We start from the raw sequence: 115343 nt of genomic DNA on the forward strand, positions 1-115343 counted from the left end.
CCCGAAAGCTGGCCAGAATTGCATTCGCCTTGATGAAGACTCAAGGCGAATACATGAGCAAAGGGGGCAAAAAGCATTGCCCACAACCATAGAATCTCCCACAGGTACTGCATCAGGCTCGAAACCGGTGCGGTCCCTGTGGGAGCGGCTTTAGCCGCGAAGAAGCCAGCACGGTCATTTGCCGGAGCGCTGGAACCGCGCCACTTCAACGAACAGGTCGGAGTTGGCCGGGTCGTCCAGGTACGCCAGCACCCGCGCCGACGGGCTGTCGATCAGCACGCCGTCGCCGTTGTCTTCCGGCACCTCGGTGCTGCGCCCGGTCAGCTCCTTCTTGTCCACCGCCTGCTGCACCTGCTCGACATCCAGGTTGTAGACCACCAGTTCCTTGCCATCGACGATATCGAAACCGCCGATCAGGAAGTTGCCACCCAAGCGCTTCGGCACGCCAGCCGACAGGTACCAGCGGTTGCCGTGGCGCGACACGGTGAACACGTATTCCTCGGGGGCCTTGCCCTTGGCCGTGGCCACTGCCTTGTAGGCATCGCCGCCGCTACGGCTGATCACCAGCTTCAGCGGCTCGCCCCATGCGTCCTTGCTGCTCCACTTGCCGAGCAGGGCCTTGGGCGCCGCCTGGTTGCTCGGCAAGGGCTCGTGGAAGGTCACCAGACAACCGCCCAGCAGCAGGAATGACAAAGTCAACAACACCACACGCCAGGCTTTCATCAGGTTCTCCTTGAAAAGTCGGTCTCGGCTCAGGCCGATGCCAGCACCAGCTGCAGGTATCGGCTAAGCATAGCGAGCATCTGCCCATCGGCTTGCGCGTTCGCATCCTTGAGCAGGCCCTGATATTCCATCTGCTCGATAATCGCCGTCAACATTTGGGCGTCCTGTTCCGGTTGCTGCGAGCCCACCACCTGCAGCAATTGGCGGGTGCCATGCAGCAGGATCTGTTCATGGGCGCACACCAGTTGAGCCAGGCGCGGGCACAGCAGCGCCTCCTGGCGGAAGGCCTGCTCGGCCATCAGGAAGTCGCGGCGGTTCAACAGTTGCCGCTGTACGTAGTCGGCTGTCATGCGCGCTACCTCGTCAGCCAGGCGTGCCCGCGCCTGCGGGCTGCCGTCACCCTCGGCCAGCAACTGGCGCAACACCACCTCGGTATTGGCCCACAGCTTGGCCATGTAGGCGGCGCTGCGTTCGACGTACTGGGCAAAGGTATCGGTGAGCAGGTCCTCGATATCCTTGAAGTAGTAGGTAGTGGCCGACAGTGGCACACCGGCCTCGGCGGCGACGGCGCGATGGCGCACACCGCGTACGCCATCGCGCACGACAATGCGCATGGCGGCGTCGAGGATCAGTTGGCGACGCTGCTCGCTGCCCTGGCGGGCAGTCTTGCGGCCTTGGTATTGCACGCTTTCGGCGACGGCGGTGGCGATGCCGGCGGCGCCCTGGTGAGGCATTGCGGGTGTCACGGGGTGTACCTCATGGTTCAAGTCATCTGCAGCCTGTACCGGCCCAATCGCCGGCAAGCCAGCTCCCACAGGGGGCCCACAATCTTCAGGACTTGCGCAGTACCTGTGGGAGCTGGCACCCATAGGGGTCCCACAACCTTCAGGACTTGTGCAGTACCTGTGGGAGCTGGCTTGCCGGCGATAGGGCCGGTACTGACAACATAAAGCTTCAGGCAAGAAAAAGCCGCCTCGAAAGGCGGCTCGTTCAATTCACTCAGGCCTGCGGACGCATGTGCGGGAACAGGATCACGTCGCGGATCGACGGCGAGTTGGTCAGCAGCATCACCAGGCGGTCGATGCCGATGCCTTCACCAGCAGTCGGCGGCATGCCGTACTCCAGGGCGCGAACGAAGTCGGCGTCGTAGTGCATGGCTTCGTCGTCACCGGCGTCCTTCTCGGCCACCTGGGCCAGGAAGCGCTCGGCCTGGTCTTCGGCATCGTTGAGCTCGGAGTAGGCGTTGGCGATCTCGCGGCCACCGATGAACAGCTCGAAACGGTCGGTAACAGCCGGGTTGTCATCGTTGCGACGGGCCAGCGGCGACACTTCGAACGGGTACTCGGTGATGAAGTGCGGCTGCTCCAGCTTGTGCTCGACCAGCTCTTCGAAAATCATCACCTGCAGCTTGCCCAGGCCTTCGTGGCCCAGCACCTTGGCACCGGCCTTTTTGGCGATGTCGCGGGCACGGTCGACGTCCTGCAGGTCGGCAGCGGTCAGCTCCGGGTTGTACTTGAGGATCGAGTCGAATACCGACAGGCGGGCGAACGGCTCGCCGAAGTGGAACACCTTGTCGCCGTACGGCACGTCGGTAGTGCCAAGTACCAGCTGCGCCAGCTCGCGGAACAGTTCCTCGGTGAGGTCCATGTTGTCGCGGTAGTCGGCGTAGGCCTGGTAGAACTCGAGCATGGTGAATTCAGGGTTGTGACGAGTCGAAACGCCTTCGTTACGGAAGTTGCGGTTGATCTCGAACACCTTCTCGAAGCCACCAACCACCAGGCGCTTGAGGTACAGCTCCGGCGCGATACGCAGGAACATGGCCATGTCCAGGGCGTTGTGGTGGGTTTCGAACGGCTTGGCCGCAGCGCCGCCCGGGATGGTTTGCAGCATCGGTGTCTCGACTTCGAGGAAGTCGCGCTCGATGAGGAACTTGCGGATGTGCGAGATCACCTGCGAACGCACACGGAAGGTGTGGCGGGTTTCTTCATTGACCATCAGGTCGACGTAACGCTGGCGGTAGCGCTGCTCGGTGTCGGTCAGGCCGTGGTGCTTGTCGGGCAGCGGGCGCAGCGACTTGGTCAGCAGGCGCACGTTGGTCATTTCGACGTACAGGTCGCCCTTGCCGGAACGGGCCAGGGTGCCTTCGGCGCTGATGATGTCGCCCAGGTCCCAGGTCTTGACCGCGGCCAGGGTTTCTTCCGGCAGGGTCTTGCGGTTGACGTAGACCTGGATACGGCCGGTCATGTCCTGAATGACCATGAACGAGCCGCGGTTGAGCATGATGCGGCCGGCAACCTTGACCGGAATCGCTGCAGCTTCCAGTTCTTCCTTGGTCTTGTCCGCATACTGCTTCTGCAGGTCGTTGCAGTAGCTGTCGCGACGGAAGTCATTGGGGAAGGCATTGCCCTTGGCGCGCTCGGCGGCAAGCTTTTCCTTGCGCAGGGCGATCAGGGCGTTTTCTTCCTGTTGCAGGTCTTGCGCTTCGGTCTTGAGGTCGCTCATTTCGTCATTCTTTCCATCAGGTGTTCGGTGCCCCTTTCGGGCAGGGCACGCGATACCGGCCCCAGGCCAGGTACCGCGGCGGTTGTGTGCGGTTTACAGCCCCTGCTTGAGGCTCGCTTCCAGGTACTGGTCGAGGTCGCCGTCCAGCACCTTCTGGCAGTCGCTGCGCTCGACACCGGTACGCAGGTCCTTGATACGCGAGTCATCCAGCACGTAGGAGCGGATCTGGTGGCCCCAGCCGATATCCGACTTGCTGTCTTCCAGCGCCTGCGAGGCGGCATTGCGCTTCTGCATTTCCAGCTCGTACAACTTGGCCCGCAGCATTTTCATGGCGGTGTCCTTGTTGGCGTGCTGGGAGCGTTCGTTCTGGCAGGCCACCACGGTGTTGGTCGGTACGTGGGTAATACGCACCGCCGAGTCGGTGGTGTTCACGTGCTGACCACCGGCACCGGAGGAACGGTAGGTGTCGATACGCAGGTCGGCCGGGTTGATCTCGATCTCGACCTTGTCGTCGATCTCGGGCGACACGAACACCGCCGAGAACGAGGTGTGGCGACGGGCACCGGAGTCGAACGGGCTCTTGCGTACCAGGCGGTGCACGCCGATCTCGGTGCGCAGCCAGCCGAAGGCGTACTCGCCCTTGATATGCACGGTGGCGCCCTTGATGCCTGCGACTTCACCTTCGGAAAGCTCGATGATGGTGGCATCGAAACCACGCTTGTCGGCCCAGCGCAGGTACATGCGCAGCAGGATGTTGGCCCAGTCCTGCGCCTCGGTACCACCGGAGCCGGCCTGGATGTCCAGGTAGGCGTTGTTCATGTCCATCTCGCCGCTGAACATGCGACGGAACTCGAGCTGGGCCAGTTTTTCTTCCAGGCCTTCCAGTTCGGTCACGACGTCGCCGACGGCGCCTTCGTCATTTTCCTCGACGGCCATGTCGAGCAGGTCCTGGCAGTCGGCCAGGCCACCGGACAGCTTGTCCAGGGTCTCGACGACCTGTGCCAGCATGGCACGCTCGCGGCCCAGGGCCTGGGCGTACTCGGGCTTGTTCCAGACGTTGGGGTCTTCCAGCTCGCGGTTGACTTCGATCAGGCGGTCATGCTTGTGATCGTAGTCAAAGATACCCCCGAATGGACTGGGAACGCTCGGTGAGGTCCTTGATGGTGTTCAGGATCGGTTGGATTTCCATGGGCTGGCTACTCGCACGAATTCGGTGAAAAGCCTGCGAGTATAACCGAGTCCGCCGCAGGGCGGCAGACCCGCCGGGCGGTAGAAGTGGTGTCGGCAGAATGAGGTGAACGCCTGCCCCGGCCTATCGCCGGCAAGCCAGCTCCCACAGGTACAGCGCAGGTCTCAGGCATACGCTGTACCTGTGGGAGCTGGCTTGCCGGCGATGAGGCCCTGTCAGGCGATACCAACCTGGTTGCGCCCGCCATTCTTGGCCTGGTACAGGCCTTTGTCCGCAGCCGAGATCAGTTGCCGGCTATGGCTGCCGATGGGCGGAGTCTGGGTGGCCAGGCCAATGCTCACGGTCAGATACGAGTCGGGCACCGGCGCGGTGTGCGGGATGCCCAGGCCGAGCACGGTCTGGCGCAGCTTCTCGGCCACTAGGCGTGCCCCGCCCGGCGTGGTGTTGGGCAATACCAGGACGAATTCCTCGCCACCATAGCGCGCCGGCAGGTCGGTCGGCCGCGAGCACGAGCCGCGGATCGCCTCGGCCACCTGGCGCAAGGCCTCGTCACCGGCCAGGTGGCCAAAGCTGTCGTTGTAGGCCTTGAAGTAGTCCACGTCGATCATCAGCAGCGACAACTGCTGCTGCTCACGCATGGCCCGGCGCCACTCCAGTTCCAGGTACTCGTCGAAGTGGCGGCGGTTGGACAACCCGGTCAGGCCATCGGAGTTCATCAGCCGCTGCAGCATCAGGTTGGTATCGAGCAGTTGCTGCTGGCTGACGCGCAGGGCGCGGTAGGCCTCGTCGCGCTGCAACAGGGTCAGGTAGGAACGCGAGTGATAGCGGATGCGCGCCACCAGCTCGATGGTATCCGGCAGCTTGACCAGGTAATCATTGGCCCCGGCAGCAAAGGCTGCGCTCTTGACCAGCGGGTCTTCCTTGGTCGACAGGACGATGATCGGGATGTCCTGGGTCGCCGGGTTGTTGCGGTATTCACGCACCAGGGTCAGCCCGTCCAGGCCAGGCATGATCAGGTCCTGCAGGATCACCGTGGGCTTGATGCGCACGGCCTGGGCCACCGCCTGGTGCGGGTCGGCGCAGAAGTGGAAGTCGATGTTCTCTTCATGGGCCAGGCCACGCCGCACCGCCTCGCCGATCATGGCCTGGTCGTCGACCAGCAGCACCATCGCCGAGTTCTCGTTGGGGGTCGTGAAACCTTCGATCGGTAAATCATTCATACCTGTTCACCCGATCACTGCCGGCCTGGCGGCGTGATTCAATACACTTCGTCATTTTGCGAAAAATTCCATCAAGCGCCCGGCTATGCGTTCCAGCGGGCGGATTTCCACTGCGGCATCGATGGCCGCAGCGGCCTTGGGCATCCCGTACACCGCACTGCTGGCCTGGTCCTGGGCAATGGTCAGGAAGCCCTGCTGGCGCATCAGCTTCAGGCCCTGGGCACCATCGCGGCCCATGCCGGTAAGCAACACGCCCACCGCATCGCCGGTCCAATAGCGCGCCACACTCTCGAAGAACACATCGATCGAGGGCCGGTAAATTTCATTGACAGGTTCGGCAGTGTAGGCCAGTTGGCCGTTCTGTAGCAGGCGGATGTGGTGATTGGTGCCTGCCAGCAAAACCTGCCCCGGCTGCGGCGGCTCGCCTTCACGGGCCAGGCGCACCGGCAGCCCGGCAGCGCTGCTGAGCCATTCGGCCATGCCCGCGGCAAACACCTGGTCCACATGCTGGACCAGCACGATGGCCGCCGGAAACGCCGCCGGCAGGCCCTGCAGCAACACTTCCAGCGCCGCCGGGCCACCTGCCGACGAGCCGATCGCCACCAGGCCGCGGCGCTGGGAAGCCTCGCGCAGCGGCGTGGCCACCGGGCGGGCGGCAGGCGAACGTTGCTGGCCGATCAGCCAGCCGATATTGAGGATTTTGCGCAGCAGTGGCGCCGCCGCTTCACGGGGATCGCCCGCGCCCAGCGCCGGCGTGTCTACCACGTCGAGGGCGCCGTAGCCCATGGCCTCGAACACCCGGTGCACGTTCTGCTTGCGGTCGACTGTGACGATGACGATGGCGCATGGGGTTTCGGCCATGATCCGCCGGGTGGCCTCGACGCCATCCATGACCGGCATGATCAGGTCCATGAGGATCAGGTCTGGCTGCTGCTCGGTGCAGCGCTGCACCGCCTCGGCGCCATTGCTGGCCACCCATACCACCTCGTGCGCCGGCTCCAGGGCGACCGCCCGGCGCAGCGCCTCCACGGCCATGGGCATGTCGTTGACGATGGCGATCTTCATCCCTGAGCACCTCCGATCAGCTCAACCACAGCATCCAGCAACGCATCGTCATGGAAACTGGCCTTTGCCAAATAGTAGTCGGCGCCGGCATCCAGGCCACGCCGTCGGTCTTCCTCACGGTCCTTGTAGGACACCACCATCACCGGCAGCGATTGCAGGCGCTGGTCGCGGCGCACCAGGGTGACCAGCTCGATGCCGTCCATGCGCGGCATGTCGATGTCGGTGATCAGCAGGTCGAAGTCCTCGCCACGCAAGGCGTTCCAGCCGTCCATGCCGTCCACCGCCACGGCCACGTCATAGCCACGGTTGCCGAGCAGCTTGCGCTGCAGTTCTCGCACGGTCAGCGAATCGTCGACCACCAGGATGCGCTGGCGCGCCACGCCACGGGCGCCGCTGCTGCCGCGTTCGATGCGTTCCAGGCTGCCGGTGCTGAGCAGTTTCTCCACCGAGCGCAGCAGGTCCTCGACATCGACGATCAGCACCACCGAGCCATCGTCGAGCAAGGCGCCGGAAGAAATGTCCTGCACCTTGCCCAGCCGTGGGTCGAGCGGCATCACCACCAGCACCCGCTCGCCCACCAGCCGCTCCACGGCCACGCCGTACAGTTGCTCGCGCTCGCGGATCACCACTACCCGCAGGCTGCTCTCCTGCGTTTGCCCGGCCGGGCGGTTGAGCAGTTGGCTGGCCGCGACCAGGCCGATGTGCCGGCCTTCGTGCCAGAAGTGCTGACGCCCCTCGATCTGCACGATCTCTTCGGCGCTCACTTCCAGTGTGCGTTCGATATGAGCGAGCGGGAAGGCATAGGCCTCGCCGCCCACCTCGACCACCAGGCTGCGCACCACCGACAGGGTCAGTGGCACCTGCAGGTGAAAACGGCAGCCCTGCCCGGCCAGCTGGGTCAGCTCGATAGAACCGCGCAGTTCACGGATCATGTGCTGCACCGCATCCAGGCCCACGCCGCGCCCGGACACCTCGGTGACCTTGTCGCGCAGGCTGAAACCGGGCAAGAACAGGAACGTCAGCAACTCTTGCTCGCTCATCCGCGCCACCGTGTCGGCGGGCGACAGGGCACGCCCGACAATGCTGCTGCGCAGGCGCTCGAGGTCGATGCCGGCACCGTCGTCGATCAGTTCCAGGCTGAGCATTCCGGCCTGGTGCGAGGCCCGCAGGCGGATCACCCCCTCCTCCGCCTTGCCCGCCAGCAGGCGCCGCTCGGGCAGCTCGATGCCGTGGTCGACCGCATTGCGCAACAGGTGGGTCAGCGGTGCTTCGAGCTTTTCCAGCACATCGCGGTCGACCTGGGTCTTGTCCCCTTCCACCAACAGCCGCACCGGCTTGCCCAGCGACCGCCCAAGGTCGCGCACCATGCGGCTCTGGCCGGTCAGCACATCGGCAAACGGCCGCATCCGGCAGGCCAGCGCGGTGTCGTACAGCAGTTGTGCGCGCTGGCTGGCCTGCCAGCCGAACTCGTCCAGATCGGCAGCCTGCTGCTGCAGGATCTGCTGGGTTTCCGCCAGCAGGCGCTGGGTCTGTGCCAGGGCTTCGAGCACCTCGCTGCTCTGGCCACTGTCCTCCAGTTGCATGCGCAGGCCATCAAGCGCCTGCATGCCCTGGCCGTGCATGCGCTTGAGGCGCTGCAGGGTGGCCAGGTAAGGCTTGAGCCGCTGGGTTTCCACCAGCGACTTGCTGGACAGGTCGAGCAGGCTGTTGAGGCGGTCGGCGGTGACCCGCAGCACCCGCTCTGTACCTTCGCCGGTGCGCTTGCCGGCCTTGCGACGTGGGGCCAGCTCGGGCTCGGTCTCAGGCTCCAAGGGTTCGACAGGCAGCGGCAAAGGTTCGGCTTGCACGGTTTGCACCGGCGCTTCCGGCAGCGCTGGCACGGCTGGTGGCGCGGGGGGCACGGCTGCCGCCCCCGGGTCGAGCAGGTTGGCCATTTGCGCAAGGAACACCGGCAGGGTCGCCTGCGCCCCGGCATCGCCAGGCGTGGCGATGCGCATCAACAGGTCGGTGCCTTGCAACAGGGCATCGATATGCTCGGCGCTCAGCCGCAGGCGGCCCTCCTGGGCGGCCACCAGGCAGTCCTCCATGACGTGGGCGACGCTGACGCCAGCGTCCACCCCGACAATCCGCGCCGCGCCCTTCAGCGAATGGGCCGCGCGCATGCAAGCCTCGAGCTGGTCGGCCTGCGTGGGATTACGCTCCAGCGCCATCAGGCCGACGCTGAGCACCTGGGTCTGCGCCTCGGCCTCCAGGCTGAACAGTTCGAGCAACGATGCGTCGCGCATTTGCTCTGGGGTCATGACAGGCTCCGCTGCACGGCAGACAGTAAGTGTTGATCGTCCAGCACCCGCACGCTGCGGCCACGCCATTGCAGGACCGCTGCGGTGAAGTGGGAGGCGTCCTGGCCGCTGCCCAGCAGCAGCGGGTCGAGCCGGTGAATGCCGTCGATTTCCTCGACCGCCATCACCACCGGCCCGCCATCCGCAGCCAGGATCAGCATGCGTGGCATCGCCCGGCCGCCACGTTGCTCGGCAGCGCTGGCCTGCACACCCAGCAGGTCGGCCAGTGACAGGCACGGCACCAGCGCACCGCGCACGTTGGCCACCCCCTGCAACACCCGCGAGCGCTGGTGCGGCAGCGAATGCACCGCCTGCAGCGGGGCAATTTCGGCCAGGCAGGCGGTGGCCAGCGCCAGCCACTCTTCGCCCAGGCGGAACAGCAGCATGGAGCGGCCGGTGTTTTCCTCGACCGGTGGCGCCACGGCAGCCTGGTGGTCCTGCATCAGCGCGTAGCGGTCGAGCAGGCGTGTGGCCGCTGCGGCATATACCTCGCAGTTGCGGCAGTGAACGTGACGTTCCAGCAGCGGGCACTGCTTGTCGCCGTGCACGCCAATGCGGTTCCAGCAGTCGTCGATGTGCGCGTCATCCTCGGCGAGCAACTGCATCGCGGATTCCTTCATCGTTCAGACTCCCTGCCAACCCGTGCGGCGCGCTCCTGCAGGCGCCGGGCACCGGCCAGGTCACCCTGGGCCGCCAGCAAGGCCGCCAGGTGCACCAGCGCCTCGGGGTGCTGCGGTTCCAGGTACAGGGCTTTGCGATAGTGGGTCAGTGCCTGCTGCGCATCGCCTTCGGTATCGCTGAGCAGCCCCAGCCAGTAGTAAACCTGCGCCGAAGGCGCGAACTGGCCCAGGTAGCGCTGGCATTCGGCACGGGCCTGCTCGCTGGCGCCGGCATTGGCAAGCCGGGCGATGCTGGCCAGCAGCTCGCTTGCCTCCTCGCGCTTGTGCTCGCGCGCCGGCGCTGGCTTGGCGGCCACGGGCAGCACCCGCAGTGGGCGCGGCGACGCTGCGCTCGGTAACGGATAGCCTGGCTTGGCCGGTACTGGCGATGTGCGCCGCAAGGGCTGGACCGGGGGCGTAGCCAGCGCAGCGCCGCCACCCTCCTGGCGCACGTAGGCGAACGACTGGGCAATCCCCAGCGGGCGCATGCCCAATCGCGCCAGCAAGCTGCCTTCGGCCGGGCCGATGAACAGCACACCCTGTGGGTGCAACAAGCGCTTGAGCACTTCGAACACCCGTTGTTGGGTCGACACGTCGAAATAGATCAGCAGGTTGCGGCAGAACACGAAGTCGTACAGGCCATCGCGGCTGGCCAGCGCCGGGTCGAGCACATTGCCCACCTGCAGGCTGACTTGCTCGCGCACCCGCTCATGCAGGAGGTGGCCTTCGTCGAGGGCATCGAAGTAACGCTCGCGAAAGGCCAGGTCGCTGCCACGGAAGGCATTGCGCCCGTACACGGCCTGCCCGGCCTTGGCCACGGAACTGGGGCTGATGTCCATGCCGTCGATCATGAACGCTCCCGGCGCGATACCGGCATCGAGCAAGGCCATGGCCAGCGAATAGGGTTCCTCGCCGGTCGAGCAAGGCAGGCTGAGCAAACGCAGCGGGCGCGCCCCGGCCAGCTCGGCCAGGCGCTTGTGCGCCAGGCTGGCCAAGGCCGTGAAGGACTCGGGGTAACGGAAGAACCAGGTTTCCGGGACGATGACCGCTTCGATCAGCGCCTGTTGCTCATCCATCGACTGCTGCAGGTGAAGCCAGTAATCATCCAGGTCCGCAGCGTTCACGGCCACGCAGCGCTGGCGCAGCGCACGCTCGACCATGGGCGCGCCCACCGACTCCACGTCCAGGCCGATGCGTTCACGCAGGAAGCGGAAAAAATGCTGTTCGTTCATGTCGGCATCCCTGTCGGATCATCCGCGTACAGCAACTCGTGCACGGCATCGGGCAGCAGATCGTTGACTTCGATGCGCTGCAACAAGCCCTGCTCGTCCTGACGCACCGGCCCCAGGTACGGGGCTTCACCGCTCTCCACGCCATACGGCTGGAACTCGTCAGGGTGGCAACGCAGGGTTTCGGTGGCCTGCTCCAGGATCAGGCCAAGCTGCAGGCCACCTCGGTAGTGCACCAGCACCAGGCGGGTACTGGTGCGCTGCGCCGCCGGCTGGCCGAAGCTCAATGCCGCCAGGTCGACCACCGGTACCAGCAGGCCCCGGTGTGCAAGGATGCCTGCGACCCAGGCAGGCGCCTTGGCGATCGGCTTGAGAGGCTGGCGCGGCAGCACCTCGATCACCTCGTGCACGCTCAGGGCAAAGCGTTGCTCCCGGATGCGAAACTGCAGGTACAACGCCCCCTTGGCGTTGACCGCCCGCGCGGCGCGCGGTTGCAAGTCGTTCATCGCAGTCAGACTTTGAAGCGCGACACGCCGCCACGCAGGCCAGCGGCCACCTGGCTCAGCTCATCGATGGCGAAACTGGCCTGGCGCAGCGATTCGACCGTCTGGGTGCTGGCATCGCTGAGCTGGGCCAGCGCCTGGTTGATCTGCTCGGCACCGGTGGCCTGGGCCTGCATGCCTTCGTTGACCATCAGCACGCGTGGGGCCAGGGCCTGCACCTGGTGAATGATCTGGCTGAGCTGTTCGCCCACCTGCTGCACCTCGAACATGCCGCGGCGCACTTCTTCGGAAAACTTGTCCATGCCCATGACCCCGGCCGACACCGCCGACTGGATCTCGCGCACCATCTGCTCGATATCGTAGGTGGCCACGGCGGTCTGGTCGGCCAGGCGGCGCACTTCGGTGGCTACCACGGCAAAGCCGCGGCCGTACTCGCCGGCCTTTTCCGCTTCGATGGCAGCGTTGAGCGACAGCAGGTTGGTCTGGTCGGCGACCTTGACGATGGTCACCACCATCTGGGTGATGTTGCTGGCCTTTTCGTTGAGGATGCCCAGCTTGGCGTTGACCAGGTCGGCGGCGCCCATCACCTGGTGCATGGTTTCTTCCATGCGTGCCAGGCCCTGCTGGCCGGAACCGGCCAGGCTGGAGGCCTGGTCGGCGGCCGAGGTGACTTCGGTCATGGTGCGCACCAGGTCACGCGAAGTGGCGGCGATTTCCCGCGAGGTGGCGCCGATTTCGGTGGTGGTGGCGGCCGTTTCGGTGGCGGTGGCCTGCTGTTGCTTGGAGGTTGCGGCAATTTCGGTCACCGAGGTGGTCACCTGCACCGACGAACGCTGGGCCTGGGCCACCAGGTTGGCCAGGGCCTCGGCCATTTCGTTGAAGCCGCTTTCGATGGCGCCGAATTCGTCCTTGCGGTCCAGGCTCAGGCGCATGCTCAGGTCGCCCGAGCGCAGTTTGTCGAGGGCATGGACAATGCGCTGCATGGGCGCGGTGATGGCGCGCATCAGCAACAGGCCGCAGATACCGGCGGCGATGATCGCCAGCAGCAGCGAAACTATCATGCTGCCCTTGGCCGTGCTCACGGCGCCGACGATCTCGTTGGTGTCGGTGTCGGCGGAGGCCCGGTTGTGCTCGATCACTTCGTTCAGGAGCTTGCGACCGTCCACCCAGGCCGGGGTCAGCACATCGGTGATCAGCCGCTGGGCTTCCGCGTAGTTGCGCTGTCGATAGGCTTCCAGCACCTGGTCGACGATCTTGAGGTAGGCATCTTTCATCTGGATGAAGGTGTCGAAGCGCGCCTGGTCGTCATCGTCCTGAATGGTGCCCTGGTAGCTGTCCATGTGCTCTTTCAGGCGGTCCTGGAAGCTCTTGAACAGCTCTGCGTCGGCCGAGGTGAATTCGCGGTGATTGGACAGCCCCACCAGCTGCTGGCTGGTGACGTAACTGTCGACCCAGGCACTGCGGATCATCGAGCTGTAGTAGAGGCCGGGAATGCTGTCGGTCCCCACTGCCTGCTCGGCGGATGCGATGGTCACCAACCGCGAGTAGGCGGCCACGATCATCAGCAGCATGATGGCGATGATCACGGCGAAACTTGCCAGGATCCGTTGGCGCAAGGTCCAGTTCTTCACATTCAGCCCTCAGGAATTCACAACGAGCGGGAAAAATCGCCGAAGTATAGCCCAGGCGCCCAGTGCTCATGCGGCTGAAATGTGGGGTAACCGGGTAACCTTGCCGACAGACCGGTCATTTGTGCCCAACGCCATTGGGGCCGCTGTGCGGCCCATCGCCGGCAAGCCATGTGCGATCCCTGTGGGAGCCGGCTTGCCGGCGATCGGCTGCAACGCAGCCCCCATCACTGGCCGGCGGCAAGCCTTGCCTGGCTTTCCAGTTCCTGACGCAGGGCCGGGTCCAGGCGCAGCTGGCGGGCCAGTTCGTCCAGGTAGGCGCGCTCCATGAAGTTTTCCTGGTCGACCATCATCACGCTGGCCAGGTACATCTCGGCGGCCATTTCCGGCGTTTGCGCGGCACGGGCCACTTCGGCCGGGTCCAGCGGCTTGTTCAGCTCGGCATGCAGCCAGTGCTGCAACTCGCGGTCGTTGTCCAGGCGGGTGAATTCGCCCTCGATCAGCGCACGCTCGCGTTCGTCGATATGGCCATCGGACTTGGCCGCCGCCACCAGCGCCCGCAGTACCGCCTGGCTGTGCAGCTCGGCCTGGGCCGGCGGCAGGCGGTCGACGGTCTGTGGCTCGGTGGCGGCCACCTGCTGGCGCGCCTGCCAGTTGCCGTAGGCCTTGTAGGCCAGCACACCGAGCGCGGCCAGGCCGCCATAGGTAAGGGCCTTGCCGCCATATTTTCGGGCCTTCTTGTTGCCCAGCAGCAAGCCCATGGCACCCGCCGCCAGGGCGCCGCCACCGGCACCGGAAAGCAGGCTGCCAAGGCCGCCGGCACTGGCGCCTGGCTTGCCAGAGCTGCCCTTGCCGGCCTGGCTGGCGAGCAAGTCCTGGCCGGACTTGAGCAACTGATCGAGCAATCCCCGGGTATTCATCAAACGGTCTCCACGTTGGCCAAGGGAGCCGTCAGGTTAAGCCCTGCCCGCCGGATCGCCATGGGGGGATTTGCTTCCGGATGTTGCATTGGCTGGCAAAAAGCCAACTAGACTCGATATCGCCAATACCGCGCTAACCGCACCACGTTCATGACGATCGCTTCACGGCTTGCTTGATGACTGCCCCGACCAAAATCTCCAAGAAGAGGGAACACCATGTCAGTGCACAAGACCGCATTGCTCGGCGCAACCGCCTGCGCCGTGCTGGCCAGCGCCAGCCTGCAGGCTGCCGAACCGCCCAAGGCCCTGGGGCCCGGCGAGGGCCGCCTGGACATCGTCGCCTGGCCCGGCTACATCGAGCGCGGTGAAAGCGACAAGGCCTACGACTGGGTGACCGGCTTCGAGAAGGAAACCGGCTGCAAGGTCAGCGTCAAGACCGCCGCCACCTCGGACGAGATGGTCAGCCTGATGACCAAGGGCGGCTACGACCTGGTCACCGCCTCGGGCGATGCCTCGCTGCGGCTGATCGCGGGCAAGCGGGTACAGCCGATCAACACCGCCTTGATCCCCAACTGGAAGAACATCGACCCACGGCTGCAGAACGGTGGCTGGTACGTGGTCGACAAGCAGGTCTACGGCACCCCGTACCAATGGGGGCCGAACGTGCTGCTGTACAACACCGACGTGTTCAAGCAGGCGCCCACCAGCTGGGGCGTGCTGTTCGAGCCGCAGAACCTGCCCGACGGCAAGCCGAACAAGGGCCGCGTGCAGGCCTACGATGGGCCGATCTACATCGCCGATGCGGCGTTGTACCTGAAGGCGGCCAAGCCGGAGCTGGGCATCCAGGACCCGTACGAGCTGAGCGAAGCGCAGTACAAGGCCGTGCTGGAGCTGCTGCGCCAGCAGCAACCGCTGATCCACCGCTACTGGCATGACGCCACGGTGCAGATGAGCGACGTGAAGAACGAAGGCGTGGTTGCCTCCAGCTCCTGGGGCTACATGGTCAATGGCCTCAAGGCCGAGAAGCAGCCCGTGGCCTCGACCATTCCCAAGGAAGGCGCGACCGGCTGGGCCGACACCACCATGCTGCACAGCGAGGCCAAGCACCCCAACTGTGCCTACAAATGGATGGACTGGTCGCTGCAGCCGAAAGTACAGGGTGACGTGGCGGCCTGGTTCGGTTCGTTGCCGGCGGTGCCGGCGGCCTGCACCGGCAGCGAGCTGCTGGGGGCCGAGGGCTGCAAGACCAACGGTTTCGACAACTTCGACAAGATCGCCTTCTGGAAAACCCCGCAGGCCCAGGGCGGCAAGTTCGTGCCGTATAGCCGCTGGACCCAGGATTACATTGCGATCATGGGCGGGCGCTGAGGGTTTCTTCACCTGTACCGGCCCTATCGCCGGCAAGCCGGCTCCCACAGGGCCCGCATAGGCCTTGAGGCCTGCACAGTACCTGTGGGAGCTGGCTTGCCGGCGTTAGGGCCGGTACAGGCAATACAAGAACAACCGAGTACCGCCTATGCCCCTAGCCGTCCAGTTCACCCAGGTTTCCCGCACCTTCGGCGAGGTCAAGGCCGTCGACCAGGTCAGCATCGACATCATCGATGGCGAATTCTTCTCCATGCTCGGCCCCTCTGGTTCGGGCAAGACCACCTGCCTGCGCCTGATCGCAGGCTTCGAGCAACCCAGCAGCGGTTCGATCCGCATCCACGGTGTCGAGGCTGCGGGCGTACCGCCCTACCAGCGCGACGTCAACACCGTATTCCAGGACTACGCCCTGTTCCCGCACATGAACGTACTGGACAACATCGCCTACGGCCTGAAGGTAAAAGGCGTGGCCAAGGCCGAACGCCACAGCCGTGCCGAAGAAGCCCTGGCGATGGTGGCCCTGGCCGGCTACGGCGCGCGCAAACCGGCGCAGTTGTCCGGGGGCCAGCGCCAGCGCGTGGCCCTGGCCCGCGCGCTGGTCAACCGGCCAAGGGTACTGCTGCTGGACGAGCCGCTTGGCGCGCTGGACCTTAAGTTGCGCGAACAGATGCAGGGCGAGCTGAAAAAGCTGCAGCGCCAGCTGGGCATCACCTTCATCTTCGTCACCCACGACCAGACCGAGGCGCTGTCGATGTCCGATCGCGTCGCAGTGTTCAACCGCGGCCGTATCGAGCAGGTCGACACCCCGCGCAACCTGTACATGCAGCCGGCCACCACCTTCGTCGCCGAATTCGTCGGCACCTCCAACGTTGTGCGCGGCGAACTGGCCACGTTGCTCAATGGCAGCCCGGCGCCCTTCTCCATCCGCCCCGAACACATCCGCCTCGGCGACCCGGCCACAGCCGGCCAGCACGTCCAGGTCAGCGGCCAGCTGCGCGATATCCAGTACCAGGGCAGTGCCACCCGCTACGAGCTGCAACTGGACAGCGGCCAGCTGCTGGCGGTGAGCCAGGCCAACGACCGCTGGCAGGCGCAGGCACAGGCCTGGCAACCCGGGCAACGGGTACAGGCGCACTGGCCCCGCGAAGCCATGACGGTGCTGCAGGAAACCGAGGGCCGCTGACATGAGCACACTGCGCGGCCTGTCCAATCTGCTGTACCGGCGCCCCAACCTGTACCTGGCCCTGCTGCTGGTCCCACCGCTGACCTGGTTCGGCGCGATCTACCTGGGTTCGCTGCTGAACCTGCTGTGGCAGGGCTTCTATACCTTCGACGATTTCACCATGGCGGTGACGCCGGACCTGACCCTGGGCAATTTCGCCGCGCTGTTCAACCCGTCGAACTTCGACATCATCCTGCGCACCCTGGGCATGGCGCTGGCGGTGTCGCTGGCCAGCGCGGTGCTGGCCTTCCCCATCGCCTACTACATGGCGCGCTACACCAGCGGCAAGACCAAGGCGTTTTTCTATATCGCGGTGATGATGCCGATGTGGGCCAGCTACATCGTCAAGACCTACGCCTGGACCCTGCTGCTGGCCAAGGGCGGCGTGGCCCAATGGTTCGTCCAGCAACTGCACCTTGATGCCCTGCTGCAAACAGTGCTGACGGTACCGGGCGTGGGCGGCAGCACGCTGTCGACTTCGCACCTGGGGCGCTTCATGGTGTTCGTGTACATCTGGCTGCCGTTCATGATCCTGCCGATCCAGGCCTCGCTGGAACGCTTGCCGCCGTCGCTGCTGCAAGCCTCGGCAGACCTCGGCGCCCGGCCCGGGCAAACCTTCGTGCAGGTGATACTGCCGCTGTCGATCCCGGGCATTGCCGCCGGCTCGATCTTCACCTTCTCGCTGACCCTGGGCGACTTCATCGTGCCGCAGCTGATCGGCCCGCCCGGCTACTTCATCGGCAGCATGGTCTATGCCCAGCAAGGGGCGATCGGCAACATGCCGATGGCCGCCGCGTTCACCCTGGTGCCGATCGTGCTGATCGCGGTGTACCTGTCCATTGTCAAGCGACTGGGGGCCTTCGATGCACTCTGAAAAAGCCTCGACCGGGCTGCGCCTGGCTGCCTGGGGCGGGTTGCTGTTCCTGCACTTCCCGATCCTGATCATCTTCCTGTATGCCTTCAACACCGAAGACGCGGCGTTCAGCTTCCCGCCCAAGGGCTTTACCCTGAAGTGGTTCGCCGTGGCCTTCGCCCGGCCCGATGTGCTGGAAGCGATCAAGCTGTCACTGCAAGTGGCCTGCCTGGCAACGCTGATCGCCCTGGTGCTCGGCACGCTGGCCTCGGCGGCGCTGTACCGGCGCAGCTTTTTCGGCAAGGAGAGCATTTCGCTGATGCTGATCCTGCCCATCGCCCTGCCCGGCATCATCACCGGTATCGCCCTGCTTTCGGCGTTCAAGACCTTGGGGATCGAGCCCGGGGTTTTCACCATCGTGGTCGGCCATGCCACGTTCTGCGTGGTGATCGTCTACAACAACGTGATCGCTCGCCTGCGGCGTACTTCGCAGAGCCTGATCGAAGCCTCGATGGACCTGGGCGCCGATGGCTGGCAGACCTTCCGCTACATCATCCTGCCCAACCTCGGCTCGGCGCTGCTGGCCGGTGGCATGCTGGCCTTTGCCCTGTCGTTCGACGAAATCATCGTCACCACCTTCACTGCCGGCCACGAACGCACCCTGCCGATCTGGCTGCTCAACCAGCTCAGCCGCCCGCGCGACGTGCCGGTGACCAACGTGGTCGCCATGCTGGTGATGCTGGTGACCATGCTGCCGATCCTTGGCGCCTATTACCTGACCCGTGGCGGTGAAAGCGTCGCGGGCAGTGGCAAATGACCCTGGAGGAGTCCCCGATGCAAACGCAGATGCTGATCAATGGCCAGCTGGTCGCTGGCGAAGGCCCGGCCTGGACCGTGCTCAACCCGGCGCTGGGCAGTGCCCTGGCGCAGATCAACGAAGCCAGCGAGGCCCAGGTGGACAGCGCCGTACGCGCCGCCGACCAGGCCTTCGACAGCTGGTCGCAAAACACCCCCAAGGAACGCTCGCAAGCCTTGCTGGCGCTGGCCGACGCTATCGAAGCCCATGGCGATGAACTGGCCCGACTGGAATCGCAGAACTGCGGCAAGCCGCTGAGCGCCGCGCTGAATGACGAGATCCCGGCAATTGCCGACGTGTTCCGCTACTTCGCCGGTGCGGCGCGCTGCCTGGGCGGCTCGGCAGCCGGCGAGTACCTGCCGGGGCATACTTCGATGATCCGCCGCGACCCGCTGGGCGTGGTGGCCTCGATCGCACCGTGGAACTACCCGTTGATGATGCTGGCTTGGAAGATCGCCCCAGCCCTGGCTGCCGGCAACACGGTGGTGATCAAGCCCTCCGAGCTGACCCCGCTGACCGCCCTGCGCCTCGGCGAACTGGCCCAGGACCTGCTGCCACCGGGTGTGCTGAACATCCTCTTCGGCCGTGGCCAGACGGTCGGCAACCCGCTGGTCAACCACCCCAAGGTGCGCATGGTGTCGCTGACTGGCTCGATCCCCACCGGCGCTCACATCATCAGCGCCACTGCCGACAGCGTGAAACGCATGCACATGGAACTGGGCGGCAAGGCCCCGGTGCTGGTGTTCGACGATGCCGACATCGATGCTGCCATCGACGGCATCCGTACCTTCGGCTTCTACAACGCCGGCCAGGACTGCACCGCCGCCTGTCGGCTGTACGTGCAAGATGGCATCTATGATCGTTTCGTCGAACGCCTGGGGGCCGCAGTGGCCAGCCTAAAGCCAGGCCTGCAGGAAGCCGAGGACACCGAACTGGGGCCACTGATCAGTGCCCAGCACCGCGACAAGGTCGCAGGGCTGGTGCAACGGGCCATCGACCAGCCGCACATTCGCCTGATTACCGGTGGCAAGGCGATTGATGGCGACGGTTTCTTCTTCGAACCGACCGTGCTGGCCGACACCCTGCAGGACGACGAAATCGTGCGTAACGAAGTGTTCGGCCCGGTAGTGTCGGTGACCCGCTTCAACGACGAAGCGCAGGCACTGGAATGGGCCAACGACTCCAACTACGGCCTGGCCTCATCGGTCTGGACCCGCGACACCGGCCGCGCCCACCGCCTGGCGGCGCGCCTGCAGTATGGCTGCACGTGGGTGAACACCCACTTCATGCTGGTCAGCGAAATGCCCCATGGCGGGCAGAAGCATTCGGGGTATGGCAAGGACATGTCGATGTATGGGCTGGAGGACTACACCTGTGTGCGGCATGTGATGATCAAGCATTGAGGGTAAAGCCTGGGTTGAGACTGGCACCTCAGCCCAGGAGCTTTCCTGCAAAGTAGCCAATAGAACAGGAGCAAGTATCAACGCCTGATTTTGCGCGACCTCTGTGGGAGCGGGTTCACCCGCGAACACCGGCAAAGCCGGTGCCATACACCGAGTCGCCTTCTTCGCGGGCATGCCCGCTCCCACAGATACCGCATCGCATTCAAAGGCGGTGCAATACTGTGTAGGAGCGGCCTTGTGTCGCGAAAGGGCCGCAAAGCGGCCCCGGTAATATCAGCGGCGGAGCTGGAAACCTGGGGCCGCTTCGCAGCCCTTTCGCGACACAAGGCCGCTCCTACAACGACCGCGTAATGCTTGGGTCAGGTCAATCCCGCAGGTCCGACTCGTGAATCGGGTTGGCCCGGCTGGTGGCACGCTGGTATTGCGCAGGCCAGGTAGCTTTGTTGCCGCCCAGGTCGTCGTCGGCATGCAGCGGCCAGTACGGGTCGCGCAGCAGTTCGCGGGCGAGGAAGATGATGTCGGCCTGGCCGGTGCGCAGAATGTGCTCGGCCTGGGCCGGTTCGGTGATCATGCCCACGGTGCCGGTGGCGATTTCCGATTCCTTGCGCACACGCTCGGCGAAGCGTGTCTGGTAGCCCGGGCCGGTGGGGATTTCGGCGTTGACCGAGGTGCCGCCGGAGGACACGTCGATCAGGTCGACGCCCAAACCACGCAGGCGGCGGGCCAGTTCGACGGTTTCATCCGGGTTCCAGCCGTCCTCGACCCAGTCGGTCGCCGATACCCGCACGAACAGCGGTAACTCGGCAGGCCAGACCTTGCGCACGGCCTCGACCACCTCCAGGGTCAGGCGGATGCGGTTTTCGAAGCAACTGCCGTACTCGTCGCGACGCTGGTTGCTCAGCGGCGACAGGAACTGGTGCAACAGGTAGCCGTGGGCGGCGTGGATCTCGACCACTTTGAAACCGGCCTTCAGGGCGCGCTCGGTGGAGGCGACGAAGGCGGCGATCACCTGCTCGATTTCATCCTTGTTCAATTCCCGCGGCGCGGTGTGCTGCGGGTCGAAGGCGATTTTCGACGGCCCTACCGGCTGCCAGCCGCCCTCTTCGAGCTTGACGCTGCCTTGCTTGCCCAGCCACGGGCGATAGGTGCTGGCCTTGCGCCCGGCGTGAGCCAGCTGGATGCCGGGCACGCTCCCCTGGGCGGTGATGAAACGGGTGATGCGTTGCAGCGGGGCGATCTGAGCGTCGTCCCATAGGCCGAGGTCTTCAGCGGTGATGCGGCCATCGGCGGTCACCGCCACGGCTTCAGTGATTACCAGGCCAGCGCCACCCACGGCGCGGCTGCCTAAATGGACGAGGTGCCAATCGTTGGCCAGGCCATCGACGGCGGAATACTGGCACATCGGCGAAACGGCGATGCGGTTGGGCAGGGTCAGCTGACGCAGGGTGTAAGGCTCGAGCAGCAGGCTCATGAGGGCACCTCCCAAGGACTCCAATGGTGATCCGGCCCGGACACTCAATTGCACGTCCCTGGCCCAGGTCCGGTCATAACTTCAGACTAGACCAGAATGGTTGGGGGGGAGGTTCCATGGGATTTGGTAGAGGTTGAACGGCTCTGCGTTACCAGCCCCATGTCTGATCAGAGTTTCAGATATCCCTTACGGCCCAGATATGGTGAAGCCTAGGTTGAAGAAATAACCTACAAGTCCTGTCGACTCGCGTCTGATTGTTACTGGAATCCTGACTCTCTAGCCTTTGCTGGTCGCTGGCATTAAGCGGCCGGGGGTGGAATCCCGATCAATTACCGAGTAGCTGTCGTCATGGCAGTTGTGCGCGGAAGGCCGCAAAGCCTACCGGGTTTACTCGTAGCCTGGATTCCACACCGCGTACAACTGCCACCCTTCGTGTGGAATCGGAGAGGCGGTCAATCAGCAACCATACGAGTGATTGATATGAAAATGACAGTCCCTGATCCCCCTCATTTCTTCTCCTTCGACAAAGCGCTCAGAATGATCAGGAGAGGAATCAATGAAGACAGACGACACCCAATTCACCGTCGGCAAGACCACTTTCTTTCAGGGTGAGAACCAGACCCACCCATTATTTCGCATCGAAGCGGGCATTCCGTGCCAAGACGCCCGCGATCAGGCTTCGGAATTGATGGGCTATGTGCGGGAGTTGACCATCGTCGGGCTGATGGATGAGAAACCCATGATGATCTGGGCTGCGCACTATCTCAGTGCGATGGCCAAGGCGCTGATGGATGATGCCGAGTTAGGTATGGCGCGCTGAGTTTGATGTGATCATCGATCGCACATGGAGCACATTAGCCAGCCCGCCGCAGAGCCTTGTGGGAGCGGGTTTACCCGCGAAGCAGGCGACGCGGTGGATGGCACCGGCTTCGCCGGTGATCGCCGGCAAGCCAGCTCCCACAGGTACAGCGCAAGTCTCAAGCCCGCCGCAGGCCCTGTGGGAGCGGGCGTGCCCGCGAAGAAGGCGACTCAGTGGATGGCACCGGCTTCGCCGGTGATCGCCGGCAAGCCAGCTCCCACAGGTACAGCGCAAGTCTCAAGCCCGCCGCAGGCCCTGTGGGAGCGGGCGTGCCCGCGAAGAAGGCGACTCAGTGGATGGCACCGGCTTCGCCGGTGTTCGCGGGCATGCCCGCTCCCACAGGGATCGCGCTTGGTTCACCGGCGATGGGCTGCAACGCTGCCCCGGAATTGGAGTCAGCGCGGCTCCATGTGGGCAATCATCAACTGCACACTTTCATTGCCACGGAACTCGTTCACATCCAGCTTGTACGCCAACTCGACCCAACGCACCGTCGGGTTCGGCCACACTTCGCGGTCAATGCCAAAGGCAATGCCGTCCAGCCGCACCGAGCCGCACTCGCTCTTGAGCACCACCTTCAGGTGCCGCTCGCCCACCACGCGCTGCTCCACCAACTGGAACACGCCATGGAACAGCGGCTCGGGGAAGTGCTGCCCCCAGGGCCCGGCATGGCGCAGGGCCTTGGCCAGGTCGAGGTGGAACTCCTCCACCGCCAGGCTGCCGTCGGACAAGAGCCGACCGGTCAGGTCCTCTTCGCGCAGCTGGCGTCGCACTTCTTCGTCGAACGCCTCGGCAAATGCCGGGAAATTGGCCTCGGGCAACGACAACCCCGCCGCCATCGCGTGGCCGCCGAACTTGCTGATCAGTTGCGGGTGGCGCGCCGCCACAGCATCCAGCGCATCGCGAATATGGAACCCCGGCACCGAACGCGCCGACCCTTTGAGCATGCCCTCGCCAGCGTCGGCGAAAGCGATGGTCGGCCGGTGGTAACGCTCCTTCAAGCGCGAAGCCAGAATACCGATAACCCCCTGGTGCCAGTCGGCATCGAACAGGCACAGGCCATATGGCATCGACTCGACAGGCAGGTCCTTGAGCTGGGCCAGGGCCTCGCGCTGCATGCCCTGTTCGATCGACTTGCGGTCCTGGTTCAGGTCGTCCAGCTGCTGGGCCATGTCCTGGGCCAGGGCCGCGTCTTCACACAGCAGGCATTCGATGCCCAGGCTCATGTCGTCCAGGCGCCCGGCAGCGTTCAGCCGCGGGCCCAGGATAAAGCCAAGGTCGGTCGAAGTGATGCGCCGGTGATCGCGACGGGCCACTTCAAGAATGGCCTTGAGCCCCGGCCGGGCGCGGCCGGCGCGAATGCGCTCGAGGCCCTGGTGCACCAGGATGCGGTTGTTGGCATCCAATGGCACCACGTCGGCGACGCTGCCCAGGGCAACCAGGTCGAGCAATTCGCCGATGTTCGGCTGCGGCTGCGTTTCGTAGCGCCCCAGGCTGCGCAGGCGCGCACGCAGGGCCATCAGCACGTAGAAGATCACCCCTACCCCGGCCAGCGCCTTGCTCGGGAAACTGCAACCCGGCTGGTTGGGATTGATGATGGCGTCGGCGTCGGGCAACTCCGCACCCGGCAGGTGGTGGTCGGTGACCAGCACCTTGAGCCCGGCGGCCTTGGCGGCTGCCACACCGTCGACGCTGGAAATGCCGTTGTCCACGGTGATCAGCAGCTGCGGCTGGCGTTGCAGCGCCACCTCGACGATTTCCGGGGTCAGGCCATAGCCGTACTCGAAGCGGTTGGGCACAAGGTAGTCGACGTGGGCCGCGCCCAGCAGGCGCAGGCCCAGCACGCCGACAGTACTGGCAGTGGCGCCGTCGGCATCGAAGTCGCCGACGATGAGAATGCGCTGGCGCTGGTCGATAGCCTCGACCAGCAGATCCACACCGGCCTCGATGCCCTTGAGCTGCTGGTACGGCAGCAGGCGCGCGAGGCTTTTGTCCAGCTCGGCCTCGCTCTGCACGCCGCGCGCGGCGTACAGGCGGGTCAGCAAGGGTGGCAGGTTACCCAGGAATGGCAGGGTCGGCGGCAGCGGGCGAGGTTCGATACGCATGGGGTGCTTCAGCCGCGCTCACCAAGCAGCCACTCCAGCTGCACTTCGTGCTGGCCACGGTCGTCGGTGACGAACAAGGTGCCTTCACTGATCATCACGTCCCACTTGATGGTGCGGGGCATGTCGGTGGCGAGGGTTTCCAGCACCTCCTGCGGCACGGCGGCAATGCTCAGGTTCTTCAAGCCCTTGACCGCGTCCACCACCTTGTTCTGCCATACGCGCAGGCTGCCGTAGGCCAGCAGGCTGGTACGCTCGGTGCGGCGCGAGCACCAAGTCAGTCGGTCGGCGTCCGGCTGGCCCACTTCGATCCAGTGCAGGATGCGATCGTCCAGGCTCTTTTCCCAAAGCGCCGCTTCATCCACATCGGACAGGCCACGGCCGAACGACAGGTTCTCGTTGTACCACAGGGCGTAGGCCAGCAGGCGTACGGCCATGCGCTCTTCGGTTTCCGAAGGGTGGCGGGCGATGGTCTGACGGACGTTTTCGTACACGCCGCGGTCGAGGTCGGTCAGGTTCAGTTCGAATTTGTAGGTGGTGGACGGCTGGGCCATGGTCGACGGGCTTCTTGCGCAGAGAAAAAGTGACACAGTCTAACCGATACTGCCCTTCGTTGCCCCGCAGCAGTATCTGCCGCTTCGGACCTATGATAAAACCACGCATCTGCCCAGCTGCCACGGATGCCCCATGACTACGCCCAGCAAACCCCTCGCCGGTCTCAAGGTTGTCGAACTCGGCACCCTTATCGCTGGCCCGTTCGCCTCGCGCATCTGTGCCGAATTCGGCGCCGAGGTGGTCAAGGTCGAATCGCCCGATGGCGGCGACCCGTTGCGCAAATGGCGCAAGCTGTACGAAGGCACCTCGCTGTGGTGGTTCGTGCAGGCTCGCAACAAGCAGTCGCTCACCCTCAACCTCAAGCACCCAGAGGGCCGCGAGATTCTCAAGCGCCTGCTGGCCGACGCCGACATCCTGATCGAGAACTTCCGCCCGGGCGTGCTGGAAAAACTCGGCCTGGGCTGGGACGTGTTGCACGCGCTCAACCCGCGCCTGGTAATGGTGCGCCTGTCGGGCTTCGGCCAGACCGGGCCGATGAAGGACCAGCCGGGCTTCGGCGCCGTGGGCGAGTCGATGGGCGGCCTGCGCTACATCACCGGCTTCGACGACCGCCCACCGGTGCGCACGGGCATTTCCATCGGTGACTCGATTGCTGCCCTGTGGGGGGTGATCGGCGCACTGATGGCGCTGCGACACCGGGAAGTCAACGGCGGCCAGGGCCAGGTGGTGGACGTAGCCCTGTACGAAGCGATCTTCGCCATGATGGAAAGCATGGTCCCGGAGTTCGATGTGTTCGGCTTTATCCGCGAACGCACCGGCAACATCATGCCCGGCATCACGCCCTCCTCCATTCACACCAGCGCCGACGGCAAGCATGTGCAGATCGGCGCCAACGGCGATGCGATCTTCAAGCGCTTCATGCAGGCCATTGGCCGCACCGACCTGGCCGACGACCCGACCCTGGCCACCAACGATGGCCGCGACCTGCGCCGTGACGAGCTGTACGGGGTAATCGACCGCTGGGCCAACAGCCTGCCGCTGGAGCAACTGATACAGGTGCTGAACACCGCCGAAGTGCCGGCCAGCCGCATCTATTCGGCCGAGGACATGTTCAACGACCCGCAGTACCTGGCACGCGAAATGTTCCTGCAGGCCAAGCTGCCGGACGGCAAGCCATTCCGCATGCCGGGCATCGTGCCCAAGCTGTCGGACACCCCCGGCTCCACCGAGTGGGTAGGCCCGGCGCTGGGCGAACACACCGAGGCGCTGCTCGGCAACCTGGGCTACGACGCGGCGGCCATCGCCAGCCTGCGCGCAGCAGGCACGGTCTGACCCTGGCGCGGCCCTGGTCCATGCGCGCTGCCCGTTGCCTACGTCACCTGGTCCTGCTGTGCGGGCTGCTGCCCGCATTGCTGTTGCAGCCTGCCACTGCCAAGGAGCGCATCTTCTGGCTGGTGCGCGACCTGCCGCCGTTCACCATTCTGGAAGGGCCGGAAAAAGGCCAAGGGGTGATCGACCAGCTGTTGCCCCTGCTGATCAGGCAGATGCCCGAGTACGACCACAGCATCCTGCGGGTCAACCGCGCCCGCGGCATCCAGATGCTGCAGGACCTGAATAGCTTCACCTGCGACCCGACCCTGCTGTGGACGCCGGAGCGCGCCGAATATGTGCGGTTTTCCGTGCCCTCCCTGGGCGTGCTCAGTGGCGGCCTGGTGCTGCGCAAGGACAGCGAGGCGCTGGTGGCGCCTTACCTCGACGGCCAGGAGGTAGACCTGCATGCCCTGCTGAGCAAGACCCCGCTGAAGCTGGGGGTTGTCGCCGAGCGCAGCTATGGCACGCAGATCGACGCCATCCTGCGCCAGTTGCCCGACACCGCGTTCAGCCGCCACTACGGCAACGACGCCACCGCCAACCTGCTACAGATGCAACAGCTCGGGCGCCTGCGCATGGTGCTCGGCTACTGGCCCGAAGTGCGCTACCTGGTGGAGCAGCAAGGCGGGGCACTGACTGACTACCGGTTTCATCCTGTGCAAGGGGTGAACCGCTACCAGTTTCTGCATGTAGGTTGTTCGAATAGCGAGCTTGGGCGTGAAGCGATTGCGCACATCGACCAACTGCTGCCTGCCTTGCGCCGGGATGTGTTGCCGAGGTTGTATGCACGCTGGCTGGACCCGGCGTTGCAGGAAGACTACCTGGAAGAGAGCAAGCGCTTCTTCGAAGACCACTGATTGCCTGCACCGGCCCTATCGCCGGCAAGCCAGCTCCCACCTCGACCGAATCAACCTCAAGCCATGTGCAGTATCTGTGGGAGCTGGCTTGCCGGCGATAGGGCCGGTGCAGGCAACCCAAAAAAGAAACCCCGGGCGCTGGGGAAACACGCCCGGGGCCAAGCGAAAGCCCTTGGGGGCTTCCCGTGACAGCCTTGCCAGCGCCGGAGCAAAGCACTGGCCCGGCTGCCCCTACAGTGTCTGATAAACCACTCAGGCAAAGGTTCCATGGGGTTGCTGGCGCTGCTGCAATGCCGCGATCACACAGGGCTGCAAACGCCCTTCGGCGATCTGCAGGTCGCGGTGCAGGCCATCCACCAGGTCGATCAACAGGCTTTGTTCCTGCAACTGGCGCTCGCTGACCGTGCGCCGCAGGGTGATGCCGGCGAGGCGGTCATGAACGGTCAATTGGCGATTACCCTGGGCATCGGCGACGCCGAGGTGGGTCTGATAGGGGGTCAGGGCTTCGTTGAGCAGTCTGCAGATTCTTTCCATCCGGATCACTCGCTGCGTGGTGGGATATAGAGGAACTGACCAACAGACGCAGCGGAAAGTTCGTTACACCGCGGCTGCTTCAGTGAGCATGCGGGGCGGACGTGACAGTTTGAATACGCCGCCACGGGCGCGCCTGCAGTGCTTGCAGGGCACGCTGCAGGCTTGGCATCGACAGCGGCCAGGGCAGTTCGGCGAGCACCCACAGGCCCCGGTTTCTGGCCTCTTGGGCAAGGTTGTGGCGCTTGGGGGTAGCCTGGCCGACGAACAGCAAAGCGCGGGTTCGGTGCTGGTGTTCGAGCAAGGCAAGGCCGGCCCGGGTTGGCATGGCGTGGTCAAGGATCAACAGATCGGGGCGGTGATCGGCGTTCAGGCAGGCGTCGAGGTCTGCGCTGGTTTCGCTGATGCGCACATGGAACATGCCTTGGGCATTGAGGGCCTGGTGCAGGAGGATCTGATGGGATGGGCGAGCCTGGTGGATCAACACGTAGGGCTGGTACATGAGCCGCTCCTGATGGGAGGACCGGCTAAATTAGGCGTTGCGCTGGGCGGCCTGAATAGGATGTTTCTGATGGAGCAGTGGGAAGATTCGGACAATTAGGGCTGCTCCGCAGCCCATCGCCGGCAAGCCAGCTCCCACAGGGATTGCACATGACCTTGGGCCTATGCGGTCGGGGTGGGAGCTGGCTTGCCGGCGATGGGCCGCAGTGCGGCCCCGATGTTTACAGCGGCTTGCCGCGGTTGCCATGCTGGCTGACAAAGCCCTGCACAGCCTTCAGGTCATTGGCCAGCACCGTGCAACGCTCCTCACGGCTGAACAGGTCGCTGAGGTGCGCCGGCAGCTCCAGCGCCTTGCCAACACCGGCCTTCTCCACCGCTTCCGGGAACTTGACCGGGTGCGCGGTACCCAGCACCACCATCGGCGTGTCCAGGCTGCGGCGGCACTCGCGGGCGGCCTTGACGCCGATTGCGGTGTGCGGGTCGAGCACTTCGCCGGTAGCGGCGAACACTTCGGCGATGGTTTCGCAGGTCTGCTCGTCACTCACTGCCAGCGAGTCGAACAGCTTGCGCGCTTCGGTCCAGCGGTCTTGCTCGACGCTGAAGCCGCCACCTTGCTTGAAGTTGGCCATCAGTTCGGCAATGGCGCCGCCGTTGCGGCCGTGCAGGTCGAACAGCAGGCGCTCGAAGTTGGACGAGACCATGATGTCCATCGACGGCGACAGGGTCGCGTGCAGGGTTTCCTTGACGTACTGGTTGCCGCTCATGAAGCGATGCAGGATGTCGTTGCGGTTGGTGGCGACGATCAGCTGGCTGACCGGCAGGCCCATGTTACGTGCCAGGTAGCCAGCGAAGATGTCGCCGAAGTTGCCGGTCGGCACCGAGAACGCCACGGAACGCGCCGGGCCACCCAGTTGCAGGGCCGCGTGGAAGTAGTAGACGATCTGGGCCATGATCCGCGCCCAGTTGATCGAGTTGACCGCAACCAGGCGGGTGCCCTTGAGGAACGACTGGTCGGCGAAGCTGGCCTTGACCATTTCCTGGCAGTCGTCGAAGTTGCCTTCGATGGCGATGTTATGGATGTTGTCGCCGAAGATGGTGGTCATCTGCCGGCGCTGCACTTCCGACACGCGCTGGTGCGGGTGCAGGATGAAGATGTCGACGTTGTCGCAACGGCGGCAACCTTCGATGGCGGCGGAACCGGTGTCACCGCTGGTGGCGCCAATGATCACCACGCGCTCGTTGCGCTTGGCCAGCACGTGGTCCAGCAGGCGGCCGAGCAGTTGCAGGGCGAAGTCCTTGAACGCCAGGGTCGGGCCGTGGAACAGCTCCAGCACCCACTCGTTGCTGTTCAGCTGACGCAGCGGGGCAACCGCGGCGTGGGCGAACTCGCCGTAGGTTTCTTCGAGGATCTTCTTGAAGTCGGCGTCGGCGATGCTGCCTTCGACGAACGGGCGCATCACCCGGAAGGCAAGTTCGTGGTACGGCAGGCCGGCCCACGAGGCGATTTCTTCCTGGGTGAAGCGTGGCAGGTTTTCCGGGACGTACAGGCCGCCGTCGCTGGCCAGGCCAGCCAGCAGGACGTCTTCGAAATTGAGGGCAGGAGCCTGGCCGCGGGTACTGATATAGCGCATGGGTGCAAACCTTCGATGCTGGGGCCGGGGCCGCACTGGCGGCCCGCCGGCACTATTGTTAGTTGAGCTGCTCGACGCGAATGCGCACGACCTTGCCGACCACGTCCTGCAGGGCTTCCAGGGCGACGATGGCGTCGTTGATACGCTGCTCGACCACGCGATGGGTGAGCAGGATCATCGGCACCAGGCCGTCCTGTTCCTCGGCTTCCTTCTGCATGATCGACTCGATGTTGATGCCACGCTCCGAGAGGATGCTGGCCACCTGGGCCAGTACGCCCGGGTGATCCTTGGCCTGGATGCGCAGGTAGTAGGCGCTTTCGCAGGCCTCGATCGGCAGGATCGGGTGGGCCGACAGCGAATCCGGCTGGAAGGCCAGGTGCGGTACGCGGTTTTCCGGGTCGGAGGTCATGGCACGGACCACATCGACCAGATCGCCGACCACCGACGAAGCGGTAGGCTCCATGCCGGCACCGGCACCGTAGTACAGGGTGGAACCGGCGGCGTCGCCATTGACCATGACGGCGTTCATCACGCCGTTGACGTTGGCGATCAGGCGGTCGGCCGGGATCAGCGTCGGGTGTACGCGCAGCTCGATACCTTCGGCAGTGCGGCGAGCCACACCCAGGTGCTTGATGCGGTAGCCCAGGGCCTCGGCATAATTCACGTCAGCAGTGGTCAGCTGGGTGATGCCTTCGGTGTAGGCCTTGTCGAATTGCAGCGGGATGCCGAAAGCGATCGAAGCCAGGATGGTCAACTTGTGCGCGGCATCGATGCCTTCAACGTCGAAAGTCGGGTCGGCTTCGGCGTAACCCAGCGCCTGGGCTTCGGCCAGCACGTCCGGGAAGGCGCGGCCCTTCTCACGCATTTCGGTGAGGATGAAGTTGCCGGTGCCGTTGATGATGCCGGCCAGCCAGTTGATGTGGTTGGCCGACAGGCCTTCGCGGATGGCCTTGATCACCGGGATGCCACCGGCCACGGCCGCTTCGAAGGCGACGATCACGCCCTTTTCGCGGGCCTTGGCGAAGATTTCATTGCCGTGCACGGCAATCAGCGCCTTGTTGGCGGTGACCACGTGCTTGCCGTTTTCGATGGCCTTGAGCACCAGTTCGCGGGCCACGGTGTAGCCACCGATCAGCTCGATGACAATGTCGATCTCCGGGTTGCTCGCAACTTCGAACACATCAGCGGTAATGGGGGTACCGGTAATCTGGCAGTTCGGGTTCTGCGAGCGCATGGCAATCTGTGCCACTTCAATACCGCGCCCGGCACGGCGGGCGATCTCCTCGGCGTTGCGCTGAAGTACATTGAAGGTTCCGCCACCGACGGTCCCCAACCCACAGATGCCTACTTTGACCGGTTTCACTGTGAACTCCCCATTGAACGGCCGACACCTATGCCGACCGTGAAACATGCCGTCACCCCATGACGACGGCGTACTGAATTGGATTACTTGGCCAGTGCCAGCTTGGCGACCTGCGGTGCCGGCTGGTAGCCCGGAATGACCTGGCCGCTTTCAAGGACGATCGCCGGCGTGCCGTTGACGCCGATCGACTGGCCCAGCTGGAACTGCTTGCTGACCGGGTTGGCGCACTTGGCGGCCTTGATTTCCTCACCCTCGACCATCTTGTCCATCGCCGCACGGCGGTCGCTTGAACACCAGACGGCCTGCAACTGCTGGTCACCCGGCGAACCGAGACCCTGACGCGGGAAGGCGACATAGCGCACTTCGATACCGCGGCGGTTGAGCTCGGGCACCTCGGCGTGCAGCTTGTGGCAGTACGGGCAGGTGGTGTCGGTGAACACGGTGATGTGCGACTTGGTCTCGCCCTTGGCAGGATAAACCACCATCTCGGCGGCTGGAATGCCGTTGATGAGCTTGGCAATGCCCAGGCGCTCGGTCTTCTCGGTGAGGTTGACCGGCTTGCCGTCCTGGATCTGGAACAGGTAGCCCTGCATCACGAACTGGCCGTCGCCGCTGGCATACAGCACGCGGCCGCCCTGCAGCTTGACTTCATACAGGCCGCTGACCGGGCTGCTGGCCACGCTTTCGACGGGCACTTCCAGCTCGAGGTTCTGCAACGACTTACGGATGGCCTGCTCGGCAGCGGCATTGCTGTCGGTTGCCGCAGCAACGGCAAAAGTACTGGCCAGCGCCAACGCGGCGGCGGCGAAAAACTGGGTCACGCGCATGGGAACTCCTGAAGGCGGACAGGGGCCGGAGGGCGCCACCTGCGGAAAATACGCGGTGACCGTGCGGCCCTTGGTGCAAACCGCCCAAGCCTACCACATCACACCGCCGGTGAAGGGCCTTGCAAGGACCGGTCGGCGGAACATGAAAAACATTCATCCACGCGGGTGGTGCTGGGCGTGCAATTGCTGCAGGCGGGCCTTGGCGACATGGGTGTAGATCTGCGTGGTCGACAGGTCACTGTGGCCCAGCAGCATCTGTACCACGCGCAGGTCGGCGCCATGGTTGAGCAGATGAGTAGCGAAGGCATGGCGCAGGGTGTGCGGCGACAGCGGTTTGTCGATGCCGGCGACCCGGGCATGGTGCTTGATGCGATGCCAGAAGGTCTGGCGGGTCATCTGCTCGCCACGCTGGCTGGGGAACAAGACATCGCTGGGGCGGCCATTGAGCAGTTCGGCGCGGCCATCGCGCAGGTAGCGTTGCAGCCACACCACCGCCTCTTCGCCCATGGGCACCAGGCGCTCCTTGCTGCCCTTGCCCATCACCCGCAGCACGCCCTGGCGCAGGTTGACCTGGTCGAGGGCCAGGCTGACCAGTTCGGTGACCCGCAGGCCACAGGCGTAAAGCACTTCGAGCATGGCGCGGTCACGCTGGCCGATGGCTTCGCTCAGGTCCGGGGCCTGCAGCAAGGCTTCGACGTCGGCTTCGGACAACGACTTGGGCAGCGGCTTGCCCAGTTGCGGCATGTCCACTTGCAGGGTCGGGTCGATGGCCACCAGCTTTTCCCGCAGCAGGTAGCGGAAGAAGCCGCGCAGGCCGGACAGGAAGCGTGCCGTGGAGCGCGGCTTGTAGCCCTGGTCGAGGCGCCAGGCCAGGTGGTCGAGAATCAGGTCGCGGCCGGCGTCGGGCAAGCTGACGCCGTGTTCCTGCAGCCAGCCGTTGAACAGAGCCAGGTCGCTGCGGTAGGACATGCGGGTGTTGTCGGACAGGCCCTTTTCAAGCCACAGGGCGTCGAGGAACTGGTCGATCAGGGGGTGGTCTAGGGCGGGCATTCGGGGCTGCTGGGTGTTGGAGGTGGGGCTAGTGTTTCACAGCACCTTGGGGGTTGTCTGTACCGGCCTCTTCGCGGGCACGCCCGCTCCCACAGGACCTCCACAGGCTTTGAATGCTTTGCAGTACTTGTGGGAGCGGGCGCGCCCGCGAAAGGGCCAGTGCAGGAGAACTCAGGCCTGGGGCAAAACCGGCACCGGGCGCTTGTCCTCGTCGATGGCGACGAAGCTGAACACCCCATGAATCGCTCGCTCGCGGCCATCCAGGTACATGTTCTCGACGAACACATCCACCTGCACCTGCAAGCTGGTATTACCCACCTTGATGACCGAACCCACCAACTCGACGATCGAGCCCGCCGGGATCGGGTGCTTGAAGTCGATGCGGTCAGTGGACACGGTCACCAGCGGCAGGCGGCAGAAGCGCGTGGCGGCGATGAACGACACTTCGTCCATCCAGGCCAGGGCGGTGCCGCCGAACAGGGTGTTGTGGTGGTTGGTGGTGTTGGGGAACACCGCCTTGGTCACGCGGGTCACCGACAGCTCGGTGCGGCGCAGGATTTCCTGGTCTCGGGTAGTCATGGCAATCACATCTTCGGGGGTTCAAAACGCAAAAAAGCAGCCCGAAGGCTGCTTTTTTCTCGCTAGGCGGCCTTGGCCACCGGGCAAACTGCACTCAGGACAGTTTTTCCTTGATGCGAGCGGCTTTGCCGGACAGGTCGCGCAGGTAGTACAGCTTGGCTTTACGCACGTCACCACGACGTTTCACGGCCAGGCTGTCGATTTGCGGGCTGTAGGTCTGGAAGGTACGCTCTACGCCAACGCCGCTGGAGATCTTGCGCACGGTGAAGGCGCTGTTCAGACCGCGGTTACGCTTGGCGATAACGACGCCTTCGAACGCCTGCAGACGGGAACGCTCACCTTCCTTCACTTTAACCTGAACGACAACGGTGTCGCCTGGTGCGAAGGTCGGGATTTCCTTGCTCATCTGCTCGGCTTCGAGCTGCTGGATGATCTTGTTGGTCATGCTGTGCTCCTAAGATGGATACGTGATCCACCATCGATACGTTTAACTATCGTCCCGCTCGCGGAGATATTCCTCGAGCAGCTTCTTCTCTTCTCCAGAAAGCGAGCGACTTTCCAGAAGATCGGCGCGTCGTTCGAAGGTCCTACCAAGGGACTGCTTCATTCTCCAACGCCGGATGTGTGCATGGTTGCCACTTAGCAACACGTCGGGAACACGCTGATCCGCATACACCTCAGGCCGGGTGTAGTGCGGGCAATCGAGCAGACCGTCGGTGAAGGAATCTTCTTCCGCCGAATCCACATGCCCTAAAGCTCCGGGCAGCAGCCGTGTAACCGCATCGATCAGTACCATGGCCGGCAGCTCGCCACCGGAAAGCACATAGTCGCCAATCGACCACTCCTCATCGACATGAGCCTCGATAAAGCGCTCGTCGATGCCTTCATAACGACCGGCGATCAGGATCAACGATTCCTGTTCGGCCAGGCCTTTGACCGCCTGCTGAGTCAGCTTGCGGCCTTGTGGCGAAAGGTAGATCACCTTCGCCGCTGCTCCGGTCGCTTGCCTGGCGCTAACCAGGGCGTCTTCCAGAGGCTTGATCTTCATCACCATGCCCGGACCACCGCCAAACGGCCGATCATCCACCGTGTGGTGACGATCTGTGGTGTAGTCCCGCGGGTTCCAGCAAGTCACCTGAAGCAACCCCTGTTTCACCGCGCGGCTGGTAATGCCGTACTCCGTGATGGCCGAGAACATCTCGGGGAACAACGTGATGACGTCTACGCGAAGGTTACCCATCGTTTAGAAGTCCGCGTCCCATTCAACCCGCATCACGCCTGCTTCCAGGTCGATGTCGAGCACGCATTGCGCCGTATAGGGCAACAGACGCTCGCGATCATCCAGGCTGCCTGCGCAGGGCTTGACCACCATTACATCGTTCGCACCGGTCTCCAACAGGTGATCGACCTTGCCGAACAGTTGTTCGTCCTGGTTGATGACCTTCAGGCCCACCAACTGGTACCAGTAGTACTCGTCAGCAGCCAGGTTGGGCAAAAGGCTCCGCGGAATGCAGATTTCGTAACCGCTCAGAAGACGGGCTTCATCACGATCATCGAGGCCTTTCAGTTTCACGACCAGGCCCTTCTGGGAGCCACGACCGTTGACCAGCTCGACCTGCTTTACCTTGCCTTCGTGCCGAAGCGTCCAGCGCGGATAATCCAACAGGTTTTCAATCGGATCGGTAAAGGAATACACCTTCACCTCGCCGCGAACGCCGTGAACCGAAAAAATCTTGCCAACGACGATGAGGTCGTCAGCCTTTTCTGGCGTCGCGTTCATACTACTCAGGCAGCAGCCTTGGCAGCGTCCTTCAGCAGCTGAGCAACGCGCTCAGACGGCTGTGCACCCTGGCTCAGCCAGTAGTTGACGCGCTCTTGGTTGACCGACAGCTTGACTTCGGCGCCAGCAGCGATCGGGTTGAAGAAACCTACGCGCTCAACGAAACGGCCGTCACGGGCGTTACGCGAGTTGGTCACGGTCAGGTGGTAGAATGGGCGCTTTTTCGAGCCGCCACGGGCCAGACGAATGGTTACCATGTGAACATCGTTCCTATAGTCGGTGCTGCAGTTGATACAGCAGCTGGTACTGCAAATCTGAATGCCAAATAGGCACACGGGTGCCCAAAAGGCCGCATATTCTCGGGGAATACACGGACATTTGCAAATGACTTTTTCGGCAAGGCCCTGCCCTGCCGTCCAGATCTGCCGGTTGAGCCGCGAAATCCGCGGCCATTGCCCCGCCACGGCGGGGGTTCTGGGCGCCTGCCGGACAAACGGCAGGCCCCCGGAATAGGGTTTACAGCTTCGGCATGCCGCCGCCCGGCAGCATCCCGCCAAGGCCGCGCATCATCTTGGCCATGCCGCCCTTGGCGGAGAATTTCTTCATCATCTTCTGCATTTGCTTGTGCTGCTTGATCAGGCGGCCGACGTCCTGCACCTGGGTGCCGGAACCGATGGCGATACGGCGCTTGCGCGAGCCGCTGATCAGCTCCGGATCACGGCGCTCGGCCGGGGTCATGGAGTTGATGATCGCTTCCATCTGCTTGAACTGCTTCTCGGCGGCGCCCTGGGCGTTGCCCATCTGCGACAGGTTGACCCCGCCGATGCTCGGCAGCTTGTCCATCAGGCCACCGAGGCCGCCCATGTTCTTCATCTGCTGCAGCTGGTCGCGGAAGTCTTCGAGGTCGAAGCCCTTGCCCTTCTTCAGCTTCTTGGCCAGCTTGTCGGCCTTGGCCTTGTCGATGTTCTGTTCGGCCTGCTCGATCAGGCTGAGCACGTCACCCATGCCGAGGATGCGCGAGGCGACGCGGTCGGGGTGGAACGGTTCGAGGGCTTCGGTCTTCTCGCCCATACCGATGAACTTGATCGGCTTGCCGGTGATGGCACGCACCGACAGCGCGGCACCGCCACGGGCATCACCATCGACCTTGGTCAGCACCACGCCGGTCAGTGGCAGCGCCTCGCCAAAGGCCTTGGCGGTGTTGGCGGCGTCCTGGCCGGTCATGGCGTCGACCACGAACAGGGTCTCGATCGGCTTGACCGCGGCATGCAGCGCCTTGATCTCGTCCATCATGTCGGCGTCGATGTGCAGACGGCCGGCGGTGTCGACGATGACCACGTCGATGAACTTCAGCTTGGCTTCGCGGATGGCCGCTTCGGCGATGGCCACCGGCTTCTGGCTGATGTCGGACGGGAAGAAGGTGACGCCGATGTCGTTGGCCAGGGTTTCCAGCTGCTTGATCGCCGCCGGGCGGTAGACGTCGGCGGACACCACCATCACGCTCTTTTTCTTGCGCTCCTTGAGGAAGCGCGCCAGCTTGCCGGCGGTGGTGGTCTTACCGGCGCCCTGCAGGCCGGCCATCAGCACCACGGCGGGCGGGGCGGCGTTCAGCGCGAGGTCTTCGTTGGCCGCGCCCATCAGGCTTTCCAGCTCGGCCTGGACGATCTTCACGAACGCCTGGCCCGGGGTCAGGCTGCGCGACACTTCGGTGCCGACTGCACGGTCCTTGACGCTGTTGACGAAATCCTTGACCACCGGCAGGGCAACGTCGGCCTCGAGCAGGGCCATGCGCACTTCGCGCAGCGTGTCCTTGATGTTGTCTTCGGTCAGCTTGGCCTTGCCGGTGACATGGCGCAGCGTCTGTGACAGGCGGTCGGTCAGGTTTTCGAACATGGTGATCCTTTCAGGCCCAGTAAAAGCCGAGGTTTGTCAGGCGCCCAGGGGGGAATGCATACCCGCCGGGCGCAGCAAGGCGGCGATTATAGCGAAGTGCGGCGGCGGCGCACACCTTGCTGGCGGCCTGGTAGATATTCGGTGGCTGTGCCGGCCTCTTCGCGGGTGAACCCGCTCCCACAGGGTCTGCACCACATTCGAAACCGGCGCCGTACCTGTGGGAGCGGGTTCACCCGCGAATGCCGCACCGCGGTCTGCCAGTCTTCCTAGACAAGCGCGATCTATGCCAAACTCCGTCTCTTTAAGGCTCGCCAACCAGGACTTATGTTCTCCTCACCCAGCCTCATCCCCAACCTGATCGCCGCCGGCCTATATATAGCTGCGGCAATCTACCAGGGCTCTTACCTTGCCCAGAACCGCAAGGCCGACAAGCGCCTGCTTGCCCTGCTGGGTGCCTTCGCGGTACTCGCCCAGGCCGGTGCGCTGTTCTTCCAGCTGATCACCCCGCTGGGCCTTAGCCTGGACTTCTTCAGTGCCGCCAGCCTGATCGCCGTGGCGGTCATCGCCCTGACTCTGCTGGCCTGCTTGCGCATACCCGTGGAAAACCTGCTGGTGCTGCTGTTCCCGCTGGGCGCGGTGACCGCGCTGCTGGCCCAGTTCGCGCCCCCTGGCACGGTGCCGCTGGTCAACGAAGAGCCGGGCATCCTCGCGCATATCCTGCTGTCGATCCTGGCCTACGGGCTGTTCACCATCGCGGTGTTCCAGGCACTGCTGTTGCTGCTGCAGGACCGCCAGCTGAAGAACAAGCACCCGTCCGGGCTGATCCGCAACTTCCCGCCGCTGCAAACCATGGAAAGCCTGCTGTTCGGCTTCCTATGGGCCGGCTGGTGCCTGCTGTCGCTGTCGCTGATATCCGGCTGGCTGTTCCTCGACAACCTGTTCGCCCAGCACCTGGCACACAAGACCCTGCTGGCCTGTGTCGCCTGGGTGGTGTTCAGCGTGCTGCTGTGGGGCCGCACCCGCCTGGGCTGGCGTGGCCACAAGGCCATCCGCTGGACGCTGGCCGGTTTCTGCCTGCTGATGCTGGCCTATTTCGGCAGCAAGCTGGTTCGCGAATTCATCCTGCATATCTGACGGCCGCCCATGGATACCCTGCCGTACGCACCGCTATTCGGCACCCTGGCACTGGCGCTGTTGTGGTCGGCGCTGTTTACCGCGGTGGATGCCGCCCGCCTGCAACTCAATGGCGCGCTGCGCACCGGCGAGGACGGCCAGCCCGTGCTGCCGGCCCAGGCCCTGGTGCTGTGCGCCAGCCTGGGCAAGCTGCTGGTGCTGGGCCTGGCCTGCCTGGTTGGCCAGCGCCATAGCGGCGAGCACGGCTTCTGGCTGGCCGGTTTGGCCGCCACCCTCGTCCTGCTGGTGTTTGCCGAATACCTGCCGCGGCGCCTGGCCCGGCGTAACCCGCAGGCGTTCGTCAGCCTCGGCACCAGCCTGCTGAAAGTCCCCCTCGCCCTGTTGCAACCGCTGGCCTACCTGCTGGATGGCATTGCCAAACTGATCCTGCGTCCGTTCCGCGTGCAACCCACGGCCGTGGCCCTGCACCCGCAGGAAGCCGATGAGTTCGACGAGGATGAGGAACACGAAGCACCGCGCCACGGCCTGCTCGACGGCCTGCAGTCACTGGACAAGATGACCGTCAACGACATCCTGGTACCGCGCAACGAAGTGGACGGCATCAGTCTCGACGAGCCGATCGAGCGCATCATCGAGCAACTGATCGTCAGCCGCCACACCCGCCTGCCGGTGTACCACAGCGACATCAACCAGGTTGAAGCAATCCTCAATACCAAGCTGATCAGCCACCTGCTGCCCAAGGCCGAGCTGACCTTGGAGATGCTGCTCGGCGCCTGCTACGAGCCCTATTTCGTGCCCGAGAGCACGCCCCTGCAAATGCAGCTGCTGAACTTCCACAAACAGCAGCGCCGCATGGGTGTGGTGGTGGACGAGTACGGCGAAGTGCTGGGCATCGTCACCCTGGAAGACATCCTCGAGGAGATCGTTGGCGAGTTCGAGGATGAACACAGCCTGGACAACCCTCACGTGCACCCGCAGCCCGATGGCACCTTCGTCATCGACGGCACTGCTTCGCTGCGCGAGATCAACCGCAGCCTGGGCTGGCACCTGCCCTGCGACGGCGGGCCGAAGACCCTCAACGGGCTGGTCACCGAAGCGCTGGAAAGCATCCCGGAAAGCGCCGTTTGCCTGAAGATCGGCCGCTATCGCCTGGAAATCCTCGAAACAGAGGACAATTGTGCCAGCAAGGTACTGGTGTGGACCGTGACCCGATAGCTATACTCGGGTCACGCTTACCCAGCCCCGCCGTCCCGCCTGCTACCCGCACCCGGCGCTCCACGGCCAGTCCGCTCCACTGACACGCCCTGCGGTCCTGCTTCAACACCCCGAACAGTGCCCGCCCCCGCCCCTATCCCCCTTGGGCTATCGTCAGTCGGGCGCACACAACAACAAAACGCTCCGGCGCCCGTGCCACCGTGCCTGCCCTTTTGCATTGCACGCCGCGGGGCTTATCCCAATGGAGCCGGACCAGACTGTCAGGGACCTATTCAATGACAACCAGCAGCACCTATGCCGAAGCGCCTGCCGCACCGGTCAACTCGCCCGCGCGGGTAGCCACCGCCAGCTTCATCGGCACCGCGATCGAGTTCTACGATTTCTACGTCTACGCCACTGCCGCCGCCCTGGTGATCGGCCCGGTGTTCTTCCCGTCCGGGTCAGGCACCGCGCAGATGCTGGCGGCCTTCCTCACCTTCGGTATCGCCTTCCTGGCGCGCCCGCTGGGCTCGGCACTGTTCGGCCACTTTGGCGACCGTATCGGCCGCAAGTCGACCCTGGTCGCCTCGCTGCTGCTGATGGGCGTGTCCACCACGGCCATCGGCGTGCTGCCGGGCTATGACAGCATTGGTGTATGGGCGCCGATCATCCTCTGCCTGCTGCGCTTTGGCCAAGGCCTGGGCCTGGGTGGCGAATGGGGTGGCGCGGCCTTGCTGGCCACCGAGAACGCGCCGGAAGGCAAGCGCGCCTGGTTCGGCATGTTCCCGCAATTGGGCCCGTCGATCGGCTTTTTGGCCGCCAACGGCCTGTTCCTGACCCTGGCCCTGGTGCTCAGCGACGAGCAGTTCCGCGAGTGGGGCTGGCGCATTCCGTTCCTGCTCAGCGCCGCGCTGGTACTGGTGGGCCTGTATGTGCGCCTGAAGCTTGAAGAAAGCCCGGTGTTCGCCAAGGCCGTCGCCCGCCACGAGCGGGTGAAAATGCCGGTGGTCGACCTGTTTTCCAGATACTGGCTGCCGACCCTGCTGGGCGCAGCGGCGATGGTGGTGTGCTACGCGCTGTTCTACATCTCCACGGTGTTCTCGTTGAGCTATGGCGTGACCACGCTGGGCTACAGCCGCGAGACGTTCCTTGGCCTGCTGTGCTTCGCGGTGGTGTTCATGGCCCTGGCCACACCACTGTCGGCCTGGCTCAGCGACCGCTACGGGCGCAAACCGGTGCTGATCGTCGGCGGCCTGCTGGCAGTGGCCTCGGGCTTTACCATGGAGCCGCTGCTGACTTCGGGGTCGACCGCAGGTGTGGCGCTGTTCCTGGCCATCGAACTGTTCCTGATGGGTGTGACCTTTGCGCCGATGGGGGCACTGCTGCCTGAACTGTTCCCGACCCACGTGCGTTATACCGGCGCTTCGGCGGCGTATAACCTGGGCGGCATCGTCGGCGCCTCGGCGGCACCGTTCTTTGCCCAGAAGCTGGTGAGCATGGGTGGGTTGAGCTGGGTGGGGGGTTATGTGTCGGTGGCGGCGGTGATCAGCTTGATTGCCGTGCTGTGCCTGAAAGAGACCCGCAATACGCAGCTGTAAGTAATTGGGGCCGCGTTGCGGCCCTTCGCGGGCACGCCCGCTCCCACAGGGGTAGCGCCGAAACCTGTGGGAGCGGGCGTGCCCGCGAAGGGCTGCAACGCAGCCCCAATCGGATCAGAACTCGACCTTGACCGCCTGCGAAGCACGGGTCGCCTTGGCACGCGCCGCTTCGACCGACTCATCACGCGCCAGGCACACGCCCATGCGGCGGGTACCGTTGATTTCCGGCTTGCCGAACAGGCGAATGGCGGTATCCGGCTCGCTCAGCGCCGCACCCAGGTTGGCAAAGCTGGTCTGCTGCGACTGCCCCTCGGGCAGGATCACCGCCGAAGCCGAAGGGCCGAACTGGCGCACTACCGGAATCGGCAGGCCAAGAATGGCCCGGGCATGCAGGGCAAACTGCGACAGGTCCTGGGAAATCAGGGTCACCAGGCCGGTGTCATGCGGGCGTGGCGAGACTTCGCTGAACCACACCTGGTCGCCCTTCACGAACAGTTCCACGCCAAACAGGCCACGACCGCCCAGGGCATCGGTGACCGCCTTGGCCACCCGCTGCGACTCGGCCAGCGCCTTCGGGCTCATGGCCTGCGGCTGCCACGATTCCTGGTAGTCGCCCTTCTCCTGGCGGTGGCCGACAGGCTCGAGGAAGGTGGTGCCGCCAACGTGGCGCACGGTCAGCAGGGTGATTTCGTATTCGAAGTCGATGAAGCCCTCGACGATGACCCGGCCTTTGCCGGCGCGGCCGCCTTCCTGGGCGTAGTCCCACGACTTCTGCAGGTCGGCATCGCTGCGCAGCAGGCTCTGACCCTTGCCCGACGAGCTCATCACCGGCTTGACCACGCACGGGTAGCCAACATCGGCCACGGCCTTGGCGTAGTCTTCGTAGGTGTCGGCGAAGTGGTACGGCGAGGTTGGCAGGTCCAGCTCTTCGGCGGCCAGGCGGCGGATGCCTTCACGGTTCATGGTGAGCTGGGTGGCGCGGGCGGTCGGCACCACGTTGAAACCTTCGTTTTCCAGCTCGACCAAGGTGGCGGTGGCGATGGCTTCGATTTCAGGGACGATGTAGTGCGGCTTCTCGGCCTCGATCACCGCGCGCAGGGCCACGCCATCGAGCATGTTGACCACGTGGCTGCGGTGCGCCACCTGCATTGCCGGGGCATTGGCGTAGCGATCGACGGCGATCACTTCGACGCCCAGGCGCTGCAGCTCGATCACCACTTCCTTGCCCAGCTCGCCACAGCCGCAGAGCAGTACACGGGTCGCGGTGGGCGACAAGGGGGTTCCGATACGGGTCATTTCAGGTCCTCGAAGGCGTCCGGGGCCGCACCAGGCTTGGCGCCGCCCGCTGAAAAAGGACCGCTATTCTACACCATCAACCCGCCACGGCGGCCCGCCGGGCGCGAAATGCCATGGCCAGCCACACGGCGGTGACACCGGCGAATTTCGAGGCCATGGCGGTGCCGATCACGGCTGGGGTCAGGGCGCCGATCATGCCGAAGAAGATGAAGGTGTCCACCGGGATGCTCAGCGCCGAACTCAGCCACAAGCGGTCGCGCAGCGGCCGGCGGGTGATGCTGAACACCAGCCAGTCGATCAGTTCGGAAATGAAGAACGCGGTGGCGCTGGCCAGGGCGATGGCCGGTTCCGAAGTGACATAGGACAGCACCAGCGCCGCCAGCATGGCGATCAGGGCGCCATGGCCGAAGCGGGTCTGCACCATGTCGCGCAGGATGAACACCAGGCCGCCCCAGGCGGACCAGATGATGTCCAGGTGTGGCGCGCTGGAGAAGGCGTAGTTGATCAGCACTACGCTGCTGATGTAGGCAATCAGATAGAACATGGCGGGTAGTCTGTGGGCAAGCCGCACAGATTACCGCTGGCTGGTTCGCGGGTAAACCCGCAGGTACGGCACCAATCCATGCCTGGCGCACATCCTGTGGGAGCGGGCGGGCCCGCGAACACCGGCGAAGCCGGTGCCATGCACCGCGGTGTTTGCTTCGCGGCGGTTCGACGCCTCGACACGCCCGCTCCCACAGGGTACGCGTCAGCCTACAGGATGAGGCCGGCAGCTACTGCCCTTTCATGGCAAAGTTTGAGCACCGCCCGGCGCTCGTCGTTGTCCATCCGCCCCCAGCGGCCGATCTCGGCCACGGTTCGCTGGCAACCGGTGCAGATATCCTGCTCGTCCAACGCACAGATACTCACGCACGGCGAGGCCACCGGCCGCTCCACCACATCACTCATCGTCAACCACCAACTCCCGTGCATAACGCTGGGCATTGTGCACGTAATGAGCGGCACTGGCTTCGAGCATGCGTTTCTGCTGTTCGGTCAGCTCGCGCACTACCTTGCCCGGCGAGCCCATCACCAGCGAACCGTCGGGGATCTCCTTGCCTTCTGCAATCAGCGCATTGGCGCCGATGATGCAATGCTTGCCGATGCGCGCTCCATTGAGGATCACCGCATTGATGCCTACCAGGCTGTAGTCGCCCACCGTGCAACCATGCAGCATGGCGTTGTGGCCAACGGTCACGCCCTTGCCCAGGGTCAGCGGCGAGCCCATGTCGGTGTGCATCACCGTGCCATCCTGCACGTTGCTGCCCTCGCCAATGTCGATCAGCTCGTTGTCCCCGCGCAGCACCGCGCCAAACCACACGCTGGCATCGGCCTGCAGGCGAACATTGCCGATCAGCGTGGCGTTGGGTGCGGCCCAACTGGTAGGGTGGCTCTCGACCCGCAGGTCGCCCAGGCGGTATTTCATGCTTGCTCCTCAGGCTGCAACGCAGACGACGGGGTTGGCCCCGCTCAGTTTTCGATGTAACGCTCAGGGGGCTGGTGCAGGCTGATGCCGGCATCGAACAGCAGGTTGACCAGTTCGACGATCATGATCGCCGACAACCCCCAGATCTTGTATTCGCCATAGCGATAGCTGGGCACATACCAGCTGCGCCCCTGGTAATCGATACGGTGGGTATGGTCGCGCGGGTCCTGGCGGAAGAATTCCAGCGGCACGGTGAATACTGCCGCGATCTCGGCATCATTGGCACGGTATTCGACAAAATCGGGGATGATCCCGACGAATGGCGTCACTTTCAGGCCGTGCAGCGAAATCAGCGGGCTGAGTGGGCCGATCACTTCCACAAGGCCTGGCGGCAGGCCGATTTCTTCTTCGGCTTCACGTAGCGCGGTGAACACCAGGTCCGGGTCTTCCGGGTCGCGGCGGCCACCGGGAAAGGCCACTTCGCCGCCGTGGGTGGACAGGCCCTTGGCGCGCAGGGTCAGGACCAGTTCGGGCGCTTCGCTGCGGGTAATGGGCAAGAGGACCGCCGCTTCGGGGAACCGCCGGTCGGTTTCCAGTGATGCGGGTTGGTGGTTGCTCATTCGGCGAAGTAGCTCGTCCAGCATTGCGCACGCTCGTATCCAAGGCCTGCCTTGCATGATGCACCAAAGGCGCGAAGCACCCAAGCCCCGTGCGCTTGCGGCAGCACGGCCGGCGCGCCAAGATAGCCCAGAGCAAAAGGAACGACACATGAAATTCTGCAGCGCGTGCGGCCAGCCGGTCACTCAGCGGATCCCCGAGGGCGACAGCCGCCTGCGGTATGTCTGCGAGTCTTGCCAGACCATCCATTACCAGAACCCCAACATCGTAGCCGGCGTGTTACCGACCTGGGGCAGCCAGGTGCTGCTGTGCCGGCGCGCCATCGAGCCACGCCGCGGTTTCTGGACCTTGCCTGCCGGTTTCATGGAAAACGGCGAAACCCTGGACCAGGCCGCCCGTCGCGAAACCGTCGAGGAGGCCTGCGCCCGGGTCGGCAGCATGAACCTGTACCAGCTGTTCGACTTGCCACACATCAACCAGGTGCACGTGTTCTTCCGCGCCGAATTGGCGGACCTTGATTTCGCGGTCGGTGTCGAAAGCCTGGAGGTGCGGCTGTTCGAGGAACATGAGATACCGTGGGGCGAGCTGGCTTTCCGCACCGTCACTCGCACACTAGAATGCTACTATCGCGATCGCATCGGGCAGCACTACCCCATAGGCCATGAATACCTGCCGCCGATGAACGTCTCGCCCATTACCTAGAAGCCTTCAGGGATACCGTTACATGCGCTGGTTGCTTGCCCTTTTCTGCCTTTGCGTTACCTCGGTGTCCCAGGCGGCCTTCACCGAGACCATCATCCGCAAGCCCCAGCCGGCAGCGCAAACCCCATCGCCTTCGCAGCAGGCCATGCAACCGCTGATCGACAAGGTACTGGTGATCAAGTCCGAGCGCCGCCTGCAGCTGATCAGCCGTGGCGAACCGCTGAAAACCTACCGTATCTCGCTAGGCAAGCAGCCAAAGGGCGCCAAGGAGCGCGAAGGCGACAAGAAAACCCCCGAGGGCCTGTACTGGCTGGACTGGCGCAAGCAGAGCGACCGCTTCAACCTGGCCATGCACATCAATTACCCGAACATCACCGATGCCGCCCGTGCCACCCGCGAAGGGGTGAGCGCCGGCAGCATGATCATGATCCATGGCACGCCGATCAACGACGAGTATCCGGAGTGGTACTTCCACACCCTGGACTGGACGGACGGCTGTATTGCCATGCGTAACCGCGACATGCAGGAAGTGTGGGACCTGGTGCGGGATGGCACGTTGATCGAAATTCGGCCCTGATAGCGGGCCTTTCAACTGATGCTGTAGGAAGCTTCCCACCTCCAGGCAAGAACGCGCCTTACAAGCGCTTAGGCCGGGTACTGCATCCAGGCGAACCCCTTAGTTTTTAGCATCCACGCAGACGAGTACGAAATCCGTACATCATTTGCGGGGTGCTTCAATGCCGTTCCACATTCACCGCGCCACCTGCTGGGCGCTCACCTGCTGCCTGTCCGGTTTGCTGGCCGCGACCCGGGCGCTGGCCGACGACCCCGCCAGCCAGCAACTGCGCGATCAGCAGCGCGGGCTGCAACAGCTGGAACAGCAACAGCGGCTGGAACGCTGGCAGCGCCAGCCCGCCCCGGCTGAAAGCCACGACACCACCGCCCCCCTCCCGCACGACCAGCGCTGCTGGGCCATCACCGGCGTACGCGTGGCCGGCAACCGCAAGCTTTCCGACTCGGCGCTAACGCCAACCCTTCGCAGGTTCATTACCCCGTGCATGGGCATCGCGGAAATCAACGGGCTACTCAAAGCTATCACCCAGCGCTACGTACAGGCCGGATACCCGACCAGCCGGCCTTACCTGCAGCAACCGCCACAAGACGGCGCACCGCTGAACCTGGTCATCGTCGAGGGGTTCGTCGAGTCCATCGAAATGGCCGGCCCCGAATTACCCCTGTCCCTCCCCGGCGCCTTTCCCGGCCTGCTCGGGCAGCCACTGTACCTGCCAGCCCTGGAGCAAGGCCTCGACCAGCTCAACCGCCTGCGCGCTTATGACCTGTCCGCAGAATTGCTGCCCGGCGAACTGCAGGGCGGCACCCGGGTTGTCGTGCAGCCGCGCAAGGTGGCCTCGCGCGGGCACCTGGACAGCCGCTTCGACAACCGCGGCAGCGACCTGACCGGGCGTCATCGCCTGAACCTCGGCTTCGGCCTGGACAGCCCGCTGGGCCTCAATGATGACCTGCGCCTGTCGCTGAACGGCACGGTGCTCGATGCGCCCGGGCAAAGCCAAGGCATCTCGCTGTACTACAGCATCCCCTACGGCGCGTGGACCTTCGCGCTCAGCGCCAGCGAGCTGCGCTACGAGGCGCCGCTCCCCCACAGCCGCCAGGTAGCCGACGGCAGTAGCAGCTACCAGGGCGTGAGCGTCGAGCGGGTACTGTGGCGCAACCAGCAAGGCATGCTCAGCGTTAGCGCCCGGCTGGACCGCAAGCAAATGGTCAACCGCAGCGCTGGCGCGGTGATCGTCCAGCAGAGCCCCACCCTGGTCTCCGTGGAGGCGGGTATAAACCTGCTGTGGCTCCAGGGAGGCCTGTGGAATGGCTACCTCGGTGTCGCCCAGGGTATCGACGCCTTCGGCGCTGACCGCTCACCGCTGGGGGCGGAACGCCTGCGCCCGGATTTTCGCAAGTACCGCGCCAACCTGCTGCACCTGCGCCAGGGCCCGGCCAGCCGCCCATGGCGCTGGCAGAGCGAGCTGGCTCTGCAATTCAGCAATGACCCACTACCCGCCGTCGAGCAGTTGCTGGTCAGCGACGATTCGGCCGTGCGCGGGTTTCGCCTGCGTACCTACTCCGGTGCCAGCAGCGCCGCCTGGCGCAACACCGTCAGTCAGCCGCTGCCGGAGGGCTGGACCGCTCCCCTGCAAGTACGCCCCTACATCGGCCTGGACCTGGGCTGGACCCGCACTGCCGAAGGCAAGCCTTCACAACGCCTTGCCGGGGCCACCGCCGGTGCCGAACTGAGCCTGCCCGGCAGCCACCTGCGCCTGGGCTACCAACGCGCGCTGTACGCCAGCGACCTGCCCCGCCCGCTGCTGGAACCTGGCTTCTGGGTAGTGGAACTGGCCCTGAACATCTGATTCACCCACAACAAAGAGAACGAGAACATGCAAACACTCTCGCAGTCGTCTTCCCGCCCAGATACCTTGCGCTGGGCCATCTTCCTCGCCCTGCTCGGGCCCGGCGCCGCACTGGCCCAGGGCGGCCTGACAGCAACCAGCGGCCCCGGCGGCACACCGGTCATCAACGACGGCCACGGCGTCCCGGTCATCGATATTGTCGCGCCAAACGCCAACGGGCTGTCGCACAACCAGTTCCTCGACTACAACGTCGACCGCTCCGGGGTAGTGCTGAACAATGCCACCCTGGCCGGGCAGTCGGAGCTGGCCGGTGCCCTGGCGGCCAACCCGCAATTCCAGGGCCAGGCCGCCTCGACCATCCTCAACGAGGTGGTCAGCCGCAACGCCTCGCTGATCGAAGGGCCGCAGGAAATCTTCGGCCGCCCGGCCGACTACATCCTGGCCAACCCCAATGGCATCACCCTCAACGGCGGCAGTTTCATCAACACCACACGCGCCGGCTTCGTGGTGGGCAGCCCCGAGTTCGAGGGCCAGCAACTGAAGTACCTCGACACGCTGAACGCCAGCGGTACCCTGCAAGTGCTCGAGGGCGGCCAGCGCAACCCCAACGGCGCCCTCGAGCTGATCGCCCCGCGCGTGGACGGCAAAGGGCTGCTGATGGCGCGCAACTCCATCGATATCACCGTCGGTCGCAACCGCATCGACAGCACCAGCGGCGAAGTTGTCGAGCACCTGCCCGGCACCCCGTCCAGCATCGATGCCAGCCTGTTCGGCGCCATGCGCGCCGGGCGCATTCGCGTGGTGAGCACCGCAGAAGGTGCCGGTGTGCGTGTGGGGGCGTCGCAGCTGCTAGGTATCGACGGGGTCGACATCCAGTCGGCCGGCGCCCTGCAGGTCAGCGGCAAGGCCGACAGCCCCATCGAACTGCACAGCGAACAGGGCGATCTGCGGCTGACCGCTGCCGATGACCTGACCCTCGAAACCGTCGATGGGCAAGCTCGGCGAATCGAGGCCAAGGCCGGCAAGAAGCTCACGCTGGATGCCACGACCCGCGAGAACATCGAGCGCGACAGCGACAGCTGGAACAAGAAGTTCCTGTTCGTCACCCGCGAAACCTACAACCGCGAAACCACCACCACCCAGCAGCAGCAACAGGGCAGCAGCTTGCAAGGCAAGGACGGCGTGCTGCTGCAATCCGCTGACGACATGCGCCTGGTGGCTGCCAAGGTGGATGCTGGCAATGAGCTGACCCTCGACAGCGGCGCCAACCTGGCTATCGCTGCCGGCATCGACAGCCAGCAAACCGAAGAGCAGGTGCGCCACCGCAAGGACTTGTGGCGCGGTGACAGCGATACCGACCAATACAAGGAAACCGCGCAAGGCAGTGCGCTCCAGGCCCAGCGCATGACGCTGAAGGCCAAGAATACCGTCGATGTGAAAGGCAGCAGCCTGCACAGCCGCGGCGACATGGCGATCGAGGCCAAGGACGCAACCATCGGTACCACCGCCCTGCAGGAGCGCGGTACCCGGCGCGACTATCGTGGCGACCTGGTATCCGGCACCTTCTTTGGCGACCGCAAGGGTAACGATAGCGAAGGCCAGGCCGTTGCCGGCAGCAGTGTCACGGCGGATGGCAAGCTGGCCGTGGTAGCTGACCAGGTTGCCATCAAGGGCAGTACCGTGCACGGCAAGGAGGACGCGGTGCTCTACAGCACAAAAGGTGCACTGGCCATCGAAGCCGACCATGGCCGCACCACCTCCACCGACCGTACCAGCGACAGCAAGCTGTTCGGCCTGATTGGCAGCGACCACGAGAACACCGAGCGTACGCAACAGGTACTTACCAGCGACGTCAGCTCGGCCACCAATCTGCGCCTGGCCAGCGCCGAGGAAATGCGCATCCAGGGCGCCAAGGTCGCAGCGGGCGGGCACCTGCAGGTAGAGGCCAAGGGCGACCTGCTGATTACCAGCGCGCAAGCGGTTGACGAGCGCGAAACCCGTAACCAGCAACGTGGTTTCACCGCCAGCGCCAAGCAGACCCAGGAGGCCGAGGATGGCAAGCCCGAGTCCCGCCAGTACTCGGCCGGCATTGCCTATGACGTCGCCACCACCAGCAGCAAGCAGCACACCACCAGCCAGGTCGCCAGTGAGCTCGAGGGCGCTTCGGTGAACCTTGGCAGCGGGGCTCACCTGCAAGTCAACGGTTCCACGGTGAAGGCCGTCGCAGGCGACCTCGATGTGCAGGCAAAAAAGTTGACCCTGGGGGCAACCCGCAACGACCGCGACAAAACCACCAGCACCACCAACAGTGGCGGCGGCCTGACGGTGACCGGCGGCATCGACCGGCTGGGCAGCTTGTTCGAAGGCCATCACAACCGCCAGGTGCAGACCGAACGCGATAGCAAGGTGCAACGCAGCACATTGCAGGCCAGCGGCGACTTGAAGCTGAATGGCGATGAACTGGTCACAGAGGCCGCACGCCTCAAGGCCGGCAACACCCTGCAGGTAACGGCCAAACGCATCGACAACCGCGCGGTGCAGGATACCGAGGAACGTGAACAACGCCGTGACGACTGGTCGGGCAGCCTCGGCGCCAGTGTCGAGTACCGCGACCTTACCCGCCCCATCGAACGCCTGGTGCTGGGCGAAGAAGCCGCGCGCTTCCAGCAAGCCTCCCCCGAAGACGCCATGGCGCCGCCCAGCGTTGGCGCCGACATGACCGTGGAGCACCTCAAGCGCCTGGAAAACCAGCGCCGCGGCTTTGCCCAGGTGAGCGAGTTGTCCGGGGCCAAGGTCGAAGTCAAGGCCGACAACATCACCGACCAGGGCACCGCCTGGCGCGCCAACGCCGGCAAGCTGCAGATCGAGGCCCGACAACACCAGATGCAGGCGGCCGAGAACACCCAGGAAAATACCGTGCAACGCCTGGCCTACGGCGGCGATGTGCGCCTGGACACCAGCACCGGTGAAGACCTGAATGCACGCGCCGCCGGCAAAGGCGGCTCGCTGGACAAAAAGGACAGCACCAGCAGCGCCGTACCCGGCAGCCTGTATGGGCAACAGGGCATCCAGGTGCAACTGGGCAGCTCTGGCCATTATGAAGGTACGCGCATCGATGGCGGTGAAGGCAGCGTGGTCATCAGCAGTACCGGTTCGCTGACATTGCCACAGGCAAACGACCAGACCGAACAGCAGTCACGCCAGCTCGACGGCAATGCCTGGGCCAAGGTCGGCAACCGCCCGGGCAGCACCGGCGTCGATGGCCGGGGCTACCTCGACCACGGCCAGAACCAGAGCACACAGAGCAAGGCCCAGGTGGCGCAGATCGACGCCAAGGGCCAGGTACAGCTGAGCAGTGGCGGCGATCTGTTGCTCGAAGGCACCCGCATTGGCAGCCGTGAGGCCAAGACCGGCGACATTCAACTGCAAAGCGGTGGTCGGCTGCAGGTCAAGGCGGCCAGCGATACCCAGAACGCTACCGGCGCCAAGATGGGCGGCGGCGTGGAGCTGGCGGTCAAGGCTGGCAACACCAAGGGCGGAGCCATCGGCGGCCACTTCAGCCACGGCAAGCAGGACGAAGAGGCACGCCAGGCGGTGAATGCCCTGTTCGCCAGCAACGGCACAGTGACCCTGGGCAGCAGCGCCCGCGAGGATATCGCCCTGCACCTTGAAGGCCTGCAGGCCTCGGCCGAACAGATAACCCTCGACGCATCGAACGGCGGCATGCTGGTGCAAGCGTCCTCCAGCCAGGAGCGACGTGACAACCTCGACATTACCGCCGGCGCCGGCTTCGACATGGCCAAGGGCGCGCTCGACACCCGCGGCCTGCATGGCCGCCTCAAGGTGGAGCTCGACAAGCGCGACAACCTCACCTGGAACGCCAGCGACCTGCGCGCCGAGCGCATCGACCTGCAAAGCCGTGGCGATACCCGCCTCGAAGGCGTCACCCTGGAAACGGGGCGTATCGATGGAGTGATCGACGGCGACCTGCGCATCGCCAGCCGCAAGGACAACGTCAATACCCTGAGCGTGAAAGGCGATGCCCGGCTGAGCCAGGAGAAAAACCCGCGAGGCTACGTCAACGCGGCCACTTCGGTGGCAGGGCCGCTGGGGAGCAAGGTGAATGAAAAAGCTGGCTCCGCCCTGAGCAAGGCAGACCCGGGGCTCTCGCCCACCTTCAGCCTCGACGTGTCGCACGCGCAGCGCGACAGCGTAGGCCAGCAGACCACGCTCAAAGGTAGCGACGGTATCGACCTGCAGGTTGGTGGCAACGCTCACCTGGTGGGGGCACGCTTGCAGTCGGCCAAAGGCGATGTGGTGCTCGACGCCAACTCGGTTACCCGGGAAACACTGAGCGGTAACGACTATCGCCGGGATGTGTCGATCGATGCGTCCAACTCACCGGTGGACTTGGGCGCGGCGGTGGCCGAGCTAGCCAAGGGCAAGGGTGCGGCGGATGGGGAAAATGCACTGGACCTGGGGTTGTTGAGGACCAGTGGGCACAATCGCAGTGAGCAGTGGGCTTCGAGTGTGCAGGGCAAGAAAAACTGAAGCAGGCGCCGCGCTGGAGGGCACGGGCTTCGTGCCCTCTTTTAGCATTTGGGCCAGACAGTTGATTGGTTGTAGGAGCCGAGCCAGCTTGCCGGCGGTAACACCCGTCTACCAGCGCAAATCCCGCTGCCCTGCCAGCGCCTGGGGCCCAAGCCACTGCACCCCACGCAGCAAAGGCGTCAGCGCCGCCTCCGGCTGCAACTCGACCACCACCTGCGCCCGGCGCGCGGGCAGGTCGGCATCCACGGCCAACTGATGCTGCCCCTGCTGCGCCAGCTGCCCGCGCAGATGCCAGCCGCTGCGGCAGTCCATTTCCAGCCAGCCCTGCCCCAACCCCAGTGACCAGGGCTCGCTCAGGGCAAGGTCGGTTACCGTCATGCGGCCTTCGCCGGCACGGCATTGCCGCCCGGCCCCCTGCACCCGCAACGTGCCCTGCCACTGGCCGGCCAAGCGGTAATCCGTCGCCACCGTCGCCTGGGCCCCCATGGCCGTCGCCTCCAGCCGCCAACGCCATGGCCAGCCTTCGGCGCGCAACTGCCAGGCCTGGCCCTGGAAGCCCAGCTGCGCGTTCGCCTGCATGCGCCAGGGCTGCACCACCCAACGCAATGGCCCGACCGGCCCCAGTTGCTGCGCCTGGCCTTGCCACAGGCTGCCGCTGACCTCACGCGCTGGCAGGCCTATCCCGCGCACCACCCAACTGGCCGGCAGTTCCACCAGCAATGTCACGGTGAAAACCAGCAGCACCCACGCCATACTTCTTCGGCTCATGGCCGCACCACCAGGTCGAAGCGCAATCTCTTTTCATGCTGTTCCAGCCCCCACTGCAATGGCTGTACGCCTTCTGCACGCAGGGTCTGCAACCAGCCTTGCAGCACTCGCTCGTCGGCCACATTCCCACGCAGTTGCCAGGTCTTGCCCTGCGCATCGACCTCGGCCAGTTCGATCTGCCGCGCCTGGGCAGACTGTCGGAGCCGCTCCAGGCTCAACCCCGGGCCGCCTTGAAGGCTGGCGGCCTGTTCGGCCAGCCCGCGCCACTGGCTGAGCTCGCGCCATTGCGCAAGGCCTGCGCGCAGGGCCAGGAAGGTCAGCAACAGGGCAATCAGTGCCCAGGCGAACTTCAAGCGATGACGCTGTATCCAGTCCCGGTTCATGAGGCTGCTCCCAGGTCGAACACCACTTGGCCGTCCTGCACCTGGACCGAGGCCCCGGCGGCTGTCGCCATGTCGCTCCATGGCGGCGCACCGCCCTCGCCTTCCAGCCGCAAGTGCCAGCGCTGGCCATCGAAGCGCACCGCTTGCAGGCGCCAGCCGGGGTGGTCACGCAGCCAGGCCTGCAACGCCGTCTGCAGGTCTTCGAGCTGGCGCGTGCGCAGCTGCTGTTGCAGTTCACTTTCGCGCAGGTGCTTGAGGGCCTGCGCGGCGTGCCGAGGGCTGGCCTGCTCACCAGTCACGGCGATGACCTGACTGCGCCAGAATTGCGCCTGGGCCCATTGCTTGCTCAACCACAGCCCGCCCCAGACGGCAGCCAGTACCAGGCAGGCAGCGAGCAGCCGTTGCTGCAGCCGGGACACCACCGGCAGCGAGCGCACCTTGCGGGTACGCTCGAACAGGCCGGGCAATGAATCGAGCGGTGCCAGCGTACTGGGCCAGTCGCCGCTCAGCGGAACCTTTTGCAGCTCCGCCCACGGTTGCCGTGGCACCTCGCCCAGTGCATCCGGCCAGGCCAGCCAGTGCTCCTGCCTGTCTTCGGCCAGCCCTTTGTACAAATACATGCCGGGTGTGCGCTGCCATTGCCAGGCATGTCCCGACTCGGGGGGCGGCAGCAGCTGTAGTTCTGCCCAGCAACGTGCCACCTGCAAGCCCCATTCGGCGCACTGCCCGCGCCAGTCCTCCAGTTGCTGACGGGCCACTACCAGTAACCGAAGATGGCCGCGCTCGCGGGCCAGGCAGGCGCATGTCACCTCGTCGATGGCCTGCAGCAATCGGTCTTCGAGCAACAACGGCCATTCTTCACGCTTGAGCCCCGGCGGTGCCGGCACGCGGAAGTAGCTGCAGGCCTCGGCAGGCAGGATCAACGCCACACGGGCCTGCAAGTTCGCCGGGGGCTCGCCCTGCCCATGGCGTTGCACAAGGCCGCCCTCGGCCAGCGCCCAGTGCCAGACAACGCCCGGTCGCAGCAACAACCACGACTGGGCCGGGCTACGCCGCCGCCATTCAAACTTCATGAGCGCCCCCACGGGAGGGCGAAGGTGCAGACATAGGGTGCTCCGTCACGCTGCAGTTCCAGACGCACGCCACGGCCGGGGTGCGCAGGTTGGTCGGAAGGCCAGGCCAGCCAGCGGCCGCCCTGGTAATAAAGAACATTCATGGCGCTGACCCGGTCGAGCCGCTCGCGCTGGACCCAGCGTGGGGTGGCGGCGGCATAGAGATCGGCCGAGCTTTCCAGCAGCAGGCGTTGCTCGCGGGCCTCGAAGCGCAGGCGCTGGCGCTGCAGGCGCGAGCCGCCCTCGGCTTCCGGCATGCCGGTGATGGCGACCCAGAGCAACTGGTTGCTTGCCGGTTGCCAGTCCAGCCAGCGGCTGGCCAAGGGCAGGCGCTGGTCGTAGACACGGCGCATTACCGGGCTATCGAAGCGACGCTCCAAGGCCAGGCAGAAATCCAGCACCGAGGTTTCCTGGGTGGTGACCTGCAGGCGCTCGCGAACCTTGAGCCAGCCGTTGACCAGGGCGGCGAGCATGATGCCGAGCACAGCAGTGAGTGCCAGGGCGACCATCAGCTCGATCAGGGTAAGGCCGGCCTGGCGGTGCTTGCTCGGCAGGGTCCAAGGCTGACGGGTATGCGCCCTCCCTGTGGGAGCGGGCGCGCCCGCGAACACCGGCGAAGCCGGTGCCATGCACCGAGTCGCCTGCTTCGCGGGCATGCCCGCTCCCACAGGGGCCGCGCAAGCTTCACAATCTCTGTAACTCATGGCCGCTCCAGGGGCAGGCCGGCCTGGCGCTGCTTCACAGGCTGGATACAGGGCTGACGGGTATGCGCCCTCCCTGTGGGAGCGGGTTCACCCGCGAACACCGGCGAAGCCGGTGCCATACACCGAGTCGCCTGCTTCGCGGGCATGCCCGCTCCCACAGGGACCGCGCAAGCTTCACAATCTCTGTAACTCATGGCCGCTCCAGGGGCAGGCCGGCCTGTCGCTGCTTCACAGGCTGGATACTGGGCTGACGGGTATACGCCCGCCCTGTGGGAGCGGGCGCGCCCGCGAACACCGGCGCAGCCGGTGCCATACACCGAGTCGCCTGCTTCGCGGGCATGCCCGCTCCCACAGGGGCCGCGCAAGCTTCACGGTTTCTGTAACTCATGGCCGCTCCAGGAACACGGTGTACTGGCCAAGCGGCAGGCGCTGGTCGCGGTCGGCGAACAGCAGCAGCTCGCCGCGGCGCAGGTCGCGTACGCCGGTGCGGCGCAGCTGCAGTTGCCAGTGGCAGCGCTGGCCGCCCTGGCTCAGTTCACCGCCAACCTGGTTTTCAGCTGGCCAGTACTGCTCTACGGCAAAGCGGGTTTGCAGTTCTCGCGCGCATAGCAGGCCAAGGCGGTGTTGCTGCAGGTTGTCCTGCACCGCCAGGCGCTGGCGCAAAACCTGGCTGGTGATCACCGCCAGCACCGCAGCGATCGCCAGGGCCACGGTCACCTCCAGCAGGGTAAAGCCACGCTGATGCCGCTTCATGGGGCGACCACCACCTGCAAGCGGCCATCGCGGCTCCAGGCCCATTGCTGGCTGCCATCAGCCCAGCGCCAGCGCACGTTGCCCGGTTGCGCCCAGCCATGCGGGGTGAACAACAGGCGCGGCTGTGGGCTGGCCGGCCAGTCCGGGCGCAGCCCCTTGGGCCAGTCACCAAGGGCAACTGCTTCGACCACCCAGCCATTACCCTCGCGCCGGACGAACTCCGGGCGCTGGCCATTCCAGCGCAGCCCGCGCAGCTGCCCGGCATGCCGGGCCAGCGCGGCCTGCGCCCGGGTCTCGCTCGCCAGCCGTTGCAGCGCCTGGTCGACACTGGCCTGGCTGTTGCCGAACCCGGCCACCGCCAATCCGGTCATCAGCCCGGCGATGGCCAGCACCACCAGCAATTCGATCAGGCTGAAGCCCCGCTGACGACGCACCCGTTACAGCTCCCAGTTACCCAGGTCGGCATCCTGGCCTTCGCCGCCCGGCAGGCCGTCGGCGCCCAGCGAGTACACGTCGACCCGGCCATGCTCGCCGGGCATGCGGTACTGGTACGGGGTGCCCCACGGGTCTTCCGGCAGGCGGCGCACGTAGCCGTCGCTGCGCCAGGCCCGCGGCAGCGGTTCCTGGGCCGGTTTTTTCACCAGCGCGGCCAGGCCCTGCTCGCTACTGGGGAAGCGCAGGTTGTCCAGGCGGTACATGTCCAGCGCCTGCTCCAGGGTGGCCAGGTCGGCCATCACTTTCTGCTTCATGGCCTTGTCCTGGTTGCCCAGCACGCTGGGCGCGACCACGGCGATCAGCAGGCCGATGATGAAGATCACCACCATGATTTCCATGAGGGTGAAACCGCGCTGGCGGTTACGTCGATGCTGCATGGCAGTACTCCTTGTCGTCACAGTTGCAGGCCCTGGTTGAGTTGCATGATCGGCAACAGCACCGCCAGCACGATGAACAGCACCACGGCGCCCATCACCAGGATCATCAGGGGTTCGAACAGCGCCATGGCGGTATCGACCTGGCGGGCGAAGCCGCGCTCCTGGTCATCGGCCACGCGCTCGAGCATGTCGGCCAGGGTGCCGCTGGCCTCGCCGCTGCCGACCATGTTCACCAGCAGCGGCGGGAACTGCTGGCTGGCATCCAGCGCGCGATGCAGGCTGGTGCCGCCCTGAACTTGCTGGCGCACCTGCTCCATGGCCAGGCGGATACGCCGGTTGCCGACGGTTTCGGTGGCCACTTGCAGGGCTTCGAGCAGGGCCACGCCGCTGCCGCTGAGGATTGCCAGGCTGCGTGCCAGGCGCGCGCTTTCCAGCACCTGAAGCAGGCTGCCGATATGTGGCAGGCGTAGCAGCAGCTGGTCGCGGCGCAGACACCAGTGCGGCTTGCGCAGCAACCAGCCGCCGAGCGCGCCGAGCAACAGGGCCAGCCCCAAAAGCCAAGGCCCGGCCTGCACCAGCCCTTGGCTCAGGCCGATCAGCAGCGATGTAATGAGCGGCAGGCTTTGCCCGGCATGGGCGAATTGTTCGGTGAGCTTGGGTACGACGAAGGTCATCAGGCCTACCACCACGGCAAGCGACACCCCCATCAACACGGCGGGGTAGATCAGCGCGGTACGTGCCTTGTGCTGCTGTCGTTGAACCTGCTCCAGGTGGTCGGCGAGGCGGGTCAGCACCTGGGCCAGGCGGCCGGACCGCTCGCCGGCCTCGACCAGCGCGCAGTACAGGCCGGTAAACGGTGCCCCCTGACGTGCCAGGCTGCGAGCCAGGCCCAGGCCTTCGGCCAACGAGCCGCGCAAGGCCACCAGCACACCGTGCAGGGCGGGCTGGCGCAGTTGCCGTTCCAGGGTTGCCAGGGCGTCGACCAGAGGGATGCCAGCACCGGTCAGGGTGGCCAGCTGACGAGTCAGTTCGCACAGCTGGGCGCGGCTCAGGCGCTGGCGCCGGGGTTGCCGGGTGCCGGCTTCGTGACGCTGCAAGCGGCGGGCGAACAGGCCCTGCTCACGCAACAACTGACGGGCATGACGTTCGCTGTCGGCCTGCAAGCTGGCCTTGTGGGTCTTGCCGGCGAGGTCGACGGCCTGGTAGCGATATGTCGGCATGGCTCAGCCCTGCACCACGCGTAGTACTTCGGCCAGGCTGGTCTCGCCACGGGCCAGGCAGTCACTGGCCATCGCCACCAGGCTCTGCCGGCGCTCGGCCAGGTAGTCCTGCATGGCCAGTTCACTGGCGCCGTCGTACAACAGGCCGATCAGCCCGGCATCCAGCTCGATGAATTCATACAGGCCCAGGCGCCCGACATACCCGCTGCCCTGGCACTGCTCGCAGCCCACCGCGTGGTAGCTGCTGCCCAGCGCCGCCAGCTCGGGCCACAGGTCGCGTTCCGCCGGCTGCAGCGGGTGCGCGACGGCGCAACTGCACAAGCGCCGCACCAGGCGCTGGGCCAGTACGCCGCGCAGGCACGAGGCGATCAGGAACGGTTCGATGCCCATGTCGCGCAGGCGGGTCACCGCGCCCACCGCACTGTTGGTGTGCAGCGTGGACAACACCAGGTGGCCGGTGAGGCTGGCTTGCACGGCGATCTGCGCGGTCTCCTGGTCACGGATTTCGCCGAGCATGATCACGTCCGGGTCCTGGCGCAGGATGGCGCGCAGGCCGCTGGCAAAGGTCAGCCCGGCACGCGGGTTGATGGCGGTCTGGCCGATGCCGGCGATAGCGTATTCCACCGGGTCCTCGACCGTGAGGATGTTGCGGCTGCCGTCGTTGAGGCTGTTGAGGCTGGCATACAGGGTCGTGGTCTTGCCCGAACCGGTCGGCCCCGTGGACAGCACGATGCCGTTGGGCCGCGCCAGGCAACTGCGCAGGCCCTGCAACACCGCCGCCGGCATGCCCAGGTTGCCCAGCGCCAGCAGGCTGGCTTGCTTGTCGAGCACGCGCATCACCACCCGTTCGCCGTGGATGCCGGGCAGTGTCGAGACCCGCACATCCACTTCGCGCCCCGCCGCACGCAGGGTGATGCGGCCATCCTGTGGCTGGCGCTTTTCGGCGATGTCCAGACGGGCCATGACCTTGATCCGCGACACCAGCATGGCCGACAGCGCACGCGGTGGGCGCAACACTTCGCGCAGGTGGCCATCGACCCGCAGGCGCACCACCAGGCTCTGCTCGAAGGTTTCTATGTGGATGTCCGAGGCACGCAGGCGCAGGGCCTGGCCGAACAGGCCGTTGATCAGGCGGATCACCGGGGCTTCGTCGTCGCTTTCCAGCAGGTCCTCGATGCGCGGCATTTCGCTCATCAGGCTGTCCAGGTCGACCTGGTCGCCGATGCCTTCGATCAGCGCCTCGGTGGCAGCATCGCCGGCCTGGTACAGCTGGCCGAGGCGTTCGTCGAACAGTGCAGGCTCCAGGTATTCGAGCAGGCTGGGCTGGCCGTGCACGCGCAGCAGCTCCTGCAATTGGGCGCTATCGGCGTCGTGCCGCAACCATAGCTGCCAGCCCTGCTCCGCAGGGGCCATGGCCACCCCGCTCTGCCGTGCCTGGCGATAAGGCAGCATCACCAGTCACCGCCTTCCAGCCGTGCGCGGCTGGAGGGGAACACCTGCAGCAACGGCGTAGCGTTTTGCGCATCCGCAAGGTCGGGCAACTGCAGCGGTGTGGTCTGCTGCAAGGTGCGGTACTTGTCTTCACTGAGCCCGGCCAGGCTCGGCCCATCACGCAGGATGCGCGGGCGGATGAACACCATCAGGTTCTGCTTGGTGTTCTTGGTGGCGTCGGAGCGGAACAGCCGGCCCAGGTAAGGGATATCGCCAAGCAGCGGCACACGCTGGTCGCTGGTGCTCAGTTCGTCGCTGATCAGGCCGCCAAGGATCACCAGGCCGTTGTCCTCGACCATGACCTTGGTCTTGATCTCGCGCTTGTTGGTGATCACGTCGCTGGCAGCCGTAGTGTCGGCAATCGACGACACTTCCTGGACGATGTCCAGGCGCACGCTGTTGTCGATGTTGATCTGCGGCTTGATGCGCAGCTTCACCCCGACTTCCTTGCGCTCGATGGTCTGGTACGGGTTGGCGTTGTTCTGCGTCACCGATCCGGTGACGAAGGGCACTTCCTGGCCGACCAGGATCGACGCCTCGGCGTTGTCCAGGGTCAGCAGGGTGGGCGTGGACAGCAGGTTGAAGCCGCTCTTGCCCTTCAGCGCGTTGACCAGCATGGCGAAGTTGAAGCCGCCGCCGAAATGGCCGATACCCGCCATGGCGCCGGTGGTGCTGGACAGCAAATCGCCAAGGGCCTCGTTGTCGCCGCTGGCAGCGGCCCCGGCGATGCTGGCGATGTTTACCCCGTTGCTGCCGAAATTGACGATGCCGGCACCGAACTTCTCGTCAGCGAACAGCCACTGCACGCCCAGTTCCTGGGCGCTGCTGTCGGACACCTCGGCGATGATCGCTTCCACCACTACCTGGGCACGGCGGATGTCCAGCTGCTCGACGATGGCGCGGTAAGCGGCCAGCTCGCTGTCGGGGCCGACCATGACCACGGCGTTGGTGCCTTCTTCGTATTCCAGGCGGATGCCCGAGCCTCCGGCGACAGGCACTACGGGCCTGTCCTTGCCCTCTGCTTCGCCCGCACCTTCAGAGGGCGCCATGCCTTCCTGGCTGAGCCCGCGCAAAACCTTGACCACTTCGCCAGCATTGGCATGGCGCAGGTAGATGACCTGGGTACTACCGCTGCCTGGTGCGTCCTGGGGGCGGTCGAGCTGGCGCAGCAAGCTGGCGATACGTTCCAGGTTGCTGCGCCAGTCGGTAACTACCAACTGGTGCGCCGCCGGATAAGGTGTGATCACACCGACCCGTGGGTCGATCAGGGGTTTGAGAATGCCCAGCACCTGCTCGCTGGCGGCGTTGCGCACATTGAATACCCGCGTGGCCACGCTGTCGCTGCCTTCCCCCTGCTGCCCTCCCGCCTCCACCGGCACAGGCTCCAGGCGAGCGGCCTGGTCGGGAACGATCTTCACGCTGCCGTTGGGCAGGTCGACAGTGGCGTAGCCCTGGGCGCGCAGCTGGGCCAGGAAGATGTCGTAGATGGCATCGGCGTCGTGCAGGTCGACGGTGCGCACGGTGACCTTGCCCTTGACCCGGGGGTCGACGATGAAGGTGGTGCCGGTGATGCGCGACACGCTATCGATGAACTCGCCCAGTTCGGTGTCGACGAAGTTCACCTCGTACATGGGCGTGCCGTTGTCGTCGAACACCGGCTCTTCAGCACAAGCCATGGACAGGGCCAGGCTCAGCGCGGCCGCCACGCAATATCTAACAGGCATCGTTCATCCTTGCCGCTTGAAGCCGGTCACGGCGGGGCGTGGCGGCCAGGGCAGGCGCTCACGCCGCCCCTGGTTGTTGAAAATCAGGCCATCGCTGTCGATGTCCTGCAGCACGATCCCTGGTGCCAGGCGCTGGCCGCGGGCCAAGGTGCGCACCTGCTCGCCATAGCGCAGCACCACCACGCTGGAGGCCAGCGGCTGGGCCTTGAGGCCACCCAGGTATTGCAATGGCAGGCGGGTGATGGCGATGGCGCCGTCGTCGACGGGTACCTGCCAATGGCCGACCATCAAGCCAGGCAGCGGCTTGTCGGGCGCGGCGGGCGCAGTGGCCGGTTGCGGCTGGCGGCCCAGTTGCAGCACGCACTGGGCGGCCAGCCAGCCGGCCAGGGTCAGGCCAGCGCCAGTCAGCAGGCGCGAGGCGAGCATCACGAGGCCAGTTGCCTTGGGTGCCAGCCCGGGTGCCCCTGCACGTAGCGCACTTCGGGCAGTTGCAGCGGCGCCAGTTGCCAGTCGCTCGCCTGGCGGGCGAGCCAGGCTTCGACCCGTTGCCACAGCGGCTCGCCGGCCTGGCTTTCGAATTGCAGGCCAAAGGTGCGACACAGGCCCTGCACCGGTTCCAGGCCACTGATGCGCTTGCCTTGCGGGCTGTAGCTGACACGCCAGGCCTGGCCCTGCCAGCGCGGCAGGTCCTGGCTGTTGTCCAGCAGCAGCGGGTCGCCGAACAGTTGCTCCGCGGCGTTTTCCAACACTTGCTCTACCTGCCGGGCCGGCGCTTCGACCACCGGTGCCGGGTAGCCGCCGGTAAGGCTGATCAGGTGTTCGCGGGTAATGGCTGCCCCGGCGGGCAGCGGGTAGTCGTAACGCAGGCCCGGCAGCAGCACTGGCATGCTGCTGTCGTCGGCCAGGGCCTGATGCAGCAGGCGGTCCCAGCTGCCACCTCGGGTGTCGCGGCGCCACAGCGCCTGGGGCGCGCGGGCCAGCGGTTGATCGAGCCAGGCCGCGTGGCCGGCGCGCTGCTGGCGCAATTCTGCCTGCAATGCCCCGACACGCTGCTGCGCGGCCGGTGCCAGGTATTGCTCAAAGGCCGGGAAGAAACGCCCGTCGAACTGCCACAGCCCGGCCACGCGCTGGCAGCGCAAGCGGAAGGCGCCGCTGCCCCGGCACCCGGCGAACAGCACCGGCACGCGGCGGCCGCTGGCCTGGCTCACCTCGACCGGCGCCGGCCACAGGTCCTGGCCGCGGGCGCACAGCAGCACGTCGATCTGCGGCACCCGCTCGGCCAGCCACAGGCCCGGCCCGGTACCGACATCGGCCATGGCCACCACCAGGTCGGCCTCGCGCCGGGCTTGTTCGAACACCGGCTGCAATGACTGGTACCACTGTTTAAGGGAGGCTTTCTGGTCCTGGGCGTAGGGGTCGGTCACGCCGACCACGGCAATACGTGCACCGCCGCGTTCGAAGACGTGCAAGGCTTCCAGGCCCAAAGCCCGGCGTTGCGTGTCTGCCAGCCCGGCGCCCAGGGTAACGGCGCCAGCCTGGCGATACAGCGCCGGGCTGCGCTGTGGCCACAGCACGCGCTCGTCGCTGCTGACCCGCGCTTCACTGCCCAGCAGCTGGCTGCCCTGCAGGCCGCTTTCGCCTTGGGTCAGGTAGGCCAGGCCACTGCCATTCCAGCCCTGGCCGTTTTCCAGGGTCAGGCTGTTGCCCGCCCCAGCCTCGCCGCGCAGCTGCTCGAGCAACGCCGCCAGCACCGCGTAGCCGCCCAGCTGGGCAGATGCAGCCTGGCTGGTATCGAGCAGCGGCGCCAGTTGCGGGTAGGCGATGCTGGCACTGCTGCCGGTCATCCATGGGGCGCGGCCCAGGTGGCTGACCGGCCCCAGGCGGGTTGCCGGCACCACCGCCTGGCCAGGCTGGCGGGCATCGAGGGTATCGGCCACATACAGCAGGTCGAGGCTGGCGTTGCCGCCCTGCTGCCCAGGGAAGGCGGAGCAGGCGCCGAGCAACGGAGCCAAAGCACCGATACCCATCCAGCCGATCACTTCGCGCCTGTGCACACTGCTTGCCATCGAACCCGCCATCCTTATCCATGTTCATTCAGGGCCCCGGATGTTGCGGCGTTGGCATTACAGTTTGATGGCAGAAATCCGACAGCCATTCCAAAGTGATCTGTACAGCACGCTTCTAAGAGCAGGTTGTTTTAAAACCCCCTTAACATTTCTGCCAATGAATCATCATATTTGCGCACTAAAGTCGCGGTTTCCTCTAACTCAGCCAACATAAGGACACCCTGATGAGTCGAGATACCGGCGACAACCTGGACCGGAACCAAAGCGGCAACCTGCCGATGGCCAACGTCATGGACGCCTACCTGAGCCGCCGCAGCGTGATGCGCGGCAGCCTGGGCGCCGCCATCGCCATGATTGCCGGTACCGGCCTGACAGGCTGCTTCGACGGTGGTGGTTCCGATCACGATGATCCGGTCACCGAGCCGCCGGTCACCGAGCCACCCGTGACTGAGCCGGAAGTGCCGAAACTGGCACTGGGCTTCCAGTCCATCCCGGGCTCGCGCACCGACGCCTGCGTGGTTGCCGCCGGCTACAGCGCCTACGTGCTGGCGCCCTGGGGCACGCCGATCAACAGCAACGGCAACCCGTGGAAGTCCGACGGCAGCAACACCTCGACCGACCAGGCCAACGCCATGGGCATGCACCATGACGGCATGCACTTCTTCCCCATCAATGGCAGCTCCGAAGACGGCCTGCTGGCGATCAACTTCGAGTACATCGACACCGCCGCCCTGCACCCTGCCGGTCCGACCACCGATGTGAACGGCAAGCGCCCGGTCGAGGAAGTGCGCAAGGAAATCAACGCCCACGGCGCCGGCGTGGTGCGCCTGCAGAAAATCGGCGGCCGCTGGCAGGTGGTCGACAACGACCCGCTCAACCGCCGCTTCACTACCGCCTCGCGCATGGAAATCACCGGCCCGCTGCGGGGTACCGAACACGTCAAGACCAAGTACTCCACCGCTGGCACCCACTGCCGCGGCACCAACAACAACTGCGGCAACGGCTACACCCCGTGGGGCACCTACCTGACCTGTGAAGAGAACTGGCCAGGCATCTTCGTCAACAAGGGCACCCGCCCCGAAGACCAGCGCCGCATTGGCGTGGGCACCTCCAGCGGCCAGTACAAGTGGGAAACCGCGGCCGGTGACAGCAGCGAAGTGGCCGACGAATTCGCCCGTTTCGACGTCACCGTCAAAGGCGCCAGCGCCACCGACGACTACCGCAACGAAGCCAGCACCTACGGCTATATCGTCGAAATCGATCCGTACAACAGCAACACCCTGGCCACCAAGCGCACGGCGCTGGGCCGCTTCCGCCACGAAGGCTGCGCCCCGGGCCTGCCCGTCGCCGGCAAGCCGCTGGTGTGGTACATGGGTGACGACTCGAACAACGAGTACCTGTACAAGTGGGTGTCCACCGCGGTGTGGGACGCCGCCGACGCCAACCCGGCCGACCGCCTGGCCACCGGTGCCAAGTACCTCGACCAGGGCAAGCTCTACGTGGCCCGCTTCAATGCCGACGGCACTGGCGTATGGCTGCTGCTGGACGTGGCCACCGCCACCACTGGCGGCAGCACTTTGGGCGCACTGTATGGCGACCTGCCGGGCATCATCCTCAACACCCGTGGTGCTGGCGATGCCGTGGGCGCAACGCCGATGGACCGCCCGGAATGGACCACGGTCAACCCGCTCAACGGCGACGTGTACCTGACCCTGACCAACAACAGCGCGCGCACACCAGAAAAGGTCGATGCAGCCAACCCACGCGGCCCGAACCGTCACGGCCACATCATCCGCTGGCACGACAGCGACGACCAGCTGAGCTTCACCTGGGACATCTTCGTGTTCGGCGCCAACGCTGCCGGCACTGCCGACATCAATCGCTCCGGCCTGACCGAACTGAACCAGTTCGCCAGCCCGGACGGCATGAGCTTCGATAGCCGTGGCGTGCTCTGGTTCGAGACCGACAACGGCGAGAGCACCGTGACCGACTACACCAACGATCAGCTGCTGGCAGTGATCCCCACCAACCTGGTGGATGCCAGCGGCAAGCAGGTGCCGGTGAACGCACAGAACCAGGTGGACCTGCGCCGCTTCTTCGTCGGGCCGAATGGCTGCGAAGTGACCGGGATTACCTTTACCCCGGACAACAAGACGCTGTTCGTCAACATCCAGCACCCGGAGAACTGGCCGTATACCGACAAGGCCACCGATGCCACCCCGGCAGGAACCACGGTAAGGCCGCGGGCTGCGACGGTGGTGATCCAGCGTATCGATGGCGGGGAGATCGGCACCGCCTGATCGATCTGCGCACGGGAGCCGCTTTGCGGCCCTATCGCCGGCAAGCCAGCTCCCACAGGTACAGCGTTGCTCTCGAGGTTGTCGCTGTACCTGTGGGAGCGGCCTTGTGTCGCGAAAGGGCCGCAACGCGGCCCCAGGATTGATGCGCAATAGTTGAAATTGCTGGGGCTGCTTTGCAGCCCTTTCGCGACACAAGGCCGCTCCCACAGGGAATTGCGCCAACTTTTAGAATTTGAGCAAGACAGTTGCTCCCACCTCGACCACATCGGATTCAAGTCATGTGCAGCTCCCATCACAGCTTCTGAATGCTGTGGTAACCCTGTGGGAGCTGGCTTGCCGGCGATAGGGCTGCAAAGCAGCCCCGGCAATCTCAAGCCCTACCACACCATCGGCTCCCGGCTGCGCACCCGCACCTGCTGCGCCGGCACTCGGGCATGCCATTGCACCACCCCCAGCGCCTCCACCTGGAACTCGCTGCGTATCACCCGCCCCTCCTCCGCGAACGACAGCTGCAACAGGAAATACCCGCTGTTCAGCAGCAGCCCTTCACTCAAGCGCTCGAAGGTTTCGTCATCCACCGCCCCCAAGGCCTGGCGTAGCGCAGTTGCATCCACATACCCCGACGCCGGGCGACCGCTGATGATGCGGCTGAGCAACGAGCGCGGATAGCGCCCTTCATACAGCGCCTCCAGCAATGGCAGATGCTCCAGCCCAAGGGCATTGGCATTCAGCCGCCAGCCGCTGGTCTGCGGCAAGGCGCACAGCATCGGGTAACGGCTTTGGCGGCTGGCGTCCGGCTCCAGTAGCAGGTTCAGCTCGCTGGTATCGAGCATTGGCTGGTTGGCCGCCAGGCGCGGTGGTTGCTGGCGCAGGTACTGGGCGCTCTCGGCGCCCTGCAGGCGGGTATCGCTGTCGGCATCCAGCCAGTCGGCCAGGGCATCGACCAGGCGCTCGGCAGCCATGTCGTCGCCCAGCAGGTAACGCAACTGGCGCGCAGCACGCTCGCCGTCAGCGCCAAGCAGCGCATTGACGTTGAAACAGGTGTGCTGGTCGCGCACCCGCAACTGCGCCTGGCCGGCGCCAAAATCGTAGTTCAACGGCTGCCCGCGCAAGGCTTGCCAGAACAGCGGGCTAAGCCGCCAGCTGGGGTCACGCAGGGCCTGCTCGGCATAGGCCAGGCCGGCCTGCTCCATCGCTCGCGCCTGCACCCGCTGGTGCAACAGGCGCACATCATCGACCTGGCGTCGGCCATCTTCCACCAGCCAGGCCATGCCCGCCGCCAGCATCGCCAGCACCACCATCACCATCAGCAGGGCCGCGCCCTGCTGTTGCCTGCCACCCATCCTTGCCTGCCTCTGTCGCCGAATAAAGACGCCAGTCAACACGGCCGGTATTGCAGGTAGATGGCAGTGACCGTTCGTCATGTGTACGTCATCTGCGCGAGGCAGGATTGTCTTTCCTTTTCATGACCTTACAGGAGTGGTCGCAATGGGTGGCATTGGAATCTGGCAACTGGTGATCGTACTGCTGATCGTATTCCTGCTGTTTGGTACCAAGCGCCTCAAGGGCCTGGGCAGCGATGTGGGCGAGGCGATCCAGGGTTTTCGCAAGTCCATGGGCGGTGACACTGACGCCACTCCCCCAGCGCATACGCAGGTGCAGCAAAAGTGCCCGCTGACCGGTCAGGGTACCCAGCAACCGCAAGCGGACCGTCAGCCCTGATGTTCGAGGTAGGCTTCAGCGAGTTGCTGCTGGTCGGCATCGTCGCGCTGTTGGTATTAGGCCCGGAGCGCCTGCCGGTGGCGGCACGCACCCTCGGGCGCGGCCTGGGCCAGGCGCGCAGGGCCATGCACGCCCTGCGCACGCAGGTGGAGCGGGAGATCGAACTGCCCGCTGTCGAGCTACCCACTCTCGACAGTGCGCCTTTGCAGCGCCTGGAACAGGAGATCCGCCAAGGCATCAGCCTGAACGCGGAGCCGGCCAATGATGTGGCCACGGTCGCTCCCCCCAAGGAAAACCTTTCATGAGCATTGCCATGGACCCGGCGGCGAGCATGCCGCTGACCGAACACCTGCGCGACCTGCGCAAACGCCTGGTGCGTTGCCTGGCGCTGGTGGCGCTGGTGTTCGCCGGGCTGTTCCCCTTCGCCCAGACGCTGTACACGCTGATTTCCGAACCGCTGCGGCGCTTCTTGCCGGAAGGCGCGAGCATGATCGCCACCAGCGTCACTTCGCCGTTCCTGACACCGTTCAAGCTGACCGCGATGTGTGCAGTGTTCGTCGCCATGCCGCTGCTGCTGCACCAGGCCTGGGGCTTTCTGGCACCGGGGCTGTACCGCCGTGAACGGCGCATTGCCCTGCCGTTGCTGGTGTCGAGCATCGTGCTGTTCTACGCCGGCATGGCCTTCGCCTTCTTCCTGGTGTTCCCGATGATGTTCGGCTTCTTTGCCAGCGTTACACCGGAGGGCGTGGCGATGATGACCGATATCAGCCAGTACCTGGACTTCATCCTGGCGCTGTTTCTGGCGTTCGGGCTGGCGTTCGAGATACCGGTGGCGACGTTTATCGTGGTCTGGGTGGGGTTGGCCGATGTGGCTACATTGCGGCGCAGCAGGCCCTACGTGATCGTCGGCTGCTTTGTGGTGGGGATGATCCTGACGCCGCCGGATGTGTTTTCGCAGACGATGTTGGCGGTGCCGATGTGGGTGCTGTTCGAGGTGGGGTTGCTGGCTTGTGGGTGGTTGAAGCGGCCTGGGCAGGGCAAGGAGATTGTGGCTGGATTGTAGGGCCCTATCGCCGGCAAGCCAGCTCCCACAGAGATATCACAGGTTCTGATGACTGCGATATTCCTGTGGGAGCTGGCTTGCCGGCGATGGCCTTGATGCGGTCTAGAACTCGGCGAGCCGCCAGACTTCGTAGGCTGGCGTCTCGTACGGGTGGGCCTGCTTGAGTGCAGCGACGACCTGGGCAATCAGGTCGTCAGCCACCACCAGCTCCACCTTCCACTCCTCCACCACCTCGACCTGGCCGGTTTGCCCGAGGAACGGCTGGCTGCCGTCCAGCGGGCGGAACTGGCCCTGGCCCAGCGTCTGCCAGGCGCAGTGGTCATAGTCACCGATGCGCCCGCCACCCGCGGCGAACACAGCGGCCTTGACCACTTCGACGTGGCTGGCGGGGACGAAGAAGGCGAGCTTGTACACGCCTTAGTTCACCCACACCCGTGCGTTACGGAACATACGCATCAGCGCGGCATCTTCCTGCCACTCATCCGGGCGCCAGGAGTTCTGCACGGCACGGAACACACGCTCCGGGTGCGGCATCATGATGGTCACGCGGCCGTCGCGGCTGGTAAGGCCGGTGATACCACGCGGCGAGCCGTTCGGGTTGGCCGGGTAGGCTTCGGTGACCTTGCCGTGGTTGTCGACGTAGCGCAGGGCCACGCAACCGGACAGGTCGGCTGCCAGCAGTGCTTCTTCGCTGGCGAACTCGGCATGGCCTTCACCGTGGGCGATGGCGATCGGCATGCGCGAACCGGCCATGCCCTGCAGGAAGATCGAGTTGGACTTCTGCACTTCGACCATGGCCACACGCGCTTCGAACTGCTCCGAGCGGTTGCGCACGAAGTGCGGCCAGTGCTCGGTGCCCGGGATCAGTTCGTGCAGGTTGGACATCATCTGGCAACCGTTGCACACGCCCAGGGCGAAGCTGTCGGTACGCTCGAAGAAGGCCTGGAAGGCGTCACGGGCGCGGCTGTTGAACAGCGCCGACTTGGCCCAGCCTTCACCGGCACCCAGCACGTCGCCGTAGGAGAAGCCACCGCAGGCGACCAGGCCCTTGAAGGCCTCGAAGTCGACACGGCCAGCGAGGATGTCGCTCATGTGCACGTCGATGGCGGCGAAGCCGGCACGGTCGAAGGCGGCTGCCATCTCGACCTGGCCGTTGACGCCCTGCTCGCGCAGGATGGCCACTTGCGGACGCACGCCCTTCTTGATGTACGGCGCGGCGATGTCGTCGTTGACATCGAAGCCCAGCTTGACCGACAAGCCCGGGTTGTCTTCCTCGAGCAGCAGGTCGAATTCCTGGTCGGCGCAGTCGGCGTTGTCGCGCAGGCGCTGGATCTGGTAGCTGGTCTCGGCCCACTGGCGCTGCAGCATGCGGCGGTCGTCGTCGAACAGCACTTCGCCGTTCAGGCTGATGGACACTTCACCATTGTTGACCGGCTTGCCGATCACCGCGACGCAGCCTTCACCCAGGCCAGCGGCGCTGAACTGTGCCAGTACGTCGGGGGTGGCATCCTGGCGAACCTGGATGACCGCGCCCAGCTCTTCGTTGAAGAGGATGGCCGGCACGTCGCCCTTGCTGTCGGTCAGCGGGTCGAGGTGCAGGTCGAGGCCGCAGTGGCCGGCGAAGGCCATTTCCAGCACGGTGGTGACCAGGCCGCCGTCGGAGCGGTCGTGGTAGGCCAGCAGGTGGCCATCTTCGTTCAGGCCCTGGATCACGGCGAAGAACGCCTTCAGGTCTTCGGCGTCGTCGACGTCCGGTGCCTGGGCAGCGATCTTGCCGTAGGTCTGTGCCAGGATCGAGGCGCCCATGCGGTTCTTGCCGCGGCCCAGGTCGATCAGGATCAGGTCGGTCTCGCCCTTGTCCATGCGCAGTTGCGGGGTCAGGGTCTTGCGGATGTCGGTGACCGGGGCGAAGCCGGTGATGATCAGCGACATTGGCGAGGTAACGCTCTTCTCGACGCCCTCCTCGCTCCACTTGGTCTTCATCGACATCGAGTCTTTGCCGACCGGAATGGTAATGCCCAGTTCCGGGCACAGCTCCATGCCGACAGCCTTGACGGTGTCGTACAGGCGGGCGTCTTCACCTGGGTGGCCGGCGGCAGACATCCAGTTGGCCGACAGTTTGATGTCAGACAGCTTCTCGATGCGCGAGGCAGCCAGGTTGGTCAGTGTCTCGCCAATTGCCATGCGGCCGGACGCCGGGGCATCCAGCAGAGCCAGCGGGGTACGCTCGCCCATGGCCATGGCTTCACCGGTGTAGACGTCGAAGCTGGTGGCGGTGACGGCGCAGTCGGCCACCGGTACCTGCCACGGGCCGACCATCTGGTCACGAGCTACCAGGCCGGTGATGGTGCGGTCGCCGATGGTGATCAGGAAGCTCTTGCTGGCCACGGCCGGGTGGCTGAGGACGCGCTGAACGGCATTGTCCAGGTCCAGCTTGCTCGGGTCGAAGTCATCGCCCAGCTCGGCTTCGCGGGTAACCGAACGGTGCATGCGTGGCGGCTTGCCCAGCAGTACGTCGAGCGGCATGTCTACCGGCGTGTTGCCGAAGTGGCTGTCGCTTACGGTCAGGTGTTGCTCTTCAGTCGCTTCACCCACTACGGCAAACGGGCAACGCTCACGCTCGCAGATTGCCTTGAAGCGCTCGAAGTCGACGGCGCTGACCGCCAGCACGTAACGCTCCTGCGATTCGTTGCTCCAGATTTCGTGCGGGGCCATGCCCGGCTCGTCGTTGGGCACGTTGCGCAGTTCGAAGCGGCCACCACGGCCACCGTCGTTGACCAGCTCAGGGAAGGCGTTGGAAATACCGCCGGCGCCAACGTCGTGGATGAAGGCGATCGGGTTGTTGTCGCCCAGCTGCCAGCAGCGGTCGATGACCTCCTGGCAACGGCGCTCCATTTCCGGGTTTTCGCGCTGTACCGAAGCGAAGTCCAGGTCAGCCGAGCTGGCACCGGTAGCCACCGACGAAGCGGCGCCGCCGCCCAGGCCGATCAGCATGGCCGGGCCACCGAGCACGATCAGCTTGGCGCCGACGGTGATCTCGCCCTTCTGCACGTGGTCTTCACGGATGTTGCCCATGCCACCGGCCAGCATGATCGGCTTGTGGTAGCCGCGCACTTCTTCACCGTGCGGGGTGTTGATGGCCTGCTCGAAGGTACGGAAGTAGCCGGTCAGCGCCGGGCGACCGAATTCGTTGTTGAACGCAGCGCCACCCAGCGGGCCTTCGATCATGATGTCGAGGGCGTCGACGATGCGCTCAGGCTTGCCGTAGGCCTGCTCCCACGGCTGTTCGAAGCCCGGGATACGCAGGTTGGACACGGTGAAGCCGGTCAGGCCTGCCTTGGGCTTGGCGCCACGGCCGGTCGCGCCTTCGTCGCGGATTTCACCGCCGGAGCCGGTGGAGGCGCCGGAGAACGGGGCGATGGCGGTCGGGTGGTTGTGCGTCTCGACCTTCATCAGGATGTGCACCGGCTCCTGCACCGCGCCGTACTGGCGGGTTTCAGGGTTCGGGAAGAAACGGCCGGCAACGTTGCCGACGATCACCGAGGCGTTGTCCTTGTAAGCAGACAGCACACCTTCGTTGTGCATCTGGTAGGTGTTCTTGATCATGCCGAACAGGCTCTTTTCCTGAGCCTGGCCGTCGATGTCCCAACTGGCGTTGAAGATCTTGTGGCGGCAGTGCTCGGAGTTGGCCTGGGCGAACATCATCAGTTCGATGTCGTTCGGGTTGCGCTTGAGGCCCTGGAAGGCGTTGACCAGGTAGTCGATCTCGTCTTCGGCCAGGGCCAGGCCCAGGTCGATGTTGGCCTTGGCCAGGGCGTCACGGCCACCGGCCAGGATGTCCACCGAGGTCATCGGCTTGGGCTGGGCATGGCTGAACAGGTCAGCGGCCTGCTCCAGCTGGCCGAGCACGCGCTGGGTCATGCGGTCGTGCAGCTCGGCGGCGATCAGTTCGGCGTCGGCTTCGCTCAGGTTGCCGGCAACGTAGTAGGCGATACCGCGCTCCAGGCGCTGGATCGACTGCAGGCCGCAGTTGTGGGCGATGTCGCTGGCCTTGCTGGCCCACGGCGAAATGGTGCCCAGGCGCGGCACGACCAGGAACAGGCGGCCGCTCGGCTCCTGTACCGGCACGCTCGGGCCGTACTTGAGCAGACGCCCCAGCACCTGCTGCTGGTCGGCGGTCAGCTCGCCGTCGACATCGGCGAAGTGGGCAAATTCGGCATACAAACCAGTAACAGCGGGGACTTTCTGGCTCAGTTGCTCGAGTAATTTACCGTGGCGAAAGGCAGAAAGGGCAGGAGCGCCGCGCAGGATCAACATCGTCGGGACAGCCTCAGGAAGGGGTGTGCTTAGAGGCCGTGCATTCTAGCCTAATTCGAAGGGTTTCGGCACCCGCTCTAAGCCACGGCTGCCGGGCGGCGGAACCGGACTTTCGGGTCAAAAAAAATTGCCTTGTGTTGCCTGCTCCGGCCCTATCGCCGGCAAGCCGGCTCCCACAGGTATACCACCACCCTCAAGGCCTGCGTTGTACCTGTGGGAGCCGGCTTGCCGGCGATAGGGCCGGTAAAGCACAGAACCTGCTACCAGACAAGCTAACAGTTGTCGAGATATGGTTGGGCCAGTCCTTTGCGTATACTGCAACCTATGTTCGCCCACACTGCTTTGCGCCAGCGTTGCGCCAGATGGCTTTTCGCAACCGGACTCTTTCTGCTGCTCGGTGCCTGCGTTGAAAAACCCAGCACCCTCGAGCGCGTGAAGGAGGATGGCGTGCTGCGCGTGATCACCCGCAACAGCCCGGCCACCTACTTCCAGGACCGCAACGGCGAAACCGGCTTCGAATACGAGCTGGTCCAGCATTTCGCCGAGGATCTCGGCGTAAAGCTGCAGATCGAGACCGCCGACAACCTCGACGAGCTGTACGACAGCCTCGGCAAGCCCTCCGGCCCGGTGCTGGCAGCGGCCGGCCTGGTCACCAGCGAACGGCGCAAGGCCCAGGTCAGGTACTCCCACCCTTACCTGGAAGTGACCCCACAGGTCATCTACCGCAACGGCCGCACGCGCCCCACCAACGCCAAGGGCCTGGTCGGCAAGAAGATCATGGTGCTCAAGGGCAGCAGCCACGCCGACCAGCTGGCCGAGCTGAAAAAGCAGTACCCGGGCCTGGAATACGAAGAATCCGACGCCGTCGAGGTGGTCGACCTGCTGCGCATGGTCGACGAAGGCCAGATCGACCTGACCCTGGTCGACTCCAACGAGCTGGCGATGAATCAGGTGTACTTCCCCAACGTGCGGGTTGCCTTCGACCTGGGCGACACCCGCGACCAGCGCTGGGCGGTGGCGGCCGGTGAAGACAACAGCCTGCTCAACGAGGTCAACGATTTCCTCGACAAGGCGCAGAAGAACGGCACCCTGCAACGCCTGAAGGACCGCTACTACGGCCATGTCGACGTACTGGGCTATGTGGGGGCCTACACCTTCGCCCAGCACCTGCAGCAGCGCCTGCCCAAGTACGAGAAGCACTTCAAGAGCTACGCCAAGGTCGAGCAGGTGGACTGGCGCCTGCTGGCCGCCATCGGCTACCAGGAATCGATGTGGCAGCCCGAGGTCACCTCCAAGACCGGCGTGCGCGGCCTGATGATGCTGACCCAGCGCACCGCCCAGGCGATGGGCGTGTCCAACCGCCTGGACCCGAAGCAGAGCATCCAGGGCGGCGCCAAGTACTTCATGAAGATCAAGGAAGAGCTCGACGACAGCATCCAGGAACCGGACCGCACCTGGTTCGCCCTGGCCGCCTACAACGTCGGCACCGGCCACCTGGAAGACGCCCGCACCTTGGCCAAGCGCGAGAAGCTCAACCCGAACAAGTGGCTGGACGTGAAGAAGATGCTGCCGCGGCTTTCGCAGAAGCAGTGGTATCGGCAGACCAAATACGGTTATGCACGTGGCGGCGAGCCGGTGCATTTCGTGGCCAACATCCGTCGCTACTACGACATCCTCACCTGGGTGACCCAGCCGCAGCTCGAAGGCCAGGTGGCCGAGGGCAGCCTGCATGTGCCCGGGGTGAACAAGGACAAGCCGGCAGAGCAGTCGCCGCCGATGTAGGCCTGTCAGGGCCCTATCGCCGGCAAGCCAGCTCCCACAGGTTCTCCACTGTCCCCAGGCCTGCAGATATCCTGTGGGAACTGGCTTGCCGGCGATAGGGCCCTGACAGGTTACCCCTTGGCCCGGCGGGCCTTGAAGAAGTCACTGAGGATCTGCCCGCACTCCTCCGCCAGCACTCCGCCCTCCACCATCACCCGGTGGTTCAGGAAGCCCTGCCCGAAGAACTGCCCCTGGCTCTGCACGATCCCCGCCTTGGGCTCCAGCGCGCCGTACACCACCCGCATCACCCGCGAATGCACGATCAACCCCGCACACATGCTGCACGGTTCCAGGGTCACATACAGGGTGCTGCCGGGCAGCCGGTAGTTGCTGGCGGATTTCGCCGCCGCGCGAATGGCCACCATCTCGGCGTGCGCACTGGGGTCACTGTCGATGATCGGCCGGTTGAAGCCCTGCCCGATCACCTGCCCATGCTGCACCAGTACCGCGCCCACCGGCACCTCGCCCATGGCCGCGCCTTCGGCAGCCAGGTCCAGGGCCAGGCGCATGAATTCCTGATCGCGGCTGCGATCGATGATCTGCGGGCGCATCAGACCACCGCGATCGCGGCCATCAGGCCGGTTTCCATGTGGTCGATGACGTGGCAGTGGAACATCCAGGTGCCCGGGTTATCCGCGACCAGCGCCACCTGGGCGCGCTCGTTCTTGCCCAGCAGGTAGGTATCGGTGAACCACGGCTCCTTGATGTCATGGCGGTTGGAGGCGATCACCTTGAAGCTCATGCCGTGCAGGTGGATCGGGTGCTGGTACTGGGTCATGTTCTTCAGCTCGAAGATGTAGCTCTTGCCCTTCTTCAGCGTGGCAATCGGCCGCTCGGCGCAAGTCTTGTCGGTGATATCCCAGGCCTGGCCGTTGATCTGCCACATGCTCGACGGCCTATCCTGGTCCGTAGTGACCGAGACTTTCGCCGCCCACTCGAAATTGAAGTTGAGCTTTTCGGCATTCTCCAGGTCCGGCTCGGCGATCGGGTTGGGCGGTAGCGCCGGCGGCCAGTCGCTCGGCGCGTCGTTACTGGCCACCGAACGCAGGGTGCCCAGACGCACGAAACCGTCGCGCAGGGAGATCTCCTCCCCCGCCTCGGGAATACGGATAGCCAGGCATATACGCATGCCTGGGCCGAGCCAGTAGTCATCGTCCAATGGGCGCGGGGTTACCGGGTTGCCGTCCAGAGCATAGATTCTTGCCTCGCAGTTGCCCTTGAGGTTGAGGCGGTAGGTCCAGGTGTTGTCCAGGTTAAGCAGACGCACCCGCACAACCTGGCCGGCTGGCAGCTCGGTGACCGAATCGGCCTGGCCATTGATGGTGATCAGGCGCCCGGCGGTGCCGTTGCGCGCCGCCTCACGCGGGATGCTGAACGGCAACCAGGCGCCCTGCTCGTCCACGTGCCAGTTCTTCAGGCTGAGCGTGCGTTCATGCTGGAAGCCGGTCGGCTCGCGCTCCTCGACGATCAGCGGGCCGACCAGGCCACGGCCCAGCTCTTCGGAGCTGCTGACGTGCGGGTGGTACCAGTAGCTGCCGGCATCCGGCACACGGAACTTGTAGTCGAAATACTCGCCGGGCTTGACCGGCAGCTGCGACACATAGGGCACGCCGTCCATTTCCAGCGGCAGGCGGATACCGTGCCAGTGGATGGTGGTTTCGACCGGCAGGTGGTTGATGAAGCGCACCCGCAGCCAGGTACCCTGGCGCACGCGCAACTCGGTACCCGGTGCCGACGGGCCGAAGGCCCAGGCCTCGGTCTTGTGCCCAGGCACCAGTTCGACGTCCAAGGGCGCTGCGATCAGCTCATAGTCGTGGCCGGCGTTGTCATCTTCGACCTTGCCCAGCCAGTAACGCGCCGCGCCACCGGCGCCCAGGCCAACCACAACCAGGCCGGTCAGGCCCTTGAGCATTTGTCGACGGGTGAAGGACATCGGTGCGGGTACCTCGTGTTCTGCGCAATCAAGCTGCCAGCATGGCTGACGATGAAGGGCGAATACGATACACCTGCAAATGGGAAATATTAAGTGAAGTCTCTTTGGATGCTGCCAGCAGCCTTGCTATCGCACGTGCTGTCGGGGCCCAGACAAAGGTCGTTGAACCATTGCTGGTCCCCACCGGACGGCACGCGCAAGGCCGCCTGCAGCAATTGCGGGTCGAGCAGGATGTCCAGGTTGTTCAGGCGCGTGGCGAGGTCGGGGTGCGTATCGAACGGATGGGTAGTGGCCAGCCCCAGCACTTCCTCGCCCAGTTGCAACGGCGTGCCTTGCAGGTGCGCCGCCAGCGCCTGCAAAAGGTTGCTGCCACCGTGTGCGACCAACAAGCCGTCGATCACCTGACCCAGGGCAATCACCCGTAACAGTGCCTGTACGAACAGCTTCGGGCCAGCGACCTCGGCACCTGCCCGATCAGCCAGCAATTCCTGTGCACGCCCCCAGTGATGAACCGCAAGCTGGAAATGGTGCAAGAACTGCCCGGCCAGCCACAAGGTGGGCCGAACCACCCAGCGCGGAGCATCCTCGTCGCCGACCATGGCCGAATAATGCGCGCACATCAGGCTGAATCGCGCACTGGTTTCGCTGCCCCGCTCCGTATCACGGCGCCTGAAATGGCCCAGTTCGTGACCGATGATCGAGGCCGCCTCGGCCTGGCTCAAGGCGGCCAGGCAAGGTAGAGGCAGATACAATGTGCGCCCCCTGAGGACCTGCCCGTCGGGCTGCAGCAGAATCGGAACGCTGGTGACGAAAAACCCTTGGTCAAGCCCGACCACGATATGGTCCGGGGCCGGCGCGTGCAGTTGCGCTGCCAAGGTCTCGATCCACTGCCACACCGCTGGGGTCGCCTGCCTGCCGAGCGGGCGGGCTAGAAAACTGGCGGTCGGAGACTGCATCAGCGGCCACTGCCGACGCATTCGCCAGACCTGGCGAACACACACAACCAGAACAGAGGCCAGCGGCAGCACCACGATCAGCACCGTCATGCCGCCCTGCGCTGCGCGGCTCGCTCCGGAACTGGCCTCGTAGAGCAACGACAGGCAAAGCGAACCGGCAAGCATGATCATGTAAATGCTCAAGCAACAGCCCAGGCCCTGCCAGCTGGCCATCATGCACTCATGCAGGTAGGCCGCAGAACGCAGCGCCCGCCAGGCGTCCAACTTCAGCTTGAGCCAGGCCCAGAGGCCTGCCAGCAAAGCGGCCACCGCCAGCCAGCAGCTCACACTGGCCATAATCTTGCGTACGCTTACCCAGTGGCGATCCGCATCGAGCAGGTCCAGATGGCGCTGCAGGGCCTGTCGCGGATCGACATACGTGGCAAGCTGCTTGCGGGCTTCCCACGGCAATTGCCGTAACAACGTCTCACTGGGGGCAGCCAGCCATTGCCGTATGGTCCGGGCCTGATCCTGCGCCGTGTCAGCCCGCCAGTACTGCACTTTACCCCAGCCGAACAGCACCAGTGGCAGCAGCAGCAGGATCAGGCCCCAACCGAAGCGCCTCATTGCCCCATAGCGCCAATGGTCACGATCAGGCTCATCTGGCCGCTTCACCCAGACGCGCCACGCCCGGATACAACTGCGCCAACGTACGCCTGGCCTGGGCCGCTTGCACATAGGCATAAAGCAGATCCACCAGTTCCTGCAGGCCAAGGCGTCGCCCGGCCACGACGGGCGTGCACAACCACAGCCTGACGCGCAAGCCGCCCGAGACAACTACCGCGTCAGGCGAGGCCAGCGCCCTGAAACAGGCCGGTGCCAGCGCTGGTGCATGGCTGAACGCCGACACGGTAAAGATCAGCCGGGTGGTGAAGTAACCCTGCTCGACCTCGAAACCGTCGAAGGAATGCAGTGGGGTCGGCGCCTGCGCGTTGGCGAAGCACAGGGTATCTGGCGTTACGCTCAGCACCCGCTTGCCGTGCCGGCGGTATAGCACGACGGCGCAGGCTAGCCCCGCCACCCCGACGCCGGCCAGGCCGAGACCGAAACCAGACATCAGCCAGATGACACCGCTGCTGGCACCGGGACTGAACTGCACCGCCAGAGCGGTCAGCCATATTCCCAGTGCGCCGAACAGCAGGCCAATCACAGCACAGGCCAGCGCCTTGCCGAGCGAGCGCTCCAGCAGTACGAAGCTGTCGGTGGGGCCATCAGCCTGCTCCTGCAGGTACGCGAGGTGGGCTTCGCGTTCGCCGTTATCCATCGGTCTGCAACAGATCCAGTTGCCGTTGCGCATGTGCCGCATCGCGGTAGGCCGCCAGCAGGGCGAGCACTTCCTCGTTCCCCAGCTTGCGTCCGTTGCTGGCCAGGCCTGCGGACATGATGCGGATCTGCGGTCGCGGTTTCTTCAACACCATGGCCTGGTTACCGAAGAACTGCAGTTTCACCACATGATGCTTTGGCAGGACGGCTTCGCTGCTCATTTCCAGCGTCTGCACCATGACCAGCCCTTCATCCTTGACCGAAACGTCTTCTACTTCCGCCAGGTCTACCGGTGCATCCAGCGTATCGACAAACAATTGCCGGCGGGTCAGGCGCATGAATACCTGGGTACCGGCATTACGGTGTTGCCAGGTCACCGCTGCTGCAATCAAGGTGATGAAGACACCGGCTGCAACCGCCCCCAAGCGTTCAGGGTTGAATGTCACGGCCGTGATGATCAGGGAACCCAGCAACAATACTGGCCCCCAGACCCGGTAACGCCGGGAGTTGGTGAACTCGCTCTGCTCGGGCACGCGCTCGATCACTTGCTTGAGCTCAGCGATCACTCGGTCGCGCTGGGCGGCACGGCTTTGCTCATAGTCCTGACCGAGCGAGCCAGACAGCTCGGACAGCGGGTCGTTGAACTCGCCCATGGTCATTGCGCCTCCGTGTTCTGTGCTGCCAGGTAATCGGTAAGGAATGCCTGGGCATTGCCCTGATGCGACAGCCCTTCCGAATAGCCGACCTGCATTGCCTGAGCCTCACCCGGCAGATACAGTTCGCCGCCCCAGTTGCCCTGGATGATCAGCACAACGTATTTCTTGCCATTCACGGTGGTGGAGTAACGGGTATCCCTGCTGGTTTTTTCCACCTGCATTTTCTGGATGCGCATGTTCCAGTCGTGATCGACGCCCTCGATTTGTACCAGCGCTTCGTTGGCGGCGCGTTCACCGATGCGCAGCGTCCACACCTTGGTACCTTGCGTCCCCGTGTAGGCAACTACCTGGTCAGCCACTTCCGGCCGTTCTTCAGCGTGAACCTGGCCCAGCCACAGGCTGAGCGCAGCCACCAGAAGGGCAGTCCATTTGCGATAAGCGAGCATGTCTTTTCCATCCTGAATCGGAACAAACGCCCATTGAAATAAGCCTGGTCCGAATAGCCAACCCCGCTGACCGGTTCGCACAACAGACAGCGCCGTGCGCACAATGGCTGTCGCTGAAAATGTGCACGCGTTACCATTTCCGGCCATGCCGCCCTCAGCCAAGGATGCCTAGCGCACATGCGATCGATCAGCCCCTACCTCGACACCGACTTTTCATTCGATAGCCCCGGCTCACTCGCCGAGGCCGGTGTGCTGGACGCGAACAGCGCGCGGGTGATGGGCAGCGCGTCCGGCCACTATCGGGCGCAGACGGTACACGACGGGTTGCAGTACTTCGATTGCAACCTGCAATTTCCGGAGCCGCTGAAGATCGACAAAGTGCTGCCGCAAAGCCTGTGCATCGTGCAGGTGTTCGACGGGGCGTGGCAGCACACGGTGGACGGAAGGCTCAACAGTTATGCCTCTGGCCAATTGCACATGCTGGGCCTTGGTGAAAGCCTGGAGGCGCAGGACCAATTGCCCGCCAACAGTCACGCCCGTATGGCCGGGGTACGTATTGCTGGCGATTACCTGCACGAGCTGGCCCGGGACGACGCGCAGCTGAAGCCTCTGCTGGCGCTGGTCGCCGATGGCATGCGCTTCGACCAGTTGCCGCAGTGCCCAGCGGTAAGCCGCCTGTTCCAGCAGCTCTATCTGTCGCCCTACACCGGCGGGCTCAGGCGCCTGCATTGCGAGAGCCTGAGCCTGGCCATCGTGCTGGAGCTGGCCAGCCACCTGATCGGGCACAGGTCTGCCGAGAAGATTCAGGACCGGGGGCGCCGCGATCTGGCCGTTGAAACGCGCCGCCAGCTCGACGAAAACCTGAACGCCCCGCCCACTGCTGCAGCCCTCGCTCGCCAATTGGGGGTGAGCGAAACCACCATGCGCCGCGCATTCAGCCACGAATACGGCCGGTCGCTCCTGCAATACGTTCGGCAACAAAGAATGGAACTGGCCCGCGCCCTTCTGCTGGAGCGTCGATGGCAGGTATCGCAGGTTGCCTACCATGTCGGCTACGCCAACCCTGCCAATTTCTGCCATGCCTACAAGGCGTATTTCGGGCATTCTCCCGGGGCCGAGTAGGGTTTGGCAAAAAAAAGGGCCTGCAATGCAGGCCCGTTTCATTAACCGCGAGGCGGGATCATTCCCACTCGATGGTCGCTGGCGGCTTGCTCGACACGTCGTAGGTAACGCGCGAGATACCGTCGATTTCGTTGATGATACGGCCGCTGACGGTTTCCAGCAGCTCGTACGGCAGGTGCGCCCAGCGCGCGGTCATGAAGTCCACGGTCTCGACGGCACGCAGGGCCACGACCCAGGCGTAGCGACGGCCGTCGCCAACGACGCCGACCGACTTGACCGGCTGGAACACCACGAATGCCTGGCTGGTCTTGTGGTACCAGTCGGCCTTGCGCAGCTCTTCGATGAAGATGTGGTCAGCGCGACGCAGGATGTCGGCGTATTCCTTCTTCACTTCACCGAGGATACGCACGCCCAGGCCCGGGCCCGGGAACGGGTGGCGGTAGACCATGTCGTACGGCAGGCCCAGCTCCAGGCCGATCTTGCGCACTTCGTCCTTGAACAGTTCACGCAGCGGCTCGACCAGCTTGAGGTTCATTTCCTCAGGCAGGCCACCGACGTTGTGGTGCGACTTGATCACGTGGGCCTTGCCGCTCTTGGCGCCAGCCGATTCGATCACGTCCGGGTAGATGGTGCCCTGGGCAAGGAACTGGATGTTTTCCAGCTTGCTGGCTTCGGCATCGAACACGTCGATGAAGGTGCGGCCGATGATCTTGCGCTTCTTCTCCGGGTCGGCTTCGCCGGCCAGGTTGTCGAGGAACTGCTTTTCAGCGTCGGCGCGGATGACCTTGACGCCCATGTTCTCCTTGAACATGGCCATCACCTGGTCGCCTTCGTGCAGGCGCAGCAGGCCGTTGTCGACGAATACGCAGGTCAGCTGGTCGCCGATGGCGCGATGCAGCAGTGCGGCAACGACGGAGCTGTCGACGCCGCCGGACAGGCCCAGCAGGACGTTGGCCGAACCGACCTGCTCACGCACCTGGGCAATGGCGTCTTCGACGATGTTGGACGGAGTCCACAGGGCTTCACAGCCGCAGATGTCCTGCACGAAGCGGGACAGAATGCGACCGCCCTGCTTGGTGTGGGTCACTTCCGGGTGGAACTGCACGCCGTAGTAGCCGCGCGCGTCGTCGAACATGCCGGCGATCGGGCAGCTCGGGGTGCTGGCCAGCACGTGGAAGTTGCCCGGCATCTGGGTGACCTTGTCGCCGTGGCTCATCCACACGTCCAGGCCCAGTACGCCGTCGGCGTCGATGTGGTCTTCGATGCCGTCGAGCAGGCGGCTCTTGCCGACCACGTCCACGCGGGCATAACCGAATTCACGCAGGTCGGAACCTTCGACCTTGCCGCCCATCTGCTCGGCCATGGTCTGCATGCCGTAGCAGATGCCCAGCACGGGTACGTTCAGGTCGAACACCGCCTGCGGAGCACGCGGGCTGTTGGCTTCGTGGACCGACTCGGGGCCGCCGGCGAGGATGATGCCGCGCGGGTTGAATTCGCGGATCGCTTCATCGTCCATGTCGAACGGATGCAGCTCGCAGTACACGCCGATTTCGCGCACGCGGCGGGCGATCAGCTGGGTGTACTGGGAACCGAAATCGAGGATCAGGATGCGGTGAGCGTGAATGTCGAGGGCCATGACTCAATCTCGTCAGTGGAAATCGGAAACGACGCGGGGCTGTCATGACAGCCCCGCATGCTTGTATTGCTTGAAGCCTCAGCCTACGCGGTAGTTAGGGGCTTCTTTGGTGATCTGCACGTCATGCACGTGGGACTCGGCCATGCCGGCACCGGTGATGCGCACGAATTCCGGCTTGGTGCGCATCTCTTCGATGGTTGCGCTGCCGGTGTAGCCCATGGACGAACGCAGGCCGCCCATCAGCTGGTGGATGATCGCGGCCAGGGCGCCCTTGTAGGGAACACGGCCTTCGATGCCTTCCGGTACCAGCTTCTCGGCGCCGGCCGAGGAGTCCTGGAAGTAGCGGTCGGACGAGCCTTGCGCCTGTGCCATGGCACCCAGCGAGCCCATGCCGCGGTAGGCCTTGTAGGAACGGCCCTGGAACAGTTCGACTTCACCCGGAGCCTCTTCGGTACCGGCGAACATCGAACCCATCATCACGCAGGAAGCACCGGCGACGATGGCCTTGGACAGGTCACCCGAGAAGCGGATGCCGCCGTCGGCGATCAGCGGCACGCCAGTGCCTTCCAGTGCAGCGGCAACGTTGGCGATGGCGCTGATTTGCGGCACGCCGACGCCGGCAACGATACGGGTGGTGCAGATCGAGCCCGGGCCGATACCGACCTTGACCGCGTCAGCGCCAGCTTCGGCCAGAGCCTTGGCGGCAGCGCCGGTGGCGATGTTGCCGCCGATCACCTGCACTTGCGGGTAGGTTTCCTTGACCCAGCGAACGCGATCGATCACACCTTTGGAGTGACCGTGGGCGGTGTCGACCACCACCACGTCAACGCCAGCAGCCACCAGGGCGGCAACGCGCTCGCCGGTGTCCTTGCCGGTGCCGACCGCGGCGCCGACGCGCAGGCGACCCTGGTCGTCCTTGCTGGCCAGCGGGTAGGCCTTGGCCTTTTCGATGTCCTTGACGGTCATCATGCCCTTGAGGTTGAACTTGTCGTCAACGATCAGGACTTTTTCCAGGCGGTGCTTGTGCAGCAGCTCGCGGACTTCGTTCTTGTCGGCGCCTTCGCGGACGGTGACCAGACGCTCTTTCGGGGTCATCACGTCGCGGACCTTGGCGTCCAGGCGGCTTTCGAAGCGCACGTCACGGGAGGTGACGATGCCGACCAGGTCGCCGTTCGCCAGCACCGGAACGCCGGAGATGTTGTTCAGGCGGGTCAGGTCGAACAGGTCGCGCACGGTGGCGTCGGCGTCGATGGTGATCGGGTCCTTGACCACGCCAGCCTCGAACTTCTTGACCTTGCGGACTTCGCTGGCCTGCTGTTCGATGGTCATGTTCTTGTGGATGATGCCGATGCCGCCTTCCTGGGCCATGGCAATGGCCAGGCGCGCTTCGGTCACGGTATCCATGGCGGCGGAAACCAGCGGAATGTTCAGCTCGATGCCGCGGGTCAAACGGGTCTTGAGACTGACTTCATTGGGCAGTACCTCGGAATAGCCAGGTACAAGGAGGATATCGTCGAAGGTCAGGGCTTCTTGGCTGATACGCAGCATCGCGGGGGCTCCCGGGCGGGAAAAATGGAAGCGCGCCATTATACTCATGCACGGCGCGCCGCTCAATGCAAAATAAGGGCCTTCGGTCAGCCTTGTGGCAGTTTTACCTGTACCACGGTCACCGGCTGGTCGAGCCAGTCGGCGAAGCTGTCGAGAAAGGCCTGGGTGAACCCGGCCTCGCCCCAGTTGTTGAAGATGAACCCCAGGTTGGAAAAGGCACATGGCTGCAGGTAAATGAAGCCATTGATGTCATCTTCGAAGCCGCACAACGGGCAGGTGAAGTTGTCGCTCACCGCCGGCATCCATTCTTCCAGGCTTTCGAACAGCGGCTCACCCACCTCGCGCCGGCACTCGGGGCAACCGGCCTCTTCGAGGAAACCTTCGGTAGGGGTATAGATGCAGCGCTTGAGCATCACCTCCAGGCCGTTGACCTGCTCGCCGAAGGGCAGTTTCTGCGGGTGCAGGGCCACTTTGCGGGCACCTTCGGCCAGGGCATGGCCCATGCGGTTGCCGGTGCGGCCACAGGTGGTCAGCTGTTCCTCGACGACTTTCTCGCGCACCAGCCAGCGCAGGATGGCGCGGGCCCGGGCTTCGTGCACCGGGACGGTAGACAGCTTGGGAACGATGATGCTCTGGGTGTTCATGAACGGGACAAGCCTGAAAAACTGCGGTATTGGCGCAATTCTACCGCCTGCTCAGGCGCTCAGGTAGCGACCGATCAGCGCCAGGCCGCTGGCCAGCACCAGCCAGGTGACCAGGCGCACGAAAGCTTCGCGGGACAGCCGGTGGGTGAGCCTGCGCCCTACCCAGAGGCCGACGAGCATGACCGGCAACAGGCAGGCCGCGAGCAGCAGCAGGTTCTGGTCGGCATAGACGCCTGCGATCAGGAACAGCGTCAGGCGCACCACCGTACTGCAACTGATCAGCGCGCTCTGGGTAGCGCGCACCTGCTCCTTCACCTCCAGCCGCGCGCTCAGGTACAGGGCATAAAGGAAGCCGCCGCTGCCGAACAAGGCACCGAACAGCCCGCCTGCCGTGCCCATCGGCATTGCCCAGAAACCCGACAAACTGGCCGGCCGCACCTTCACCGCCAGCCCGTACAGGGCATAGGCCGTGACGAACAGGCCCATCAGCAGCAGCAACAGGTCGGACTTCAGCTGTAGCAGGAATACCACGCCCAGCGTGCAGCCAATGGCCATGAACGGCAGCAGCCGCAGCAGTTCGCCGCGCACGACATCGCGGCGTGAGGGCAGCAGGTTGCCGAAGGCGGCGACGAAATCCAGCAGCACCAGCAGCGGAATGATCCGCGACAGCGGCATGAAGTGGATCAGCACTGGGCCGGCCACCAGCGCGGTGCCGAAACCGGCGATGCCGAAGACGATGTAGGCAGCGCCGACACCAAGCAGGATGGGCAGCCAGTCAAGGCCGGAAAACGACAGTTGGGCGAGCATGGCAGCAGTTCCTGGGAAGACAGGCAAAGGTTAGCCAGCCATGAGCCATGCCGACTAATATGCCTTTGTCGCCACACTCATCTCGAAAAGGCATGACATGACGTCGATCCGCCAATTGCGTTACTTCGTGGAAATCGCCGAATGCGGCAGCTTCAGCGCTGCCGCCGAGCGGCTGTACATCGCCCAGTCGGCGCTGAGCCGGCAGATCAAGGAACTGGAGCAGCAACTGGGCACGCCGCTGTTCGAGCGCACCGCGCGCCTGCCGCGACTGACACTGGCTGGCCAGGCCTTCCTGGAACGGGCGCGGCGCTTGCTGGCCGACCTGGCGCAGGCCGAGAGGGTTACCCGCGATATTGGCGAAGGGTTGCAGGGCAGCCTGCGCCTGAACCACTCCAGTACCGTACCGCTGACCGGCCCGTTGCTGGCTCGCCTGGGCGGCTACTTGCGCGACAACCCAGGGGTTTCGCTGGAAATTGCCCAGCAGTCGTCGGAGGCTCAACTGGAGGATATCGCTGCCGGGCGGTTGGATATCGGCCTGCTGCGCTTGCCGGTGCTGCGCCAGCATGAAGGGGTGGTGCTGCATGAACTGTTCAGCGAACCCCTGCTGCTGGCGGTCGCCGCCGCGCATCCCTTGGCCAGCGCGCCACAGGTGAAACTGGAACAACTGCGGGAAGAGCGCTTCATTTCCATTCCGCACCGGGACCGTGGCGGGCTGAGCTACCTGTCGGCCTCGATGTGCATGGAGGCAGGCTTTTTCCCGCGCGCGGCGCAGGTGCTGTCGCGCAAGACCACCCAGTTGCAGCTGATACAGGCGGGGTTTGGGGTGGCGTTGTTGCCGGAATGCATGCGTGAGATTGCGCCAGCCTCAGTCAGCTTCGTGGCGCTGGAGGGGGGGTGTGAGAGTACTGTGGCGATGGCTTGCAGGCGGGATGCAGGTTCGATGGTGCGCCAGTTCGTGACGGCGATGCAGGCCTGAAAGGCCCCATCGCCGGCAAGCCGGCTCCCACAGGGACAGCATGAGGCCCAAGCCAGCGCGATACCTGTGGGAGCCGGCGTGCCGGCGATAGGGCCGGGACAGACAACCGGGTCCGATGTCCTTTATGATGCCCGCCATGATCAGAGACCCTTTCGAACGACTCGGCCTGGACCGCGAGGTCCTTACCGTCAGCCAACTCAACGGCCGCGCCCGCGTGCTGCTGGAAGACGTGTTCCGCAGCGTGTGGGTGGAAGGCGAGATTTCCAACCTCGCTCGCCCGGCGTCCGGCCACATGTACTTCACCCTCAAGGACAGCGGCGCACAGGTGCGTTGCGCGCTGTTCCGGCAGAACGCCACGCGGGTGCGCCAGGCCCTGCGCGACGGCCTGGCGGTGCGGGTACGCGGCAAGGTTTCGCTGTTCGAAGGGCGTGGCGACTATCAGCTGATTCTCGACACCGTCGAGCCGGCCGGTGATGGCGCCCTGCGCCTGGCCTTCGAAGCACTGAAGGAAAAGCTCGGTGCCGAGGGGCTGTTCAGCGCCGAACGCAAGCAGCCGCTGCCAGCCCACCCGCAGCGCATCGGCATCATTACCTCGCCCACCGGTGCAGTGATCCGCGACATCATCAGTGTGTTCGGTCGCCGCGCCCCGCAGGTGGAGCTGAACCTGATCCCCACCGCAGTGCAGGGCCGCGAAGCCATTGCACAGATCGTGCGCGCGATCCGCCTGGCCGATAGCCTGGGGTTCGATGCGCTGATCCTGGCCCGGGGCGGCGGCTCGCTGGAAGACCTGTGGTGCTTCAACGAAGAAGCCGTGGCGCGGGCCGTGGCCGCTTGTGTCACGCCGATTGTCAGCGCCGTGGGCCATGAGACCGATGTCTCGATCAGCGACTTTGTCGCCGACGTGCGCGCGCCCACACCCTCTGCCGCTGCCGAGCTGCTGGCCCCCGACAACAGTGGCCTGCAGCAACGCCTGGATGGCCTGCAACGGCGCCTGCTGTTGCGCATGCAGAACCGCCTGACCCACGACCGCCTGCGCCTGGAGTCGCTGACCCGGCGCCTGCGCCACCCGGGCGAGCGCCTGCGCCAGCAGGCCCAACGCCTGGACGACCTGGACATGCGCTTGCGCCGCGCGTTCATGCTCAACCTCAACCAGCGCCACGAGCGCCTGGCACGCCTGGATACCCGCCTCGCCGCGCAGCACCCGGGGCGCACCCTGAAACTGCTGGGCCAACGCCTGGACAGCCTGGCCGAGCGCCTGCCACGGGCCATGCGCGAGGTGCTCAAGGACCGCCGCCAGCGCTTCCAGGCCCAGTTGCAGACGCTGCAGGTGGTCAGCCCGCTGGCCACCCTCGCCCGCGGCTACAGCATCCTGCTGGACGAACAGGGCCAGGCCATCCGCAGCGCCGAACAGACCCGCAATGGCCAGCGCCTGACCGCCCGCCTGAACGAAGGCGAGCTGTTGGTGCGGGTCGAAGACAACCACCTGACCCCGGTCACCCTCTCACTTCTGGACTGACACATGCCCCGCCTGCTCGCGCCCCTGCTTGCCCTTTCCCTCCTGCTGCTGGCCGGCGGCGCCCAGGCCAGCTACATCACCCGCACGCTGAACAAGCCGGTACCCGGCGGCGTGGCGGTGGTCGCCCTCGGCCCCGCCGCCAGCGCGCCCAGCGCCCGCTTCGACGGCAAGCCGGTGCTGGTGGTGAAAGAACAGGACAACTGGCTGGCCATCGTTGGCATCCCGCTGACCCAGAAGCCCGGCACCGCGGTGCTGAGCCAGGGCGGCCGTACCCTGCCCTTCACGGTCGGTAGCAAGAAATACCCCGAGCAGCGCATCACCCTGAAGAACACCCGCCAGGTCAACCCGAACCCGGCCGACCTCAAGCGCATCGACCGTGAGCTGGCCGAGCAGATCAAGGCCTATCGCAGCTTCAGCCCGACCCTGCCGAGCAACCTGATCCTCGACAAGCCGGTCAGTGGCCCGCTGTCGAGCAAATTCGGCGTGCGCCGTTTCTTCAATGGCGAAGAACGCAACCCGCATGCCGGGCTGGACTTCGCGGTGCCGGCCGGCACGCCGATCAAGACCCCGGCCAATGGCAAGGTGATTCTGGTGGGCGATTACTTCTTCAATGGCCGTACGGTGTTCGTCGACCACGGGCAGGGCTTTATCAGCATGTTCTGCCATATGTCGAAGATCGATGTGCAGGTGGGGCAGCAGTTGCGCCGGGGCGAGGTGGTGGGGCGTGTGGGCTCGACCGGGCGGGCTACCGGGCCGCACATGCACTGGAACGTCAGCCTGAACGATGCGCGGGTGGATCCGGCGATTTTCATTGGCGCGTTCCAGCCCTGAGATCGCGGCGCCTGCTTCGCGGGCATGCCCGCTCCCACAGGTCCCGCGCAGGATTCGAGGCCTGTGGTAATCCTGTGGGAGCTGGCTTGCCGGCGATGAGGCCAGAGCAGGTAAACTCGCTTCCAAGGTGTTGCGCCATCGAAAAATACTGCGCAAAAATCGAGAAGTACTCAGAAAATTACAGCGATAAAATCTCGCCTTTCAGCTTTTTTTAAGCATTCCTCTCAATTTTTCCTGAACGCTTGCCATCCCCCACCCCACTGGTTAGGGTTGAAGGCATGAAAACCTTCAGCACCCTCATCCTGCTCCGACAACATCGCAGCCTCTGCCTGGTCAGCGCCCGACTACCAGGCTGAATCGCGTCGCCTCGCCTTTCATCTCGTTATCGCTCGGCAGGCCCGATCTCGGCCGCACACAAAAGGATTGCTTCCATGACCATGCTCAAAGACCCTTCGAAGAAATACCGCGCTTTCCCGACTATCGACCTGCCTGACCGTACCTGGCCGTCGAAGACCATCACCGCCGCGCCAATCTGGTGCAGCTCCGACCTGCGTGATGGCAACCAGTCGCTGATCGAGCCAATGGATTCGGAGAAGAAACTGCGCTTCTGGAAGACCCTGGTGCAGGTTGGCGTGAAGGAAATCGAAGCCTCGTTCCCGTCCGCTTCGCAGACCGATTTCGATTTCGTGCGCACGCTGATCGAAGACGGCCACATCCCGGACGACACCACCATCCAGGTGCTCACCCAGGCCCGTGAAGACCTCATCGCCCGCACCTTCGAGTCGCTGCGCGGGGCGAAGAAGGCCATCGTCCACCTGTACAACGCCACCAGCCCGTCGTTCCGCCGCATCGTCTTCAACCAGGACAAGCAAGGCGTGAAGGACATCGCGGTGAACGCGGCCAAGCTGTTCGTCAAGTACGCCGCCCAGCAGCCGGAAACCCAGTGGACCTTCCAGTACTCGCCGGAAACCTTCAGCGCCACCGAGATGGAGTTCGCCAAGGAAGTCTGCGACGCGGTCATCGAGGTGTGGAACCCTACCCCCGAGCACAAGATCATCCTCAACCTGCCGGCCACCGTGGAAGTGTCCACCCCGAACATCTACGCCGACCAGATCGAATGGTTCTGCCGTAATGTCAGCCGTCGCGACAGCGTGATCATCAGCCTGCACTGCCACAACGACCGTGGCACCGGCATTGCCGCCACCGAACTGGGCCTGATGGCCGGTGCCGATCGCGCCGAAGGCTGCCTGTTCGGCAACGGCGAGCGTACCGGTAACGTCGACCTGGTGACCCTGGCGTTGAACCTCTACACCCAGGGTATCGACCCGCTGCTGGACTTCTCCGACATCGATGGCGTGCGCAAGGTGGTCGAAGAGTGCAACCAGCTGCCGGTGCACCCGCGCCACCCGTACGTGGGCGACCTGGTCCACACCGCGTTCTCCGGCTCGCACCAGGATGCCATCCGCAAGGGCTTCGCCAAGCAGCAGGAAGGCGAGCTGTGGGAAGTGCCTTACTTGCCGATCGACCCGGCCGACATCGGCCGCAGCTACGAGGCGGTAATCCGCGTCAACAGCCAGTCGGGCAAAGGCGGCATCACCTACCTGCTCGAGCAGGAATACGGCATCAGCCTGCCGCGCCGCATGCAGATCGAGTTCAGCCAGGTAGTACAGGGTGAAACCGACCGCCTGGGCCTGGAAATGACTGCCCAGCAGATCTACAGCCTGCTGCACAAGGAATACCTCCAGGCCAACGCCCCGTACGCGCTGGTCAGCCACCGCCTGCAGGAAGAGAATGGCCACAGCGCCGTGGAAGTGGAAGTTGCCGGTGAAGGCGAAACCACCCTGCACTGGCGCGGCAAGGGCAACGGCGCGCTGGAAGCACTGGTGGCCGGCCTGCCGATTGCCGTGGAGATCATGGACTACAACGAGCATGCCATTGGTGCCGGTACCAACGCCAAGGCCGCGGCCTATATCGAACTGCGCGTGGCCGGTGGCCGCCCGGTGCATGGTGTGGGTATCGATGAAAACATCACCACGGCCAGCTTCAAGGCACTGTTCAGCGCGCTGAACCGCTCGCTGAGCCTGCAGGAAGCCAAGGCGGCCTGAGCCGTACCGCAATGAATGAGAAAGCCCGCATCGTTTGATGCGGGCTTTTTTGTTGGCCTGTGCCGGCCTCTTCGCGGGCTTGCCCGCTCCCACAGGTACTGCACAGCTCCCGAGAGCGGCGCAATCCTGTGGGAGCGGGCAAGCCCGCGAAAGGGCCGGTACAGGCGCTGCAAGATCTCCAGGCAAAAAAAAGGGGCGCCGACCAAGCGCCCCACAAGCCGTAAAGCACACAACAAATTCAGTTGGCGTCCAGCAGCGCCATCGCCTCCGCGCTGCACGCTTCGATCCGCGCCCAGTCGCCGTTCTTGATCCAGCTGCTGTCGAGCATCCAGGTACCACCCACGCACATCACATTGGGCAGCGCCATGTAATTGCGCACGTTGGCCGGGTTCACACCGCCCGTAGGGCAGAAACGAATATCGCCGAACGGGCCGCCAAAGGCCTTGATCGCCGCCACGCCGCCGCTGATCTCCGCCGGGAACAGCTTGAAGCGGCGGTAGCCCAGGGCGTAGCCCATCATGATTTCGGACGGCGTGCTGATGCCTGGCAGCAGCGGGATCTCGCTGTCCACACCGGCTTCGAGAATGTCCTGGGTAATGCCTGGGGTAACGACGAATTGCGCACCCGCAGCTTCAACGGCGGCGAACATACCGCGATCGAGCACGGTGCCGGCGCCGACACAAAGCTCCGGGCGCTGCTCGCGCAACACCTGGATGGCCTTCAGGCCATATTGCGAGCGCAAGGTCACTTCCAGGGTACGGATACCGCCGGCGGCCAGGGCGTCAGCCAGCGGCAGGATGTCTTCCTCACGGGCGATGGTGATCACCGGCAGGATGCGCGCCTTTTCGCAAATGGCGTCGATCCGTGCGGCTTTGTCGGCCATCGAGAGCTTGGGCTGTGGGCGTTCGAGGGTGGTCATGACTGTGGATCCTTGGCTCATGGGCACCAGTAGATGTCCAGGGGGGCGTGAAGAAAAGCGCGAATCGGCATTTCGGTAAGGTCGTTGCCAGCCAGCGCGGCGCGCAGGGTAGCGAGTTTGCCCTGCCCTTGTACGGACAGCGCGGTAAAGGCGGAGCTGGCCAGCAGCGAGCGGGTCATCGACAGGCGCTGGTGCGGCACGCTCGGTGCCAGCAAGGGCAGGCAGCGGCGTGGGTTGGCCAGGTCGAGGCCTGCCTCCAGGTTGGGGCTGGCGGGGAACAGCGAAGCGGTATGGCCATCATCCCCCATGCCCAGCACCAGTACGTCGATCGGCGGCAGCTCGGCCAGGGCCTGATCGGCCTTGCCCGCAGCGGCATCGAGGTTCTCCGCCTGCTGGTAAAGGCCAACGAAGCGGGCCTTGGCCGCCACGCCCTTGAACAGGTGGCGAGCCAGCAGGCCGGCGTTGCTGTCGGCGTGCTCCACCGGCACCCAGCGCTCATCGGCCAGGCTGACGGTGACCTTGGCCCAGTCGAGGTTTTCGCTGGCCAGCTGCTCGAGGAACGGCACCGGGCTGCGGCCACCGGACAGCACCACGCAGGCCTGGCCCTTGGCGGCAATGGCCGCACGCAGGCGCTCGGCCACGTCATGGGCCTGGGTTGCGGCCAGAGCCTTGGCATCCGCCAGCTCGTGTACCTTCACAGCCGCTGGCAGTTTCAGTTCAGATATCCCCATACCACGCCCTCCCATCGCGTGTGATCAGTGCAATCGAGCTCATCGGCCCCCAGGAGCCTGCCGCGTATGGCTTGGGCGCATCGCCCGCGTTACGCCAGCCGGCGATCAGCTGGTCGCACCACTTCCAGGCATACTCGATTTCGTCCTTGCGCACGAACAGGTTCTGGTTACCGCGCATCACTTCGAGCAACAGCCGCTCGTATGCATCCGGAATCCGTGCACTGCGCCAGGTATCGGAGAAATTCAGCTGCAACGGGCCGCTGCGCAGTTGCATGCCTTTGTCCAGGCCCTGCTCCTTGGTCATCACCCGTAAAGAGATGCCTTCGTCCGGTTGCAGGCGGATGATCAGCTTGTTACCGATCTGCAAACGCTGTTCCGGGGCGAAGATGTAGTGCGGCGTTTCCTTGAAGTGGATGACGATCTGCGACAGCTTCTGCGGCATGCGCTTGCCGGTACGCAGGTAGAACGGCACCCCCGACCAGCGCCAGTTACGGATGTCGGCACGCAGGGCGACAAAGGTTTCGGTGTCGCTCTGGGCGTTGGCGTTGTCTTCTTCCAGGTAACCAGGCACCGGCTTGCCATCGCTGTAGCCGGCGATGTACTGGCCGCGCACCACACGGGTGCTCAGCCCTTCACCGGTGATCGGTGCCAGGGCCTTGAGTACCTTGACCTTCTCGTCACGGATGGCATCGGCCGATAGTTCGCTGGGCGGGTCCATGGCGATCAGGCACAGCAGCTGCAGCAGGTGGTTCTGGATCATGTCGCGCAGCTGGCCGGCCTTGTCGAAGTAGCCCCAGCGGCCTTCGATACCGACCTTCTCGGCGACGGTGATCTCCACATGGGAGATGGAATTCTGGTTCCACTGGGTTTCGAACAGGCTGTTGGCGAAACGCAGGGCGATCAGGTTCTGCACCGTTTCCTTGCCCAGGTAGTGGTCGATGCGGTAGACCCGGCTCTCTGGGAAGAACCGCGCCACGGCATCGTTGACCCGGCGCGACGACTCCAGGTCGTGGCCAATGGGCTTCTCCAGCACCACCCGGGTGCGTTCGGCCAGCCCGGCCTTGTCGAGGTTTTCGCAGATGGCCCCGTACACCGCCGCAGCGGTGGCGAAGTAGGCGATCAGCGGCAGCTCGCCCGGCAACTGCTCGGCCAGGGCCTGGTAGCCCTCGGGCTGGAGGAAGTCCAGGTGCTGGTAGCTCAGCCTGGCGAGGAAACGGCCCAGCGCGGCGGGCTCGATATCGGCCTCGGGCACATGCCGGCGCAGGTGCGCTTCGATGCTGTCCAGGTGGCCCTGCGCACTACCGGCCTCGCGGGCCAGCGCCAGCAGGCGGGTTTCCGGGTGCAACAGGTTGGCCCGGTCGAGCTGGTAGAGCGCAGGAAACAGCTTGCGCAATGCCAGGTCGCCGAGGGCGCCAAACAGGGCAAAGGTGCAAGGTTCGACACTGATCGCAGCCATGATGTTGGTTCTTTCCTAAAGTTGGTCTAGGAATACCGCTTTCACATACGGTTTTCAAGGGATAATGTAGTAAAAACCACAACATTACACACAAGTGTTACAGACAAGTGGTACGTCAACCGCGCCGACAGTACGATAGACGACCGTGCAAAAAGCCTGCTGCTCCCACAGCCGGCTGTCTTCCCGACCCAAGGACACACCCCATGGACCGCGTGCGAAACCTCCTGGAACAGATCCAGGGCCGCCTCGACGAGCTGAACAAGGCCGAACGCAAAGTCGCCGAAGTCATCCTGCTCAACCCGCAACAAGCCACCCGTTTCAGCATCGCTGCGCTGGCCCAGGCGGCCAAGGTCAGCGAACCGACCGTCAACCGCTTCTGCCGCTCGTTCGGCGTCAGCGGCTACCCCGAGCTCAAGCTGCAGCTGGCGCAGAGCCTGGCCAGCGGCGCCGCCTACGTCAGCCGCGCGGTGGAGGCTGACGACGACCCGGCCGCCTACACCCAGAAGATCTTCGCCAGTGCCATCGCCTCGCTCGACAGCGCCTGCCAGCAGCTTGACCCGCAGCAGGTCAGCCGTGCCGTGGACATGATGATCCAGGCCCGGCAGATCCACTTCTTTGGCCTGGGCGCCTCGGCCCCGGTGGCGCTGGACGCCCAGCACAAGTTCTTCCGCTTCAACCTGGCAGTATCGGCCCACGCCGACGTGCTGATGCAGCGCATGCTGGCCTCGGTGGCACACACCGGCGACCTGTTCGTGATCATCTCCTACACCGGGCGCACCCGCGAACTGGTCGAGGTGGCCCGCCTGGCCCGGGAAAACGGCGCCTCGGTGCTGGGCCTGACCGCTGCCGGTTCGCCACTGGCCAATGCCTGCAGCCTGAGCCTTCACATTCCGCTGCCGGAAGACACCGACATCTACATGCCGATGACCTCGCGGATCATCCAGCTGACCGTGCTCGATGTGCTGGCCACCGGCATGACCCTGCGGCGCGGCGTGGACTTCCAGCCGCACCTGCGCAAGATCAAGGAAAGCCTCAACGCCAGCCGCTACCCGATCGAGGACGACGAGCTCAACTGAGCCGGTGTGCCTGCAGGCGCAGGTGGGCACGCTGCCCCGGCGCCAGGCTCAGGCCCTCGCCACTGCCGCTGGCGGCCTCGACACAGACGAAGCGCTGGCATTCACGCCCGGTCACGCCCATCAGCGGGCGGTTGCCCGGGTGCCAGACCACCGTGTCGTCGCTGTCACCGGTATCGATGCACAGCTCGCGCTGCCAGGCCGGGTCCTGCAGTTGCACCCGCGGCGTGCCGGGGTAGACTTTCTGGCAGCCGCCCTTGAGCTTCAGCGCGCCATCCTCACGGCAGGCCTGGCGGTTCAGGCGGTCGTAGCCTTCTATATCCTCCAGCCCGGACAGCGCTATCTCGGACACGTCACTGATGCGCCAGTAGGCCAGCAGGGCATGGCTCAGCTGGCAGGGTTCGCTGTCCTGGTGCTCGGTGCTCAGGCTCAGCTCCATGCGGCTACCCAGCCGGGCATGCAGGTCGACCTGCCAGTCGCACAGGTCCAGCCGCCATTTCAGGGTTACGCCCTCCTCGTCCTCGCGGCTGTCCACCAGCTTCCAGTCGAGCAGGCGCGCCCAGCCATGGGCCGGCCACAAGTCCTCGCTGGGGTGGCGGCCATACCATGGCCAGCACACAGGCACACCACCGCGGATCGCCCCCACCTGCGGCCACTGCTCGGCGCACCACAGCCAGGGCCGTTCACCCGCTGGTTGAAAATGCAGCAGTTGCGCACCCTGGCGGCTGAACACCGCCTGGCAACGGGGATGGTCGATGATCAGCACATCGCGCTGCTGGTAACGCTCCCACTCGAATGTCGGCCGGGGCCGCTGCGAGGTAAAGAAGCGATGGAGCGGATGTTCGGGCATGGTTCAGAGCTCTTGTTGTTTGAGATAGCGCTGTCTCGGCCTATCCCCGACAACCACTGAAGGCCAGTGGCTGCCGGGTACCGAAGTGGATTGGCGTAAATTTACAACAATTGCTCTCAGAATGACGACTGAATCTTCAAACCCGCGACCAGCGCGTTGTCCACCTCATCCACCCCGCCGGGGCTTTTGATGTACTGCAGGTTGGGCCGCACGGTCAGCCAGTTGGTGACGTGGAAGCCGTAGTAGAGCTCGGCGTTGTACTCGGTACGCTGCAGCGGCACGAAGCCTGGGTTGTCGTAATCGCTGATGCCGCTCTGGGCGTTGAGCAGTTCGGCGCGCTTCTTCACGTCGTCATTCACATGAATGCGCGCCACGCCGAAGCCGATATCGTCCTTGGGCCGGGCGTCGAATGCGCCTTTGTAGACCAACCCCAGTTGCTGATAGTTGTCGACGACGTTGGTGGCCTTGTCGTGCACGGTGAAGTTGGCGAACAGGCTCAGGCCACGGTTGACGTCGCCGCCATGGGCGGTGACCTGCTGCTGCGCCACCACCCACCAGCCATGCTTGCTGGAGTGCGACTTGAAGGCTTCGCCCGTCAGCGCCTGCGGGTTGCCGTTGACGTCATCGAACACATCGTCGGCCTTGGCCGTGCTGTAGTAGTAACCCAGGCGGTACTCGCCCGGCAGGCCGTTGACCTTGGGTGACCACACTGCTTCCACCGGCAGGATCGCGCCCTTGGTGCCGCTGCCACTGAGCTTGAAGCCGTTGCCGGTTTCCAGGTTGGAAGGGTTCTGCTCGAAGGCGCCGACCTGGACGAAGAATTCCGGGGTGATGTTGTATTTCACCCGCAGCGCCCACTGGCTGACCGGCCAGTTGTACCAGATGCCGCCGACCCAGTTGCCCACCTGCGAGCCGCAGAAGGCCAGGTTCTGGAAGTCGCAGGGGAAGCTGTTGAAGTCCTCGCCCTCGCCGAAGCGGCCAAATTTCACGTCCAGTGCGCCGTCGAAGTACTTCTGCTTGACCCACATCTGGGTCAGGCGCCAGGTCTGGCCGCGGCCCCACACCTCCTGCACCGAGCTGAACTGCCCGGCGCGCGGATCGCTGATGCGGTCGTTGGACAGGTTGCGGCCGCTGCGCTCGGTGATCGCCAGTTTGAACTCGGCGTCATGCCAGCCAAAGATTTTTTGCAGGTCCAGGTGCGCGCCCAGGGCGAACTGGTCGCTATAGCGCGCGGTCTTGTCGTCGTTGTAACCACCGTGCAGGTTACCGGCAACCTCACCGACATAATCGAGGGTGAAGTCATAGCCCTTTTCCAGCAGCTCGGTGCGGGTGCCGCCCCAGTCGCCGGTCATCCACTTCGATTCGCTGGAAAAAGCCTCGGCAGCCTGCGCGCCGCTGCCAGCGGCCATCGCCAGCGGTGCGAGCAAGGCGAGCGAACCTAATGTCCTGATGCGTTTGCGCTGTTCCATCCCTTTGCGTCCTCTTTGTTCTTATTGACGGTGTAGACGAGTTATCGGCCTTTGAAGTGCGCCACATTGTCTTTCATGGTTGCGGCAGTAGTGGCAAGGTGCAGGCGCTCGCCGCTGGCGGCGTCGAACAACAGCACCCGGGCCGGGTCGAATTGCAGGTTCAGGCTGTCGCCGACCCGGCACGCCACATCCGGCGCCAGGCGGCAGCAGACCTTGGTCTGGTTGAGGGTGACGAACACCAGCAGGTCTGGCCCGGTGGGCTCGGTCACCTGCACCTCGGCGCGAATGCCGGGCAGGCCATTGCCCTCGGCTGCACCCAGGGCAATCTGCTCGGGGCGGATGCCCAGGATGATCTCGCGGCCATCCAGCTCGTCAGCGGCTACCCCCAGGGGCAGTTCGCAACGCGCCTGGCCGCTGTCGAGCACGGCCAGCAGGCGCCCGTCCTGTTGCGTGAGGCGCACCGGGATGAAGTTCATCGGCGGCGAACCAATGAAGCTGGCGACGAACTGGTTGGCCGGATCGTTGTAGATCTGCTGCGGGGTGCCGAACTGCTGGATGATGCCGTCCTTCATCACCGCCACCTTGTCGCCCAGGGTCATGGCCTCGATCTGGTCATGGGTGACGTACACGGTGGTGGTCTTCAGCCGCTGGTGCATCAGTTTCATTTCGGTACGCATCTCGACGCGCAGCTTGGCATCGAGGTTGGACAGCGGTTCATCGAACAGGTAGATCTTCGGCCGCCGCGCCAGCGCCCGGCCCATGGCCACGCGCTGCTGCTGGCCACCGGACAGCTGCGCCGGCTTGCGCGCCAGCAGGTGCTCGATCTGCAACAGCTTGGCCACCCGCGCCACTTCCTCGTCAATCGCGGCCTGGGGCAGCTTGCGGATCTTCAGGCCGAACTCGATGTTCTCGCGCACGCTCATGGTCGGGTACAGCGCGTAGGACTGGAACACCATGGCGATGTCGCGGTCCTTGGGGCTCATGCCGCTGACGTCCTGCTGGTCGATGAGTATCGCGCCGCCGGTGATCTGCTCCAGCCCGGCGATGCAGTTCATCAAGGTCGACTTGCCGCAACCCGACGGGCCGACCAGGATCAGGAACTCGCCATCCTTGATCGACAGCTGGATGTCCTTGAGGGTGTCCGGCAGGCCGCTGCCGTAGGTCTTGTTCACATTGCGAAGTTCGAGCGTTGCCATGACTTACCCCTTTACCGCGCCAGCAGTCAGCCCGCGGACGAAATATTTGCCTGCCACCACGTAGACCAGCAGGGTTGGCAGGCCGGCGATCATCGCCGCCGCCATGTCGACGTTGTATTCCTTGGCCCCGGTGCTGGTATTGACCAGGTTGTTCAGGGCCACGGTAATCGGTTGCGAATCGCCGCTGGAGAACACCACGCCGAACAGGAAGTCGTTCCAGATCTGGGTGAACTGCCAGATCAGGCAGACCATGATGATCGGCGTGGACATCGGCAGGATGATGCGGCGGAAGATGGTGAAGAACCCGGCACCGTCCAGGCGCGCAGCCTTGACCAGCGCATCGGGGATGCTCACGTAGAAGTTGCGGAAGAACAGCGTGGTGAAGGCCAGGCCGTAGACCACGTGCACCAGCACCAGGCCGGTGGTGGTGCTGGCCAGGCCGAGCTTGCCGAGGGTGAACGAGGCCGGCAGCAGTACGGTCTGGAACGGCAGGAAGCAGCCGAACAGCAGCAGGCCGAAGAACAGCTGCGAACCGCGGAAGCGCCACATCGACAGCACATAGCCGTTCAGCGCGCCGATGGCGGTGGAGATGAGCACCGCTGGCACGGTGATCATGATCGAGTTCCAGAAGTAACCGCTGACCGTGCTCCAGGCCTTGACCCAGCCGATGCCGGTAATTGCCGCCGGCCAGCTCAGCAGGTTGCCGGTGCTGATGTCTTCCGGGGTCTTGAAGCTGGTCAGCAGCATCACCACCAGCGGCACCAGGTACAGCAGCACCGCCAGCAACAGCACCGCGTGGATGGCGATGCGGCTCGGGCTAAGCACCGCTTTGTCGAGAGGGCTATGCATGGCGTTTGCTCCGCAGCTCCGAGTACAGGTAAGGCACGAGGATCGCCAGGATCGCCCCGAGCATCAGGATGGCGCTGGCCGAGCCCATGCCCATCTGGCCGCGGCTGAAGGTGAACGAGTACATGAACATCGCCGGCAGGTCGGACGAGTAGCCTGGGCCGCCGGCAGTCATGGCCGCCACCAGGTCGAAGCTCTTGATGGCAATGTGCGCGAGGATCATCAGCGAGCTGAAGAACACCGGGCGCAGGCTGGGCAGTACCACGCGCCAGTAGATGCGCGGCAGGCTGGCGCCGTCGATCTGCGCGGCACGGATGATCGACGGGTCGACGCCACGCAGGCCGGCGAGGAACATTGCCATGATGAAGCCCGAGGCCTGCCACACGGCGGCGATCACCAGGCAGTACACCACCCGGTCGGGATCGATCAGCCAGTCCAGGCGAAAGCCCTCCCAACCCCAGTCACGCAGCAGCTTGTCCAGGCCCATACCCGGGTTGAGCAGCCACTTCCAGGCGGTGCCGGTGACGATCATCGACAGCGCCATGGGGTACAGGTAGATGGTGCGGATGAAACCTTCGCGACGAATGCGCTGGTCCAGCAAGACCGCCAGCACTACGCCGATGACCAGGCTGATGGCGATGAACAGGCCGCCGAACAGCATCAGGTTCTTGCTTGCCACCCACCAGCGGTCGTTGTCGAACAGCCGGGCGTACTGCGCCAGGCCGGCCCATTTGTAGGTCGGCAGGAAGGTCGAGGTGGTGAAGGACAGGACGAAGGTCCAGAGGATGTAGCCGTAGAAGCCCACCAGGACGATGAACATGCTCGGCGCCAGCACCAGCTTGGGCAGCCAGCGCTGTAGCGCGTCCAGGGGTGAGGCCCGCAGTTGGACGGTTGCTGTGGTCATGATTTGGTACCCAAAGCCCAGGCAGTGTGGGGCACTGCCTTTTGTGTTGTCGGTACTGGCCCTATCGCCGGCAAGCCAGCTCCAACAGGTAACCCACAATTTTCAAAGGCAATGAAAATCCTGTGGGAGCCGGCTTGCCGGCGATAGGGCCGTCAGCGTTTTACTGGGCAGCCTGGATCGCCGCCGCCAGCTTCTTCGCCGCATCGGCCGGGTCGGCCTTGGTGTCGTTGATGTAGTTGGTCACCACATCGAAGAACGCGCCCTGCACGGCCAGCGTGGTGGCCATGTTGTGCGCCATGCTCGGCTGCAGGCCGCCATTCTTGGCATCGGCCAGGAAGTCCTTGGCGGAGGTTTGCGCGCAGGCGTCGAAGCCATACTTGCCCATGTCGGCCAGCATGTCGTTGCGCACCGGGATCGACCCCTTGTTGCTGCTGAAGACCTTCTGGAAGTCCTCGCCCAGCACCTTGCGGGCAATATCCTGCTGGCCGGCAGACGTGCCGGCGTCGTTCTGCTTGAACACCACCAACGAGTCGATGTTGTACAGGAACGCCTTGTCGGTGCCGGGGAATGGCACGCACTGGTAGTCCTTGCCGGCGGTTTTCTTCGCCAAGGTCCATTCGCTCTTGGCCCAGTCGCCCATGATCTGCATGCCGGCCTTGCCGTTGATGACCTTGGCCGCTTCCAGGTTCCAGTCCTGGCCTTTGCCGTCCGGGTCCATGTAGGTGGCGACCTTCTTCAGTTCGGTCAGCGCCTTGACCATCTGCGGGCCGGTCAGGGCCGCGCTGTCGAGGTCGACCAGGGCTTTCTTGTAGCCATCGGCCCCCATCACCGCCAGCACCACGCTTTCGAACACGGTGCTGTCCTGCCACGGCTGGCCGCCATGGGCGAGCGGGATGAAGCCGGCGGCCTTGAGCTTGTCGGCGGCGGCGTAGAATTCGTCGAGGGTGGCTGGCGCCTTGTCGATGCCAGCCTTCTTGAAGACGTCGGGGTTGATCCACAGCCAGTTGATGCGGTGGATGTTCACCGGCACGGCGACATAGTCACCGTCGTACTTCACGGTGTCCGCGACCTTCTTGTCGAGCAGGGAGTCCCACTTTTCGTCCTTGGCCACGCCCTTGAGCACATCGGCGTCGAGCAGGCCGGTGGCCGCCCAGTCCTGGATGTCCGGGCCCTTGATCTGCGCGACACCCGGCGGGTTGCCGGCCACGGCGCGGCTCTTGAGCACGGTCATGGCGGTGGCACCACCGCCACCGGCGACGGCGCCGTCCTTCCAGGTGAAGCCATCTTTTTCGACCTGGGTCTTGAGCACATCGACCGCCGCTTTTTCACCACCGGAGGTCCACCAGTGCACAACCTCGACACTGCCTTTGGATTCGGCGGCCAGGGCATTGAGTGGAAGCAGGGAGGCCAGGGAGATGGCGGCAGCGAGACGGAGCGTGGAATTCATCGAAGCACCTTTCTTGTTGTTATGCCGTGCAAGTCGATCGCTTGCGTTGCATGAAGTCTAAACAGCGTGCTCGCCTCGCCAGGTAACGAAGCGATGCGTGAATGTCATCGTTTGGTTACATTGCCGGCCAAGCTGCTGGCCAGGCTGGGTGCCAGTGGCAAGCCCGGCAGCAGCAGCGCCTGGTAGGCATGGTAGAGGTCGGGCTTGCCGGGCCAGATGGTCGCGGCCGGCTGGTTGTGCGCATCGAGTTCGTGGTGCCAGCTGCCAGCGCCGTGGTCGATGAAATGGTTGGCGATGAAGTCCCAGCAACGGCGGTACCACTGCTCGTAGTGCGCCTCGCCCGTGCGCTGCAACAGGGCCGCGGCGGCGGCGCAGGCTTCGGCATGTACCCAGTGCAGGCGTGCGCGCACCACCGGGCGATCGTCCCAGTCCAGGGTGTAGACGAAACCGGGCGCGCCATCGACGTTCCAGGCTTGCTGGCAGGCTGTATCGAACAACGCGCGGGCACAGTCTGGCAGCCACTGCGGGGCAAGCAGGCGGGCCCGTTCCAGGCTGGCTTCCAGATGCAGCAGCAACCGCGCCCACTCCAGGGCATGCCCGGGCGTGGAACCATAAGGCCGAAAGTGGTCGGCCGGGTGCGCCTGGTTGTAGTGCGGCAGTGGCTGCCAGAGGGCGTCGAAATGCTCGATGACCCGGTAGCCGTTGGCGGCGGCATGGGAATGGATGATGCGTTCGGCGATGCGCAAGGCGCGTTGCAGCCACAGGCTGTCGCCAGTGACGTCTGCCAGGGCCAGGAAGGCCTCGACCGCGTGCATGTTGCTGTTGGCGCCACGGTACTGCTCGGGCAACTGCCAGGCACGGGAGAAGGCTTCCCGCAGGGCACCCTCCTCTTCGCTCCAGAAATGCGCTTCGAGCACCTGCACCGCGTCTGCCAGCAGGGCTGGTGCACCGCCAGCACCTGCCATCACCGCCGAGCTGGCGGCCAGGGCGACAAAGGCATGCAGGTAAGCCGCCTTGCCGCTGTCGTCATGGCCACCGGGGTGGGCGAACCAGCCGCCGTAGGTGGCATCCTGCAGCGCGCCACGCAGGGCGGCCACACCGTGTTCGGCATAGGCCAGGTAGCCGGGCACGCCCTGCAGGTGGGCCAGGGCGAAACAGTGGGTCATGCGGGCGGTGATCAGGGTTTCGGCGCGGGCACCGGGGGCAAGCAGGCCTGCGGCGTCGAGGCTGCCGAAGCCATCGGGCAGTTTCGAAGCCGTGGCGAAGGCCAGCAGGCGCTGCCCTTCGGCCATGCGCCAGGCGGTGTGGGCCGGGGCGTCGAGCCAGCGGGTGGAAGCCAGGTTGGAGGTGCTCATGGGCCAGCTTGATCCTTGCCAGTCGTCTGCGAATTCTAGCCAGCGGGGTTGGGTGGGTTGTCACGAAGGACAGTGGGTTTGTCACCGAGTAGTTACATTTGTGTGACCCGCAATGGCCCTATCGCCGGCAAGCCAGCTCCCACCTCGACCGCATCGACCTGAAGCCATGCGCAGTCCCTGTAGGAGCCTGGCTTGCCAGCGATGAGGCACTGACAGGCAACACAAGACAGTTGCTTCAACAAGGCCCGCAAAAATCTCAAGGCTTGCGCTGTACCTGTGGGAGCCTGGCTTGCCAGCGATGAGGCACTGACAGGCAACACAAGACAGTTGCTTCAACAAGGCCCGCAAAAATCTCAAGGCTTGCGCTGTACCTGTGGGAGCCTGGCTTGCCAGCGATGAGGCACTGACAGGCAACACAAGACAGTTGCTTCAACAAGGCCCGCAAAAATCTCAAGGCTTGCGCTGTACCTGTGGGAGCCTGGCTTGCCAGCGATGAGGCACTGACAGGCAACACAAGACAGTTGCTTCAACAAGGCCCGCAAAAATCTCAAGGCTTGCGCTGTACCTGTGGGAGCTGGCTTGCCGGCGATAGGGCCGGTACAGGCAATACAACCCTTCAGTCCATGCCCCGCGGCAGATACAAGGTCACCCGCAACCCGCCCTCACGCAGGTTCAGCAAACTCACCTCCCCCCCATGGCTATGGGCAATGTTTCGCGCAATCCCCAACCCCAGCCCGTACCCCTGCTGCTGCCCGGCCAGACGGAAGTGCGGCTCGAACACCTGTTCCAGTTGCTGCTGCGGCACCCCCGGCCCCTGGTCATCCACCTGCAGCACGAACCCCTCGGCACTGTCGATGATGCGCAACCGTGCCCGCTCGCCGTACTTGATGGCGTTGTCGATCAGGTTGCCGATGCAGCGCCGCAGCGCCAGCGGCTTGCCCGGGTACGGCGCCAGCGCCCGGCCTTCGAGCGTGATGCGGCCATCGCCCAGGTAAGGCTCGGCCAGGATTTCCAGCACCTGGTTGAGATCGACCGGCTCGATGTTCTCGTGGATGTCGGTGTCCTTCACGCACTGCAACGCGCCTTTGACCAGCAGCTCCAGCTCGTCCAGGTCCTGGCTGAACTTGGCCTGCAGGCGCTCGTCCTCCAGCAGCTCGACGCGCAGGCGCAAGCGGGTGATTGGCGTGCGCAGGTCGTGGGAAATGGCACTGAACAGCTGGCTGCGCTCGGTCAGGTAGCGGCTGATGCGTTCGCGCATACTGTTGAACGCACGCCCCACCTCGACCACCTCGCTGCCACCACCTTCGGCCACCGGCGCCACATCGGCGCCCAGCGACATCTCCCGCGCAGCCCGCGCCAGGCGCTTGAGCGGCCAGCTTTGCCAGTGCACCAGCAAGCCGATGAACAACAGCAGCAAGGCCGTGGTCAGCACGATGAAGCCGATCTGCTGACGCGGCAGGCGCTCGGCCTCCAGGCTGGTGTAGGGCTCGGGCAGCAGCGAGGCGATGTACAGCCACTCACCCTCGCCCAGGCGGATCTGGGTGACCAGCACCGGCGGGTTGAGTGGCTCCAGGGTCAGCGAGTAATGCGCCCAGGAGCGTGGCAGTTCGTCGAGCTTCAGGCCGCTGTTGAAGATACGCAGGTCGTCCGGCCCGACGAACTCCACGGAAATTTCCATCTGCGAACCCAGGCGCTCATGCAGCACTTGCTGGAACACATCGATCACTGCCTGCTTGCGCGGGGTAACGGGCAGTAGCGGCATGTCCAGCGGCTTGGCGTTGAGCGACACGAAAAAGCGCGTGCCGCCCATGCTGCGCAGCTGGTCGAGGACCATCGGCCGGTAGGCCACCGGCAACGAACGGAAGTAGCTGACACTGGCACTCATCGAATGAGCCAGGCTGCTGGCGCTGGCACGCAGGCCCTGCAACTGGCTGGCGCGCAATTGGGCAACCCAGATGATGCTCGACAACCCCTGGGCCAGCAGCACTACCAGCAAGGTCAGCAGCAGCATGCGCCCCAGTAGCGAGCGCGGCAGCAGTCGCCAGCGCCGCTCAGGGCGCATTACAGACATGGGCAGCCAACAGGTAGCCGCTGCCGCGTACGGTGCGGATCAGCCGGGGGGGTTTGTCGGTATCGCGCAGGCGCTGGCGCAGGCGACTGACAGCCATGTCGACGATGCGGTCAAGCGGCATCGGCTCGCGGCCACGGGTGGCGTTGCCGATGGTGTCGCGGTCGAGGATCTGCTGTGGGTGGTCGAGGAACAGCTTGAGCAGGGCGAAGTCGGCGCCGGAGAGAATCACCTCCTCACCGTCGCGATGGAACAGGCGGTGGCTGACCGTGTCCAGGCGCCAGTCGTCGAAGGCCAGCACCGCACTGCTCGGCGCCGCCTGGCCAAACTCGGCGCGACGCAGCAGGGCCTTGATCCGCGCTTGCAGTTCGCGGGGGCTGAACGGCTTGCCCAGGTAGTCGTCGGCGCCCAGCTCCAGGCCGATGACCCGGTCGGTTTCGTCGGAGCTGGCGGTGAGCATGATGATCGGTACCCGTGCCTGGCGCGGGTGCTGGCGTACCCAGCGGCACAGGCTGAAGCCGTCTTCGTCGGGCAGCATGACATCAAGGATGACCAGGTCGCAGGGGGTGGACTCCAGCGCGCGGCGAAAGCCCTTGCCGTCGGCTTCGGCATGCACCTGGAAGCCGGAGCGGCTCAGGTAGGTTTGCAGCAGTTCGCGGATTTCCTGGTCGTCGTCGACCATCAGGATCGATTTGCCGGCAGTGCTCAAGATGGTCCGTCCTTTTGTTAGTTACAGGTCTTTGTTGCCTGTTTCTTATTGGGGCCGCTTTGCGGCCCTTCGCGGGCTTGCCCGCTCCCACAGGTGTGTCGCTATGCCCATGACTTGTGCGATCCCTGTGGGAGCGGGCAAGCCCGCGAAGGGCTGCAAAGCAGCCCCAGTCAGTGATCCAGCGCCTGCTGCAAGGCTACCCCAGCCCCCAGCAACCCGGAAAACTCCGCCGTCACCAGCCAAACCGGTACGCCAGCGAAATAGCCACTCATGCAGCCCTTGTCGGAAAAACTCACGGCAAACCCGCTGCGCACGAACAGCTCGGCAAAGCGCGGGATCACGCCGCCGACAATATAGACCCCACCCCGCGCGCCCAGCGTCAGAACATTGTTACCAGCGACTCGGCCGAGGAACCGGCAAAACTGCTCGATCACCGCCAGCGCCCGCGGCTCGCCGCCGAGCGCGGCATCGGTGATCTGTGCCGGGGTCTTGTGTCGGGGTGTGTCGCCGTCCAGCGCGCAGATTGCCTGGTACAGGCGCAGCAGGCCACCGCCACTGAGCACGGTTTCGGCGCTGACATGGCCGATCTGCCCGTGAATCTGTTGGTGAATCGCCGCTTCGCGGGCATTGCCCACCGGCAGGTCGACGTGCCCGCCCTCGCCCGGCAGGGCATGCCAGTGCTGTTCGCCCAGGCGCAATAGCGCACCCACGCCCAGCCCGGTACCCGGGCCGATGACCAGGACCGGCCGCGACAGGTCCGCCTGGCCTGGGCACACTTCGCGGAACTCGCCGGGGCGCAGGCGGGTCATGCCCAGCGCCATGGCGGTAAAATCGTTGATCAGCAGCAGCCGCTCGACCTGCAATGTCTGGCAGAAGGCCACGCGGCTGAGGCGCCAGTGGTTGTTGGTGAAGCGGAACTCATCGCCATCGACCGGCCCAGCCACCGCCAGGCAGGCAGCAGTCACGCCGCCGCGGGTAATGCCCAAGCCTTCAAGGTAAGCCTCGATGGCCTGTTCCGGGCTGGTGTAGTCCTCGGTGGCGAAGACCTTCACTTCGTGCAGCTGGTTGTCACGCCACAACGCAAAACGGGCATTGGTGCCGCCGATGTCGCCAACCAGCAGGTCCTTCATTTGAGGTTCTCCAGGGCCGAGGTGAACGCACTGGCGCCCTGCTCTGCCGGGCTGAACGCCATGCGCATGAAGCCGAACAGCTCGCGCCCGCAGCCCAGGTCGTTGCCCTGTGGCGCTGGCGGCAGGTCGCGGCTGGCCAGTTCTTCGGCCGACACCATTACCCGCAGCGTGCCTTCGACACCATCGACCCGCACCATATCACCATCACGCACCCGTGCCAGCGGGCCGCCGTCATAAGCCTCTGGGCAAACGTGAATGGCCGCCGGGATCTTGCCCGAGGCACCGGACATGCGCCCGTCGGTCACCAGCGCCACCTTGAAGCCACGGTCCTGCAGCACGCCGAGGAACGGTGTGAGCTTGTGCAGCTCGGGCATGCCGTTGCAGCGCGGGCCCTGGAAGCGCACCACGGCGACGAAGTCACGCTCCAGCTCGCCGGCCTTGAACGCATCGGCCAGCGACTGCTGGTCGTGGAACACCCGCGCCGGGGCCTCGACCACCTGGTGCTCGGGGGCGACAGCGGACACCTTCATCACACCGCGGCCAAGGTTGCCCTCCATCACCCGCAGGCCGCCTTCGGCCGAGAACGGCCGCGCCACCGGGCGCAGGATGCTTTCGTCCAGGCTGTGCTGCGGCCCTTCGCGCCACACCAGCTTGCCGTTGTCGAGGAACGGCTCCTGGGTGTAACGGCGCAGGCCATGGCCGGCCACGGTGTTGACGTCTTCGTGCAGCAGCCCGGCATCGAGCAGCTCGCGGATCAGGAAAGCCATGCCGCCCGCGGCCTGGAAGTGGTTGATGTCGGCCTTGCCGTTGGGGTAGACGTGGGACAGGGTCGGTACCACCTCGGACAGGTCGGCCATGTCCTGCCAGGTCAGCTGGATACCCGCGGCCTGGGCAATCGCCGGGATGTGCAGGGTATGGTTGGTCGAGCCGCCGGTGGCGTGCAGGGCGACGATGGAGTTGACCAGCGCCTTCTCGTCGACGATTTCACCCAGCGGCATGAAGCTGCCGCTGGCCTTGGTCATGCGCGTGACCTGCTGCGCGGCCTCGGCGGTGAGCGCATCGCGCAGCGGTGTGTACGGGTTGACGAACGAGGCACCCGGCAGGTGCAGGCCCATCACTTCCATCACCAGCTGGTTGGTGTTGGCAGTGCCGTAGAAGGTACAGGTGCCAGGGCTGTGGTAGGACTTCATCTCCGACTCCAGCAGCTCTTCGCGGCTGGCCTTGCCTTCGGCATAGCGCTGGCGCACGTCGGCCTTCTGCTTGTTGGAAATGCCAGAGACCATCGGCCCGCCCGGAACGAAGATGGTCGGCAGGTGGCCGAAGCGCAGCGCCCCCATCATCAGGCCGGGGACGATCTTGTCGCAGATGCCCAGCATCAGCGCGGCGTCAAACATGTTGTGCGACAGGGCCACGGCGGTGGACATGGCGATCACTTCGCGGCTGGCGATGGCCAGCTCCATGCCCGGTTCGCCCTGAGTCACGCCATCGCACATGGCCGGCACGCCACCGGCGAACTGGCCGACCGAGCCGACCTCGCGCAGGGCCTGCTTGATCTGCTCGGGGAAGTGCTGGTACGGCTGGTGCGCCGAAAGCATGTCGTTGTAGGCCGAGACGATGGCCACGTTGGCCGCGTTCATCAGGCGCAGGGTCTGCTTGTCGTCGCTGCCGCAACCGGCCACGCCATGGGCGAAGTTGGCGCACTGCAGGCTGGCACGCATGGGGCCGTCACTGGCCGCGCCGCGAATCAGTTGCAGGTAGCGTTCGCGGGTGGCACGGCTACGTTCGACCAGCCGCTGGGTGACCTCAAGGATGCGCGGATGCATGTACTGGACTCCAGGCTAATTGTAAGGGCGGTTTACCGGGCATTTCCCCTCCAAACGATTGCGGCCTAGGCTCAAGGTAGAGGAGCCCGCTGCATCGGTGGAGGCACGTCGCCCAACCACTCGTTGTATGTTTAAACAAAATACTGCCACTAAAAAGGCTTGTTTTCTATCGGCAGGTGAATAATCTTGTAATTCCAACAACAAAACCGTTTCAGTGAAGCTCCTTTGTGCCACAGGTTTCACTCGGACTGCCAGAGGTACTGCCATGACCCTACGCATCGCCATCAATGGATTCGGCCGCATCGGGCGCAACGTCCTGCGCGCACTGTATACCCAAGGCTACCGCCAGGACCTGCAGGTCGTCGCCATCAACGACCTGGGCGACAGCGCCATGAATGCCCACCTGCTCAAGTACGACAGCGTGCACGGCACCTTCGACGCCAGCGTCGAGGCCGACCACGAAAGCCTCACGGTCAATGGTGACCGTATCGCGGTCAGCGCCATCCGCAACCCGGCCGAACTGCCCTGGAAGGCCGAGGCGATCGACGTGGTGTTCGAATGCACCGGGCTGTTCACCGAGCGCGCCAAGGCCGCCGCACACCTGGCTGCGGGAGCTGGCAAGGTGATTGTCTCGGCACCGGCCAAAGGCGCCGATGCCACCGTGGTGTACGGGGTCAACCATGACATCCTGCGGGCCTCGCACCAGATCATTTCCAATGCCTCCTGCACCACCAACTGCCTGGCACCGATTGCCCAGGTGCTGCACCGCGAGTTCGGCATCGAACAGGGCCTGATGACCACCATCCATGCCTACACCAACGACCAGGTGCTGACCGATGTGTATCACGGCGACCCGTACCGTGCGCGCTCGGCGACCCAGTCGATGATCCCGAGCAAGACCGGCGCTGCCGAGGCCGTGGGCCTGGTGCTGCCGGAGCTGGCCGGCAAGCTTACCGGCATGGCGGTACGGGTGCCGGTGATCAACGTGTCGCTGGTGGACCTCACCGTCAACCTCAAGCGCGAGGCCACGGCCGAGCAGGTCAACCAGCTGTTCCTCGAGGCCAGCAAGCATTCCAGGGTATTGGGCTACAACGCCTTGCCACTGGTTTCCTGCGATTTCAACCACAACCCGCTGTCGTCGATCTTCGATGCCAACCATACTCGGGCCAACGGGCGCATGCTCAAGGTGCTGGCCTGGTATGACAACGAGTGGGGGTTCTCCAACCGCATGCTGGATAACTGCCTGGCGTTGTGCCGCGCCCGCTGAGCTTCGGCACGCTCCCTGTAGGATCGGCCTTGTGTCGCGATGGGCTGCGCAGCAGCCCCCTGCAATCTGTGCCACGGCCAAAATCCTGGGGCTGCTGCGCAGCCCATCGCGACACAAGGCCGCTCCTACACGGGGACTGCGCAAGGCTGGGACTCACAATCTTTACCTTTTCCTAACATTTCCAGGCTTGACCTTCGATATGGATGATAAGCATTATCATTAACCTTTCGTCGGCCAGGTCCCCCAGTGAGTCAGTCCCGGTTCAACTCTGTCTTCCTCGTCCAGCGCCTTACACTGCTGCGCACCTTGCAGCGCATGGTGGGCAACCCCAATACGGCCGAGGACCTGCTGCAGGAAACCTACCTGCGGGTGTCCCGCGCCCTCGGTGAGCGGCCCATCGAACACATCGAACCGTTCGTGTTCCAGACCGCACGCAACCTGGCCCTCGACCACCTGCGCGCGCGCCGGGTGCAATCGCGCATGCTGGTCGACGACGTGCCCGACGAGGTCCTGCACAGCGTGGCCGCGCCGGCCACCAGCAGCGAGGATGCGGCCCATGCCGAGCAGTTGCTCAAGCACCTGAGCATCAGCCTCAACCAGTTGAGCGAACGCCAGCAGCGCATCTTCATCCTCAGCCGCCTGCATGGCGCCACCTACCTGGAAATCGCCGAACAACTGAATGTTTCGCCCAGCACGGTACAGAAGGAACTGAAACTGATCATGGCGATCTGCATGGGTGTCGCCGACCGCCTCAAGTGAGGCAACGCAAAGCCCTTGCCACGCCCCGCCTCAGCCTTGATCATTCGCAAAAAACCATTCAAGGATTCACCGTGACCGACAGCCCCCCTCGCCCGTCACCCGCCGGGCCCAGCGCCCGTGCTCGTGCCATGGACGAGGCGCTGGACTGGCTGGTACGCCTGCAATGCGCCGACGCCGAGGACACCCAGGCCTTCGAAGCCTGGCTGAGCGCAGCGCCGGAAAATGCCGAGGCCTATGTCGAGGCAGAAGCATTGTGGAACGGCGCACCGCTGCACCAGGTGGCCGTGCAGATGCATCAGCAACAGCGCCGCTCGTGGCGCGGGCGCCTGCGCAGCCACTGGAAACCCCTGGCCACGGCGGCGCTGCTGCTGGTCGGGCTGTTCACCCTCGGCAACCTGCCCATGCGCCTGCAGGCCGACCACCTGACGGTGGTGGGCGAGCGCCAGCGCCTGCAGCTGGAAGACGGCGCGAAAGTGCTGCTCAACACCAATTCGGCATTTGCCAGCGAGCAGCGTGACGGCCGCCGGATTGCCCGCCTGCTACAGGGCGAGGCCTATTTCCAGGTCCCCGAGGGCGCGCTGCTGCCACTGGAAGTGCAGGCCGGGCCGTTGCGCGCGCAGGTGCGCGACACCGACTTTGCCGTGCGCTACCTCGACGGCGAGGCACAGGTGCGGGTGCAGCGCGGCGATGTCGACCTGCAGGGGGCCCGCGACCAGCGCATCCGCCTGAGTGCCGGCGACAGCATCAGCGTCGGCCCCCAGGGGTTCGGCCAGCGCCAGCGCCCCGACATGCACAAGGACCTGGCCTGGGTCGACGGCCGCCTGGTGTTCGAGAACTGCCCGCTGAGCCAGGTGCTGGCCGAGGTGCAGCGCTACTACCCGGGCTGGATCATCAACCGCAACGCGCAGCTGGAAGACATGGCGGTCACCGGCAACTACCGCCTCGACCAACCGCTGGAAACCCTTCGCGCGCTGGCCCACATCACCTCGGCACAGCTGCATGAGTACCCGGCGCTGGTCATCCTGAACTGATCCGCAAATCTGAAACCCGACACGGTCCCTGTGGGAGCGGGCGTGCCCGCGAACACGGGCAACGCCCGTGCCATCCACCGCGGAGCCTGTTTCGCGGGCATGCCCGCTCCCACAGAAATCGCGATACAGATCGCCAGACCGCAATCCAACTTTTTTTACGCAGTCACGCTACCCCGCCCGTCTCGTTATAGCCAATGCAACTGATTCTCGTTTGAAAACGAGGACAGCCATCACCTATAACAGTCCGCGCGTCAGGGAGCGCTTCCGATGTTCACAGGTCCTACCCGCCCCTCCACTCTTCCTCGCCATGGAGGGCAACTGCCCCTCCTGAGCCTTTCCCTACTGAGCCTAGCCCTGCTCGCCAGCGGCGCCATCAGCCTGCCGGCACTGGCCGCCGAGCCGGCACAGGCCAGCAGCCCGCGCATGGGCGACTACCGCTTCAGCATCGGCCAGCAGCCGCTGGTTTCGGCCATCAATGCTTTCAGCCAGGTCACCGGCTGGCAGGTCGGCTTCAGCGCCGAACTGGCCGACGGCGTGGCATCGCCAGGGGTGCAGGGTTCGCTACCGCCGGAAGCCGCACTCAAGCGCCTGCTGCACGGCACCGGCCTGGGCTTTCGCAAGATCAGCAACGGCAATGTGGTGCTCGAACGCCAGGCCAGCGCCAATGTGATTGCCCTGCAGCAGGTGACCGTCAGCGCCACCCGCAGCGCCCAGGACGTCAGCCAGGTGCCGAGCACCGTCAGCGTGCAGACCCGCGAGCAACTGGACCGGCAGAACGTCAACAACATCCAGGACCTGGTGCGCTACGAACCGGGCGTGTCGGTAGCCGGCACCGGCCAGCGCAGCGGCCTGAACGGCTACAACATCCGTGGCATCGACGGCGAGCGCATCCTCACCCAGGTCGATGGCGTGTCGATCCCCGACAGCTTCTTCTTCGGCCCCTTCGCCCAGACCCAGCGCAACTACGTGGACCCGGAGATCGTCAAGCGTGTGGAAATCCTCCGCGGCCCGGCTTCGGTGCTGTACGGCAGCAACGCCATTGGCGGCGCGGTGAGCTACTTCACCCTCGACCCGGACGACATCATCAAGCCCGGCAAGGACGCAGGCGCCCGCCTGAAGACCGGCTACAGCTCGGCCGACGAAAGCTGGCTGACCTCCGCCACCGTCGCCGGCCGCCAGGGCGACTTCGACGGCCTGTTGCACCTGAGCCAGCGCAACGGCCACGAAACCGAGACCCACGGCGGCCACAGCGGTGACGGCCTGGCCCGTACCGAAGCCAACCCGATGGACGTGCGTACCACAAACGTGCTGGCCAAACTGGGCTGGAACTACGCCGACGACGCGCGCCTGGGCTTCACCTACGAACGCTACAAGGATGACCGCGACCAGAACATCCTCAGTGCGGTGGGCGGGCCGTTCATTCCTGGCCTTGGTGCCTCGGGTTACTACAAGGCGCGCACTGGCAACGACACCATCACCCGCGAACGCTTTGGCATCAACCATGAGTTCGGCCTGGATTCGCTGGTCGCCGACCATGTGAAGTGGAGCCTGAACTACCAGATCGCCAAGACCGACCAGCACACCGAGGAAGTCTATGTGCCGCCTGGCCGTCAGGTGCTGCGTACCCGCGACACCCTCTACAAGGACCGCCAGTGGGTATTCGACGCCCAGCTGGACAAGGCCTTCAGCCTCGGCGCCACCGACCACCTGCTGACCTACGGCACCACCCTCAAGCACGAGAAAGTCACCGGTTCGCGCAGTGGCACCGGCACCTGCCTGGCCGTTGGCTCAGATTGCTCCGGCGCTGGCGCCGAGCGCCCGGCAGACGGCCAGGCCCTGGTCAGCGACTTCCCGGACCCGACCGTGAACACCTACAGCCTGTTCGTGCAGGATGAAATCCGCTGGAACAACTGGACCTTCATGCCTGGCGCTCGTTACGACTACACGCGCATGGAGCCCAGGTTCACCAAGGAGTTCCTGCGTGGCCTGGAGTCCACCGGTACCGCGCCTACCTCTCAGGACGACTCGGACAAGAAATGGCACCGCGTCTCGCCCAAATTCGGCCTGACCTATGCATTCAACGACAACTACACCTGGTATGGCCAGTACGCCGAAGGTTTCCGCACCCCGACTGCCAAATCCATGTACGGCAAGTTTCAGAACATCGAGCAGGGCTACCGGGTAGAAGGCAACCCGGGGCTGGAGCCTGAAAAGAGCAAAAGCTATGAAACCGGCCTGCGTGGCAACTTCGACGCTGGCAACTTCGATGTGGCGGTGTTCTACAACAAGTACCGCGACTTCATAGACGAGGACGCCGTGAAAAGCGCCAACCTGGAGCAGACATTCAAGGCCAACAACATCAAGCACGCCACCATCAAGGGTGCCGAGGTCAAGGGCCGCCTGAACCTCGACCACTTCGGTGCGCCGCAGGGCCTGTTTACCCAGGGCTCGATCGCCTACACCTATGGCCGCAACGATGACACCGGCGAGCCACTGAACAGCGTCAACCCGCTCAAGGGCGTGTTCGGCCTGGGTTACGAACAACAGCACTACGGCGGCCTGCTGAGCTGGACACTGGTCAAGCGCAAGACCCGCGTCGACGACAGCACCTTCTACTCGCCCGACGGCTCGAGTTCCAAGTTCCGTACCCCCGGCTATGGGGTGCTGGACCTGACCGGTTACTACAAGGTCACCGACGACGTGACCATCAACGCCGGCCTGTACAACCTCACCGACAAGAAGTACTGGCAGTGGGATTCGGTACGCAGCTACGACGGCCAGGGTGAAGCGGCCGTGACCCAGCCGGCCAACATCGACCGCCTGACCATGCCGGGGCGCAACTTCGGCATCAATGTGGTTTGGGATATCTGACCTGGATTATCGCTGACAGGTTTGTTTCGTCAGTGCCGGCCTCTTCGCGGGTGAACCCGCTCCCACAGGTATTGCGCAGACCTCGGGGCTGTAATGTCCCTGTGGGAGCGGGTTTACCCGCGAAGAGGCCAGCACTACCAGCACAAATACCAGCTTTTTTTACTGTCCCGCCCTCGCTGTTTCGTCTTGTCTCTAGACGCCCCTTTTCCAAGGACTGCCCCATGACCGACCGCCCAGCCCTGCGCTCCCAGCGCCTCAACCAGATCACCCACGCCCCCCACGCCGAACTGGATGCCCTGGTCAAAGCCCACGCGCCCTTCGACAGCCGCGAAAGCTTCGCTCGCTTCGTGGTCGCCCAGTACCTGTTCCAGGCCGAGCTGCAGGCCCTGTACAACGACCCGCAACTGATCGCCATCGTCCCCGACCTGGCGGAGCGCTGCCGCGCCGAACAGGCCCGCCTGGACCTCGCCGACCTCGACACCGAAGTACCGCCAGCCGTGCCGGGGGCCCTGCGCAACCCGAGCCTGGGCGAGGCAATGGGCTGGATCTTCGTCTCCGAAGGCTCCAAACTGGGCGCTGCGTTTCTGATCAAGCGTGCCGTGGCCCTGGAACTGTCCGACA

102 protein-coding genes (1 of these 102 running past the window's edge) are annotated in these 115343 nt (G+C 64.8%); 31 read left to right on the top strand and 71 right to left on the bottom strand.

What is annotated here, in order from left to right:
- Positions 1 to 174 precede the first annotated feature (174 nt).
- From CAG44_RS05210 to CAG44_RS05260, 12 genes are all read right to left on the bottom strand, one after another.
- Complete coding sequence (locus tag CAG44_RS05210; RefSeq protein ID WP_003258915.1) at positions 175 to 723, bottom strand: hypothetical protein; 549 nt, start codon at positions 721 to 723, stop codon at positions 175 to 177.
- A 29-nt stretch (positions 724 to 752) separates the two neighbouring features.
- Positions 753 to 1457, bottom strand: coding sequence for a TetR/AcrR family transcriptional regulator (locus CAG44_RS05215; RefSeq protein WP_025337938.1), 705 nt, complete (start codon positions 1455 to 1457; stop codon positions 753 to 755).
- A 265-nt stretch (positions 1458 to 1722) separates the two neighbouring features.
- A complete protein-coding gene (gene lysS, locus CAG44_RS05220; RefSeq protein ID WP_013971217.1) occupies positions 1723 to 3225 on the bottom strand; it encodes a lysine--tRNA ligase in 1503 nt (500 codons plus the stop codon).
- 93 nt (positions 3226 to 3318) lie between these two features.
- A protein-coding gene (gene prfB, locus CAG44_RS27605) for a peptide chain release factor 2 (RefSeq protein WP_108480361.1) occupies positions 3319 to 4414 on the bottom strand; the annotation gives its coding sequence in 2 pieces (ribosomal slippage) (positions 3319 to 4341 and positions 4343 to 4414; 1095 coding nt in all).
- Between the two features lie 215 nt (positions 4415 to 4629).
- Positions 4630 to 5634 carry a Wsp signal transduction system regulator diguanylate cyclase WspR gene (gene wspR / locus CAG44_RS05225; protein ID WP_085587634.1) on the bottom strand — a complete coding sequence of 335 codons (1005 nt, stop codon included), beginning with the start codon at positions 5632 to 5634 and terminating at the stop codon, positions 4630 to 4632.
- 51 nt (positions 5635 to 5685) lie between these two features.
- On the bottom strand, positions 5686 to 6699 hold the full coding sequence (gene wspF, locus CAG44_RS05230; RefSeq protein ID WP_025337935.1) for a Wsp signal transduction system protein-glutamate methylesterase WspF: 1014 nt from the start codon (positions 6697 to 6699) through the stop codon (positions 5686 to 5688).
- On the bottom strand, positions 6696 to 8999 hold the full coding sequence (locus CAG44_RS05235) for a hybrid sensor histidine kinase/response regulator (RefSeq protein ID WP_085691710.1): 2304 nt from the start codon (positions 8997 to 8999) through the stop codon (positions 6696 to 6698). Before CAG44_RS05235 ends, wspF begins: the two co-directional genes overlap by 4 nt.
- Positions 8996 to 9658 carry a chemotaxis protein CheW gene (locus CAG44_RS05240; RefSeq protein WP_084785060.1) on the bottom strand — a complete coding sequence of 221 codons (663 nt, stop codon included), beginning with the start codon at positions 9656 to 9658 and terminating at the stop codon, positions 8996 to 8998. Before CAG44_RS05240 ends, CAG44_RS05235 begins: the two co-directional genes overlap by 4 nt.
- Positions 9655 to 10929, bottom strand: coding sequence for a protein-glutamate O-methyltransferase CheR (locus CAG44_RS05245; RefSeq protein WP_085691711.1), 1275 nt, complete (start codon positions 10927 to 10929; stop codon positions 9655 to 9657). Before CAG44_RS05245 ends, CAG44_RS05240 begins: the two co-directional genes overlap by 4 nt.
- Positions 10926 to 11432 (bottom strand): chemotaxis protein CheW, encoded by a 507-nt coding sequence (locus CAG44_RS05250; protein ID WP_085691712.1) that lies wholly within the window; start codon positions 11430 to 11432, stop codon positions 10926 to 10928. The genes CAG44_RS05245 and CAG44_RS05250 overlap by 4 nt, the downstream gene beginning before the upstream one ends.
- Positions 11433 to 11437: 5 nt before the next feature.
- Entirely contained in the window at positions 11438 to 13060 is a 1623-nt protein-coding gene (locus CAG44_RS05255) for a methyl-accepting chemotaxis protein (RefSeq protein ID WP_085691713.1), read from the bottom strand.
- 224 nt (positions 13061 to 13284) lie between these two features.
- Positions 13285 to 13977, bottom strand: a complete 693-nt coding sequence (locus tag CAG44_RS05260) for a tellurite resistance TerB family protein (protein ID WP_013971209.1) — start codon at positions 13975 to 13977, stop codon at positions 13285 to 13287.
- Between the two features lie 216 nt (positions 13978 to 14193).
- On the opposite strand from CAG44_RS05260, the gene ydcS reads away from it, so the two are divergent.
- From ydcS to CAG44_RS05285, 5 genes are all read left to right on the top strand, one after another.
- Positions 14194 to 15345 (top strand): putative ABC transporter substrate-binding protein YdcS, encoded by a 1152-nt coding sequence (ydcS, locus tag CAG44_RS05265; RefSeq protein ID WP_075043954.1) that lies wholly within the window; start codon positions 14194 to 14196, stop codon positions 15343 to 15345.
- A gap of 148 nt (positions 15346 to 15493) precedes the next feature.
- Positions 15494 to 16525 carry an ABC transporter ATP-binding protein gene (locus tag CAG44_RS05270; RefSeq protein ID WP_075043953.1) on the top strand — a complete coding sequence of 344 codons (1032 nt, stop codon included), beginning with the start codon at positions 15494 to 15496 and terminating at the stop codon, positions 16523 to 16525.
- Between the two features lies 1 nt (position 16526).
- Complete coding sequence (locus CAG44_RS05275; protein WP_085691714.1) at positions 16527 to 17438, top strand: ABC transporter permease; 912 nt, start codon at positions 16527 to 16529, stop codon at positions 17436 to 17438.
- Positions 17428 to 18234, top strand: coding sequence for an ABC transporter permease (locus CAG44_RS05280; RefSeq protein WP_025337926.1), 807 nt, complete (start codon positions 17428 to 17430; stop codon positions 18232 to 18234). The genes CAG44_RS05275 and CAG44_RS05280 overlap by 11 nt, the downstream gene beginning before the upstream one ends.
- 17 nt (positions 18235 to 18251) lie before the next feature.
- Positions 18252 to 19676, top strand: coding sequence for a gamma-aminobutyraldehyde dehydrogenase (locus CAG44_RS05285; protein WP_085691715.1), 1425 nt, complete (start codon positions 18252 to 18254; stop codon positions 19674 to 19676).
- 364 nt (positions 19677 to 20040) lie between these two features.
- On the opposite strand, the gene CAG44_RS05290 is transcribed toward CAG44_RS05285, so the two are convergent.
- Positions 20041 to 21147, bottom strand: coding sequence for an NADH:flavin oxidoreductase/NADH oxidase (locus CAG44_RS05290; protein ID WP_085691716.1), 1107 nt, complete (start codon positions 21145 to 21147; stop codon positions 20041 to 20043).
- Between the two features lie 556 nt (positions 21148 to 21703).
- On the opposite strand from CAG44_RS05290, the gene CAG44_RS05295 reads away from it, so the two are divergent.
- Entirely contained in the window at positions 21704 to 21967 is a 264-nt protein-coding gene (locus CAG44_RS05295) for a DUF3077 domain-containing protein (RefSeq protein ID WP_085691717.1), read from the top strand.
- A gap of 434 nt (positions 21968 to 22401) precedes the next feature.
- On the opposite strand, the gene recJ is transcribed toward CAG44_RS05295, so the two are convergent.
- Both recJ and CAG44_RS05310 read right to left on the bottom strand, forming a co-directional pair.
- Entirely contained in the window at positions 22402 to 24111 is a 1710-nt protein-coding gene (recJ, locus tag CAG44_RS05305) for a single-stranded-DNA-specific exonuclease RecJ (RefSeq protein WP_085601932.1), read from the bottom strand.
- A gap of 8 nt (positions 24112 to 24119) precedes the next feature.
- Entirely contained in the window at positions 24120 to 24662 is a 543-nt protein-coding gene (locus tag CAG44_RS05310; protein WP_013971198.1) for a YaeQ family protein, read from the bottom strand.
- A gap of 133 nt (positions 24663 to 24795) precedes the next feature.
- On the opposite strand from CAG44_RS05310, the gene CAG44_RS05315 reads away from it, so the two are divergent.
- Positions 24796 to 25995: a CaiB/BaiF CoA-transferase family protein gene (locus tag CAG44_RS05315; protein WP_085587608.1), complete on the top strand. Its 1200-nt coding sequence runs from the start codon at positions 24796 to 24798 to the stop codon at positions 25993 to 25995.
- Between the two features lie 20 nt (positions 25996 to 26015).
- On the top strand, positions 26016 to 26891 hold the full coding sequence (locus tag CAG44_RS05320; protein WP_085587606.1) for a TIGR02285 family protein: 876 nt from the start codon (positions 26016 to 26018) through the stop codon (positions 26889 to 26891).
- A 252-nt stretch (positions 26892 to 27143) separates the two neighbouring features.
- Here CAG44_RS05320 and CAG44_RS05325 read toward each other — a convergent pair whose 3' ends face one another.
- From CAG44_RS05325 to ffh, 12 genes are all read right to left on the bottom strand, one after another.
- Entirely contained in the window at positions 27144 to 27425 is a 282-nt protein-coding gene (locus CAG44_RS05325) for a DUF3509 domain-containing protein (protein WP_061303183.1), read from the bottom strand.
- Positions 27426 to 27504: 79 nt separating this feature from the next.
- On the bottom strand, positions 27505 to 27924 hold the full coding sequence (locus tag CAG44_RS05330; protein ID WP_085587604.1) for a response regulator: 420 nt from the start codon (positions 27922 to 27924) through the stop codon (positions 27505 to 27507).
- A gap of 220 nt (positions 27925 to 28144) precedes the next feature.
- A complete protein-coding gene (gene thrC, locus CAG44_RS05335; RefSeq protein WP_010952565.1) occupies positions 28145 to 29554 on the bottom strand; it encodes a threonine synthase in 1410 nt (469 codons plus the stop codon).
- Positions 29555 to 29612: 58 nt separating this feature from the next.
- Complete coding sequence (locus CAG44_RS05340) at positions 29613 to 30917, bottom strand: homoserine dehydrogenase (RefSeq protein ID WP_046616085.1); 1305 nt, start codon at positions 30915 to 30917, stop codon at positions 29613 to 29615.
- 83 nt (positions 30918 to 31000) lie between these two features.
- A complete protein-coding gene (locus tag CAG44_RS05345; protein ID WP_046616084.1) occupies positions 31001 to 31744 on the bottom strand; it encodes a DsbC family protein in 744 nt (247 codons plus the stop codon).
- Between the two features lie 153 nt (positions 31745 to 31897).
- On the bottom strand, positions 31898 to 32794 hold the full coding sequence (gene xerD, locus CAG44_RS05350; RefSeq protein ID WP_085587602.1) for a site-specific tyrosine recombinase XerD: 897 nt from the start codon (positions 32792 to 32794) through the stop codon (positions 31898 to 31900).
- Positions 32795 to 32965: 171 nt separating this feature from the next.
- Complete coding sequence (locus tag CAG44_RS05355) at positions 32966 to 33373, bottom strand: acyl-CoA thioesterase (RefSeq protein WP_025337914.1); 408 nt, start codon at positions 33371 to 33373, stop codon at positions 32966 to 32968.
- Between the two features lie 94 nt (positions 33374 to 33467).
- Positions 33468 to 33818, bottom strand: coding sequence for a 50S ribosomal protein L19 (gene rplS, locus CAG44_RS05360; RefSeq protein ID WP_003252148.1), 351 nt, complete (start codon positions 33816 to 33818; stop codon positions 33468 to 33470).
- 42 nt (positions 33819 to 33860) lie between these two features.
- Positions 33861 to 34613 (bottom strand): tRNA (guanosine(37)-N1)-methyltransferase TrmD, encoded by a 753-nt coding sequence (gene trmD, locus CAG44_RS05365; protein WP_003252146.1) that lies wholly within the window; start codon positions 34611 to 34613, stop codon positions 33861 to 33863.
- A gap of 3 nt (positions 34614 to 34616) precedes the next feature.
- Entirely contained in the window at positions 34617 to 35153 is a 537-nt protein-coding gene (gene rimM, locus CAG44_RS05370) for a ribosome maturation factor RimM (protein WP_025337913.1), read from the bottom strand.
- Between the two features lie 5 nt (positions 35154 to 35158).
- Entirely contained in the window at positions 35159 to 35410 is a 252-nt protein-coding gene (gene rpsP / locus CAG44_RS05375; RefSeq protein ID WP_003259424.1) for a 30S ribosomal protein S16, read from the bottom strand.
- A gap of 259 nt (positions 35411 to 35669) precedes the next feature.
- A complete protein-coding gene (ffh, locus tag CAG44_RS05380) occupies positions 35670 to 37046 on the bottom strand; it encodes a signal recognition particle protein (protein WP_013971189.1) in 1377 nt (458 codons plus the stop codon).
- Between the two features lie 324 nt (positions 37047 to 37370).
- Here ffh and CAG44_RS05385 point away from each other — a divergent pair, with 324 nt between their 5' ends.
- From CAG44_RS05385 to CAG44_RS05395, 3 genes are all read left to right on the top strand, one after another.
- Positions 37371 to 38180: an inner membrane protein YpjD gene (locus tag CAG44_RS05385; RefSeq protein WP_025337912.1), complete on the top strand. Its 810-nt coding sequence runs from the start codon at positions 37371 to 37373 to the stop codon at positions 38178 to 38180.
- A 9-nt stretch (positions 38181 to 38189) separates the two neighbouring features.
- The gene (locus CAG44_RS05390) at positions 38190 to 39395 is read left to right on the top strand and encodes a transporter associated domain-containing protein (protein ID WP_085587600.1); all 1206 of its coding nucleotides are present in this window, start codon (positions 38190 to 38192) and stop codon (positions 39393 to 39395) included.
- A 275-nt stretch (positions 39396 to 39670) separates the two neighbouring features.
- The gene (locus CAG44_RS05395; protein WP_054573205.1) at positions 39671 to 40972 is read left to right on the top strand and encodes an MFS transporter; all 1302 of its coding nucleotides are present in this window, start codon (positions 39671 to 39673) and stop codon (positions 40970 to 40972) included.
- A gap of 114 nt (positions 40973 to 41086) precedes the next feature.
- On the opposite strand, the gene purT is transcribed toward CAG44_RS05395, so the two are convergent.
- The 5 genes from purT to CAG44_RS05420 form a co-directional block, all read right to left on the bottom strand.
- Positions 41087 to 42268: a formate-dependent phosphoribosylglycinamide formyltransferase gene (purT, locus tag CAG44_RS05400; RefSeq protein ID WP_025337909.1), complete on the bottom strand. Its 1182-nt coding sequence runs from the start codon at positions 42266 to 42268 to the stop codon at positions 41087 to 41089.
- Positions 42269 to 42344: 76 nt separating this feature from the next.
- On the bottom strand, positions 42345 to 42812 hold the full coding sequence (locus tag CAG44_RS05405; protein ID WP_085691718.1) for a VUT family protein: 468 nt from the start codon (positions 42810 to 42812) through the stop codon (positions 42345 to 42347).
- Positions 42813 to 43021: 209 nt separating this feature from the next.
- Positions 43022 to 43207, bottom strand: coding sequence for a DUF1289 domain-containing protein (locus CAG44_RS05410; protein ID WP_170929286.1), 186 nt, complete (start codon positions 43205 to 43207; stop codon positions 43022 to 43024).
- Between the two features lies 1 nt (position 43208).
- Complete coding sequence (locus CAG44_RS05415; protein WP_060483639.1) at positions 43209 to 43733, bottom strand: gamma carbonic anhydrase family protein; 525 nt, start codon at positions 43731 to 43733, stop codon at positions 43209 to 43211.
- 44 nt (positions 43734 to 43777) lie between these two features.
- A complete protein-coding gene (locus tag CAG44_RS05420; RefSeq protein ID WP_085691720.1) occupies positions 43778 to 44377 on the bottom strand; it encodes a CoA pyrophosphatase in 600 nt (199 codons plus the stop codon).
- Positions 44378 to 44501: 124 nt separating this feature from the next.
- Here CAG44_RS05420 and CAG44_RS05425 point away from each other — a divergent pair, with 124 nt between their 5' ends.
- The 4 genes from CAG44_RS05425 (at position 44502) to CAG44_RS05440 (ending at position 52024) form a co-directional block, all read left to right on the top strand.
- Positions 44502 to 45053, top strand: coding sequence for an NUDIX hydrolase (locus tag CAG44_RS05425; protein ID WP_085587598.1), 552 nt, complete (start codon positions 44502 to 44504; stop codon positions 45051 to 45053).
- A gap of 22 nt (positions 45054 to 45075) precedes the next feature.
- Positions 45076 to 45630, top strand: coding sequence for a murein L,D-transpeptidase family protein (locus tag CAG44_RS05430; protein WP_025337906.1), 555 nt, complete (start codon positions 45076 to 45078; stop codon positions 45628 to 45630).
- Positions 45631 to 45790: 160 nt separating this feature from the next.
- Positions 45791 to 47473, top strand: a complete 1683-nt coding sequence (locus CAG44_RS05435; protein WP_085691721.1) for a ShlB/FhaC/HecB family hemolysin secretion/activation protein — start codon at positions 45791 to 45793, stop codon at positions 47471 to 47473.
- A gap of 27 nt (positions 47474 to 47500) precedes the next feature.
- On the top strand, positions 47501 to 52024 hold the full coding sequence (locus CAG44_RS05440) for a hemagglutinin repeat-containing protein (RefSeq protein ID WP_085691722.1): 4524 nt from the start codon (positions 47501 to 47503) through the stop codon (positions 52022 to 52024).
- A 108-nt stretch (positions 52025 to 52132) separates the two neighbouring features.
- Here CAG44_RS05440 and CAG44_RS05445 read toward each other — a convergent pair whose 3' ends face one another.
- The 12 genes from CAG44_RS05445 to CAG44_RS05515 form a co-directional block, all read right to left on the bottom strand.
- Entirely contained in the window at positions 52133 to 52792 is a 660-nt protein-coding gene (locus CAG44_RS05445; RefSeq protein WP_085691723.1) for a type II secretion system protein N, read from the bottom strand.
- Positions 52789 to 53175, bottom strand: a complete 387-nt coding sequence (gspM, locus tag CAG44_RS05450) for a type II secretion system protein GspM (RefSeq protein WP_085691724.1) — start codon at positions 53173 to 53175, stop codon at positions 52789 to 52791. The genes CAG44_RS05445 and gspM overlap by 4 nt, the downstream gene beginning before the upstream one ends.
- Complete coding sequence (gspL, locus tag CAG44_RS05455) at positions 53172 to 54248, bottom strand: type II secretion system protein GspL (protein ID WP_085691847.1); 1077 nt, start codon at positions 54246 to 54248, stop codon at positions 53172 to 53174. The genes gspM and gspL overlap by 4 nt, the downstream gene beginning before the upstream one ends.
- Positions 54245 to 54916, bottom strand: coding sequence for a prepilin-type N-terminal cleavage/methylation domain-containing protein (locus CAG44_RS05460; RefSeq protein WP_085587587.1), 672 nt, complete (start codon positions 54914 to 54916; stop codon positions 54245 to 54247). The genes gspL and CAG44_RS05460 overlap by 4 nt, the downstream gene beginning before the upstream one ends.
- Before the next feature lie 459 nt (positions 54917 to 55375).
- The gene (locus CAG44_RS05480) at positions 55376 to 55744 is read right to left on the bottom strand and encodes a type II secretion system protein GspI (protein ID WP_015269126.1); all 369 of its coding nucleotides are present in this window, start codon (positions 55742 to 55744) and stop codon (positions 55376 to 55378) included.
- Entirely contained in the window at positions 55741 to 56178 is a 438-nt protein-coding gene (gene gspH, locus CAG44_RS05485; RefSeq protein WP_085587583.1) for a type II secretion system minor pseudopilin GspH, read from the bottom strand. Before gspH ends, CAG44_RS05480 begins: the two co-directional genes overlap by 4 nt.
- Before the next feature lie 3 nt (positions 56179 to 56181).
- Positions 56182 to 56616, bottom strand: coding sequence for a type II secretion system major pseudopilin GspG (gspG, locus tag CAG44_RS05490; RefSeq protein ID WP_013971171.1), 435 nt, complete (start codon positions 56614 to 56616; stop codon positions 56182 to 56184).
- A gap of 17 nt (positions 56617 to 56633) precedes the next feature.
- Complete coding sequence (gene gspF / locus CAG44_RS05495; RefSeq protein ID WP_025337899.1) at positions 56634 to 57836, bottom strand: type II secretion system inner membrane protein GspF; 1203 nt, start codon at positions 57834 to 57836, stop codon at positions 56634 to 56636.
- 3 nt (positions 57837 to 57839) lie between these two features.
- Positions 57840 to 59288, bottom strand: coding sequence for a GspE/PulE family protein (locus CAG44_RS05500; protein WP_085691727.1), 1449 nt, complete (start codon positions 59286 to 59288; stop codon positions 57840 to 57842).
- Entirely contained in the window at positions 59288 to 61051 is a 1764-nt protein-coding gene (gene gspD / locus CAG44_RS05505) for a type II secretion system secretin GspD (RefSeq protein WP_170929285.1), read from the bottom strand. Before gspD ends, CAG44_RS05500 begins: the two co-directional genes overlap by 1 nt.
- A gap of 3 nt (positions 61052 to 61054) precedes the next feature.
- Positions 61055 to 61480, bottom strand: a complete 426-nt coding sequence (locus tag CAG44_RS05510) for a pilus assembly protein PilZ (protein WP_176240886.1) — start codon at positions 61478 to 61480, stop codon at positions 61055 to 61057.
- Positions 61477 to 63117 (bottom strand): lipoprotein UxpA, encoded by a 1641-nt coding sequence (locus CAG44_RS05515; protein ID WP_085691729.1) that lies wholly within the window; start codon positions 63115 to 63117, stop codon positions 61477 to 61479. Before CAG44_RS05515 ends, CAG44_RS05510 begins: the two co-directional genes overlap by 4 nt.
- 224 nt (positions 63118 to 63341) lie before the next feature.
- Here CAG44_RS05515 and CAG44_RS05520 point away from each other — a divergent pair, with 224 nt between their 5' ends.
- Positions 63342 to 65417, top strand: a complete 2076-nt coding sequence (locus CAG44_RS05520) for a PhoX family phosphatase (RefSeq protein WP_085691730.1) — start codon at positions 63342 to 63344, stop codon at positions 65415 to 65417.
- Positions 65418 to 65794: 377 nt separating this feature from the next.
- On the opposite strand, the gene gspK is transcribed toward CAG44_RS05520, so the two are convergent.
- Complete coding sequence (gene gspK / locus CAG44_RS05525) at positions 65795 to 66760, bottom strand: type II secretion system minor pseudopilin GspK (protein WP_085691731.1); 966 nt, start codon at positions 66758 to 66760, stop codon at positions 65795 to 65797.
- Between the two features lie 145 nt (positions 66761 to 66905).
- Between gspK and tatA the strand changes: the two genes are divergently transcribed.
- From tatA to tatC, 3 genes are read left to right on the top strand one after another with little or no spacing between them, the layout of a single operon-like run.
- Positions 66906 to 67139: a twin-arginine translocase TatA/TatE family subunit gene (gene tatA / locus CAG44_RS05530; RefSeq protein WP_085691732.1), complete on the top strand. Its 234-nt coding sequence runs from the start codon at positions 66906 to 66908 to the stop codon at positions 67137 to 67139.
- On the top strand, positions 67139 to 67444 hold the full coding sequence (gene tatB / locus CAG44_RS05535) for a Sec-independent protein translocase protein TatB (protein WP_085691733.1): 306 nt from the start codon (positions 67139 to 67141) through the stop codon (positions 67442 to 67444). The genes tatA and tatB overlap by 1 nt, the downstream gene beginning before the upstream one ends.
- Positions 67441 to 68202, top strand: coding sequence for a twin-arginine translocase subunit TatC (gene tatC, locus CAG44_RS05540; protein WP_047594772.1), 762 nt, complete (start codon positions 67441 to 67443; stop codon positions 68200 to 68202). The genes tatB and tatC overlap by 4 nt, the downstream gene beginning before the upstream one ends.
- A gap of 102 nt (positions 68203 to 68304) precedes the next feature.
- Here the strand turns inward: tatC and CAG44_RS05545 are convergent, their stop codons facing one another.
- Both CAG44_RS05545 and purL read right to left on the bottom strand, forming a co-directional pair.
- On the bottom strand, positions 68305 to 68616 hold the full coding sequence (locus CAG44_RS05545; RefSeq protein ID WP_085664542.1) for an NGG1p interacting factor NIF3: 312 nt from the start codon (positions 68614 to 68616) through the stop codon (positions 68305 to 68307).
- 3 nt (positions 68617 to 68619) lie between these two features.
- Entirely contained in the window at positions 68620 to 72519 is a 3900-nt protein-coding gene (gene purL, locus CAG44_RS05550) for a phosphoribosylformylglycinamidine synthase (protein ID WP_085691734.1), read from the bottom strand.
- A 324-nt stretch (positions 72520 to 72843) separates the two neighbouring features.
- Between purL and mltF the strand changes: the two genes are divergently transcribed.
- Positions 72844 to 74301, top strand: a complete 1458-nt coding sequence (gene mltF / locus CAG44_RS05560; protein ID WP_085587563.1) for a membrane-bound lytic murein transglycosylase MltF — start codon at positions 72844 to 72846, stop codon at positions 74299 to 74301.
- A gap of 110 nt (positions 74302 to 74411) precedes the next feature.
- Here the strand turns inward: mltF and tadA are convergent, their stop codons facing one another.
- From tadA to CAG44_RS05590, 6 genes are all read right to left on the bottom strand, one after another.
- Positions 74412 to 74891, bottom strand: a complete 480-nt coding sequence (gene tadA / locus CAG44_RS05565) for a tRNA adenosine(34) deaminase TadA (protein WP_075043916.1) — start codon at positions 74889 to 74891, stop codon at positions 74412 to 74414.
- A complete protein-coding gene (locus CAG44_RS05570; RefSeq protein ID WP_085691736.1) occupies positions 74891 to 76273 on the bottom strand; it encodes a multicopper oxidase family protein in 1383 nt (460 codons plus the stop codon). Before CAG44_RS05570 ends, tadA begins: the two co-directional genes overlap by 1 nt.
- 89 nt (positions 76274 to 76362) lie before the next feature.
- A complete protein-coding gene (locus tag CAG44_RS05575; protein WP_256573493.1) occupies positions 76363 to 77790 on the bottom strand; it encodes a M48 family metallopeptidase in 1428 nt (475 codons plus the stop codon).
- Between the two features lie 76 nt (positions 77791 to 77866).
- Complete coding sequence (locus CAG44_RS05580; RefSeq protein ID WP_256575216.1) at positions 77867 to 78565, bottom strand: hypothetical protein; 699 nt, start codon at positions 78563 to 78565, stop codon at positions 77867 to 77869.
- A complete protein-coding gene (locus CAG44_RS05585) occupies positions 78525 to 79190 on the bottom strand; it encodes a hypothetical protein (protein WP_354316173.1) in 666 nt (221 codons plus the stop codon). The genes CAG44_RS05580 and CAG44_RS05585 overlap by 41 nt, the downstream gene beginning before the upstream one ends.
- Entirely contained in the window at positions 79187 to 79633 is a 447-nt protein-coding gene (locus tag CAG44_RS05590; protein WP_085587555.1) for a hypothetical protein, read from the bottom strand. The genes CAG44_RS05585 and CAG44_RS05590 overlap by 4 nt, the downstream gene beginning before the upstream one ends.
- A 177-nt stretch (positions 79634 to 79810) precedes the next feature.
- Here CAG44_RS05590 and CAG44_RS05595 point away from each other — a divergent pair, with 177 nt between their 5' ends.
- Positions 79811 to 80755, top strand: a complete 945-nt coding sequence (locus CAG44_RS05595) for a helix-turn-helix transcriptional regulator (RefSeq protein WP_085587553.1) — start codon at positions 79811 to 79813, stop codon at positions 80753 to 80755.
- Between the two features lie 58 nt (positions 80756 to 80813).
- Here CAG44_RS05595 and guaA read toward each other — a convergent pair whose 3' ends face one another.
- The 4 genes from guaA to CAG44_RS05615 all read right to left on the bottom strand — a co-directional run bounded on the left by guaA (position 80814) and on the right by CAG44_RS05615 (position 85390).
- A complete protein-coding gene (guaA, locus tag CAG44_RS05600) occupies positions 80814 to 82391 on the bottom strand; it encodes a glutamine-hydrolyzing GMP synthase (RefSeq protein ID WP_013971139.1) in 1578 nt (525 codons plus the stop codon).
- A gap of 78 nt (positions 82392 to 82469) precedes the next feature.
- Positions 82470 to 83939 carry an IMP dehydrogenase gene (guaB, locus tag CAG44_RS05605; RefSeq protein ID WP_013971138.1) on the bottom strand — a complete coding sequence of 490 codons (1470 nt, stop codon included), beginning with the start codon at positions 83937 to 83939 and terminating at the stop codon, positions 82470 to 82472.
- Positions 83940 to 84025: 86 nt separating this feature from the next.
- Entirely contained in the window at positions 84026 to 84583 is a 558-nt protein-coding gene (locus CAG44_RS05610; RefSeq protein WP_075043909.1) for a sugar ABC transporter ATPase, read from the bottom strand.
- A gap of 51 nt (positions 84584 to 84634) precedes the next feature.
- The gene (locus CAG44_RS05615) at positions 84635 to 85390 is read right to left on the bottom strand and encodes a sulfite exporter TauE/SafE family protein (protein ID WP_025337879.1); all 756 of its coding nucleotides are present in this window, start codon (positions 85388 to 85390) and stop codon (positions 84635 to 84637) included.
- A 97-nt stretch (positions 85391 to 85487) separates the two neighbouring features.
- Here CAG44_RS05615 and CAG44_RS05620 point away from each other — a divergent pair, with 97 nt between their 5' ends.
- The 4 genes from CAG44_RS05620 to leuA all read left to right on the top strand — a co-directional run bounded on the left by CAG44_RS05620 (position 85488) and on the right by leuA (position 90818).
- Positions 85488 to 86366: a LysR family transcriptional regulator gene (locus CAG44_RS05620; RefSeq protein ID WP_013971136.1), complete on the top strand. Its 879-nt coding sequence runs from the start codon at positions 85488 to 85490 to the stop codon at positions 86364 to 86366.
- A gap of 136 nt (positions 86367 to 86502) precedes the next feature.
- Positions 86503 to 87882 (top strand): exodeoxyribonuclease VII large subunit, encoded by a 1380-nt coding sequence (gene xseA / locus CAG44_RS05625; protein ID WP_061303230.1) that lies wholly within the window; start codon positions 86503 to 86505, stop codon positions 87880 to 87882.
- A 3-nt stretch (positions 87883 to 87885) separates the two neighbouring features.
- Positions 87886 to 88713, top strand: a complete 828-nt coding sequence (locus tag CAG44_RS05630; protein ID WP_085587547.1) for a M23 family metallopeptidase — start codon at positions 87886 to 87888, stop codon at positions 88711 to 88713.
- A 431-nt stretch (positions 88714 to 89144) separates the two neighbouring features.
- The gene (gene leuA, locus CAG44_RS05635) at positions 89145 to 90818 is read left to right on the top strand and encodes a 2-isopropylmalate synthase (protein WP_075043907.1); all 1674 of its coding nucleotides are present in this window, start codon (positions 89145 to 89147) and stop codon (positions 90816 to 90818) included.
- 238 nt (positions 90819 to 91056) lie between these two features.
- Here the strand turns inward: leuA and CAG44_RS05645 are convergent, their stop codons facing one another.
- From CAG44_RS05645 to zwf, 3 genes are read right to left on the bottom strand one after another with little or no spacing between them, the layout of a single operon-like run.
- Positions 91057 to 91737, bottom strand: coding sequence for a bifunctional 4-hydroxy-2-oxoglutarate aldolase/2-dehydro-3-deoxy-phosphogluconate aldolase (locus CAG44_RS05645; RefSeq protein ID WP_025337874.1), 681 nt, complete (start codon positions 91735 to 91737; stop codon positions 91057 to 91059).
- Positions 91738 to 91754: 17 nt separating this feature from the next.
- On the bottom strand, positions 91755 to 92468 hold the full coding sequence (gene pgl / locus CAG44_RS05650) for a 6-phosphogluconolactonase (protein ID WP_085691738.1): 714 nt from the start codon (positions 92466 to 92468) through the stop codon (positions 91755 to 91757).
- Complete coding sequence (zwf, locus tag CAG44_RS05655) at positions 92455 to 93924, bottom strand: glucose-6-phosphate dehydrogenase (protein ID WP_085616745.1); 1470 nt, start codon at positions 93922 to 93924, stop codon at positions 92455 to 92457. The genes pgl and zwf overlap by 14 nt, the downstream gene beginning before the upstream one ends.
- A gap of 212 nt (positions 93925 to 94136) precedes the next feature.
- Here zwf and hexR point away from each other — a divergent pair, with 212 nt between their 5' ends.
- On the top strand, positions 94137 to 95000 hold the full coding sequence (gene hexR / locus CAG44_RS05660; protein WP_169774905.1) for a DNA-binding transcriptional regulator HexR: 864 nt from the start codon (positions 94137 to 94139) through the stop codon (positions 94998 to 95000).
- Here hexR and CAG44_RS05665 read toward each other — a convergent pair.
- The 11 genes from CAG44_RS05665 to edd all read right to left on the bottom strand — a co-directional run bounded on the left by CAG44_RS05665 (position 94993) and on the right by edd (position 108794).
- A complete protein-coding gene (locus CAG44_RS05665; RefSeq protein ID WP_013971129.1) occupies positions 94993 to 95847 on the bottom strand; it encodes a D-hexose-6-phosphate mutarotase in 855 nt (284 codons plus the stop codon). The two genes, hexR and CAG44_RS05665, sit on opposite strands and share 8 nt — an antisense overlap.
- A 116-nt stretch (positions 95848 to 95963) precedes the next feature.
- A complete protein-coding gene (locus tag CAG44_RS05670) occupies positions 95964 to 97256 on the bottom strand; it encodes a carbohydrate porin (protein WP_256575221.1) in 1293 nt (430 codons plus the stop codon).
- 101 nt (positions 97257 to 97357) lie between these two features.
- A complete protein-coding gene (locus tag CAG44_RS05675) occupies positions 97358 to 98512 on the bottom strand; it encodes an ABC transporter ATP-binding protein (protein WP_085587535.1) in 1155 nt (384 codons plus the stop codon).
- 3 nt (positions 98513 to 98515) lie between these two features.
- Complete coding sequence (locus tag CAG44_RS05680; protein WP_085587533.1) at positions 98516 to 99361, bottom strand: carbohydrate ABC transporter permease; 846 nt, start codon at positions 99359 to 99361, stop codon at positions 98516 to 98518.
- Complete coding sequence (locus CAG44_RS05685) at positions 99354 to 100262, bottom strand: carbohydrate ABC transporter permease (RefSeq protein ID WP_085691740.1); 909 nt, start codon at positions 100260 to 100262, stop codon at positions 99354 to 99356. The genes CAG44_RS05680 and CAG44_RS05685 overlap by 8 nt, the downstream gene beginning before the upstream one ends.
- A 160-nt stretch (positions 100263 to 100422) precedes the next feature.
- Complete coding sequence (locus CAG44_RS05690) at positions 100423 to 101709, bottom strand: ABC transporter substrate-binding protein (protein ID WP_085691741.1); 1287 nt, start codon at positions 101707 to 101709, stop codon at positions 100423 to 100425.
- A 104-nt stretch (positions 101710 to 101813) separates the two neighbouring features.
- Positions 101814 to 103064 (bottom strand): AGE family epimerase/isomerase, encoded by a 1251-nt coding sequence (locus CAG44_RS05695; RefSeq protein ID WP_085691742.1) that lies wholly within the window; start codon positions 103062 to 103064, stop codon positions 101814 to 101816.
- A gap of 616 nt (positions 103065 to 103680) precedes the next feature.
- Entirely contained in the window at positions 103681 to 105135 is a 1455-nt protein-coding gene (locus tag CAG44_RS05700) for an ATP-binding protein (protein WP_085587525.1), read from the bottom strand.
- Positions 105116 to 105841, bottom strand: coding sequence for a two-component system response regulator GltR (gltR, locus tag CAG44_RS05705; RefSeq protein WP_085587523.1), 726 nt, complete (start codon positions 105839 to 105841; stop codon positions 105116 to 105118). Before gltR ends, CAG44_RS05700 begins: the two co-directional genes overlap by 20 nt.
- A 170-nt stretch (positions 105842 to 106011) precedes the next feature.
- Positions 106012 to 106971, bottom strand: a complete 960-nt coding sequence (locus CAG44_RS05710; RefSeq protein ID WP_085691743.1) for a glucokinase — start codon at positions 106969 to 106971, stop codon at positions 106012 to 106014.
- Positions 106968 to 108794: a phosphogluconate dehydratase gene (gene edd, locus CAG44_RS05715; protein ID WP_015269093.1), complete on the bottom strand. Its 1827-nt coding sequence runs from the start codon at positions 108792 to 108794 to the stop codon at positions 106968 to 106970. Before edd ends, CAG44_RS05710 begins: the two co-directional genes overlap by 4 nt.
- Before the next feature lie 265 nt (positions 108795 to 109059).
- Here edd and gap point away from each other — a divergent pair, with 265 nt between their 5' ends.
- The 5 genes from gap to CAG44_RS05740 all read left to right on the top strand — a co-directional run.
- Positions 109060 to 110061 carry a type I glyceraldehyde-3-phosphate dehydrogenase gene (gap, locus tag CAG44_RS05720; protein WP_041506241.1) on the top strand — a complete coding sequence of 334 codons (1002 nt, stop codon included), beginning with the start codon at positions 109060 to 109062 and terminating at the stop codon, positions 110059 to 110061.
- A 246-nt stretch (positions 110062 to 110307) separates the two neighbouring features.
- Positions 110308 to 110820, top strand: a complete 513-nt coding sequence (locus CAG44_RS05725) for an RNA polymerase sigma factor (protein WP_025337861.1) — start codon at positions 110308 to 110310, stop codon at positions 110818 to 110820.
- A 71-nt stretch (positions 110821 to 110891) separates the two neighbouring features.
- Complete coding sequence (locus tag CAG44_RS05730) at positions 110892 to 111851, top strand: FecR domain-containing protein (protein ID WP_085587521.1); 960 nt, start codon at positions 110892 to 110894, stop codon at positions 111849 to 111851.
- A gap of 267 nt (positions 111852 to 112118) precedes the next feature.
- Positions 112119 to 114722, top strand: a complete 2604-nt coding sequence (locus tag CAG44_RS05735; protein WP_085587519.1) for a TonB-dependent receptor — start codon at positions 112119 to 112121, stop codon at positions 114720 to 114722.
- A gap of 221 nt (positions 114723 to 114943) precedes the next feature.
- A protein-coding gene (locus tag CAG44_RS05740; RefSeq protein WP_025337858.1) for a biliverdin-producing heme oxygenase crosses the window boundary here: on the top strand, positions 114944 to 115343 show its 5' portion. The gene runs 194 nt beyond the window's last position; 400 of the gene's 594 nt are visible here — the first part of the coding sequence; the start codon lies at positions 114944 to 114946; its stop codon lies beyond the right edge, outside the window.

This window comes from Pseudomonas sp. B13(2017), assembly GCF_002113245.1.
In the GTDB taxonomy this organism is placed as follows: Bacteria; Pseudomonadota; Gammaproteobacteria; order Pseudomonadales; family Pseudomonadaceae; genus Aquipseudomonas; species Aquipseudomonas putida_Z.

Coding starts and splice junctions, on each gene's coding strand:
- CAG44_RS05520 (WP_085691730.1), top strand. CDS start 63,342: ATGAGTCGAGATACCGGCGACAACCTGGACCGGAACCAAAGCGGCAAC.
- CAG44_RS05595 (WP_085587553.1), top strand. CDS start 79,811: ATGCGATCGATCAGCCCCTACCTCGACACCGACTTTTCATTCGATAGC.
- CAG44_RS05610 (WP_075043909.1), bottom strand. CDS start 84,583: ATGAACACCCAGAGCATCATCGTTCCCAAGCTGTCTACCGTCCCGGTG.
- CAG44_RS05415 (WP_060483639.1), bottom strand. CDS start 43,733: ATGAAATACCGCCTGGGCGACCTGCGGGTCGAGAGCCACCCTACCAGT.
- CAG44_RS05435 (WP_085691721.1), top strand. CDS start 45,791: ATGCCGTTCCACATTCACCGCGCCACCTGCTGGGCGCTCACCTGCTGC.
- CAG44_RS05630 (WP_085587547.1), top strand. CDS start 87,886: ATGCCCCGCCTGCTCGCGCCCCTGCTTGCCCTTTCCCTCCTGCTGCTG.
- CAG44_RS05260 (WP_013971209.1), bottom strand. CDS start 13,977: ATGAATACCCGGGGATTGCTCGATCAGTTGCTCAAGTCCGGCCAGGAC.
- purT (WP_025337909.1), bottom strand. CDS start 42,268: ATGACCCGTATCGGAACCCCCTTGTCGCCCACCGCGACCCGTGTACTG.
- CAG44_RS05690 (WP_085691741.1), bottom strand. CDS start 101,709: ATGAATTCCACGCTCCGTCTCGCTGCCGCCATCTCCCTGGCCTCCCTG.
- CAG44_RS05390 (WP_085587600.1), top strand. CDS start 38,190: ATGGATACCCTGCCGTACGCACCGCTATTCGGCACCCTGGCACTGGCG.
- CAG44_RS05325 (WP_061303183.1), bottom strand. CDS start 27,425: ATGGAAAGAATCTGCAGACTGCTCAACGAAGCCCTGACCCCCTATCAG.
- CAG44_RS05310 (WP_013971198.1), bottom strand. CDS start 24,662: ATGGCCCAGCCGTCCACCACCTACAAATTCGAACTGAACCTGACCGAC.
- CAG44_RS05420 (WP_085691720.1), bottom strand. CDS start 44,377: ATGCTGGACGAGCTACTTCGCCGAATGAGCAACCACCAACCCGCATCA.
- pgl (WP_085691738.1), bottom strand. CDS start 92,468: ATGGGGATATCTGAACTGAAACTGCCAGCGGCTGTGAAGGTACACGAG.
- purL (WP_085691734.1), bottom strand. CDS start 72,519: ATGTTGATCCTGCGCGGCGCTCCTGCCCTTTCTGCCTTTCGCCACGGT.
- guaA (WP_013971139.1), bottom strand. CDS start 82,391: ATGGCCCTCGACATTCACGCTCACCGCATCCTGATCCTCGATTTCGGT.
- rpsP (WP_003259424.1), bottom strand. CDS start 35,410: ATGGTAACCATTCGTCTGGCCCGTGGCGGCTCGAAAAAGCGCCCATTC.
- xseA (WP_061303230.1), top strand. CDS start 86,503: ATGATCAGAGACCCTTTCGAACGACTCGGCCTGGACCGCGAGGTCCTT.
- CAG44_RS05680 (WP_085587533.1), bottom strand. CDS start 99,361: ATGCATAGCCCTCTCGACAAAGCGGTGCTTAGCCCGAGCCGCATCGCC.
- CAG44_RS05345 (WP_046616084.1), bottom strand. CDS start 31,744: ATGCGCGTGACCCAGTTTTTCGCCGCCGCCGCGTTGGCGCTGGCCAGT.
- CAG44_RS05385 (WP_025337912.1), top strand. CDS start 37,371: ATGTTCTCCTCACCCAGCCTCATCCCCAACCTGATCGCCGCCGGCCTA.
- CAG44_RS05710 (WP_085691743.1), bottom strand. CDS start 106,971: ATGAAGGACCTGCTGGTTGGCGACATCGGCGGCACCAATGCCCGTTTT.
- CAG44_RS05445 (WP_085691723.1), bottom strand. CDS start 52,792: ATGAGCCGAAGAAGTATGGCGTGGGTGCTGCTGGTTTTCACCGTGACA.
- CAG44_RS05235 (WP_085691710.1), bottom strand. CDS start 8,999: ATGACCCCAGAGCAAATGCGCGACGCATCGTTGCTCGAACTGTTCAGC.
- CAG44_RS05315 (WP_085587608.1), top strand. CDS start 24,796: ATGACTACGCCCAGCAAACCCCTCGCCGGTCTCAAGGTTGTCGAACTC.
- gspL (WP_085691847.1), bottom strand. CDS start 54,248: ATGAAGTTTGAATGGCGGCGGCGTAGCCCGGCCCAGTCGTGGTTGTTG.
- CAG44_RS05275 (WP_085691714.1), top strand. CDS start 16,527: ATGAGCACACTGCGCGGCCTGTCCAATCTGCTGTACCGGCGCCCCAAC.
- CAG44_RS05285 (WP_085691715.1), top strand. CDS start 18,252: ATGCAAACGCAGATGCTGATCAATGGCCAGCTGGTCGCTGGCGAAGGC.
- edd (WP_015269093.1), bottom strand. CDS start 108,794: ATGCATCCGCGCATCCTTGAGGTCACCCAGCGGCTGGTCGAACGTAGC.
- CAG44_RS05295 (WP_085691717.1), top strand. CDS start 21,704: ATGAAGACAGACGACACCCAATTCACCGTCGGCAAGACCACTTTCTTT.
- rimM (WP_025337913.1), bottom strand. CDS start 35,153: ATGAACGCGACGCCAGAAAAGGCTGACGACCTCATCGTCGTTGGCAAG.
- CAG44_RS05270 (WP_075043953.1), top strand. CDS start 15,494: ATGCCCCTAGCCGTCCAGTTCACCCAGGTTTCCCGCACCTTCGGCGAG.
- tatC (WP_047594772.1), top strand. CDS start 67,441: ATGAGCATTGCCATGGACCCGGCGGCGAGCATGCCGCTGACCGAACAC.
- CAG44_RS05665 (WP_013971129.1), bottom strand. CDS start 95,847: ATGCCCGAACATCCGCTCCATCGCTTCTTTACCTCGCAGCGGCCCCGG.
- thrC (WP_010952565.1), bottom strand. CDS start 29,554: ATGCGCTATATCAGTACCCGCGGCCAGGCTCCTGCCCTCAATTTCGAA.
- CAG44_RS05615 (WP_025337879.1), bottom strand. CDS start 85,390: ATGCTCGCCCAACTGTCGTTTTCCGGCCTTGACTGGCTGCCCATCCTG.
- CAG44_RS05245 (WP_085691711.1), bottom strand. CDS start 10,929: ATGAACGAACAGCATTTTTTCCGCTTCCTGCGTGAACGCATCGGCCTG.
- mltF (WP_085587563.1), top strand. CDS start 72,844: ATGTTCGCCCACACTGCTTTGCGCCAGCGTTGCGCCAGATGGCTTTTC.
- CAG44_RS05240 (WP_084785060.1), bottom strand. CDS start 9,658: ATGAAGGAATCCGCGATGCAGTTGCTCGCCGAGGATGACGCGCACATC.
- CAG44_RS05460 (WP_085587587.1), bottom strand. CDS start 54,916: ATGGCACCGGCTTCGCCGGTGTTCGCGGGCGCGCCCGCTCCCACAGGG.
- CAG44_RS05215 (WP_025337938.1), bottom strand. CDS start 1,457: ATGCCTCACCAGGGCGCCGCCGGCATCGCCACCGCCGTCGCCGAAAGC.
- tadA (WP_075043916.1), bottom strand. CDS start 74,891: ATGCGCCCGCAGATCATCGATCGCAGCCGCGATCAGGAATTCATGCGC.
- CAG44_RS05620 (WP_013971136.1), top strand. CDS start 85,488: ATGACGTCGATCCGCCAATTGCGTTACTTCGTGGAAATCGCCGAATGC.
- ffh (WP_013971189.1), bottom strand. CDS start 37,046: ATGTTCGAAAACCTGACCGACCGCCTGTCACAGACGCTGCGCCATGTC.
- wspR (WP_085587634.1), bottom strand. CDS start 5,634: ATGAATGATTTACCGATCGAAGGTTTCACGACCCCCAACGAGAACTCG.
- tatA (WP_085691732.1), top strand. CDS start 66,906: ATGGGTGGCATTGGAATCTGGCAACTGGTGATCGTACTGCTGATCGTA.
- gap (WP_041506241.1), top strand. CDS start 109,060: ATGACCCTACGCATCGCCATCAATGGATTCGGCCGCATCGGGCGCAAC.
- CAG44_RS05515 (WP_085691729.1), bottom strand. CDS start 63,117: ATGGCAAGCAGTGTGCACAGGCGCGAAGTGATCGGCTGGATGGGTATC.
- gspD (WP_170929285.1), bottom strand. CDS start 61,051: ATGCCTGTTAGATATTGCGTGGCGGCCGCGCTGAGCCTGGCCCTGTCC.
- CAG44_RS05405 (WP_085691718.1), bottom strand. CDS start 42,812: ATGTTCTATCTGATTGCCTACATCAGCAGCGTAGTGCTGATCAACTAC.
- CAG44_RS05250 (WP_085691712.1), bottom strand. CDS start 11,432: ATGAACGACTTGCAACCGCGCGCCGCGCGGGCGGTCAACGCCAAGGGG.
- CAG44_RS05330 (WP_085587604.1), bottom strand. CDS start 27,924: ATGTACCAGCCCTACGTGTTGATCCACCAGGCTCGCCCATCCCATCAG.
- CAG44_RS05695 (WP_085691742.1), bottom strand. CDS start 103,064: ATGAGCACCTCCAACCTGGCTTCCACCCGCTGGCTCGACGCCCCGGCC.
- CAG44_RS05355 (WP_025337914.1), bottom strand. CDS start 33,373: ATGACTACCCGAGACCAGGAAATCCTGCGCCGCACCGAGCTGTCGGTG.
- leuA (WP_075043907.1), top strand. CDS start 89,145: ATGACCATGCTCAAAGACCCTTCGAAGAAATACCGCGCTTTCCCGACT.
- gspG (WP_013971171.1), bottom strand. CDS start 56,616: ATGCAGCATCGACGTAACCGCCAGCGCGGTTTCACCCTCATGGAAATC.
- xerD (WP_085587602.1), bottom strand. CDS start 32,794: ATGCCCGCCCTAGACCACCCCCTGATCGACCAGTTCCTCGACGCCCTG.
- ydcS (WP_075043954.1), top strand. CDS start 14,194: ATGTCAGTGCACAAGACCGCATTGCTCGGCGCAACCGCCTGCGCCGTG.
- CAG44_RS05670 (WP_256575221.1), bottom strand. CDS start 97,256: ATGGCCGCTGGCAGCGGCGCGCAGGCTGCCGAGGCTTTTTCCAGCGAA.
- gspK (WP_085691731.1), bottom strand. CDS start 66,760: ATGGGTGGCAGGCAACAGCAGGGCGCGGCCCTGCTGATGGTGATGGTG.
- CAG44_RS05590 (WP_085587555.1), bottom strand. CDS start 79,633: ATGCTCGCTTATCGCAAATGGACTGCCCTTCTGGTGGCTGCGCTCAGC.
- recJ (WP_085601932.1), bottom strand. CDS start 24,111: ATGCGTATCGAACCTCGCCCGCTGCCGCCGACCCTGCCATTCCTGGGT.
- CAG44_RS05570 (WP_085691736.1), bottom strand. CDS start 76,273: ATGTCCTTCACCCGTCGACAAATGCTCAAGGGCCTGACCGGCCTGGTT.
- CAG44_RS05395 (WP_054573205.1), top strand. CDS start 39,671: ATGACAACCAGCAGCACCTATGCCGAAGCGCCTGCCGCACCGGTCAAC.
- CAG44_RS05210 (WP_003258915.1), bottom strand. CDS start 723: ATGAAAGCCTGGCGTGTGGTGTTGTTGACTTTGTCATTCCTGCTGCTG.
- CAG44_RS05320 (WP_085587606.1), top strand. CDS start 26,016: ATGCGCGCTGCCCGTTGCCTACGTCACCTGGTCCTGCTGTGCGGGCTG.
- CAG44_RS05480 (WP_015269126.1), bottom strand. CDS start 55,744: ATGAAGCGGCATCAGCGTGGCTTTACCCTGCTGGAGGTGACCGTGGCC.
- CAG44_RS05430 (WP_025337906.1), top strand. CDS start 45,076: ATGCGCTGGTTGCTTGCCCTTTTCTGCCTTTGCGTTACCTCGGTGTCC.
- rplS (WP_003252148.1), bottom strand. CDS start 33,818: ATGACCAACAAGATCATCCAGCAGCTCGAAGCCGAGCAGATGAGCAAG.
- CAG44_RS05685 (WP_085691740.1), bottom strand. CDS start 100,262: ATGACCACAGCAACCGTCCAACTGCGGGCCTCACCCCTGGACGCGCTA.
- CAG44_RS05425 (WP_085587598.1), top strand. CDS start 44,502: ATGAAATTCTGCAGCGCGTGCGGCCAGCCGGTCACTCAGCGGATCCCC.
- CAG44_RS05735 (WP_085587519.1), top strand. CDS start 112,119: ATGTTCACAGGTCCTACCCGCCCCTCCACTCTTCCTCGCCATGGAGGG.
- lysS (WP_013971217.1), bottom strand. CDS start 3,225: ATGAGCGACCTCAAGACCGAAGCGCAAGACCTGCAACAGGAAGAAAAC.
- CAG44_RS05500 (WP_085691727.1), bottom strand. CDS start 59,288: ATGCTGCCTTATCGCCAGGCACGGCAGAGCGGGGTGGCCATGGCCCCT.
- CAG44_RS05580 (WP_256575216.1), bottom strand. CDS start 78,565: ATGCGCAACGGCAACTGGATCTGTTGCAGACCGATGGATAACGGCGAA.
- tatB (WP_085691733.1), top strand. CDS start 67,139: ATGTTCGAGGTAGGCTTCAGCGAGTTGCTGCTGGTCGGCATCGTCGCG.
- guaB (WP_013971138.1), bottom strand. CDS start 83,939: ATGCTGCGTATCAGCCAAGAAGCCCTGACCTTCGACGATATCCTCCTT.
- CAG44_RS05645 (WP_025337874.1), bottom strand. CDS start 91,737: ATGACCACCCTCGAACGCCCACAGCCCAAGCTCTCGATGGCCGACAAA.
- CAG44_RS05675 (WP_085587535.1), bottom strand. CDS start 98,512: ATGGCAACGCTCGAACTTCGCAATGTGAACAAGACCTACGGCAGCGGC.
- CAG44_RS05585 (WP_354316173.1), bottom strand. CDS start 79,190: ATGACCATGGGCGAGTTCAACGACCCGCTGTCCGAGCTGTCTGGCTCG.
- CAG44_RS05280 (WP_025337926.1), top strand. CDS start 17,428: ATGCACTCTGAAAAAGCCTCGACCGGGCTGCGCCTGGCTGCCTGGGGC.
- gspF (WP_025337899.1), bottom strand. CDS start 57,836: ATGCCGACATATCGCTACCAGGCCGTCGACCTCGCCGGCAAGACCCAC.
- CAG44_RS05290 (WP_085691716.1), bottom strand. CDS start 21,147: ATGAGCCTGCTGCTCGAGCCTTACACCCTGCGTCAGCTGACCCTGCCC.
- wspF (WP_025337935.1), bottom strand. CDS start 6,699: ATGAAGATCGCCATCGTCAACGACATGCCCATGGCCGTGGAGGCGCTG.
- CAG44_RS05440 (WP_085691722.1), top strand. CDS start 47,501: ATGCAAACACTCTCGCAGTCGTCTTCCCGCCCAGATACCTTGCGCTGG.
- zwf (WP_085616745.1), bottom strand. CDS start 93,924: ATGGCTGCGATCAGTGTCGAACCTTGCACCTTTGCCCTGTTTGGCGCC.
- CAG44_RS05700 (WP_085587525.1), bottom strand. CDS start 105,135: ATGTCTGTAATGCGCCCTGAGCGGCGCTGGCGACTGCTGCCGCGCTCG.
- gspM (WP_085691724.1), bottom strand. CDS start 53,175: ATGAACCGGGACTGGATACAGCGTCATCGCTTGAAGTTCGCCTGGGCA.
- trmD (WP_003252146.1), bottom strand. CDS start 34,613: ATGGGTAACCTTCGCGTAGACGTCATCACGTTGTTCCCCGAGATGTTC.